This window comes from Streptomyces sp. NRRL F-525 (genome assembly GCF_000716605.1).
Classification (GTDB): domain Bacteria; phylum Actinomycetota; class Actinomycetes; order Streptomycetales; family Streptomycetaceae; genus Streptomyces.
Genome location: NZ_JNXE01000022.1, coordinates 55,515 through 156,168, shown reverse-complemented (window position 1 = coordinate 156,168; position 100,654 = coordinate 55,515). Strand labels below are relative to the sequence as shown.

At 70.0% G+C, this 100,654-nt stretch carries 85 protein-coding genes and 1 pseudogene; 37 read left to right on the top strand and 49 right to left on the bottom strand.

The window, feature by feature from the left end:
- Window positions 1–341 (top strand): annotated as a pseudogene (locus OO69_RS53125) (hypothetical protein); the annotation flags it as partial.
- Between the two features lie 2,609 nt (window positions 342–2,950).
- Window positions 2,951–4,153 (top strand): amino acid deaminase/aldolase, encoded by a 1,203-nt coding sequence (locus tag OO69_RS28975; protein WP_033283767.1) that lies wholly within the window; start codon window positions 2,951–2,953, stop codon window positions 4,151–4,153.
- 77 nt (window positions 4,154–4,230) lie between these two features.
- Here OO69_RS28975 and OO69_RS28970 read toward each other — a convergent pair whose 3' ends face one another.
- The 3 genes from OO69_RS28970 to OO69_RS28960 are packed head-to-tail and all read right to left on the bottom strand — an operon-like array spanning window position 4,231 to window position 7,798.
- On the bottom strand, window positions 4,231–5,013 hold the full coding sequence (locus OO69_RS28970; protein WP_033283766.1) for a 3-oxoacyl-ACP reductase: 783 nt from the start codon (window positions 5,011–5,013) through the stop codon (window positions 4,231–4,233).
- Window positions 5,010–6,419, bottom strand: coding sequence for an aldehyde dehydrogenase family protein (locus tag OO69_RS28965; protein ID WP_033283765.1), 1,410 nt, complete (start codon window positions 6,417–6,419; stop codon window positions 5,010–5,012). The genes OO69_RS28970 and OO69_RS28965 overlap by 4 nt, the downstream gene beginning before the upstream one ends.
- A gap of 8 nt (window positions 6,420–6,427) precedes the next feature.
- Window positions 6,428–7,798, bottom strand: coding sequence for a glutamine synthetase family protein (locus OO69_RS28960; RefSeq protein ID WP_033283764.1), 1,371 nt, complete (start codon window positions 7,796–7,798; stop codon window positions 6,428–6,430).
- An 85-nt stretch (window positions 7,799–7,883) separates the two neighbouring features.
- Between OO69_RS28960 and OO69_RS28955 the strand changes: the two genes are divergently transcribed.
- Together OO69_RS28955 and OO69_RS28950 are read left to right on the top strand one after the other, a co-directional pair.
- Window positions 7,884–8,618, top strand: a complete 735-nt coding sequence (locus OO69_RS28955) for a FadR/GntR family transcriptional regulator (RefSeq protein WP_033283763.1) — start codon at window positions 7,884–7,886, stop codon at window positions 8,616–8,618.
- 71 nt (window positions 8,619–8,689) lie between these two features.
- On the top strand, window positions 8,690–9,382 hold the full coding sequence (locus tag OO69_RS28950; RefSeq protein ID WP_033283762.1) for a gamma-glutamyl-gamma-aminobutyrate hydrolase family protein: 693 nt from the start codon (window positions 8,690–8,692) through the stop codon (window positions 9,380–9,382).
- Here the strand turns inward: OO69_RS28950 and OO69_RS28945 are convergent.
- Window positions 9,379–10,302: a LysR family transcriptional regulator gene (locus OO69_RS28945; RefSeq protein WP_033283761.1), complete on the bottom strand. Its 924-nt coding sequence runs from the start codon at window positions 10,300–10,302 to the stop codon at window positions 9,379–9,381. The two genes, OO69_RS28950 and OO69_RS28945, sit on opposite strands and share 4 nt — an antisense overlap.
- 70 nt (window positions 10,303–10,372) lie before the next feature.
- On the opposite strand from OO69_RS28945, the gene OO69_RS28940 reads away from it, so the two are divergent.
- A complete protein-coding gene (locus OO69_RS28940; RefSeq protein WP_033283760.1) occupies window positions 10,373–11,482 on the top strand; it encodes a TDT family transporter in 1,110 nt (369 codons plus the stop codon).
- On the opposite strand, the gene OO69_RS28935 is transcribed toward OO69_RS28940, so the two are convergent.
- The 4 genes from OO69_RS28935 to OO69_RS28920 all read right to left on the bottom strand — a co-directional run bounded on the left by OO69_RS28935 (window position 11,409) and on the right by OO69_RS28920 (window position 15,940).
- Window positions 11,409–12,128, bottom strand: coding sequence for a helical backbone metal receptor (locus OO69_RS28935; RefSeq protein ID WP_033283759.1), 720 nt, complete (start codon window positions 12,126–12,128; stop codon window positions 11,409–11,411). The two genes, OO69_RS28940 and OO69_RS28935, sit on opposite strands and share 74 nt — an antisense overlap.
- Complete coding sequence (locus tag OO69_RS28930) at window positions 12,128–12,691, bottom strand: helix-turn-helix domain-containing protein (protein WP_033283758.1); 564 nt, start codon at window positions 12,689–12,691, stop codon at window positions 12,128–12,130. The genes OO69_RS28935 and OO69_RS28930 overlap by 1 nt, the downstream gene beginning before the upstream one ends.
- Window positions 12,692–13,074: 383 nt before the next feature.
- Window positions 13,075–14,898, bottom strand: coding sequence for an ABC transporter permease/substrate binding protein (locus OO69_RS28925; protein ID WP_033283757.1), 1,824 nt, complete (start codon window positions 14,896–14,898; stop codon window positions 13,075–13,077).
- The gene (locus tag OO69_RS28920) at window positions 14,891–15,940 is read right to left on the bottom strand and encodes a quaternary amine ABC transporter ATP-binding protein (protein ID WP_033283756.1); all 1,050 of its coding nucleotides are present in this window, start codon (window positions 15,938–15,940) and stop codon (window positions 14,891–14,893) included. Before OO69_RS28920 ends, OO69_RS28925 begins: the two co-directional genes overlap by 8 nt.
- A 209-nt stretch (window positions 15,941–16,149) precedes the next feature.
- Between OO69_RS28920 and OO69_RS28915 the strand changes: the two genes are divergently transcribed.
- The 5 genes from OO69_RS28915 (at window position 16,150) to OO69_RS28895 (ending at window position 22,530) form a co-directional block, all read left to right on the top strand.
- Entirely contained in the window at window positions 16,150–17,079 is a 930-nt protein-coding gene (locus OO69_RS28915; protein ID WP_234444555.1) for a 5'-3' exonuclease, read from the top strand.
- 89 nt (window positions 17,080–17,168) lie between these two features.
- A complete protein-coding gene (locus OO69_RS28910; RefSeq protein ID WP_033283774.1) occupies window positions 17,169–18,014 on the top strand; it encodes a siderophore-interacting protein in 846 nt (281 codons plus the stop codon).
- A 243-nt stretch (window positions 18,015–18,257) separates the two neighbouring features.
- A complete protein-coding gene (locus OO69_RS28905) occupies window positions 18,258–19,835 on the top strand; it encodes an amino acid permease (protein WP_033283754.1) in 1,578 nt (525 codons plus the stop codon).
- Between the two features lie 717 nt (window positions 19,836–20,552).
- Window positions 20,553–21,557 (top strand): terpene synthase family protein, encoded by a 1,005-nt coding sequence (locus OO69_RS28900; protein WP_033283753.1) that lies wholly within the window; start codon window positions 20,553–20,555, stop codon window positions 21,555–21,557.
- A 31-nt stretch (window positions 21,558–21,588) separates the two neighbouring features.
- Complete coding sequence (locus tag OO69_RS28895; RefSeq protein ID WP_078652601.1) at window positions 21,589–22,530, top strand: RluA family pseudouridine synthase; 942 nt, start codon at window positions 21,589–21,591, stop codon at window positions 22,528–22,530.
- Between the two features lie 18 nt (window positions 22,531–22,548).
- Here the strand turns inward: OO69_RS28895 and OO69_RS28890 are convergent, their stop codons facing one another.
- The 6 genes from OO69_RS28890 to OO69_RS28865 all read right to left on the bottom strand — a co-directional run bounded on the left by OO69_RS28890 (window position 22,549) and on the right by OO69_RS28865 (window position 28,041).
- Complete coding sequence (locus OO69_RS28890) at window positions 22,549–24,039, bottom strand: cytochrome P450 (RefSeq protein WP_033283751.1); 1,491 nt, start codon at window positions 24,037–24,039, stop codon at window positions 22,549–22,551.
- Between the two features lie 52 nt (window positions 24,040–24,091).
- Complete coding sequence (locus OO69_RS28885; protein WP_019064914.1) at window positions 24,092–24,712, bottom strand: GTP-binding protein; 621 nt, start codon at window positions 24,710–24,712, stop codon at window positions 24,092–24,094.
- Window positions 24,693–25,097 carry a DUF742 domain-containing protein gene (locus OO69_RS28880; protein WP_033283750.1) on the bottom strand — a complete coding sequence of 135 codons (405 nt, stop codon included), beginning with the start codon at window positions 25,095–25,097 and terminating at the stop codon, window positions 24,693–24,695. Before OO69_RS28880 ends, OO69_RS28885 begins: the two co-directional genes overlap by 20 nt.
- A complete protein-coding gene (locus OO69_RS28875; RefSeq protein ID WP_019066134.1) occupies window positions 25,094–25,501 on the bottom strand; it encodes a roadblock/LC7 domain-containing protein in 408 nt (135 codons plus the stop codon). Before OO69_RS28875 ends, OO69_RS28880 begins: the two co-directional genes overlap by 4 nt.
- A complete protein-coding gene (locus OO69_RS28870) occupies window positions 25,498–27,084 on the bottom strand; it encodes a sensor histidine kinase (RefSeq protein WP_078652600.1) in 1,587 nt (528 codons plus the stop codon). The genes OO69_RS28875 and OO69_RS28870 overlap by 4 nt, the downstream gene beginning before the upstream one ends.
- A 321-nt stretch (window positions 27,085–27,405) precedes the next feature.
- Window positions 27,406–28,041 carry a TetR/AcrR family transcriptional regulator gene (locus tag OO69_RS28865; RefSeq protein ID WP_033283748.1) on the bottom strand — a complete coding sequence of 212 codons (636 nt, stop codon included), beginning with the start codon at window positions 28,039–28,041 and terminating at the stop codon, window positions 27,406–27,408.
- 175 nt (window positions 28,042–28,216) lie between these two features.
- Between OO69_RS28865 and OO69_RS28860 the strand changes: the two genes are divergently transcribed.
- From OO69_RS28860 to atzF, 4 genes are all read left to right on the top strand, one after another.
- Window positions 28,217–29,041, top strand: coding sequence for an urea amidolyase associated protein UAAP1 (locus OO69_RS28860; protein WP_033283747.1), 825 nt, complete (start codon window positions 28,217–28,219; stop codon window positions 29,039–29,041).
- Window positions 29,038–29,661 carry an urea amidolyase associated protein UAAP2 gene (locus OO69_RS28855; RefSeq protein WP_051801260.1) on the top strand — a complete coding sequence of 208 codons (624 nt, stop codon included), beginning with the start codon at window positions 29,038–29,040 and terminating at the stop codon, window positions 29,659–29,661. The genes OO69_RS28860 and OO69_RS28855 overlap by 4 nt, the downstream gene beginning before the upstream one ends.
- Complete coding sequence (locus OO69_RS28850) at window positions 29,658–33,167, top strand: 5-oxoprolinase/urea amidolyase family protein (protein ID WP_033283746.1); 3,510 nt, start codon at window positions 29,658–29,660, stop codon at window positions 33,165–33,167. The genes OO69_RS28855 and OO69_RS28850 overlap by 4 nt, the downstream gene beginning before the upstream one ends.
- Before the next feature lie 114 nt (window positions 33,168–33,281).
- Entirely contained in the window at window positions 33,282–34,934 is a 1,653-nt protein-coding gene (atzF, locus tag OO69_RS28845; RefSeq protein WP_033283745.1) for an allophanate hydrolase, read from the top strand.
- Between the two features lie 80 nt (window positions 34,935–35,014).
- Here atzF and OO69_RS28840 read toward each other — a convergent pair whose 3' ends face one another.
- The 11 genes from OO69_RS28840 to OO69_RS28790 all read right to left on the bottom strand — a co-directional run bounded on the left by OO69_RS28840 (window position 35,015) and on the right by OO69_RS28790 (window position 46,559).
- Window positions 35,015–37,879: a DEAD/DEAH box helicase gene (locus OO69_RS28840; RefSeq protein ID WP_033283744.1), complete on the bottom strand. Its 2,865-nt coding sequence runs from the start codon at window positions 37,877–37,879 to the stop codon at window positions 35,015–35,017.
- An 86-nt stretch (window positions 37,880–37,965) separates the two neighbouring features.
- On the bottom strand, window positions 37,966–38,928 hold the full coding sequence (gene tatC, locus OO69_RS28835) for a twin-arginine translocase subunit TatC (protein WP_199811049.1): 963 nt from the start codon (window positions 38,926–38,928) through the stop codon (window positions 37,966–37,968).
- A gap of 48 nt (window positions 38,929–38,976) precedes the next feature.
- Complete coding sequence (gene tatA / locus OO69_RS28830; RefSeq protein ID WP_033283742.1) at window positions 38,977–39,258, bottom strand: Sec-independent protein translocase subunit TatA; 282 nt, start codon at window positions 39,256–39,258, stop codon at window positions 38,977–38,979.
- Window positions 39,259–39,517: 259 nt separating this feature from the next.
- Window positions 39,518–39,712 carry a hypothetical protein gene (locus OO69_RS28825; RefSeq protein WP_033283741.1) on the bottom strand — a complete coding sequence of 65 codons (195 nt, stop codon included), beginning with the start codon at window positions 39,710–39,712 and terminating at the stop codon, window positions 39,518–39,520.
- Window positions 39,713–39,731: 19 nt separating this feature from the next.
- The gene (locus OO69_RS28820) at window positions 39,732–40,046 is read right to left on the bottom strand and encodes a hypothetical protein (RefSeq protein ID WP_033283772.1); all 315 of its coding nucleotides are present in this window, start codon (window positions 40,044–40,046) and stop codon (window positions 39,732–39,734) included.
- A gap of 144 nt (window positions 40,047–40,190) precedes the next feature.
- A complete protein-coding gene (locus OO69_RS28815) occupies window positions 40,191–41,207 on the bottom strand; it encodes a helix-turn-helix transcriptional regulator (protein WP_033283740.1) in 1,017 nt (338 codons plus the stop codon).
- A 19-nt stretch (window positions 41,208–41,226) separates the two neighbouring features.
- Window positions 41,227–42,180, bottom strand: coding sequence for a helix-turn-helix transcriptional regulator (locus OO69_RS28810; protein ID WP_033283739.1), 954 nt, complete (start codon window positions 42,178–42,180; stop codon window positions 41,227–41,229).
- Window positions 42,181–42,312: 132 nt separating this feature from the next.
- Window positions 42,313–42,684, bottom strand: coding sequence for an FKBP-type peptidyl-prolyl cis-trans isomerase (locus OO69_RS28805; RefSeq protein WP_033283738.1), 372 nt, complete (start codon window positions 42,682–42,684; stop codon window positions 42,313–42,315).
- 94 nt (window positions 42,685–42,778) lie between these two features.
- Complete coding sequence (locus tag OO69_RS28800) at window positions 42,779–43,792, bottom strand: FKBP-type peptidyl-prolyl cis-trans isomerase (protein WP_033283737.1); 1,014 nt, start codon at window positions 43,790–43,792, stop codon at window positions 42,779–42,781.
- A gap of 142 nt (window positions 43,793–43,934) precedes the next feature.
- Window positions 43,935–45,296, bottom strand: a complete 1,362-nt coding sequence (gene pafA / locus OO69_RS28795; RefSeq protein WP_033283736.1) for a Pup--protein ligase — start codon at window positions 45,294–45,296, stop codon at window positions 43,935–43,937.
- Window positions 45,297–45,305: 9 nt separating this feature from the next.
- Complete coding sequence (locus OO69_RS28790; protein WP_033283735.1) at window positions 45,306–46,559, bottom strand: MFS transporter; 1,254 nt, start codon at window positions 46,557–46,559, stop codon at window positions 45,306–45,308.
- A gap of 134 nt (window positions 46,560–46,693) precedes the next feature.
- Between OO69_RS28790 and OO69_RS28785 the strand changes: the two genes are divergently transcribed.
- Window positions 46,694–47,710 carry a LacI family DNA-binding transcriptional regulator gene (locus tag OO69_RS28785; RefSeq protein ID WP_033283734.1) on the top strand — a complete coding sequence of 339 codons (1,017 nt, stop codon included), beginning with the start codon at window positions 46,694–46,696 and terminating at the stop codon, window positions 47,708–47,710.
- An 80-nt stretch (window positions 47,711–47,790) separates the two neighbouring features.
- On the opposite strand, the gene prcA is transcribed toward OO69_RS28785, so the two are convergent.
- The 6 genes from prcA to arc form a co-directional block, all read right to left on the bottom strand.
- On the bottom strand, window positions 47,791–48,537 hold the full coding sequence (prcA, locus tag OO69_RS28780) for a proteasome subunit alpha (protein ID WP_033283733.1): 747 nt from the start codon (window positions 48,535–48,537) through the stop codon (window positions 47,791–47,793).
- A 69-nt stretch (window positions 48,538–48,606) separates the two neighbouring features.
- The gene (prcB, locus tag OO69_RS28775; protein WP_033283732.1) at window positions 48,607–49,452 is read right to left on the bottom strand and encodes a proteasome subunit beta; all 846 of its coding nucleotides are present in this window, start codon (window positions 49,450–49,452) and stop codon (window positions 48,607–48,609) included.
- Window positions 49,404–49,517 (bottom strand): hypothetical protein, encoded by a 114-nt coding sequence (locus OO69_RS53930; protein ID WP_390165491.1) that lies wholly within the window; start codon window positions 49,515–49,517, stop codon window positions 49,404–49,406. Before OO69_RS53930 ends, prcB begins: the two co-directional genes overlap by 49 nt.
- Window positions 49,518–49,768: 251 nt before the next feature.
- On the bottom strand, window positions 49,769–49,987 hold the full coding sequence (locus OO69_RS28765) for a ubiquitin-like protein Pup (RefSeq protein WP_033283731.1): 219 nt from the start codon (window positions 49,985–49,987) through the stop codon (window positions 49,769–49,771).
- Between the two features lie 155 nt (window positions 49,988–50,142).
- On the bottom strand, window positions 50,143–51,654 hold the full coding sequence (gene dop, locus OO69_RS28760; protein WP_199811048.1) for a depupylase/deamidase Dop: 1,512 nt from the start codon (window positions 51,652–51,654) through the stop codon (window positions 50,143–50,145).
- Window positions 51,655–51,898: 244 nt separating this feature from the next.
- Window positions 51,899–53,665: a proteasome ATPase gene (arc, locus tag OO69_RS28755; protein ID WP_033283729.1), complete on the bottom strand. Its 1,767-nt coding sequence runs from the start codon at window positions 53,663–53,665 to the stop codon at window positions 51,899–51,901.
- Window positions 53,666–54,051: 386 nt separating this feature from the next.
- On the opposite strand from arc, the gene OO69_RS28750 reads away from it, so the two are divergent.
- Window positions 54,052–54,357, top strand: coding sequence for a ferredoxin (locus tag OO69_RS28750; protein WP_033283728.1), 306 nt, complete (start codon window positions 54,052–54,054; stop codon window positions 54,355–54,357).
- 14 nt (window positions 54,358–54,371) lie between these two features.
- Here the strand turns inward: OO69_RS28750 and OO69_RS28745 are convergent, their stop codons facing one another.
- The 3 genes from OO69_RS28745 to OO69_RS28735 all read right to left on the bottom strand — a co-directional run bounded on the left by OO69_RS28745 (window position 54,372) and on the right by OO69_RS28735 (window position 57,911).
- A complete protein-coding gene (locus OO69_RS28745; RefSeq protein WP_033283727.1) occupies window positions 54,372–54,953 on the bottom strand; it encodes a hypothetical protein in 582 nt (193 codons plus the stop codon).
- Between the two features lie 247 nt (window positions 54,954–55,200).
- A complete protein-coding gene (locus tag OO69_RS28740; protein ID WP_033283726.1) occupies window positions 55,201–56,106 on the bottom strand; it encodes a tRNA (adenine-N1)-methyltransferase in 906 nt (301 codons plus the stop codon).
- A gap of 50 nt (window positions 56,107–56,156) precedes the next feature.
- A complete protein-coding gene (locus OO69_RS28735) occupies window positions 56,157–57,911 on the bottom strand; it encodes a site-2 protease family protein (protein WP_033283725.1) in 1,755 nt (584 codons plus the stop codon).
- Window positions 57,912–58,087: 176 nt separating this feature from the next.
- On the opposite strand from OO69_RS28735, the gene OO69_RS28730 reads away from it, so the two are divergent.
- A complete protein-coding gene (locus OO69_RS28730; protein WP_078652599.1) occupies window positions 58,088–59,128 on the top strand; it encodes a RecB family exonuclease in 1,041 nt (346 codons plus the stop codon).
- Window positions 59,129–59,305: 177 nt separating this feature from the next.
- Entirely contained in the window at window positions 59,306–59,977 is a 672-nt protein-coding gene (locus OO69_RS28725; protein ID WP_019066105.1) for a response regulator, read from the top strand.
- A gap of 148 nt (window positions 59,978–60,125) precedes the next feature.
- Here the strand turns inward: OO69_RS28725 and OO69_RS28720 are convergent, their stop codons facing one another.
- From OO69_RS28720 to metH, 3 genes are all read right to left on the bottom strand, one after another.
- Window positions 60,126–61,730, bottom strand: coding sequence for an ABC transporter substrate-binding protein (locus OO69_RS28720; protein WP_033283724.1), 1,605 nt, complete (start codon window positions 61,728–61,730; stop codon window positions 60,126–60,128).
- Between the two features lie 418 nt (window positions 61,731–62,148).
- Entirely contained in the window at window positions 62,149–62,844 is a 696-nt protein-coding gene (locus OO69_RS28715) for an HAD family hydrolase (RefSeq protein WP_033283723.1), read from the bottom strand.
- A gap of 132 nt (window positions 62,845–62,976) precedes the next feature.
- Window positions 62,977–66,492 (bottom strand): methionine synthase, encoded by a 3,516-nt coding sequence (gene metH, locus OO69_RS28710; RefSeq protein WP_033283722.1) that lies wholly within the window; start codon window positions 66,490–66,492, stop codon window positions 62,977–62,979.
- Between the two features lie 382 nt (window positions 66,493–66,874).
- Here metH and OO69_RS28705 point away from each other — a divergent pair, with 382 nt between their 5' ends.
- The 4 genes from OO69_RS28705 (at window position 66,875) to OO69_RS28690 (ending at window position 72,054) form a co-directional block, all read left to right on the top strand.
- On the top strand, window positions 66,875–67,648 hold the full coding sequence (locus OO69_RS28705; protein WP_033283721.1) for an IclR family transcriptional regulator: 774 nt from the start codon (window positions 66,875–66,877) through the stop codon (window positions 67,646–67,648).
- A 379-nt stretch (window positions 67,649–68,027) separates the two neighbouring features.
- A complete protein-coding gene (locus OO69_RS28700) occupies window positions 68,028–68,807 on the top strand; it encodes an MIP/aquaporin family protein (RefSeq protein WP_033283720.1) in 780 nt (259 codons plus the stop codon).
- 82 nt (window positions 68,808–68,889) lie between these two features.
- Window positions 68,890–70,428 carry a glycerol kinase GlpK gene (glpK, locus tag OO69_RS28695; protein ID WP_033283719.1) on the top strand — a complete coding sequence of 513 codons (1,539 nt, stop codon included), beginning with the start codon at window positions 68,890–68,892 and terminating at the stop codon, window positions 70,426–70,428.
- A gap of 9 nt (window positions 70,429–70,437) precedes the next feature.
- Window positions 70,438–72,054, top strand: coding sequence for a glycerol-3-phosphate dehydrogenase/oxidase (locus OO69_RS28690; RefSeq protein ID WP_033283718.1), 1,617 nt, complete (start codon window positions 70,438–70,440; stop codon window positions 72,052–72,054).
- A gap of 117 nt (window positions 72,055–72,171) precedes the next feature.
- Here OO69_RS28690 and mtnK read toward each other — a convergent pair whose 3' ends face one another.
- Genes mtnK through OO69_RS28670 form a run of 4 tightly spaced genes read right to left on the bottom strand, consistent with a single transcriptional unit; the run spans window position 72,172 to window position 77,088 of the window.
- On the bottom strand, window positions 72,172–73,341 hold the full coding sequence (gene mtnK, locus OO69_RS28685; RefSeq protein WP_033283717.1) for an S-methyl-5-thioribose kinase: 1,170 nt from the start codon (window positions 73,339–73,341) through the stop codon (window positions 72,172–72,174).
- Between the two features lie 22 nt (window positions 73,342–73,363).
- Window positions 73,364–74,410: an ABC transporter permease gene (locus OO69_RS28680; protein ID WP_033283716.1), complete on the bottom strand. Its 1,047-nt coding sequence runs from the start codon at window positions 74,408–74,410 to the stop codon at window positions 73,364–73,366.
- Between the two features lie 49 nt (window positions 74,411–74,459).
- Window positions 74,460–76,004: a sugar ABC transporter ATP-binding protein gene (locus OO69_RS28675; RefSeq protein WP_033283715.1), complete on the bottom strand. Its 1,545-nt coding sequence runs from the start codon at window positions 76,002–76,004 to the stop codon at window positions 74,460–74,462.
- Entirely contained in the window at window positions 75,991–77,088 is a 1,098-nt protein-coding gene (locus tag OO69_RS28670) for a substrate-binding domain-containing protein (protein WP_033283714.1), read from the bottom strand. Before OO69_RS28670 ends, OO69_RS28675 begins: the two co-directional genes overlap by 14 nt.
- 475 nt (window positions 77,089–77,563) lie before the next feature.
- On the opposite strand from OO69_RS28670, the gene OO69_RS28665 reads away from it, so the two are divergent.
- The 3 genes from OO69_RS28665 to mtnB are packed head-to-tail and all read left to right on the top strand — an operon-like array spanning window position 77,564 to window position 79,499.
- Window positions 77,564–78,163, top strand: coding sequence for a 1,2-dihydroxy-3-keto-5-methylthiopentene dioxygenase (locus OO69_RS28665; RefSeq protein ID WP_033283713.1), 600 nt, complete (start codon window positions 77,564–77,566; stop codon window positions 78,161–78,163).
- Window positions 78,160–78,885, top strand: coding sequence for an acireductone synthase (gene mtnC / locus OO69_RS28660; RefSeq protein ID WP_033283712.1), 726 nt, complete (start codon window positions 78,160–78,162; stop codon window positions 78,883–78,885). The genes OO69_RS28665 and mtnC overlap by 4 nt, the downstream gene beginning before the upstream one ends.
- The gene (gene mtnB, locus OO69_RS28655; RefSeq protein WP_033283711.1) at window positions 78,882–79,499 is read left to right on the top strand and encodes a methylthioribulose 1-phosphate dehydratase; all 618 of its coding nucleotides are present in this window, start codon (window positions 78,882–78,884) and stop codon (window positions 79,497–79,499) included. The genes mtnC and mtnB overlap by 4 nt, the downstream gene beginning before the upstream one ends.
- 87 nt (window positions 79,500–79,586) lie before the next feature.
- Here mtnB and mtnA read toward each other — a convergent pair whose 3' ends face one another.
- Window positions 79,587–80,618, bottom strand: a complete 1,032-nt coding sequence (gene mtnA, locus OO69_RS28650) for an S-methyl-5-thioribose-1-phosphate isomerase (protein ID WP_033283710.1) — start codon at window positions 80,616–80,618, stop codon at window positions 79,587–79,589.
- Between the two features lie 308 nt (window positions 80,619–80,926).
- Here mtnA and OO69_RS28645 point away from each other — a divergent pair, with 308 nt between their 5' ends.
- From OO69_RS28645 to OO69_RS28610, 8 genes are all read left to right on the top strand, one after another.
- The gene (locus OO69_RS28645; RefSeq protein WP_033283709.1) at window positions 80,927–81,979 is read left to right on the top strand and encodes a BMP family ABC transporter substrate-binding protein; all 1,053 of its coding nucleotides are present in this window, start codon (window positions 80,927–80,929) and stop codon (window positions 81,977–81,979) included.
- Window positions 81,960–83,483 carry an ABC transporter ATP-binding protein gene (locus OO69_RS28640; RefSeq protein ID WP_033283708.1) on the top strand — a complete coding sequence of 508 codons (1,524 nt, stop codon included), beginning with the start codon at window positions 81,960–81,962 and terminating at the stop codon, window positions 83,481–83,483. Before OO69_RS28645 ends, OO69_RS28640 begins: the two co-directional genes overlap by 20 nt.
- A 1-nt stretch (window position 83,484) precedes the next feature.
- Window positions 83,485–84,561, top strand: coding sequence for an ABC transporter permease (locus tag OO69_RS28635; RefSeq protein WP_033283707.1), 1,077 nt, complete (start codon window positions 83,485–83,487; stop codon window positions 84,559–84,561).
- Window positions 84,561–85,433: an ABC transporter permease gene (locus tag OO69_RS28630; protein ID WP_019059137.1), complete on the top strand. Its 873-nt coding sequence runs from the start codon at window positions 84,561–84,563 to the stop codon at window positions 85,431–85,433. The genes OO69_RS28635 and OO69_RS28630 overlap by 1 nt, the downstream gene beginning before the upstream one ends.
- Window positions 85,430–86,188, top strand: a complete 759-nt coding sequence (locus tag OO69_RS28625) for a nucleoside phosphorylase (RefSeq protein WP_033283706.1) — start codon at window positions 85,430–85,432, stop codon at window positions 86,186–86,188. Before OO69_RS28630 ends, OO69_RS28625 begins: the two co-directional genes overlap by 4 nt.
- Window positions 86,185–87,489: an amidohydrolase gene (locus tag OO69_RS28620; protein WP_033283705.1), complete on the top strand. Its 1,305-nt coding sequence runs from the start codon at window positions 86,185–86,187 to the stop codon at window positions 87,487–87,489. Before OO69_RS28625 ends, OO69_RS28620 begins: the two co-directional genes overlap by 4 nt.
- Window positions 87,490–87,574: 85 nt before the next feature.
- Window positions 87,575–88,246 (top strand): FadR/GntR family transcriptional regulator, encoded by a 672-nt coding sequence (locus OO69_RS28615; protein ID WP_033283704.1) that lies wholly within the window; start codon window positions 87,575–87,577, stop codon window positions 88,244–88,246.
- A gap of 198 nt (window positions 88,247–88,444) precedes the next feature.
- Entirely contained in the window at window positions 88,445–89,443 is a 999-nt protein-coding gene (locus tag OO69_RS28610; RefSeq protein WP_033283703.1) for a PAC2 family protein, read from the top strand.
- Between the two features lie 78 nt (window positions 89,444–89,521).
- Here OO69_RS28610 and mshC read toward each other — a convergent pair whose 3' ends face one another.
- From mshC to OO69_RS28590, 4 genes are all read right to left on the bottom strand, one after another.
- Complete coding sequence (gene mshC / locus OO69_RS28605) at window positions 89,522–90,751, bottom strand: cysteine--1-D-myo-inosityl 2-amino-2-deoxy-alpha-D-glucopyranoside ligase (RefSeq protein ID WP_033283702.1); 1,230 nt, start codon at window positions 90,749–90,751, stop codon at window positions 89,522–89,524.
- Between the two features lie 94 nt (window positions 90,752–90,845).
- Complete coding sequence (locus OO69_RS28600) at window positions 90,846–91,664, bottom strand: SCO1664 family protein (RefSeq protein WP_199811047.1); 819 nt, start codon at window positions 91,662–91,664, stop codon at window positions 90,846–90,848.
- Window positions 91,628–92,218 (bottom strand): DUF3090 domain-containing protein, encoded by a 591-nt coding sequence (locus OO69_RS28595; protein ID WP_033283700.1) that lies wholly within the window; start codon window positions 92,216–92,218, stop codon window positions 91,628–91,630. Before OO69_RS28595 ends, OO69_RS28600 begins: the two co-directional genes overlap by 37 nt.
- A gap of 75 nt (window positions 92,219–92,293) precedes the next feature.
- Window positions 92,294–92,980 carry a histidine phosphatase family protein gene (locus OO69_RS28590; protein WP_033283699.1) on the bottom strand — a complete coding sequence of 229 codons (687 nt, stop codon included), beginning with the start codon at window positions 92,978–92,980 and terminating at the stop codon, window positions 92,294–92,296.
- A gap of 62 nt (window positions 92,981–93,042) precedes the next feature.
- Here OO69_RS28590 and corA point away from each other — a divergent pair, with 62 nt between their 5' ends.
- Window positions 93,043–94,041, top strand: a complete 999-nt coding sequence (gene corA, locus OO69_RS28585) for a magnesium/cobalt transporter CorA (RefSeq protein WP_033283698.1) — start codon at window positions 93,043–93,045, stop codon at window positions 94,039–94,041.
- 14 nt (window positions 94,042–94,055) lie between these two features.
- On the opposite strand, the gene OO69_RS28580 is transcribed toward corA, so the two are convergent.
- Together OO69_RS28580 and OO69_RS28575 are read right to left on the bottom strand one after the other, a co-directional pair.
- Window positions 94,056–94,844, bottom strand: a complete 789-nt coding sequence (locus OO69_RS28580) for a hypothetical protein (RefSeq protein WP_033283697.1) — start codon at window positions 94,842–94,844, stop codon at window positions 94,056–94,058.
- A 236-nt stretch (window positions 94,845–95,080) separates the two neighbouring features.
- Window positions 95,081–96,136, bottom strand: a complete 1,056-nt coding sequence (locus tag OO69_RS28575) for an LLM class F420-dependent oxidoreductase (protein WP_033283696.1) — start codon at window positions 96,134–96,136, stop codon at window positions 95,081–95,083.
- A 186-nt stretch (window positions 96,137–96,322) separates the two neighbouring features.
- Here OO69_RS28575 and OO69_RS28570 point away from each other — a divergent pair, with 186 nt between their 5' ends.
- Both OO69_RS28570 and OO69_RS28565 read left to right on the top strand, forming a co-directional pair.
- Window positions 96,323–97,306, top strand: coding sequence for an aldo/keto reductase (locus OO69_RS28570; RefSeq protein ID WP_033283695.1), 984 nt, complete (start codon window positions 96,323–96,325; stop codon window positions 97,304–97,306).
- Complete coding sequence (locus tag OO69_RS28565; RefSeq protein WP_033283694.1) at window positions 97,303–99,576, top strand: ATP-dependent DNA helicase; 2,274 nt, start codon at window positions 97,303–97,305, stop codon at window positions 99,574–99,576. Before OO69_RS28570 ends, OO69_RS28565 begins: the two co-directional genes overlap by 4 nt.
- A gap of 94 nt (window positions 99,577–99,670) precedes the next feature.
- Here OO69_RS28565 and OO69_RS28560 read toward each other — a convergent pair whose 3' ends face one another.
- Window positions 99,671–100,396 (bottom strand): hypothetical protein, encoded by a 726-nt coding sequence (locus tag OO69_RS28560; protein WP_033283693.1) that lies wholly within the window; start codon window positions 100,394–100,396, stop codon window positions 99,671–99,673.
- 47 nt (window positions 100,397–100,443) lie between these two features.
- On the opposite strand from OO69_RS28560, the gene OO69_RS28555 reads away from it, so the two are divergent.
- Window positions 100,444–100,632 (top strand): DUF5703 family protein, encoded by a 189-nt coding sequence (locus OO69_RS28555; protein WP_005485166.1) that lies wholly within the window; start codon window positions 100,444–100,446, stop codon window positions 100,630–100,632.
- Window positions 100,633–100,654: the final 22 nt, after the last annotated feature.

The window sequence follows — 100,654 nt, the reverse complement described above, 5'->3', positions numbered from 1 at the left end:
GGGTGGGGGTGCCGGGGGGTGAGGGGGTCCAGGCGGGCATGGGCTCGACTGGGGTGCTGGGGGCGGTAGTTGACCAGGCTCGGGTGTCGGCGTTGTCGGGGGTGGGCCCAACTGGCTTGCTGGGGGTGTCCGTTGACCAGGAGGTGGCGTCCTCGACGGTGGGTCCGACCGGCGCGCTGGGAGCGGTTGCCGACCAGGCACGGGTGTCGGTGTCGTCTGCGGCGGGCCCAACTGGGTTACGGGGGGCGGGCGGTGACCAAGTGGCGGTGTCGTCGACGGTGGAGCTCTGGGCGCCGGGCGTGGAGGAGCCGGGTGCGGTGGGGTGGGTGTCGGAGGGGTAGGGCGCGTTGCCACCGGAGGGTGACCACGCACCACGGCTGGGAGCGCCGCCGGTGGGATCCGTGAACGACTCGCCCCGCCAAGGGGTTTCCGGCCGGAGCCGATCGGTGGTCTCCGAGGAGGGCTCGGGGGCGGGGCTGGAGGGCGGAGCCGACGGGCGGGTGGGGGTGGGGTTCTGCCGGTCGGGTGCCGGGGATGAGGGCTCGGTTGTCGGGCGGGGCGGGGTGGTGGACCCGGCGGATGTTCCCGGACGCGTAGGGACGTAGCGCTGCCGGTCGGACGACTGACGTGACGGCTCGGCCTCGGGGCGCGGCGGAGTCGCCGGGGCGGGGGGCGTCACCGGGCGGTTCGAGTCCTGGCCCAGTTGATCGGACGACCGACGCGAGGCCCCGCCCTCGGGAGGCGTCGCCGAGCGGGCCGAATCCTCACGAGGCCGGTCGGACGGCTGGGGCGGAACCTCGGCCGCCGAACCGGACGAGGTGGCAGGGCCGGCTGATGTCCCCGGACGCGTGGGGACGTAGCGCTGCCGGTCGGACGACCGACGGGAGGCCCCACCCTCAGGGCGCGGCGGCGTGGCCGGGGCAGGAGGCGTAGACGAGCGGGCCGAATCCTTACGAGGCCGGTCGGACGACGGATGGGGGGCCTCGCTCGCAGGGCGCGGCGGGGTGCCCGCGTCGGCGGTTGTCCCCGGACGGGTCGGGATGTACCGCTGCGAGTCGGACGACTCACGCGGAGCGTCGGCCGCCGAACCGGACGAGGTGGCGGGGCCGGCCGATGTCCCCGGACGCGTGGGGACATAGCCCTGCGGGTCCGACGACCGACGCGGCGCCTCGTCCTCGGGGCGCGGCGGAGTCGCCGGACCGGAAGAGGCTGCCTGGCGAGCAGAGTCCTGGCCGAGCCGATCGGACGCTTGAGGCGGAGCCTCGCCAAACGGACCGGGTGGAATGGCGGAGCCGGGAGGCGTTCCCGGGCGCCCGGGGGCATGGCGAAGCCGGTCGGGCGACTGACCAGGGCCCTCACTCGCAGCGCGCGGCGGGACACCTGGGACAGGAGGCATCCCCGAACCAGCCGAATCCTGGCGCGACCAGTCGAACGCCTCCCCCGGAGCCTGACCCGCAGGACGCGACGGAGCAGCAGAACCGGGAGGCGCTACCGGACGGCCCGGGACATGGCCGAGCGGATCTGGCGCCCCACCGGAAGCCTCACCTGCGGCACGCAACGGGACACCCGGAGCGGAAGACGTCGCCGAACGCACCGAATTCTCGTGCAACCAGTCGAACGCCTCACCCGGAGGCGAAGGCACCCCCGAACCAGCCGACTCCGAACTGGGTTCCCACAGCGCCTCGTTACCACCTGCCGACGTCGTAGGACGGTGAGGCGGCCGGGGTGGAACAGTTCCCCGCGCGGCTCCATCGGCGTTCGCGCGGAGCGCCTCGCCGCCGGGCGCGGGCGGGGTGTCCGGGAACCGTGCCGAAGCCGGCGGAGGAGGTGGGCTCACGGAGTCCATGGCAGGGGGTGAGAAAGGCCGAAGGCCGGGAAAACGCGGCCGCCCGTCAGAGGACCCGCCACGGCCTTCGAAGCCGTTGCTCGAAGACCCAGCACTCGAAGACACCGCGCCGGGATCGGACCCACCGTTCTGCGGTGCCGTACGCCTCCCGTCACCGCGGTCCCACCACCCCGTACTGGAACCCGCACCGGAACCAGCCGCGAACGGCTCTCGCCCAGTCCGCGAAGCTCCAGCAGCCGCCGAGTCACCCGACCCCGCTACACCCGCACCCGCACCGTCACCCGACCGCGGCGCATCCCCCGCCGCCCGTCGCCCGCGCGCGTGAGCGCCCGAGGCAGGCCGCCGCTCCGACGCCCCGCCGTTCGTGGACGCACCCGGCATCCCCGGCGCACTCCACGCGTCCCACGCACTCGAAGTACTCGACGCACCAGGCCTGTTCGACGCACTCGGCGTCCTCTGGCCACCCCTCGAAGCGGAACCCGGAGCCGGACCGGAAGCCGAGGCAGCACCCGAAGTGCCCCCTGCCGCAGCCGCCCCCGAAGCCCCCCTCGTCCCCGAATCCCCCACAGAACCAGAATGCGGTCGGTCCAAGTCCTCGCCCGTTGCCTCGTCGGCCGTCGGCCGCCCCGCCGAGTCCGTCACGTTCCCCGAATTCGTCCCGTTCGTGCCGTTCGTTCCGTTCACCGGATTCACGGGATTCACCGACCCCGGCGGCCGGTGCGGCGGCGTCGAACCCGCCGGTCCGGGGGCGCGTCGCGCTTCCGTGCTCATGCACCCCCCGTTTCCTCGTACCCGGGCCACCGTTCGTCCGTACGCGGGCCGGTGTACTCCTGCCCGTGCTCGTATACGGACCGGCGTCCACCCCGCTCTCACCCGGCACGACACAAAAAACAAAGACACGAGAACAAAGTCGTCCCGGGCACGCATACCCGCGGCGGCGGACCGCCATCCCGGGCGCGGTCGAACGACCGGCGGCGTTTCCTCCGTGCGTGCGCGTCACTCTACGGGTTGACCCCGCTCGAACGGGAACCAGTCCACACCCCCGGGGCATCTGCCCGGAACGTCCCCCTACCCTGCGGTAATCCTGTCTGGCAGGCTGCGTTCATGACTGCGCGCGCCGCCGACCGGGCCCGTTACGACCGGGCCACCGCCCACCTCGACGCCCCTCTCGCGATCGTCGACCTGGACGCCTTCGATGCCAACGCGGACGACCTCGTCCGCCGGGCCGGCGGCAAGCCGGTCCGCGTCGCCAGCAAGTCCGTCCGCTGTCGAGCGCTCCTCGAACGCGTCCTGGCCAGGGACGGCTTCGCGGGCCTGATGTCCTTCACCCTGGCCGAGTCGCTGTGGCTCGCCCGCTCCGGGTTCGAGGACGTCCTCCTCGCCTATCCCTCCGCCGACCACGCCGCCTTCGGCGAACTCGCCAACGACCCCAAGCTCGCCGCCGCCGTCACCGTGATGATCGACGACCCGGCCCAGCTCAAACTCATCGACGACTCACGCGACGGCGGCACCGAAGTCATCCGCGTCTGCCTGGAGTTGGACACCTCACTGCGGATGCTCGGCGGCCGCGTCCGCATCGGCGCGCTCCGCTCCCCCCTCCGCTCCCCCGCCCAACTCGCCGACATGGCCCGGACGGTGTCCCGCCGCCCCGGCTTCAAGGTCGTCGGGATCATGGCCTACGAAGGCCACATCGCCGGTGTCGGTGACTCCGTCGCCGGGCGGCCGTTCCGGTCCCGCGCCATCCGGCTGATGCAGGCCACCGCCAAGCGCGAACTCGCCGAGCGGCGCGCGCAAGTGGTGCGCGCGGTCAGGGCGGTCGTGCCCGACCTGGAGTTCGTCAACGGCGGCGGCACCGGCAGTGTGCAGCACACCGCCGCCGAGGACGCCGTGACCGAGATCGCGGCCGGTTCCGGGCTGTACGTGCCGCGCCTCTTCGACAACTACACGTCGTTCCACGGCCGTCCGTCCGCGCTCTTCGCCATGCCCGTCGTACGGCGCCCGGGCGTCGGCGTCGTCACCGTCCTCGGCGGCGGCTACCCCGCCTCCGGCGCCGCCGGCCCCGACCGGCTCCCGGTTCCGTACCTCCCGGAGGGCCTGCGCTACGACCCCCAGGAAGGACCCGGCGAGGTACAGACGCCGCTGCTGGGCTCCCCCGCCGACGACCTCCTCATCGGCGACAAGGTGTGGTTCCGCCACGCCAAGGCCGGTGAACTCTGCGAGCGCTTCGACGCGTTGCACCTGATCGAGGGCGACGCGGTGACCACGACCGTGCCGACGTACCGCGGCGAGGGCATGACGTTCCTGTGACGGATTGACGGACCGACAGAAACGCGCGACGGCCCGGAAGTTCATCCGGGCCGTCGCTGTGTGCTGACCTACCAACCTCACATCGGCGTGACGTACGCCCCCGAAATCCCGCCGTCCACAAGGAAGTCGGCGGCGTTGACGAACGACGAGTCGTCACTCGCCAGGAACGCCACGGCGGCGGCGATCTCGGTCGCCTCCGCGAAACGGCCGACCGGGATGTGCACCAGGCGGCGCGCGGCCCGCTCGGGGTCCTTCGCGAACAGCTCTTGCAGGAGCGGGGTGTTGACCGGTCCCGGGCACAGCGCGTTGACGCGGATGCCCTCGCGGGCGAACTGCACGCCCAGTTCACGGGACATGGCCAGCACACCGCCCTTGGACGCCGTGTACGAGATCTGCGACGTCGCCGCGCCCATCCTCGCCACGAACGACGCCGTGTTGATGATGGAGCCCTTGCCCTGGCGCCGCATGTACGGGATCGCGGCCTTGCAACACAGGTACACCGACGTGAGGTTGACGTCCTGGACGCGCTTCCACGCCTCAAGTCCCGTGTCCAGGATCGAGTCGTCGTCCGGCGGCGAGATGCCCGCGTTGTTGAAGGCGATGTCGACGCTGCCGTAGGTGTCGAAGGCCGTCTTGAAGAGCGCCTCGACCTGTTCGGGGTCGGTGACGTCGACCTTCACGAACAGCCCGCCGACCTCGTCGGCCGCCGCCTTGCCGTGCGTTTCGTCGATGTCGCCGCAGACGACGTTCGCGCCCTCGGAGGCGAACCGGCGCGCGGTGGCGAGGCCGATGCCGCTGCCGGCTCCGGTGATGACGGCGGTACGGCCGACGAGACGCCGGCAAACAATCTCTGAGGTCACTGTGCGGAGCCCTCCGTGCTGGTCGAGACATTGCTGGTGGAGACGTCGCTGATGAAGACGTTCTTGGTTTCGGTGAAGGCGGTGAGCGCGTCCGGGCCGAGTTCGCGGCCGATACCCGACTGCTTGAAGCCGCCGAAGGGGGTCCAATAGCGGACGCTGGAATGGGAGTTGACGGACAGGTTGCCCGCCCGGACGGCCTGCGAGACACGCAGGGCGCGGCCCACGTCCCGGGTCCAGATGGAACCGGAGAGGCCGTAGTCGGTGGCGTTGGCCAGGCCGATCGCCTCCGCCTCGTCCTCGAAGGGGAGGACCACGGCGACCGGGCCGAAGACCTCCTCGACGGCAACGCGCGCGTGCGGGTCGACTCCGGTCACCACCGTCGGCGGGAACCAGAAGCCGGGCCCCTCGGGCGCCTTGCCGCGAATACCGCCGAGGTCGTCCGTGACGTACGAACGGACCCTCTCCAGCTGCACCTTGGAGATCAGCGGACCCATGTCCGTCTTCTCGTCGGCCGGGTCGCCGACCGTCACCCCCTCGATCGCGGGGGCCAGCAGCTCCAAGAAGCGGTCGTAGACGGACCGTTGGACCAGGATGCGGGTGCGGGCGCAGCAGTCCTGGCCGGAGTTGTCGAGGAAGGACATGGGGGCTGCGGCGGCCGCGGCCTCGATGTCCGCGTCGGCGAAGATGATGTTGGGGCTCTTGCCGCCGAGTTCGAGGGTGACGCGCTTGAGGAGCGCCGAGCCCTTCGCCAACACCTGTTTGCCCACGGCGGTTGACCCGGTGAACACGATCTTCGCGACGCCCGGGTGCTCGACGAGGGCGGTGCCCGCGACCGGGCCGTGGCCGGGCAGCACCTGGAAGAGGCCCTCGGGAAGGCCTGCCTCCAGGGCGAGTTCGGCCAGCCGGAGCGCGGTCAGCGGGGTCGTCTCGGCCGGCTTGAGGATGACCGCGTTGCCGGCCGCGAGCGCCGGGGCGGTGCCCCACGCGGCGATCGGCATCGGGAAGTTCCAGGGGGCGATCACGCCCACCACGCCCAGCGGTTCGAGGATCGTGATGTCGAGGCCGCCCGCGACCGGGATCTGACGACCCGTCAGCCGCTCCACTCCCCCGGCCGCGTAGTCGAGGAGATCGCGGACGTTGCCGGCCTCCCAGCGGGCGTTGCCGACGGTGTGCCCGGACTCGCGCACCTCCAACTGGGCCAGTTCTTCGAGGTGTTCGTCGACGGCGGCCGCGAAACGGCGCAGCAGCCGGGCCCGGTCGGCGGGCGGCAGGGCCGCCCACTTCGCCTGGGCCCGGGCGGCGCGTACGACGGCGGCGTCCACGTCGGCCGCGGTGGCGGCGGGGACGGTGGCGACGACCTCCTCGGTGGCGGGGTTCAGTACTTCCAGCGGGTGCTCGGCAGGCAAAACGGTCCTCACAGACGTTCGAAGGAGCGACGCAGCTCCCAGTCGGTGACGGCGGCGTCGAAGGCGTCCAGTTCGACGCGTGCCATGTTGCGGTAGTGCGCGACGACCTCGTCGCCGAAGGCGGCCTTGGCGATCGGGCTGTTCTCCCACAGCTCGGCGGCCTCGCGGAGATTGGTGGGGACGTGCGCGTAGTCGCCGCTGTAGGCGTTGCCCGCGCAGGCCTCCGGCAGCTCCAGCTTGTGCTCGATGCCGTAGAGCCCGGCGGCGACCAGGCCCGCCACCGCCAGGTGGGGATTCACGTCCCCGCCCGGCAGCCGGTTCTCGAAGCGCATCGAGCGGCCGTGGCCGACGACCCGGAGGGCGCAGGTGCGGTTGTCGTAGCCCCAGGCGACGGCGGTCGGCGCGAAGGAACCCGGCTGGAACCGCTTGTACGAGTTGATGTTCGGGGCGTAGAGCAGCGAGAAGTCGCGGAGCGCCGCGAGCTGTCCGGCGAGGAAGTACCGCATGACCTCCGACATGCCGCCGGGGTCGTCCGAGGACCCCGCCATGGCGTTGCCGCCGTCGGCGTCGGCGAGCGAGAGGTGGATGTGGCAGGAGTTGCCCTCGCGCTCGTTGTACTTCGCCATGAAGGTCAGCGAGACGCCCTCCTGGGAGGCGATCTCCTTGGCGCCGGTCTTGTAGATCGCGTGCTGGTCGCAGGTGACGAGGGCGTCGTCGTAGCGGAAGACGATCTCGTGCTGCCCGGGATTGCACTCGCCCTTGGCGGACTCGACGGTCAGTCCGGCGACGGTCATGTCGTTGCGGATCCGGCGCAGCAGCGGCTCGATGCGGCCGGTGCCCATCACCGAATAGTCGATGTTGTACTGGTTGGCCGGGGTGAGCCCTCGGTAGTTGGCGTCCCAGGCCTGTTCGTACGTGTCCTTGAACACGATGAACTCCAGCTCCGTACCGACCTGCGCGGTGAAACCGTGCTCGGCGAGGCGCTCCAGCTGGCGGCGCAGGATCTGGCGGGGTGCGGCGACCACCGGCGATCCGTCGTTCCAGGCGAGGTCGGCGATGAGCAGGGCGGTGCCGGCGTTCCAGGGCACACGGCGGAGGGTGGTCAGGTCCGGGTGCATGGCGAAGTCGCCGTAACCGCGCTCCCAGGAGGACATGGCGTAGCCGTCGACCGTGTTCATCTCGGTGTCGACGGCGAGGAGGTAGTTGCAGCCCTCGGTGCCGTGCCGGAGCACGTCGTCCAGGAAGAACTGGGCGGCGAACCGCTTGCCCTGCAGCCGCCCTTGCATATCGGGGAAAGCCAGGACGACAGTGTCGATCTCACCACTGGCGACGAGGCGTTGAAGTGCCTCGACGCCCAGTGGGGGTGTGCGGTCTGCCACGGGAAAGCCTCCTTCGGCTTCTACGGTCAGCCGGAAGCCATAAGGTATTGCGGAGAACCATTGCTTGGGAAGGGGGTGCCGCCATATGTCGCTGGAAGCGGAGAACGGGCTTGAGGACCGGTTGACCCCGGTACTGCGGCCGGTGCGGGCGGGCAACGGATTCGAAGAGGCGCTGGAACAGATACTGCAGGTCGTACGGCTGGGCCTGGTGCCGGGGGGCGAACGGTTGCCGGCCGAGCGGGAGCTGGCCGAGCGGCTCGGGATCAGCCGGGTGACGCTGCGCGAGGTTCTGAAGGTACTGCAGGACCAGGGTCTCGTGGAGTCGCGGCGCGGACGCTACGGCGGGACGTTCGTCCTGCCGAAGTCGGACGCGGGCGGCGAGGACGAACTGCGGCGGCGGATCAGCGCGGTCGACATCGAGGACGTGCTGCGCTTCCGCGAGGTGCTGGAGGTCGGCGCGACGGGCCTGTGCGCGACCCACGGCCTGAGCACCGATCAGGCGGACCGCCTCCGGGACGCCCTGGCCCGCACGCACGACGCCCCGCTCGCCGACTACCGCCGCCTGGACACCCTGCTCCACCTGACCCTGGCCGAGTTGTGCGGTTCACCGACCCTGACCGCGCAGTACGCGGCGGTACGGGCCACGGTGAACGACCTCCTCGACTGCATCCCCCTCCTGGTCCGCAACCTGGAGCACTCGCAGCGCCAGCACATCGCGCTGGTCGAGGCGGTCCTCGACGGGGACGCGGACGGGGCGCGGGAGATGATGCGGGAGCACTGCGCGGGGACGGCGGCGCTGCTGCGCGGGTTCCTCGCATGACCGCCTGACCAGCGGGGTAGTTCAATGGTTCGCACGGAGTCCATTCAATTCGCTTCACGTCGGAGGGGTGCATGGCGGGCAGACCGCTGATCGGTATCAGTACGTATCTGGAGGCCGGAGCACGCTGGGGCACCTGGGAGTTGGAGGCGGCCCTGCTGCCCGCCGGCTACCCACGGCTCGTCCAGCACGCGGGCGGCCTCGCCGCGATGCTGCCGCCGGACTCCCCCGAGCACGCCACGGCGACCGTGGCCCGCCTCGACGGCCTGGTGATCGCCGGCGGCCCGGACGTGGAACCGATCCGCTACGGCGCCGACCGCGACCCCCGCTCCGGCCCGCCCGCCCCCGCCAGGGACGCCTGGGAACTCGCCCTGATAGAGGCCGCGTTGACAGCGGGCATCCCCCTCCTGGGCATCTGCCGGGGCATGCAGCTGCTGAACGTCGCTGTGGGCGGCACCCTCGTCCAGCACATCGACGGCCACGCGGAAACCCCGGGCGTCTTCGGCAGCCACCCGGTCAAGCCGGTACCGGGCACCCTGTACGCGTCGGCGGTACCGGAGGAGACCTCGGTCCCCACGTTCCACCACCAGTGCGTGGACCGCCTGGGCGCGGGCCTGACGGTGTCGGCCTGGGCCGAGGACGGCACCCCGGAGGCCGTCGAACTCCCGTCCGCCGACTGGGTGTTGGGGGTGCAGTGGCATCCCGAGATGGGTGAGGACCTGCGGGTGATGCGGGCGTTGGTGGAAGCGGCCGCGAAGGCTCGCTAGCCCTGCGTCAGCGAGAGTAGCTCCCGCGCGGGTCCCGTCGGCCGGTGCCCCGTGGGCCACACCGCTCTCAAGTCCCGGGCGAGAGTGACCCCTTCGACCGGGATACGCACCAGCCTCCGCATCGACAGCTCCTCCCCCACGGCGAGTTCGCTCAACACCGCGGGCCCCGCTCCGCTCACCGCCGACGCCTTGACCGCCGTAGTGGACGACAACTCGATGAGGGGGCGGGCCAGTCCGCCGAGCGCCGCGTCCAGTACCTGCCTTGTCCCCGAACCCTTCTCCCGCAGAATCAGGGGTGTGGACGCCAACTCCTCGGCCGGTACCGGGCGTTGACGACGCGCCCACGGATGGGTTGGGGCGGTCACGACGATCAAATGGTCATGGGCGATCACCGTGGAATCCAGTCCCGCGGGCACGGACAGACCCTCCACAAAACCCAGGTCGGCCTCGTCGGCGAGGAGCCGTTCCGCGACCGTGGTCGAGTTGCCGGCCAGCAACGAGACCGCTGTGTCCGGGCGTTGGGAGCGCAGGGCGAGGAGCCAGCCGGGGAGGAGGTACTCGGCGATGGTCATGCTGGCGGCGACCCGGAGCCGGGAGTCACGGCGGTGCCGTAGGGCCTGGGCGCCCGCGTCGAAGGCGGCCGCCGCCTCGACGACCCGGCGGGCCCAGTCCGTGACCAGGGCACCGGCGTCGGTCAGGGTCGAGCCGCGCGGTGAGCGGTCGACCAGGGCGACGCCGAGCTGCCGTTCCATGGAGCGGATGCGGCTGCTGGCCGCGGGCTGCGTGATGCCCAGCTCGCGGGCCGCCGCGCCGAGACTGCCGAGCCGGGCCACCGCCAGCAGCAGCTCCAGCGCGCCGAGGTCCGGCACCCGGTGCGCTATCGACCCCTCCCGCCGCTCACCCATCTCACCGTTGCTCATAAATCCAGTTTATGTCCCCATAGACACATACTCCCTGGTCGCGTGTCTCAGTCGGCGAGACGGTGGAGGCATGGTCACCGCCGTACGTCATCTCGGACCCAACTGGTACGCCTCCGTCATGGGCACCGCCATCGTCGCCACGGCCGGTGCCGGGCTCCCGCTCCACCTCCCGGGACTGCGCACGGCCTGCACCGCCGTCTGGGCCCTCTCCCTCGCGATGCTGCTGACCCTGCTCGCCGCCCGCGCCCTGCACTGGACCCACCACCGCGACCAGGCCCGCGCCCATCTCCTCGACCCCGCGATGGCCCCCTTCTACGGCTGCCTCGCGATGGCCCTGCTGGCGGTGGGCGGCGGCACCCTGGTCGTCGGACGGGACTGGATCGGCGTCCGGGCGGCGGTCGCCCTCGACACCGTGCTGTTCGGCGCCGGAACGCTCATCGGGCTCGCGGCGGCCGTCGCCGTCCCGTACCTGATGGCCGTACGGCACCACGTACACCCCGCGCAGGCGACCCCGGTGTGGCTGCTGCCCGTGGTCGCGCCCATGGTGTCCGCGGCCCTCGGCCCGCTCCTGGTGCCCCACCTGCCGCCCGGACAGCCCCGGGAGACGCTGCTCCTCGCGTGCTTCGCGATGTTCGGACTGAGCCTGCTGGCAACGCTGTTGATGCTCCCGCTGGTCTTCGCCCGGCTCATCACCGGCGGCCCGCTGCCCCTCGCGCTCACCCCGACGCTGTTCCTGGTCCTGGGCCCGCTGGGCCAATCCACCACCGCCGTGGGCAAGTTCGCGGACTTCGCTCCCGGTGTCGTACCACCCGCGGACGCCCAGGCCTTCAGCCTCCTCGCCGTCCTCTACGGCGTCCCCGTCATGGGCTTCGCCCTGCTCTGGCTCGGCCTCGCCACCGCGCACGTCGTCCGCGCCCGCCGCCACGGCATGCGCTTCACGATGACCTGGTGGGCGTTCACCTTCCCGGTCGGCACCTGCGTCACCGGCGCCGAGTCCCTGTCCCACCACACCGGCCTCGCCGTCTACGACGGCCTCGCGATCGTCCTCTACGGCGTCCTGGTCGCCGCCTGGGCCACCGCCGCCGTGCACACGGCCCGCGGCCTGCTCAGCGGCGCGCTGCTCGCAGGGCCGCGCCCAGCACCCGTGGCGCTTCACCCAGTGACGGCCCGTACCACGTGAGATGCCTGCCGCTGACGAGCGCGCAGGGCAGGCCGGTGAATGCCTCGGGTCCGTCGTCGGCCGTGAAGCGGTAGGGCTCGTCCGGGAGGACCACCAAGTCCGGTTCCGCCGCGCGTAGTTCGTCGATCGTGGCGCGGGGGTAACGGTCGGCGTGCGTCGCGTACGCGTTGTCCACGCCCAGCCGGGACAGCACATCGCCCGCGAAGGTGTCCCGGCCAAGGACCATCCAGGGACGGCGCCAGATGGGGACGACGGCGGTGACACGGCGTTCCGGTTCCGGCAGTTGAGCCCACGCCTCCTCCGCCTCGTCCAGCCAGCGCGGCCGTAGCGGAGCACCACATGCGTCCAGGACCCGGGCCAGTTCACGGAAGGCCTGCGGGACGTCACGCACCTCGGTGACCAGGACCTCAACTCCCGCCTCGCGCAAGGCCGTCAGGTCCGGTGCACGGTTCTCCTCCTCGTTGGCGATCACCAAGTCGGGGGCGAGGGTGATGATTTGGTCGAGCTTCGGGTTCTTGGTGCCGCCGACGCGCATCACGTCCAGGTCCGGCGGGTGGCTGCACCAGTCCGTCGCGCCGACCACAACTCCCGGCAGGGTCACCGCGATTGCCTCGGTGAGCGACGGTACGAGGGAGACGACGCGCATCAGCGCTGGCGGTCCTGGACCGCCTCGATGTGCTCGGCCACCGCGACCACGACCACCCGGGTGTCCGGCACGGTCGCGCGCCAGCGGTGACGGACGCCGCCGGTGAGGTACATCGTGTCGCCGCGCACCAGGCGGTACGCGCGCCCCTCCGCCTCGATCTCGACGGCGCCGTCGGCGACGTACATCAACTCGTCGTTGCGGTGCTGGAATTCGCGCCCGGCGTCATGGTCGCCGGTGAACTCCGAGGCGTGCAGCTGGTGATGGCCCCGCACCAGGGAACGCATCCGGGGTTCGGCCGACTCGGGCTCCTCCGCGCGGACGACGTCGACGCTGCACGCGGGGTCGGCGGCGGCGAGGAGTTCGACGGCCGTGGTGCGCAGGGCGTCGGCCACCTTCTCCAGGGAGCTGCGGCTGGGGCGGGCCCTGTCGTTCTCGACCTGGCTCAGGAAAGGCACCGAGAGGCCGCTGCGCTCGGCCACGACGGCGAGGGTCAGCGACAGCGCGCGGCGGCGCCGCCGTACGGCCGCACCCACCCGAAGGGGCTGTTCTTTGTGGTCGCCCATCGCTCCGGCTCCCTCCTTCGCTCGTCGGTCTTCAGTTGCCTCTGATGAGTTCTCTGCACCCTACGCATGTTCGTCAAACCGTTTCATGCGCCTGTCACATCCACGTCACACAGCGTGCGATCGGACGTCATGGTTCTGGCCAGTCCGCGACGGTCCGCCGACCCTCGATCAGCGCGAGACTTCGTCTCTACTCTTCAATGCGTACGCGGTCGCCGGTGTTCCCGCTCATCCCTCGGGCCTGATTGCGGGGTTTCGTAGCGCTATGTGGTTGGCCGGATCCTTTTCGTACCGGATCGGGGCACAAAAGAGGTGGGCCCCGCCGCACGAAGGGGGGAACGTGCGGCGGAGCCCACCTCTGGGGCGGCGGCTGCGGGACTGTCAGGTCACCCGGCCGCCTGGCTCTTCTGGTTCTTCGCGACCGGGGCCAACTGGTCGACAAGGCCCGGGTGTTGCTTCAGCCAGGTGCGGACGGCGTCCTGCTCCCCGCCCTTGCCGGACTTCTGGATCTGCGCCTCAAGGCCGGTGAGCTGGGACTCGGTCATCTTGAAGTCCTTCAGCCACTTCCCCACGTCGGGGTTGTCGCCGGCGAAGCCCTTGCGCGCGACGGTGTGCACGCCGTCGCCCTTGCCCCAGGCGTTCTTCGGGTCCTTGAGCTTCTTCAGCTTGTAGTCGCTGTACGCCCAGTGCGGCGACCAGAGCGTGACGACGATCGGCTGCTTCTTGGCGTACGCCCGCTTCAGCTCGGCCAGCATCGCGGGGGTGGAGCCATCGACGACGTCGTAGGAGCCCTGGAGGCCGTACTCCTTGAGGACCTTGGTCTTCAGGAGGCCCATCATTCCGGCGCTCGGTTCGATGCCGGTGATCTTGCCGCCGAACTCGGAGGCGTGGGTCTTGAGGTCCGCGAGGGTGTTGACGTCCTTCACGTACGACGGGACGGTCAGCTCCAAGGACGTGGAGCCGTACCAGCTGCCGAGGTCGTCGAGCTGCTTGCCGTACTTCTTCCAGTACTCGGCGTGCGTGGTGGGCAGCCAGGAGTCGGTCTGGAAGTCGACCTGGCCGGTGGCGAGGCCAGTGTAGAGCGGGCCCGCCGCGTACTGGGTGGTGGTCACCTTGTAGCCGCGCTCCTCCAGGATCTCCTTCCAGAGGAAGGTGGAGGCGATGCCCTCGTCCCAGGGGATGTAGCCGATGGTGATGTTCTTGCCCTTGCCGACGTCATCGGCGGCGGTCGCCTTCGAGCCGGAGGAGGAGCCGAAGACGCCGATGCCGCTCGCCACGAGGGCGAGGACGACCACGCCGATCACCGCGAACGCGGGGCGCGGGCGGTAGTTCCAGAGCTTGGCGCCGTCGGACGCGCGGGCCTTGGCGGCGGCCCTGCGGCCGAGCGGGGAGATCTGGGTGCCGAGCGCGCTGGTCATGCGGTCGAGGTAGATGGCGAGGACGACGATGCCGACGCCCGCCTCGAAGCCGAAGCCGATGTCGAGCTGGCCGATCGCCTCGTTCACGGCGCCGCCGAGGCCGCCGGTGCCGACCATGCCGGCGATGACGACCATCGACAGGCCCAGCATGATCACCTGGTTGATGCCCGCCATGATCGTCGGGAGCGCCAGCGGCAGTTGGACGCGCAACAGGGTGTCGCGCGGTGAGGTGCCGAACGCCTCGGCCGCTTCGACGAGTTCGGCGTCGACCTGGCGGATGCCCAGCTCGGTCATGCGGACGCCGGGGGCGAGCGCGAAGATCAGGGTGGCGATCACGCCGGCGGAGGTGCCGAGGCCGAAGAAGAGGATCGCCGGGATCAGCAGCACCATCGACGGCATGGTCTGGAGCAGGTCGAGGGCGGGTCGTACGACCGCGCTGACCGTCTTGGAGCGGGCCGCCCAGATGCCCAGCGGGATCGAGATCACCAGGGCGATGACGGTCGCGACGAGGACGAGGGCGAGTGTCGACATCGCCCGGTCCCAGAGATCCAGCGAGTCGATGAGCAGGAACCCGGCGAAGGCCAGGACACCCGCGACCAAGCCGCGCAGCCACCAGGCGATCACGGCGAAGATGCCCGCGAGGAGCAGGGGTTCGGGGGCGGTGAGGACCGCGTTGATGCCGTCGTACATGCCCTCGACGACCGTCTTGATCGCGTCGAAGAGCCAGGACATGTGGGCGAGGAGCCAGTCGACACCGGAGTCGACCCAGTCGCCGAGCGGGAGCCTAGGCATGGGCGGTCACCTCCTCCACGGAGTCCCCGCCGAGGAACGCGACAAGGCGTTCCTGCGGTACGACTCCTACGACCTCGTCGGCCTCGTCGACCACCGCGACCGGGTGGGTGAGGCGGGCGCTGATCGCGCACAGGTCGGTGAAGGGGGTGTCCGGGGTGGCGGTCGCGCAGTCGCAGTCGGCCTCGTGGCCGTCGACACCGGTGTCCATGACGGAGCTCGCGGTCAGCACACGTGAGCGGTCGACGTCCTGGATGAAGGAGGCGACGTAGTCGTTGGCGGGGCGCAGCAGGATGTCCTCGGCCGTGCCGGTCTGGACGATACGGCCGTCGCGCATGACGGCGATGCGGTCGCCCAGGCGCATGGCCTCGTTGAGGTCGTGGGTGATGAAGACGATCGTCTTCTTCAACGACTGCTGCAGTTCCAGGAGTTGGTCCTGCATGTCCCGGCGGATCAGCGGGTCGAGGGCGCTGAACGACTCGTCCATGAGGAGCAGGTCGGCGTCGGTGGCGAGCGCGCGGGCCAGGCCGACGCGCTGCTGCATACCGCCGGACAGCTCGTCGGGCCAGGAGTCCTCCCAGCCGGCCAGGCCGCACAGGGCGAGCGCCTCGCCGGCGCGCTTGAGGCGCTCGGCGCGGGGCACGCCCTGCACTTCAAGACCGTAGGCGGCGTTCTCGCGGACGCTGCGGTGCGGGAAGAGCGCGAAGTGCTGGAAGACCATGCTGATCTTGCGGGCGCGGACCTCGCGGAGTTCGCGGTCGCCGAGCGCGGTCAGGTCCTGGCCGTCGAAGAGGACGCGGCCCGCGGTGGGCTCCAGGAGTCCGTTGAGCATCCGCAGGAGGGTCGACTTGCCGGAGCCGGACAGGCCCATGACGACGAAGATCTGGCCCGGTGCGACGGAGAAGGAGGCGTCGATCACGGCGGCGGTGGTGCCGTCGGCGCGCAGTTCCTCCCGGTCGGCTCCTTCGCGGAGCCGTTCGACTGCCTGGTCGGGTCGTCTGCCGAACACCTTGTACAGATGCTCGGCTTCTAGCCTGGCTGACACGCGTACCTCTCGGTCGGGGACAGGACGGGAGGCGACGGCGACGGACCCGAGGGCCCCTCGACGGTTGAATGTGCAACCGGCATCGCTCCGAGGCCGCGCCTTCCCAGGCTTCCCGGGCGCAAACACAGGAGTGGCCCAGCTCACCACCAGGCGGTGTTGGTCCCTCCGGGTGACATCGAGGGGTGGTCGTCGCGCCGTCGTGCGGCATGATGCGAGGCGTGACCGGACGACTGATGCTCCTCGACACCGCCTCGCTCTACTTCCGCGCCTACTTCGGCGTCCCGGAGTCCGTGAAGGCACCGGACGGCACGCCGGTGAACGCCGTACGCGGACTGCTCGAATTCATCGACCGCCTGGTCAAGGACCACCGCCCCGACCAGCTGGTCGCCTGTATGGACGCGGACTGGCGGCCCCAGTGGCGCGTCGACCTCATCCCGACCTACAAGGCGCACCGCGTCGCCGAGGTCCGCGAGAGCGGCCCGGACGCGGAGGAGGTGCCGGACACGCTCTCCCCGCAGGTGCCGATCATCGGGGCCGTCCTCGACGCGGTCGGCATCGCGCGCGTCGGCGTCGAGCCGTACGAGGCCGACGACGTGATCGGCACGTTCACGGCGCACGCGAAGGGCCCGGTCGACATCGTCACCGGCGACCGCGACCTGTACCAGCTCGTCGACGACGCCCGCGGGATCCGCGTCCTGTATCCGATCAAGGGCGTCGGCACGCTCCAAGTCACGGACGAAGCGTTCCTGCGCGAGAAGTACGGCGTCGACGGGCGCGGCTACGTGGATCTGGCGCTGCTGCGCGGCGACCCGAGCGACGGTCTGCCGGGCGTCCCCGGGATCGGCGAGAAGACGGCGGCGAAGCTGCTCGCCGAGTTCGGGGACGTGGCCGGCATCATGGCCGCGATCGACGACCCCAAGTCCAAGCTGACCCCCTCGCAGCGCAAGCGGCTCGACGAATCACGGCCGTACGTCGCGGTCGCGCCCAAGGTCGTGCGGGTCGCCGACGACGTACCCCTGCCGGATGTCGATACGACGCTCCCGCACGCCCCGCGCGACCCTGAGCTGGTGAGCGCGCTGGCGGACCGCTGGGGGCTGGGCGGATCATTGCAGCGGCTGCTCACCACGCTGAGCGCATAAGCATTGTTCTTGCCCTCGCTTTCTTGCTTTTACCAAAGAATCTAGTGCTAACTTAGGTAAGCCTAAGCATGGGAACCTGGGAGGCCGTCATGGCAGAACGTCCGGCACGGAAGCCGCGTAAGCCCCACTCCGCGCAGGTCGTCCGCACCGAGCGCCTGACTCCCCATATGCAGCGTGTGGTGCTCGGCGGCGCGGGTCTGGCCGAGTTCTCGGCGGACACCTGCACCGACCATTACGTGAAACTGCTGTTCCCGGCCGGGGGCGCGGTCTACCCCGAGCCCTTCGACGTGGAGCGCATCCGCGCCGAGTTCCCGCGCGAGCAGTGGCCGGTGACCCGCACCTACACCGTGCGCGCCTGGGACCCCGAGCACCTCGAGATGACCCTGGACTTCGTGATCCACGGCGACGAGGGCCTCGCCGGGCCGTGGGCGACCCGGGTCCAGCCGGGCGAGACCGTCCACTTCATGGGCCCCGGCGGCGCCTACGCCCCCGACGCGGGCGCCGACTGGCATCTGCTCGCCGGTGACGAGAGCGCGCTGCCCGCGATCGCCCGCGCGCTGGAGTCGCTGCCCGAGGGGGCGACGGCCCACGCCTTCGTGGAGATCTCCGGCCCGGAGGAGGAGCAGAAGATCGACTCCGACATCGAGGTCGTCTGGCTGCACCGTGGCGACCGTCCCGTCGGCGAGACACTCGCCGAGGCCGTACGGGCGCTGGAGTTCCCCGAGGGCCGGATGCACGCCTTCGTGCACGGCGAGGCGGCCTTCGTGAAAGACCTCCGCGCCCTGCTGCGCGTCGAGTTGGCGATCCCGCGCGAGGATCTGTCGATCTCCGGCTACTGGCGCCTGGGCCACAACGAGGACGGCTGGCAGGCGTCGAAGCGGGAGTGGAACGCGAAGATCGAGGCGGAGCAGGAGGGGGCTTCGGCGGCCGCGTAGCGCCGGGGAGAGAACCGGGGAACGGGGCGGCGCCTTCGGGCACCGCCCCTTCGTCATGCCCGAGCCGGTCGCGCCGATGGCCGCTATGACCGGAACGAGTCCATCGGCGTGAGGACTTAGGCCCGTCACAGACACGGCGGCGTGACGCGGCGGAAACAGCGGCTCCCTAATTTCTGTCACCCGACAGGAATTCCGCTGTCGCCGTCAGGATTCCGCTCTCCTGCGCCGAAGGCAGGTGCCGCCGTGACCACAACAGCCCCCTCCGACCTACGCCCCGATCCGCCCAACTCCCCCTCCCCCGAGGACGGCTCCCTCGCGGAGTTCGGCTACCGCCAGGAGCTGCACCGCAGCCTGGGCCGGTACGCGTCGTTCGCGGCCGGGTTCTCCTTCATCTCCGTACTGACGACCGTCTTCCAGTTCTTCGCCTTCGGGTACGCGTTCGGCGGCCCGGTCTTCTTCTGGGCCTGGCCGATCGTGCTGGCCGGCCAGCTCCTGGTGGCCGCCTGCTTCGCTGAACTGGCCGCGCGCTACCCGATCTCGGGCGCGATCTACCAGTGGTCGTCCCGCCTCTCCAACGCGACCTTCGGCTGGTTCGCGGGCTGGATCATGGTGATAGGCCAGATCGTGGTGGTCGCGGCAGCCGCGCTGGCCCTCCAGATGGTGCTGCCGGCGATCTGGTCGGGCTTCCAGCTGGTGGGCGGCGACCCGGCCCCCACCTCACCGGACGGCGCGGCCAACGCGGCGGTCCTGGGCGTGATCCTGCTGGTCCTGACGACGCTGGTGAACATCCTCGACAACCGCGTGATGTCGGTGATCAACCGGGTCGGCGTGACGGCGGAGATCATCGGCGCGATCCTGATCGTCGTCCTCCTCCTGACCCACTCGAAGCGCACCCCGAGCATCACCTTCCACACGACCGGCAGCCTGGAGGGCGGACTGCTCGGCGCCCTGCTGGTGGGGTCGTTCACGGCGGCGTACGTGATGATCGGCTTCGACAGCGCGGGCGAGATGAGCGAGGAGACCCACAACCCCCGCCGCACCGCGCCCCGCACGATCCTCACCGCGCTCAGCGCGGCGGGCCTGCTCGGCGGCCTGATCATCCTCGGCGGCCTCCTCGCCGCCCCCAGCCTGACCGACGGCCATCTGGGCGTCGACGGCCTGAGCTACGTCCTCACGAGCAGCCTCGGCGACGGCGTCGGCAAGGCCCTGCTGGCGGACGTGGTGGTGGCGATCGCCGTAGCGACGCTGGCCATCCAGACGGCGGCCTGCCGCATGCTCTTCTCGATGGCCCGGGACGGCCAACTCCCCTTCTCCGCCCGCCTGTCCAAGGTCAACCCCCGCACGGGCATGCCCAGCGCCCCGGCCATCGTCGTAGGCATCCTGTCGGCCGCCCTGCTCCTTCTCAACTTCGCCTCCCCGGACGCGTTCCTCGCCATCGGCACGACCTGCATCGTGATGCTGTACCTGGCGTACGCGATGGTGACGGGCCCGCTGCTGTTCCGGCGCGTGCGGGGCGAGTTCGAGGTGGAGGGCGCGGACGAGACGGGCGCGCGCCTGTTCTCCCTGGGCCGGTGGGGGGTGCCGGTCAACGCGCTGGCGCTTCTCTACGGCCTGGTCATGACCGTCAACCTGGCGTGGCCGCGGGCCGCTGTGTACGACCCGGCGGGTGGGCACTGGTACTTCCAGTGGTTCACGGTGTTGTTCTTGGTGGTGACGGTTGTGTTCGGAGCCTTGTACCGGCTCATGCGCGCGCGGCGCGTGCGCTCCGCGACCGAACCTGCTCGATCCCTTGCGGATTCTACTCAACTGCCGCCTGAATAAGCCTTGTTGTGGTCGGTTGGCGGCGCATGGACGGCGCACTGGACGGAGCGTGAAGCCGCGCATCCGGCAAGCGGAGAACCGCTCCATGCGCCGGGGTAGCACCATGCGCCGGGGCAGCACGCCCTTTTGGGGAGACGTGGGCCGTCGCATGGTCCGAAGCAAGGGCCTTTCAGGGCGAATTGACGACATGACGCGATGTCGCACCCGGGCCCGTCGGAGGTGATGCCCGGATGTCCGCGACGGCCGGCGGCCCAACACCTCGCGACAGCGCCTTGCTTGAGTTCCGACCGGCCTCGAACAGTTGACTGGACCCGCAGGCACATCGGAAGGTGGAGACGCCCCGCGACCGCACCGTCCGGCGGTCGCCGCCATGGCCTCGGCCATGGCTGACGTCATCACCCGGCGCGCGGTCGACGATGCCCGCTCGACCGGTTCAGCCCGCAGGTCTTGTCCGTGTACTAATCAGCCACGGCGCCGTCACGGCGCAGGGAGTACAGCGCGCAGTTCGTGGACTTGGTCGACTCCGTCACCCGGAGGGCACCGTCAAGGGCTCCGCCCCCACCCAGCCGCCAAGGGGGCCGTAGCCCTGGCCGTCGGCTGCGTGCGGCGGCCCGAGGTCACCCTCCGCGAGTCTCCGATTCCGTGCTCCGCCCAAGCCGAAAGGCCTGACAACCACTGCTGATGCCAGGTCTTGCGTCCCGACAGGAGATCAGCACGATGAGCACATCCGCGCTCCGAGCGCATTACACATGGCAGGGGAACCCGAACGTCGACCTGCTCAATCGCAGCGGCGACGACTGGACGTACGACATGGGGCTCCTGCCCGTCGCCGCCGACCCCGAGGAGTGGGCGGCCATCGGACTCGCCGACTGCACCGCGTGGTGTTACCCCGGCGCGGACAAGGACGAGCTGTTCCTGGCGTACCACCTCTACGCGTGGATGTTCGCCCTCGACCTGCTGTTCCCGCGGACGTTCAAACCCGAGCGCGACCTCCAGGGAGCGCGGGCCCTGGTGGACCGGCTGTCGCTGTTCATGCCGTTGCACGGCATCTCCCACGCGATGCCGAAGCACCCCATAGAGAGGTCCCTTGCCGATTTATGGACACGGATGACTCCGACCAGGTCGACGGAGTGGAAACGTAACATGCGGAATGCCGTACTGGAATATGCCGACGGCCAGTGCTGGGAGTTGGAGTGCATGCGCTCCGGGCGTATCCCTGATCCGGCCGAGTACCTTGTCCGCCGCCGCGGCTCGTTCGGCGGCCAGGTCGGGATCTGCCTCGCCGAGCACGTGGCCGCCGCGGAAGTGCCGGCCCGGGTGCGCCGCTCCCGTCCCTTCCGTGCGCTGACGGACGCCTGGATAGACCTTCAGACGCTCTACAACGACGTCCGCTCCTACCGTCGAGAGGTCGAGAAGGAGGACGAGATATGCAACTTCGTCCTCGTGTTCGCGAGGTTCCTGGACATCTCCATCGACGAGGCCGCGACCGTCATCACCCGGCTGCGCACGGCCAGGCAGTCGGAGTACGAACACCTTGAGAAGACTCAACTCCCGGACATCTGCGAACAGTTGCGACTGAACGGCAACGACCGTGAGCAGTTGTCGGCCGTCGTCGAAGTGATGGGTTACCACCTCGCCGCCGTCGACGCCTGGACGACCACCGCCCCGCGGTATCAGGCGCCCGCCCCGGGAGACGTGCCCGCCACCGTTCTCGGATCCTGAGGACCCGAACCGCCGCGTACGCTTGATCGTGATGAGACGCCGTACCCCGCCCCCGCCCTCTCCGCTGCCCCAGCGCGACGGAGTGGACCCGGTGCGGGTGCGGCTGCCGGCCGGGAACGCGTGGGCGACCGTGCGGGATCATCTCGTGGCGCGGCTCGCGGCCGGGGCCGAGGTGATCGACACCATGCTCGCCGAGGGACGGATCGTGGACGTCACCGGACGCCCGGTGTCGCGGGACACGGCGTACGCGCCCGGGACGTTCGTGTGGTTCCACCGGGAGCTGCCGGACGAGGAGCGCGTGCCGTTCCCGATCGACGTCGTGTACCGGGACGAGCACGTGGTGGTGGCCGACAAGCCGCACTTCCTGGCCACCACCCCGCGCGGCAGCCACGTCGCCGAGACGGCCCTGGCGCGGCTGCGGCGGCAGCTGGGAATCCCGGCACTGGGCGCGGCCCACCGCCTCGACCGGCTGACGGCCGGGCTGGTGCTGTTCATCGTGCGACCGGAGGAGCGCGGCGCGTACCAGTCGCTCTTCCGCGACCGGCGGGTGGCGAAGGAGTACGAGGCGGTGGCCCCGTACGACCCGACGCTGACCCTGCCGCGCACCCTGCGCAGCCGGATCGTCAAGGAGCGCGGGATCCTGGCGGCCCAGGAGGTCGAGGGCGAGCCCAACGCCATCAGCCGGGTCGAGCTGCTGGAGCACCGGCACGGGCGGGCCCGGTACCGGCTCACTCCGCGTACCGGGCAGACGCACCAACTGCGGGTGCACATGAGCGCGTTGGGCGTGCCCATCCTCGGCGATCCGCTCTATCCGGTGGTGACCGACCCCGTGCCGGCCGGTGATTTCCGCCGTCCGCTCCAACTGCTGGCGCGGGTCCTGGAGTTCACCGATCCGGTCACGGGGTGCGAGCACCGGTTCGTCAGCCCGCGGGTGCTGCGGGCCTGGTCGTCGTACGAGGAGTGGGCGGGGTGACCCCGGTGGCCGGTCGTCTCATTCGCCGTGCCACCAGCGCAGGAAACGGCGCAACAGGCCCGGTCGGTGGGCCGGTTCGGGCACCGGCGCCGCGGCGGGCACGGCGGTGGGCTCGTCGACCGGGGCGGCGGGCGCCGGAACCGTGGGCGGGGTCGGCACGAAGCTGACCTGCCAGTCGTTCGGGCGCTGCCGCAGCGACGGGTTGACGGCGGGCTGCTCGGCGACGTCCTGCTGGGCCTTCGGCGTGAACCTCACCGGCAGCTCCACCAGGTGCCGGTTCCCGATGGACGACCGCCAGCGCAGTTCGTCCTCCTCGCAGTCGAGCTGGATGTCCGGAACCCGGGTCAGCAGCGCGTCGACGCCCACGTCGGCGATGGCACGGCCGATGTCCTGGCCCGGGCACTCGTGAGTGCCGCCGCCGAAAGCGAGGTGCGAGCGGTTGCCCATCATGTTGGCCTTGAGGTCGGGCCGCACCCGGGGGTCCACGTTGCCCGGCGCGGGCGCGAACAGCAGTCCGTCGCCCTTGCGGATGCGCTGGCCGCCCAGCTCCGTCTCCTGCTTGGCGAAGTAGGCGAAGACGGTACTGAACGGCGGCTCGTCCCACAGTGACTGCTCGACCGCCTCGGGCACGGTCATCTGGCCGCCGTTCAGCTGGGCCCGGAAGCCCGGTTCGGTGAGCACCATGCGCAGCACGTTGGCGAGGAGGTTCGCCGTGGTCTCGTAGGAGGCGAGGAGCACCACGCGCAGGTGTTCCCTGACCTCGTCGTCGGTGAGCCCCGCCGGGTGGGTGACGAGATGGCTGGTGAAGTCCTCCTGCGGCTGGACCCGGCGCCGTACGGCGAGCCGACTGAGGACCTCCATGAGGTAGGCGTGGCTGGCGAGCGCGGTCTCCGTGCCCTTGAGACAGTCGCGGGCGGCCTGTACCAGCCGGTCGCCGTACTCCTCGGGCATGCCGAGGATCTCGCACATGACCGCCATCGGCAGATGCTCGGCGAACTCCGCGACCAGGTCGGCGTTGCCGTCCTCGCAGAACTGGTTGACGAGGTGTTGGGTGGCCCGGTTGATGTGGCGGCGGATGCCCCGGTGGTCGATGGTCGACATGGCTCCGGTGACCGCGCCGCGCAGCCGCCGGTGCTCGTCGCCCTCGGCGTGCGCGCAGATGGGCTGCCAGGCGAAGTGCGGCATCAGCGGGTGGTCGGGCTTGACCGTGCCGTCCAGCATGGCGGTCCACAACCGGCTGTCCTTGCAGAACTGCGAGGGGCTGCTCACCATGTGCAGGTTCTCGCCGTGACCGAGCACCACCCAGATCGGCACGTCCTGGTGCAGCAGCGCGGGGGCCACCGCACCGTGTTCGGCGCGGAGTTTCTCGTACACGGCTCCCAGGTCCTCGGCCTCGGGACCGTACAGTCGGCGCAGCCCGCCGGGGCCCGTGCCGTGCGCGGGGCAGCCGGGCGGCGGACCGAGCCTGGTGTCGTCCGTGCCGGTCGGGGAGTGAGGTTCAGGCGTCACAGTGATCGCTCCGGGAACTGAAGTGGATCCGGTGTCGGGGGAGTTGGGCGGGTCAGGTGAGTGAGCCCGTCATCGCCAGGGAGTGCAGGAAGCGCATCAGCGTCATCAGGACGTCCCGGCTGGAGGCGCGGCGGCGCGCGTCGCACTCGATGATGGGGACGTCCGGGGACAGGTCGAGCGCCGTGCGCAGGTCCTCGACGGGGTAATGCGGGCCGTCCGGGAAGGAGTTGACGGCGATCACGAACGGCACCCCGCGCTCCTCCAGCCGCCCTATGACGTCGAAGCTGACTTCGAGGCGCCGCGTGTCGATCAGCACCACCGCGCCGAGCGCGCCCTCGAACAGCCCGTTCCACAGGAACCAGAAGCGTTCCTGGCCGGGGGTGCCGAAGAGGTACAGCACCAGCTGGTCGGTGATGCTGATGCGGCCGAAGTCCATCGCGACGGTGGTGGCCGTCTTGGTGTCCGAGCCGTAGTTGTCGTCGACGCCGACGCCGGCCTGCGTCATGGTCTCCTCGGTGGTCAGCGGCCTGATCTCGCTGACCGAACCGACCATGGTCGTCTTGCCGACCCCGAAGCCGCCGACGATCACGATCTTCACCGCGGCCTGGGCCGTGTGCGGGAGATGGTCCTCGGTCCGAGGGCCCGTGATGGTGTCAGAGCTTTTGAAGTCCATGCATCACCGCTTCGAGGAGGGAACGGTCGGGGAGCGCCTGGCGGACGATCGGGGCGCGCGCCTGCACCAGTTCGGCCGTCAGCAGCTCGGTGAGCAGGACGGTCACCACGCTGTACGGCAGGTTCAGGTAGGCCGACAGCTCGGCCACGGAAAGGGGGGCGATACAGAGCCCGAGCAGGGCCGCCTGCTCGGGAGTGGCCGACTGCGGCGCGTCGGAACGCGCCACGATCAGCGTGACCAGGTCGAGTTCGGCCCGGTCGCCGTCCTCGGCCGCGCCGGTGAGCACGTACAGCCGCTCCGGGATCTTTCCTTCGCCCTGCTTCTTGGCGGGCTCGGGCGGCGGCCCATCCTTCGGATGTCGCCGCTGGCGTTGCGGAGGAGTCATACGGTCTGCCCGTTGCGCCTCGGCGGGCTGGTGAGGTGGGCGCCGATTCTGACGACGAGGTCACGCATGCGGTTGCTCATCAGGCCGGGCTCGGCGACCACGTCGGACAGGACGGCCAGGTAGGCGTTGGCGCCGGCGGCCATCAGATAGAAGTAGCCGCCGTTGATCTCGATGATGACCATCTTCATCCGGCCGTCGCTGCCCGGGATCTCGGAGGCGACGGCGCCCGCCAGGCTCTGCAGTCCGGCACAGGCCGCGGCGACGCGGTCGGCCGCGTCCGGGTCGCCGCCGTAGCGGGCGATGCGCAGCCCGTCGGCGGACAGGACCACGATCTGCTGGATGCCGGGCACGCCGTCGGCGAGATCCTTGAGCATCCAGTCGAAGTTGGCTCGCTGCTGGATCACTTGAGGTCCCCCTCGTCGTCGGCCTCGACTCGGGCCGGCTCGGTCTTCTGGGTGAAAGCGGTCGGGTCCGGGTCACCCTTGAGGCCTTCCATGAACGCCTCGACCCACAGGCCCGGTTCGGGTTCGTCCTTCTTCTCCGGCTCGGGCTCGGGCGCGCCCCAGGCGGAGCGGGCCTCCCTGGCGGCGGCCTCGGCGCGCTCGGCGGCGGCCTGTTCGGCGTACCGCTGCGCGAGCGGGACCTTGACCCGGCTGCGGCGCTGCGGCAGGCCGCCCGCCGTCCACTCGGTGACCTCGGGAACCTCGTCCTCCATGCTCACCGAGGCCGGGATGCGCGGGCTGGTGGGACGGCGCCGCTTGATCGTGCGCTTGGGGCCGTCGACCGCGCCGAGTTCGGCCTTGGGCATGGCGGTGGCGCCGATGCCGTGGGCGAGTCCGGGTGCGGTGCCGGGCGTGAGCATCTCGCTGGGCACGATGAGGACGGCGCGGACGCCGCCGTAGGCCGAGGCGCGCAGCGAGATCTGCATGTTGTACGTCGCGCAGAGCCGGCCGACGACCTGGAGGCCCAGGCGCGGGCTCTCGCCCAGGTCCTGGAGGTCGGTACCGGCCTTGGCACGCTCCAGCATGCCCTCGGCCCGCGCCCGCGACTCCTCGCTGAGGCTGACGCCGCCGTCCTCGATCTCGATGGCGACACCGGTCTGCACCTCTACGGCGGTGACGTGCACCTTGGTCTGCGGGGGCGAGTAACGCGTGGCGTTGTCGAGGAGTTCGGCCGCCGCGTGGATGACCGGCTCGACGGAGATGCCGCGGATGTTGACCTTGGCGATGGAGTGCAGCTCGATGCGGCGGTACTCCAGGATGCGGGACATGGCGCCGCGCAACACGCTGTACAGCGGCACCGGTTCGGGCCACTGGCGGCCCGGGCGGCCACCGCCGAGCACCGAGATGGAGTCGGCGAGACGGCCGATCAGCGCGGTGCCGTGGTCGATGCGCAGGAGGTCGTCGAAGACCTCGGGGTTACGGCCGTGGTCCTCCTCCATCTCCCGGAGTTCCTTGGCCTGTTGGTGGACGATGGCCTGCACACGGCGGGCGATGCTGACGAAGGAACGCTGCGCGGAGTCACGCATGTTCTCCTCGCGCTCCACGATCCTGAGCACGGTCCGCAGCAAGTCGCGCTGCGGATCGGGAAGTTGCCGCCACTCCGGATCGGCGTCGACGACTTGGCGAATCACCTCTCCGGGGGATTCTCCAGTGCTGAGCCGGTGCAGCGTGGCGGGCAGGATCTCCTGACCGAGGCGGACCATCTCTTGGTTCTGGTCGGCGAGCCGCCGTTCCAGATACGCGGTGTGACGGTCGTGCGCGGCGCGCAGGTCCCGCAGGTTGCGTCCGCGACGTACCGCTTCGGCCGCCGTCATGATCACCAGCAGGGTGGCGACGGCTCCGCACCAGCCGACGGCGATCCGGGCAGGCCCCGCCACCAGGGCGACGGCGGCCCCGGTCGCCGTGGCCATCACTATGGCAGGCGGCAACAGCACGCGCGCGTAGGGAAGTTCACGGCCACCGGGGGGCGATTGAACACTCACCATGTATGCCCTCTAAAGACAGGTCGACTGGGGGGATTGGGGGGAAATCCGGGGGGAGCTTCTGTATCTTTTGCATGTTTGGGAACAAGCGCACGAATACAGCCCAACTCGGTGCGCTGCGGGCGAGCTTAGTCCGACCGGATCACCGCTGTGTCATATTCAGCAAGCCCCTGAAAAGGGACACGGAAGGGGAGTACCCTCAGCCCATTTACACGCTGCGGCTTCAATCGCACACAGCGCGTTACGGTGAACGGGCATACGAAAATCACTCACCGTAACGAGTGAAGCCCCGGTTCCGGCTCGGGTTCAGGCCCGAATTCCGGCTCAGATTCCCGCGATGCGCAACGCCGCGTCGGCCGTCGCCTCCGCGAAGGCGGACACCGGCCGCTCGGGATCGGAACGGTGCACGAGGATGACGCCCTCGATCAGCCCGAACACCAGATCCGTCCGCAGCTCCAACTCACTCTTGGCGAGCGCGCCACCGGCCGCGGTCGCGGCGAGCAACTGCCGGTAGGCGTCCTTGAGTTCAGCGCGTACGGCATGGAAACCGGCGAACCGCTCGGCGCGCACTTCGGGCAGCAGATACAGCCCGCCGAGGTTGTGCGAACCGCCGCACAACAGCTCGACGTCCGTACGGCACAGCTCCCACAGCCGCCCCTCGGCCGGGGTCGCGTCGTCCGTGAGGAGTTCCCGGGCGTACGTCAGCGAGGGCGTGACCGTGGACTCCAGGAGGTCCGCGAGCAGCTCCTCCTTGCCGGAGACGTAGTGGTACATCGACGCCTGCCGCATGCCCGCGCGCTCGGCGACGGCCCGCGTGGTGGTGGCCGCGTAGCCCCGGGTGGTGAACAACTCGGCGGCGGCGGAGAGGAGTTCGGCGCGCGGGGTCAGTCCGCTGTCCGGCCGCTGATCGGCCCGCGGCCTGCCGACCCGGCGGCCCCCCTGTGCACCTGGTGTCCCCATGCGTTCGATCCTCGCACACGGCCCCGCACGGCGACGGCCCGGCGATCTTGGTGAGGGCTCGGTAACCGAGCGGCAACACCCGGGCAACCCCGGTGACCCGCCCGCCTCCTAATTTCTGTCGAGCGACAGAAATGCCGCGCGACCACCACGTCCCCGCAGCCGGAGGTCCCCCGCGATGGCGACAGCGACCACTTACGGAGCCCGCGACCACGCCCGTGCCCAGGAAGGCAAGCGGGCCGAGGCGATGCCCGTCGTCCCGGCCGGCGACTGGCCGGCCCCGCCCTGCGAGGCGGGCCACCTGGTGTGGGCCGAGACGGTGGCGGGTGGCAACTACACCCACCGCGTCCTGGCCCGCGGCACCGAACTCCGCCTGACCGACCTCCGCGGCGACGCCTGCGCCCACCTCCTCCTCTACGCGGCCGACCGTCCCTGGGAGCGCCTGAACGTCGCCGACACGGTCAAGGTCCAGTGGAACGCCTACCTCGGCGAGGGCCAGCTCCTCCTCTCCGACCAGGGCCGCGTCCTCGCCTCCCTCGTCGCCGACACCTCCGGCCGGCACGACGCGCTGTGCGGCACCTCCACCCTGGTCCGCAACACCGAGCGCTACGGCGACGGCACCCCGCAGTCCGACTCCCCCGCCGGACGGGAGCTGTTCAAGCTCGCGGCTGCCAAGAACGGCCTGGAACCACGGGACTTGCCGCCCTCGCTCTCCTTCTTCCAGGGCGTCGAGATCCGCGACGACGGCTCCCTCGACTTCACCGGCTCGACGGGCCCCGGCGGCAGCGTGACCCTGCGCGCCGAACAGGACGTGACCGTACTGATCGCGAACGTCCCGCATCCGGCCGACCCGCGCGACGACTACGTCAACTCCCCGCTGGAGGTGCTCGCTTGGCGCGCCGAGGCCACCAAGCCGGGCGACCCGCTGTGGGAGGCCACGCCCGAAGGCCGCCGCGCCTTCCTCAACACCACCGAATTCCTTGCCGCGAGGGGGCTCATATGAAGACCGAGGACGCACCGGCCGTGCAGACGGTGGAAGTACCGGCCCGCGCCGCCTGGTCCGCCGTCATCCGCACCGGCGAGACCCTCACCATCACCGACCTGCACGGCAACCAGGCCGTCGACTTCCTCGTCTACGACGCCCACGACACGTCGGTCCGCTACAGCGCCCCCGACACCATCCAGGCCCAGGGCAACCTGTTCCTGACCACCGGCAGCGTGCTGATGTCCAACGAGCACACCCCGCTGATGACCGTCACGGACGACGAGGTCGGCCGGCACGACACGGTCGGCGGCGCCTGCTCCAAGGAGTCCAACACCCTGCGCTACGGCCATCACACCTGGTCGCAGCACGCGTGCGTGGACAACTTCCTCGCGGAGGGCGCCCGTTACGGCCTCGGCAAGCGCGACCTGGTCTCCAACATCAACTGGTACATGAACGTGCCGGTCGAGAAGGACGGCACCCTCGGCATCGTCGACGGCCTCTCCGCCCCGGGCCTCAAACTCACCCTGCGCGCCGAACGCGACGTCCTCGTCCTGGTCTCCAACTGCCCCCAGATCAACAACCCTTGCAACGGCTTCGACCCGACAGCGGTGGAGATGACGATCGGGGTCTCCGGATGACCTTCGACACGCTGCTGATCGCCAACCGGGGCGAGATAGCCGTCCGCATCATCCGCACGGCCCGCGAACTCGGCCTGCGCACGGTCGCCGTGTACTCCGACGCCGACCGCGCGGCACCCCACGTACGCCTCGCCGACGAGGCGGTACGACTCGGCCCGGCACCCGCCAAAGAGTCATACCTGGACGCCGACTTGGTACTCAAGGCGGCCAAGGACACGGGCGCGGGCGCGATCCACCCCGGCTACGGCTTCCTCTCCGAGGACGCGGCCTTCGCCCGCCGCTGCGAGGACGCCGGAATCGTGTTCGTCGGCCCAACTCCCGCACAGTTGGAGCTGTTCGGCGCGAAGCACACAGCACGAGCGGCAGCCGAGACGGCCGGAGTCCAACTAGCCCCAGGCACAGACCTGTTGGCGAACCTGGACGAGGCGCTCGCCCAATCGCAGCTGATCGGCTACCCCGTCATGCTCAAGGCGACCGGCGGAGGCGGCGGCATCGGCATGTCGGCCTGCCACTCCCCCGCCGAACTCACCGAGTCCTGGGAACGGGTCCAGCGCGTGGCCGCCGCCTCCTTCTCCTCGGCCGGAGTCTTCCTGGAACGCCTCGTCGAACACGCCCGCCACGTCGAGGTCCAGGTCTTCGGCGACGGCAAGGGCAAGGTCGTCACCTTCGGCGACCGCGACTGCTCCCTCCAGCGCCGCAACCAGAAGGTGGTGGAGGAGGCCCCCGCCCCGGGCCTCCCCGACCACATCCGCGCCCAACTGGCCTCCTCAGCCCGCGACTTGTGCGCCTCGGTCGGCTACCGCTCCGCAGGCACCGTCGAGTTCGTCTACGACGCGACCCGCGAGGAGGCCTACTTCCTGGAGGTCAACACCCGTCTCCAGGTGGAACATCCGGTCACCGAGGAGGTCTACGGCGTCGACCTGGTCGCCTGGATGCTACGGCTGGCCCAGGGCGAGCCCGACGTCGTCCGCGACCCGGGCTCCCCACGCGGCCACGCCTTCGAGGCCCGCGTCTACGCCGAGGACCCGTCCCGCGAACACCGGCCCAGCGCGGGCCTGTTGACCCGGGTCGAGTTCCCGGACGGCGTACGCGTCGACGGCTGGGTGGAGACCGGCACCGAGGTGACGACGTCGTACGACCCGATGCTCGCGAAGGTCATCGCCTACGGCCTCGACCGCGCCCACGCGCTCAGGCGCCTCGACGAGGCACTGGCCCGCACCCGAGTGGACGGCATCGAGACGAACCTCGGCCTGGTCCGGGCGGCCCTGGCGGAGCCGGACTTCAGCGCGGCCACCCACTCCACGGCAACCCTCACCACCGTCACGGACCCCACCCCCCGCATCGAGATCGTCTCCGGCGGCACCCTCACCACGGTCCAGGACTGGCCCGGCCGCACCGGCTACTGGCAGGTCGGCGTCCCCCCGTGCGGCCCGATGGACGACCTCTCCTTCCGCCTCGGCAACCGCGCGCTCGGCAACGAGGAGGGCACCCCCGGCCTCGAATGCACCCTCCAGGGACCGACGTTGAGGTTCACCCACGCCACCACGGTGTGCGTGACGGGCGCCCCGGCACCGGTGACGATCGACAACACCCCGGTCCCGCAGTGGGAACCGGTGACGGTACCGGCGGGCGCGACCCTGGAGATCGGCACCCCGGCCGAACACGGCCTGCGTACCTACGTGTTGGTCGCAGGCGGCCTGGACGTCCCCGCCTTCCTCGGCAGCGCGAGCACCTTCACCCTGGGCCGCTTCGGCGGCCACGGCGGCCGAGCCCTGCGCACCGGTGACGTCCTGCACGGCGGCACGGTCGCCGAGGGCACACCCGTACCCACCGCCGACCGCCCGGCTTTCGCCGCCGTATGGGACGTGGCAGCGGTCGAAGGCCCGCACGCGGCACCGGAGTTCTTCACCGAGGACGACATCCGCGACTTCTACGCGGCCGACTGGAAGGTCCACTTCAACTCGGCCCGCACGGGCGTCCGCCTGGTCGGCCCGAAACCCCGCTGGGCCCGCACCGACGGCGGCGAGGCGGGCCTGCACCCGTCCAACATCCACGACACCCCGTACTCGGTGGGCGCCGTCGACTACACAGGCGACATGCCGGTCCTGCTCGGCCCCGACGGCCCGTCCCTCGGCGGCTTCGTCTGCCCGGCGACGGTCATCAGCCAAGAGCGCTGGAAACTGGGCCAGTTCAGGCCCGGCGACACGGTCCGCTTCGCCCCGGTGAACGTCGACGGCTCACCCCGCCCCGCCATAGTGGACGGCGGAATCCTGGCCAGGGACGGAGACGTCACCTTCCGCCGCAGCGGCGACGACAACCTCCTCGTCGAATTCGGCCCCATGCAGCTGGACTTGGCGCAGCGCATGCGGGTCCACGCCCTGATGGAGGCGATAGCGGAGGCCGACTTCGAGGGCGTCACGGACCTCACCCCGGGCATCCGCTCGCTCCAGATCCAGACGGACCCGACCCGCCTCGCCCAATCCCAACTCCTCACCTCCGTAAGGGAGATAGCGGCAGCACTCCCACCCACGGACCAACTGATCGTCCCCTCCCGCACGGTCCACCTCCCCCTCTCCTGGGACGACCCGGCGACCCGCGAGGCCATCGCCCGCTACATGGCCGGCGTCCGCGACGACGCGCCCTGGTGCCCCTGGAACATCGAGTTCATCCGCCGCGTCAACGGCCTGGACTCGGTCGAGGACGTCTACGGCACGGTCTTCGACGCGGAATACCTCGTACTGGGCCTGGGAGACGTCTACTTGGGCGCGCCCGTGGCCACCCCGTTGGACCCCCGCCATCGCCTGGTGACGACGAAATACAACCCGGCCCGCACCTGGACCGCCGAGAACTCGGTCGGTATCGGCGGGGCATACCTCTGCATCTACGGCATGGAGGGCCCCGGCGGCTACCAGTTCGTGGGCAGGACGACCCAGGTCTGGTCGGGGTGGCAGCAACGCGGCGCGTTCGAGCAAGGCTCCCCCTGGCTCCTCCGCTTCTTCGACCGCATCAAGTGGTACCCGGTGGAACCGGACGAACTCCTCGAACTCCGGGCCGACATCACCTCCGGCCGCTTCGTCCCGCGCATCGAGGAGGGCACGTTCTCCCTCGCCGAGTACGAGGCGTTCCTCGCCGAACACGCCGAGTCCATCGCGGAGTTCAGGTCCCGCCAGCAAACCGCGTTCGGCGCGGAACGCGATGCCTGGGAAGCGGCAGGCGAGTTCACCCGGGCGGAGGCGGCTGCCGCCCCGGCCCCACCGCAGGCCGAGGTGACGGTCCCGGCGGGCGGGCGCCTGGTGGAGGCCGAATTCGCCGCGTCCGTCTGGCAGTTGAACGTGGAGCCGGGCGACGAGGTGACGGCAGGCCAACCCCTGCTGGCCCTGGAGGCGATGAAGATGGAGTCCAGGGTGCACGCGCCCATGGCCGGCATAGTCACGGAAATCCTGGCCAGGCCCGGCGACCAGGTGGAAGCGGGCACGGCGCTGCTGGTCCTGGCCCCAGCGAGCTGAGCCAGAACACCGAACCCAGCAAGCCGCACGTCACGGCGCCCATCCGCCCTCGCCCCCGCGCACCAAGCCCGGACCCCGCCCCCGTCGCAAGCCGAACCGCAAGGAGCACCAGAGATGTCGACCACCGTGTCCCGAGTCCGAGCCGCCTACGCCCGCATAGAGGCGGTGAACCGCCCGGAGATCTGGATCGACCTGCGCCCGCAGCCGGACGTGGAGTCCGAGGCACGGGCCATCGACGAGCGAGTGACGGCGGGCGAGCAACTCCCCCTCGCGGGGCGCCTGTTCGCGGCCAAGGGCAACATAGACGTCCACGGCCTCCCGACCACGGCGGGCTGCCCGTCGTACGCCTACGCCCCGGAGGCCGACGCCCCGGTGGTGGCCCGTCTCCGCGCGGCAGGCGCGATCGTGCTCGGCACCACGAACCTCGACCAGTTCGCCACAGGCCTGGTCGGCACCCGCTCCCCGTACGGCGCGGTCCGCAACGCCCACGATCCCGAGCGGATCAGCGGCGGCTCCAGCGCGGGTTCGGCCGTAGCCGTGGCCCTCGGCATCGTCGACTTCGCCCTCGGCACCGACACGGCGGGCTCGGGCCGGGTCCCCGCCGCCTTCAACGGCATCGTCGGCCTGAAGCCCACCCGGGGCCTGGTCCCCACGGCGGGCGTGGTCCCGGCCTGCGCGTCGATCGACTGCGTGACGGTCTTCGCCCGCACCCTCCCCGAGGCCGAACAGCCCCTGTCCTTCATGACCTCCCCACCGACCCGCGCCCTCCCGCCCCTCCCCCAGCGCACCCCGGGCCCCTGGCGCATAGCGGTCCCCCCACGGGACCAGCTGGGCGAACTGGACGAGGGCTGGTCGGAGGCCTACGAGGAGGCAGTGACCCGCCTGTCCGACGCGGGTGCCGAGATCCGCACCCTGGACCTCACCCCGTTCACGGAAGCGGCGGCGATGCTCTACGAGGGCGCGTTCGTGGCGGAGCGCTACACAGCGGTAGGGGCATTTGTCGACAAGGCGATCGCATCCGGCACCGAGGGCCTGGACCCCACAGTCGCCGGCATCATCACCCGAGCCCGAGACATCCCGGCCCACCAGCTGTACGCGGACGAGGAACGCCTGGCCGCCCTCCGCACCCGAGCCCTCTCCGAACTGGCAGACGCGGACGCCCTGTTGCTCCCGACAACTCCGGGCCACCCCACCCTGTCCGAGGTAGCGGCCAACCCCCTGGGCGCCAACGCCCGCCTGGGCCGCTTCACCAACTCCACGAACCTCTTCGACCTGGCGGCGGTGGCAGTCCCGTCCGGCAAGGTGAACGGCCTGCCCTTCGGCGTGATGCTGATCGGGCCGGCCTTCACGGACGACCGCTTGGCGCGCATAGCACGCGAGTTGGCCCCGGAGACCCACATAGCCGTAGTCGGCGCCCACCTGACGGGCCAGCCCCTGAACCCCCAACTACTCTCCCTGGGCGCCCGCTTGGACCGCACCACCACAACGGCCCCGGTCTACCGCCTACACGCCCTCACAACAACTCCCCCCAAGCCGGGCTTGGTTCACGTGGGCGAAGGCGGAGCGGCGATAGAGGCAGAGATCTGGCGCCTACCGGCAGAGGGCCTGGGCTACTTGCTGGCGAGCCTGCCCCGCCCAATGACGCTCGGAAGCGTCGAACTGGCAGACGGCACAAGCGCCCCGGGCTTCCTCTGCGAGCCAGCGGCGCTGGCAGACGCAGAGGACATAACAACCCACGGCGGCTGGCGAACCTACCTGAGCTCTTAAGGGCCTCAGGGCTCACCCCCTCAGGGGCGCGGGGAACTGCGCGACCAGCCACAACGCACCCGCACCCGCCAACGACCCCGTCACCCCACAGACGAGTAGGCCACAACCCCCCGCAACAACAACTCAACAGCCTTCCGCGCATTCTTAGCCACGGTAGAAGCCGCCTCGCCCTCAGTAACCGGCGCCGCAGCAGAAATCTGCCCCAACACATCGATCACCTGCTTACACCACCGAACAAAGTCCCCCGCAGGCATCTCAACCTCCCGAAGCACCTCATCCAGCCCCTTCCCGCTGGCCCACATATACGCGGCCCAGGCAAACCCAAGATCAGGCTCCCGCTGCCCGACCCCCTCGGTCTGAGTGATCCGGAAATCCTCCTCAAGGGCATCAAGCCGCCCCCAGATCCGCACCATCTCCCCCAGCGCGGCCTTGGCCGCACCCGACGGCACCTTGGGCACAGTCGCATCGTCACTGACCCGCGCCTCGAACACCAACGCCGAGACACACGCGGCGAGTTCGGCAGGAGAAAGCCCCTCCCAAACCCCCTCCCGCAGACACTCACTGGCCAGCAGATCAAGCTCGCCGTACAGCCGGGCCAACCGCTTCCCGTGCTCGGTGACCTCGTTGCCCCGCAGATAGTCCAGGTCGGTCAAGAGCGCGACGATCCGATCGAAGGTCCGGGCGATCGTGTTCGTCCGCCCCTCGATCCGCCGCTCCAACTGCGTCGTGTCCCGCTGCAGCCGGTGATACCGCTCGGCCCAACGCGCGTGATCCTCACGGTCGTTGCACCCATGACACGGATGCGCCCGGATCGCCGTACGCAACTGCGCGATCTCCCGGTCGTCCGCGGCCTGCGAGCGCTGCTTGCGGGCCCGCTCCGGCGGAATGTGCCCGGCCTTGGTGCGCAGCGCGGACGCCAGGTCCCGACGGGACTGCGGGGAACGGGCGTTGAAGGACTTGGGGATCCGCATCCGGTCCAACGCCTCGACGGGGACGGGGAAGTCCATCGACGCGAGCCGCTTGACCTGCCGCTCCACCGTCAGGACCAGCGGACGCGGCCCGTCGTGCTGCTCGAATCCGCGATGGCCGTTGGACCGCCCCGCGGGCAGTCCCGGGTCCAACACCAGTGCCAGACCCGCGTACTTGCCGGTCGGGACATGGATGACGTCGCCCGGCTTGAGCTTCTCCAGCGCGACGGCCGCCTCGGCGCGCCGTAGCGCCACGCCCTGCCGGGCCAGCTCGGTCTCGCGGTCCTTGAGCTCGCGGCGCAGCCGCATGTAGTCGTCGAAGTCGCCCAGGTGGCAGGTCATGGAGTCCTTGTAGCCCTCCAGACCTTCCTCGTTGCGCTGCACCTGCCGCGAGATCCCGACGACCGACCGGTCCGCCTGGAACTGCGCGAAGGACGTCTCCAGCAGCTCCCGCGACCGGTGCCGCCCGAACTGCTCGACGAGGTTGACCGCCATGTTGTACGACGGCTTGAAGCTGGAGCGCAGCGGGTACGTGCGCGTGCCGGCCAGTCCCGCGAGGTGCTCGGGGCTGATCCCGCGCTGCCACAGCACGACGGCGTGGCCCTCGACGTCGATGCCGCGACGGCCGGCCCGGCCGGTCAGCTGGGTGTACTCGCCGGGGGTGATGTCGGCGTGCTGCTCGCCGTTCCACTTGACGAGCTTCTCCAACACCACCGAGCGCGCGGGCATGTTGATGCCGAGCGCCAGGGTCTCCGTCGCGAACACGGCCTTCACGAGCCCGCGCAGGAACAACTCCTCCACGACCTCCTTGAACGTCGGCAGCATGCCCGCGTGGTGGGCCGCGATGCCGCGCTCCAGGCCTTCCAGCCACTCGTAGTACCCGAGGACATGCAGGTCCTCGTCGGGAATGGACGCCGTGCGCTCCTCGACGAGCGCCCGCACCTTCTCCCGCGCCTCGTCGTCGTTGAGCCGCAGCCCGGCATACAGACACTGCTGTACGGCGGCCTCGCAGGCGGCGCGGCTGAAGATGAACGTGATGGCGGGCAGCAGGTCCTCGTTGTCCAGCCGCTCGATGACCTCGGGGCGGCCCGGTGTCCACACCCGCGAACGCGATCTGCGCTCCCGCTCCCGGTCGGCCTCGCGCATGGCACGGCCGCGCTTGCGGTCCTGGTACGAGGGGCGCTGGGCCTCCATGCGGGCCAGGCGGGTGAGGTCGGGGTTGACGGCCTTCTTGCTGCCCTCGCCCTCCTCGAAGAGGTCGTACATCCGCCGTCCGGCGAGCACGTGCTGGAACAGCGGCACGGGCCGGTGCTCGGAGACGATCACCTCGGTGTCGCCGCGGACGGTGTCGAGCCAGTCGCCGAACTCCTCGGCGTTCGACACGGTCGCCGACAGGGAGACCAGGGTCACCGATTCAGGGAGGTGGATGATCACCTCTTCCCATACGGCGCCGCGGAAGCGGTCGGAGAGGTAGTGCACCTCGTCCATGACCACGTAGCCGAGGCCGAGGAGGGTCTGCGAACCGGCGTACAGCATGTTGCGCAGCACCTCGGTGGTCATGACGACCACCGGGGCTTCGGAGTTGACGCTGTTGTCGCCGGTGAGCAGGCCGACCTTGTCCGCGCCGTAACGGCGGCACAGGTCGGCGTACTTCTGGTTCGACAGCGCCTTGATCGGGGTCGTGTAGAAGCACTTCTTGCCCTGCTGGAGGGCGAGGTGGACGGCGAACTCGCCGACGATCGTCTTGCCGGAGCCGGTGGGCGCCGCTACCAGCACGCCCTTCCCCGCTTCGAGCGCCTGGCAGGCCTCGATCTGGAAGGGGTCGAGACCGAAGTCGTACATCTCGCGGAAGTCCGCGAGCGCGGTGGCCTGCTCGGCTGCCCGCAGGCGGGCTGCCGCGTACCGCTCGGCCGGGGAGAGGTCCTCTGTCATCGTGCTTTCGAGCGTACCGGGCGCCACTGACAACAGGACGATCATTATCCGTTCCCATGGATCCTCCACACACGGAGACCGGCCGCCCGCAGTGCGGGAACGGCCGGTCTCGGCGGAGTTCGGGAAGGTGCTCAGGTCACGTCGTCGTATCCGTTGACCCGGTCGGAACCCGTGCCGCTCGCCTGCTCGGGCAGGGCTGCCCGGCCGGCCGAGACGGTTTCGATCTCGCCGATGTCCTCGGGGGTGAGGTCCAGGTCCGAGGCCTCGTCGTCGTCCGGGCCCTCCGCGTCGCGACGGCGCTTGCGCCGGTCGTTGAGCAGGGAGAAGACGACGGCGCCGAAGTACAGCACCCAGATCGGCCCGGCCAGCGCCAGCATGGTCAGCGGGTCGGTGCTGGGGGTGGCGACGGCCGCGAAGACCGTGATGCCGAGGATCATCGCGCGCCACCAGCCGAGCATCCGCTTGCCGGTCAGCGCGCCCGTGAGGTTGAGCATGATCAGCAGCAGCGGCAGCTCGAAGGAGAGGCCGAAGACCAGCACCATGCGCGTGACCAGGTCGAGCAGGTCGTCCAGCGGCAGCAGGTTGCTGACGTCCTTCGGCGTGAATCCGAGCAGGACCTTCGCGGTGGTGGGCAGCACCCGGTAGGCGAAGTAGGCGCCGGCGAGGAACAGCGGAACGCCGGTACCGACGAAGCCGAGCGCGTACTTCTTCTCGTTCTTGTGCAGGCCCGGAGCGACGAAGCCCCAGAGCTGGTACAGCCAGACCGGGGACGCCAGGACGACACCGGCCATCAGGGACACCTTCAACGCCAGCGTGAACGGCGTCAGCAGACCGTTGATGGTGATCTGCGCGCACTGGTGCGTCTTGTCACCGGCCTTGCGCAGTTCCTCGAAGGTCGAGGCGCAACCGACCGAGTCCAGCACCGGCTTGGTGATGATGTTGACGATGTCGTTGTAGAAGAAGGCGGCCACGCAGGTCACCACGATGATGGCGAGCATCGCCTTCGCGAGCCGGTTGCGCAGCTCGCGCAGATGGTCCGCGAGGGGCATCCGCCCCTCGGGGTCCTTCTCCTTCTTGCGGGCAGACTTAGGCAACCCACGTCCTCATCTCGTGCGGCAGGCCGAGGGGGTCCCGGCCCTGCGTCAGCGCTTGGTCGTGTCCGACGGCTCGGTGACGGGACGCGCACTGGTCACGTCGCCGGGGGCCGCCTGGATGGTGCGCTGCACGGACTCGTCGGTGTTCGGCGGGCCGGCGGGGGTGGGCGTGGTGTTGCCCTCTTCCTTCATCGCCTTGGCTTCGCTCTTGAGGATGCGGGCGGACTTGCCGAGCGAGCGGGCCATGTCCGGAAGCTTCTTCGCGCCGAACAGGAGCACGATGACGACGAGGATGAGAATGATCTCGGGTGCTCCGAGCCTTCCGAACATAAGTCTTTACCTTCTCACCGAGGCGGCTGGGGTGGGGTGCTGTCCGATCGATCGGACATCTGTCCGACCTTCGTGCTGCCAGCGATCGTAACGCTCAGGGGTAAACGTGAGGCAATCCCCGTGCGTACTCCCGGTCCGCGCTCCGGGCCTCGTTATCCGGACCGCGATCAGCAGCGTACCCGCCTCCACCGACAACGTGACAGGGCAAAGTGACGCGAAGCGCATGAGGCGCGCAACTCACACCCCGCCCATATGTGACTCACAGTGCGTCCACGGAACGCGCGGTGGACACCGCCGCTCGCTCCAGGTCCTCGGCCGCCCGGTTGATGCGGTGCGCGGCGTCCGCGACCTGGAGCCCGAGCCGCCGCGCCTCCAGGAAGACCCGGACGGCGAGCACGCCGAGCACGGCGAGACCCAGGAAACCCACAGCTACCGCGACCATCGCCCAGAACATGGGGCGAGCCTAGACCCTGCTACCCGACGGAGGTCAGCCGCAGGGTCCTGACCCCGCCGCCGGTGAGCAGCTCGACGATCCGCTCGCCCGCGGGCTTGCGTACGGCCGCGCCGCAGTCGGGGCAGGTGAAGGAGTAGAAGGTGGTGCGGCTGGTGGCGCCGATGGCGAGACGCAGAGCGCCGGCCGCCAGTTCGAAGTTGCTCCGGCAGTCCGGGCAGCCCGCTCTGAACATCACGGGCACCACGCTCTTCATCCCGGCGAACGCGGCGGCCACCGTCATCTCCGGACCACCGGAGACGCCCTGGTCACCGGAGACACCTGGGACACCAGTCATCGTCGACTCGCTCACAGCCCCTGCTCCTCTTTCCTTTGGTCGTTCGCCTCCGGGGCGCCTTCAGCCGTTACCGAGAGGGCGACCGTGCTCACCCCTTCGGGCCTCCGCGCGCTCGCCCTCTCGGTAACGGCGCGCCCCTACGGCTCACTCCGGCCTCTCGTCAACACCCTGCACCGCGTCAACAACACCCTGCGGACCGTCGTACGCCGCCAGCGCCTCGCGGGCGGCCCGGCGGGCGCTGTCGGCGAGGTCGCTCGGGGAGACGATCCGGCCGTCGCGCCCGAGCCGTAGGGCCAGGCGTCTCAGGGACGTGGGGTCGGGGGTGCGCAAGGTAATACGCAGCCCGCCGTCGGGAAGCTCATCGGCACTGTCGTGCGGGTAGTACTCGGCGACCCAGCGTCCGCCCGGGCCGACCTCCACGACGACCTCGGGGTCCTCGGCGGCGGGCTGCACCAACGCCTCGGACAGGTCCCGCAGTTCGATCTCGGGCGGTGCGGACGGCTCGTCGAGGATCTTGATCTCGGCGACCCGGTCGAGGCGGAAGGTGCGGCGTGCCTCGGAGCGGCGGCACCAGGCCTCCACGTACGTGTGCCCGACGCTGACCAGACGGATGGGGTCGATCTCGCGCTCGCTCAACTCGTCGCGTGCCGGCGAGTAGTAGCGGATCCACAGGCGGCGGCGCTCCGAGATCGCGCGGTCGACGTCGGCGAAGACCCCGCCCTCGGACTCGAAGGTCACCGAAAGGCGCGCGCTGGCCCCGGCCGCCTCACCGGCCGCCGCCTCCACCTTGGCGTTGGCCCGCAGCAGCGCCTGCCGGTCGCTCTCGCGCAGGCCCGGGAGGGTCGACACTGCGCGGGCGGCCACCAGGAGAGCGGTCGCCTCGTCCGCGGCGAGCCGGAGCGGTTCGGCGACGTCGTCCGGGTTGTGCCACCAGATGCGGTCGCCGTCGGTGTCGATGTCGAGCAGGTCGCCGCCCCGGAAACTGGTCCCGCACATGGGCAGCACGTCGAGGTCGGAGACCAGCTCGTCCTCGGTGATCCCGAAGGCACGGGCGACGTCCTCGATGCGCGCTCCGGGGCGCTCCTTGAGATAGGTCACCAGGGAGAGCATCCGCCGGGTCTGGTCGATGGCGTTGACGGGCCTGACCGGTTTGCCTGCCACAGTTCTCTTCCGCTCCCCCTCAGCCCTTGGCCACGGCGCGCAGCCGGTCCACCACGTCGGCCCGCAGCTCGGCCGGCTCCAGGACGACCACATCAGGGCCGAACTCCACCAGCCAGGCATCCAGCCCATGGCCGTACGGAATCTCCAACTCGTCCCAGCCGTCCCCGAGTTCCCGAACCGACACGGCTTTCGCCCGCAAGGGGTAACCGGAGCCCGTGCGCAGCCGGATCAGCGCGGAGCGGTCGGCGGTCTCCCCCGCCCAGCTCGCGACGGTCTCGCGCACGGTGACGACGTCGGGGATGTCCGCGGTGAACCGCCCGTTGCGGGACCGCACTTTGCCGGTGATCCGGGAGAGACGGAAGACCCGCTCGGCACCCCGGTCCCGGTCCCAGCCGGCGAGGTACCAGTGGCCGCGCCAGCACTCCAGCGCCCACGGCTCGACATTGCGGGGTTCGGGGCGGGCGGCGGTGGCCTTGCGGTAGTCGAAGACGACGGGACGGCGGTCGCGACAGGCCAGCATCAGCGGCTCGAACGACGCCTCGTGCACCGGGATGCGCGGCTCCAGGGCGCCGTGCGGCTCGTACGGGTCGAGGTCCTCGGGCATCCCGGCCGCGCGCAGCTTCTGCAGCGCGCCGCTCGCGGCGCCGGCGAGCCGGGCCTGCTGCCACACCTTGGCGGCGAGACCGAGCGCGGCGGCCTCCTCGGCGTCGAGGGTGATGGGCGGGAGGCGGTTGCTGTCGCGGCGGGCGAGATAGCCGACCTCGCCGTCCAGGTTCTCCACCGTCTCGATGACCAGCCCGAGTTCGCGCAGATCGTCCTTGTCGCGCTCGAACATCCGGTTGAAGGAGTCGTCGCTGCCCGCTTCGAGATACGCCTCGATGGACTCGCGCAGCTCACGCTTGCTGAGCGGCCGCCGCGTCCCGAGCAGACACAGCGCGAGGTTCATCAGCCGCTCGGCCTTGGCAATGGCCATCGACGCCCTTCGCCTCCCTGTATGTGCTTACGAACGATGACCGTACCGCCCCGCGCAGGCCTGGCAAAAGCCGAGGGCCCATGCCCTCACAGGCATGGGCCCCAGGTGATCGGGTCCGGTCGGAACCGGTGATCAGACGGCGATGAGGTCGACCACGAAGATCAGGGTCTCGCCCGGCTTGATCGCCGGGGTCGGGCTCTGGTTGCCGTAGGCGAGGTGCGCCGGGATGGTCAGCTGGCGGCGGCCGCCGACCTTCATGCCCTGCACGCCCTTGTCCCAGCCCTTGATGACACGGCCGCCACCGAGCGGGAACTTGAACGGGGTACCGCGGTTCCAGCTGGCGTCGAACTCCTCGCCGGTGCTGAAGGCAACGCCCACGTAGTGGACGGTGACGTTCTGGCCCGCCACCGCGATCTCGCCGTCACCCTCCCAGAGATCCTTGATCTCCAGGTCGGCCGGGGCTTCGCCCTCCGGGAAGTCGATCTCGGGCTTCTCGATGCTCACGTCTCTGGCTCCTGCTATGTGTACGACAAGACAACTCGGACAGTCTCGCATCCCGGCCGGTGTCGCGCTCCGGCCAGGCCGATCCCCGCAGGGATCACATGGCCGCCAGGATGTCCACGGAGAACACGAGGGTGTCGCCCTTCTTGATGGCGCCCCCGCTCGGCGGGGTGTTCCCGTAGGCCAGGTCCGCGGGCGCGACGATCATGATGCGGCTGCCGACCTTCTTGCCGGTGATGCCCTGGGCCAGGCCCTTGACGACCGACTCCATGTCCTTGATCGAGAACTGGCTCAACCGGCCCTGCGAGTACGTCGATTCGAACTCCTTGCCGGTGCTCCAGACCACGCCCTTGAACTGGCAGAGGATCGACTGGGCCTCCTTGACGACGGCTCCGTCGCTCTCCAGGACGTAGTTCGACACCAGCTTCTTGGGCGGGTCCGCCTTCGGGATGGTGACCGAGGGGGCCTTGCCGTCGGTGTTCGTGCCCACCTTGGGCAGATCGGCGTCGGACTGCGCGACGGTCGTGCCCTTGGCGGAGCTCTTGGCGTTCAAGGCGTCCTGGATGTCGATCACGAAGACCAGCGTGTCGGTGCCCTTGATGCCCGCCTGGGGGCTGCCCGCCGTGCCGTATCCCCAGGTCGGCGGGATCGCCATCTCGACGCGGCTGCCGACCTTCCTGCCCGCGAGGCCGTAGCGCCAGCCGTCGATGATGCCGCCCTGGGCGAGCTGGATGACCAACGAGGTCTTGCGGTCGTAGGAGTTGTCGAAGACCTTCGCCGTCGACCAGATCTGGCCCAGGTAGTTGACCTTGACGAAGTCGCCTTCCGCCACTGCCTTGCCGCCGCCCGCGATCACCGTCTTCACCGCGAGGTTCTTCGACGGATCGCCGGTGCCCTTGGCGACGGTCGGCTTCTCGTCGAACTTCGTGCCCGCCGTGATCGCCGGCAGCGGACCGTCCACCAGCTTCGGCGGCGGCACCGCCGAGGCCGAGGAGGACGGCGAGGGCGACGGCGACGCGCTGGCCTTGCTGGAGGAGGAATCGCTGTCACCGCACCCCGCGATCGTCACAAGTCCTGCGGGAACAGCGATAAGAACGGAGCGTCGGCGCACGGTGAAGGCCTCGTAATCGGTTGATCTTGTTGATGGCGTGCGCGCAACTCTACGGCGTGGCACGGGCCCCGTACGTGAAACGTACGGGGCCCGTGTGGCGTACCGAATATGTATCCGGACGTCGGTATCCGGATGTTTTTGCCTACATTCCGGCGATCAGTTTCTCCACCCGGTCGTCCACCGAACGGAACGGGTCCTTGCACAACACGGTGCGCTGGGCCTGGTCGTTGAGCTTGAGATGGACCCAGTCGACGGTGAAGTCCCGCCGCTGTTCCTGAGCCCTGCGGATGAAGTCGCCGCGGAGCCTGGCCCGAGTGGTCTGCGGCGGAACGGACTTGCCCTCGAAGATCTTCAAGTCGTTGCAGATCCGGGCGGCTTGGCCCTTCCTCTCGAGGAGGTAGTAGAGCCCTCGGCGACGGTGGATGTCGTGGTAGGCGAGGTCGATCTGCGCCACCCGCGGGTGGGACATGGTCATGTTGTGCTTCGCCCGGTACCGCTCGATGAGCTGGTACTTCATGACCCAGTCGATCTCGGTGCCGATCCGGTCGAGGTCCTCGGCCTCGATCGCGTCGAGCGTACGGCCCCACAGCTCCAGGACCTGCTCGACGGTGCCCGTACGGATGCCGCGGCGCTCGACGAAGTCCACGGCCTTCTCGTAGTACTCGCGCTGCACCTCGATCGCGGAGGCCTCGCGTCCGCTGGCCAGACGCACCTTGCGCCGGCCCGTGATGTCGTGGCTGACCTCGCGGATCGCCCGGATCGGGTTCTCCAGGGTCAGGTCGCGCATCACCGTGCCCGCCTCGATCATGCGCAGCACGAGGTCGGTGGCGCCGACCTTGAGCAGCATGGTCGTCTCGGACATGTTCGAGTCGCCCACGATGACGTGGAGACGGCGGTAGCGCTCGGCGTCCGCGTGCGGTTCGTCCCGCGTGTTGATGATGGGCCGGGAACGCGTCGTCGCCGAGGAGACGCCCTCCCAGATGTGTTCGGCGCGCTGGCTGACGCAGTACACGGCGCCGCGCGGAGTCTGCAGCACCTTGCCCGCGCCGCACAGAAGCTGACGCGTGACCAGGAACGGGATGAGGATGTCCGCGAGCCGGGAGAACTCGCCGTGCCGTGCCACCAGGTAGTTCTCGTGGCAGCCGTACGAGTTGCCCGCCGAGTCGGTGTTGTTCTTGAAGAGGTAGACGTCGCCCGCGATTCCCTCCTCGTGCAGGCGTCGTTCGGCGTCCACCAGGAGTCCTTCGAGAATGCGCTCGCCGGCTTTGTCGTGGGTGACCAGTTCGGTCACGTTGTCACATTCGGGGGTCGCGTATTCCGGATGTGAGCCCACGTCGAGATAGAGCCGGGCGCCGTTTCGCAGAAAGACATTGCTGCTGCGGCCCCATGACACGACACGGCGGAAGAGGTACCGAGCCACTTCGTCGGGAGACAGACGCCGCTGTCCCCTGAACGTACACGTGACGCCGTACTCGTTCTCCAGCCCGAAAATGCGGCGGTCCATGACTGAACATTACGCCCGATCCCCTGTGCTGAAACGGGGTTCGACCGCTCGGTTTGGATCATTTTCCGATGAAGCCGCAATCACCGCACCCCCGCCGGGAGCTGCGAGGACCCGTCCGGTGGCCAGCAGGACCAGCAACGACACCGCCCCCGCGACCCCCGGCACGGCGAACCCCCACAGCGCCCCACCGGCCTGTACGACCGGCCCCGCGACGCCCGTTCCGACCGACGCCCCCACGGTGAACGTCGTCACAAGCCACGAGAAAGCCTCGGTGACCGTGCCCTTGGGCGCGTGCCGGTCGACGATGATGAAGGCGCAGGCGAGGGCGGGCGCGAGGAACATCCCGGCGAGCACGGTGAGCAGCACCATGGCGACCGCGCCCGGCATGAGCATCAACGGCAGGTAACACACCGCCAGCAGCCCCACCAGGACCCGCAGTCGGCGCTCGGGGACCCCGGTCCACTGCCGGGCCCCGTAGACCGTGCCGCCCAGCAGCGCGCCCAGCCCGATCGCCGCCATCAGCCAGCCGTACACGACGTCACCGCCGTGCCCGTCGGCGTACGAAACCGACGCGACCGTGATCGAGCCGAGCGCCATCCCGACGAACAGGAAGGCGCCGAGCAGCGCCAGGAGTCCCGGTGAGCGCAGGGCGCCCAGCCAGTGCGCCTCGCGCGGGGCCGAGCGCCACGCGCGCGAGGGGGGCGACACGACTACGGAGAGGGCGCCCAGCACCCCGATGACGTTCAGCACGAGCAGCGCCACAGGGGCGGACCACAGCGACACGAACACCGTCACGAGCAAGGGCCCCACGGTGAACATGACTTCCTGGGCGACGGCGTCCATGGCGTACGCCGTGTGCACCTGCTCCTCGCGCCGCAGCACGGCCGGCCACAGCGCCCGCAGACCGCCCTCCAGGGGCGGCGCGAAGAGCCCGGCGGCGGCTATGGCGACGTAGGCGAGGGGCAGCGGATCGGTGCCCCCGAAGGCGAAGACGGTCATCGCGAGCGCCGACAGGACCGCGGCGGGCAGCTGCACGCGCGGCTGTCCGTGGACGTCCACCAGTCGCCCCAGGAGGGGCTGTCCGACCGCGTTGGCGATGCCGTAGACGGCCGCCAGAGCGCCCGCGAGGCTGTAGGTGCCGCCCTCCGCGCGGATGAACAGCACGATCGCGATCGCGGCGGTGGCGTTCGGCAACCGGCCCACCAGCGTGCCCACGAGCAGGCGGGTGGCGTGCCTCGCCCTGAGGATCTCCAGATATCCCACGGCCTCGAACCGTCCTCCCCCTCACCGTCACGCATGAGGTTTTACGTATAACGTCTTCTGTCATACGTACCATGTGCGCTGTTCACGCGTCCATACGGAGTCCCTACGGATCCTCACCAAGGAGCAGGCCGACCGTGGCACCAGCCAGCACCCGCCCCACGAGCCGCGACGTCGCGCAGGCCGCCGGCGTCTCCCAGGCCGCGGTCTCCCTGGTGCTCGGCGACAAGTGGCGCGGCCGGGTCTCGGCCACGACCGCCGAACGTGTCCGCGAGGCCGCCCGCGACCTGGGCTACCGCCCCAACCTCGCCGCCCGCAACCTCCGCCTGGGCCGCACCCGCACGGTCCTCCTCGTGGTCCCAGTGCTGACGACCGAGTTCTTCGCCGGCGTCTACACGGGCGCCGCCCGCGTCGCCGCCGAACACGGCTTCGGCGTCGTGCTCTACCCCTCCCCCGAAGGCATCGGCCCCGCCCGCGACCCCTTCGCCTCCGCCCAGGCCGCCCTGGACGGCGTGATCGCCTCCTCCATGGCCGCCGACGCCCTCACCGCGATCCGCGGCGACCAGTTGCCCCTGGTGATGCTCGACAGCGACCCCGAGGGCAGCCTCGGCGCCGCCACCGTCAACCTGGACATCGCCGACGGCATCCGCCAGGTCGCCGACCACCTGCTGACCCTGGGCCACCGCCACTTCCTGCACCTCGCCGCCGACGTACCGTCCTGGACCTTCGAGGTACGCGCGCGTGAACTGGCCGCACGCGTGGGCTCGGTGGCAGGCACTTCGGTACGGACGACCCGCGCCCCCATCTCCATCGAGGGCGCCCTGGCCGCAGCCGAGGCAGCACTCGCGGCCCCGGGGTCGCGGGTGACCGCCCTGGTCTGCGACGACGACAAACTCGCCGCCGGCGCTTACAAGGCCGCCCGCCGCCTGGGCCTGCGCATCCCCGACGACCTCTCGATCACCGGCCTGGACGATCTAGCCCTGGCCACGGCCATCGACCCGGAACTGACCACGGTCCGCCTCGACGCCGAACTCTTCGGCGAACACGGCATGCGCGCCCTCCTGGCCGTCCTGGACGGCCGCGTACCGGAGGAGGGGGACATCCCGGTGGAACTGGTGGTCCGAGGCTCCACGGCGCCACCAGGCGCCCCCTGACGCCCTTGCGGCCCCCGCAACGCCGCGCGCCCCGGCCGATGTACCGGCCGGGGCGCGCGAAAGGCTGAACGAAGGTCGACTCACTCCTCGTCGTCGCCGTCGGACTCCTCCGACGACGTGTCCGCGTTCTCGCCCTCCAGCAGGCGGGACAGCTGACGGCCGACGATGCGCTTGAACTTGCGGGCCTGCGGACGCGTACGGTCCAGGACCGCGACCTCCAGGCGCTCGGCGGGGATCTCCCGCTCACTGCCGTTCGTGTCACGCGACAGGGACTGCACGGCCAGCTTGAGCGCCTCCGCGAGCGTCATGCCGTCACGGTGGCGCTGGTCCAGATAGCTGCTGATCGTCTCGGCGTTGCCACCGACCGCGACTGAGCCGTGCTCGTCCACGATCGAACCGTCGTGCGGCAGCCGGTAGATCTGATCGCCGTCCGGAGTGTCCCCGACCTCCGCGACGACCAGCTCCACCTCGTACGGCTTCTCGGCCGCACTGGAGAAGATCGTGCCGAGCGTCTGGGCGTAGACGTTGGCGAGACCGCGGGCGGTCACATCCGCACGGTCGTAGGTGTAACCGCGCATGTCGGCGTACCTGACGCCGCCGATCCGCAGGTTCTCGTACTCGTTGTATTTTCCGGCGGCCGCGAACCCGATCCGGTCGTAGATCTCGCTGAACTTGTGCAGCGCACGGGACGGGTTCTCGCCGACGAAGACAATGCCGTCGGCGAACTGCAGCACGACCAGGCTGCGGCCACGGGCGATGCCCTTGCGGGCGTACTCCGCCCGGTCGGCCATGGCCTGCTGAGGTGAGACATAGAACGGCGTCGACACCGGTATCCGCCCCTCTCTTTAAAGTTCCGTCGATGTCAGTGGATCACCTTGATAAGAACGTGCCCTCGGTCAGAGCAGCGCGGCACGCGGGCCGTCGGGCTGCTGCAGTCGCCGCTCCAGGATCGAGCGGGCGATCTCGGAGGACTCGTCGTCGGTGAGCCGACGGAAGCCGTCCTCGGTGATCACGGTGACGATCGGGTAGATCCGGCGGGCGACATCGGGACCACCGGTCGCCGAGTCGTCGTCGGCCGCGTCGTAGAGCGCCTGGATCACCAGGGTCGTGGCCTCGGCCTCGGTCAGACCGTCGTGGAACAGCTTCTTCATGGCACCGCGCGCGAAGACCGAGCCGGAGCCGGTGGCCGCGTAGCCGTGCTCCTGGGAGCGGCCGCCCGTCACGTCGTAGGAGAAGATGCGGCCGACGCCGCGGTCCACGTCGAAGCCGGCGAAGAGCGGGACCACGGCGAGGCCCTGCATGGCCATGCCGAGGTTGGAACGGATCATGGTGGACAGTCGGTTCGCCTTGCCCTCCAGGGAGAGTTGGGCGCCTTCGACCTTCTCGAAGTGCTCCAGCTCCAGTTGGAAGAGCTTGACCATCTCGACGGCGAGTCCGGCGGTGCCGGCGATGCCGACGGCCGAGTACTCGTCCGCGGGGAACACCTTCTCGATGTCCCGCTGCGCGATGACATTGCCCATGGTGGCCCGCCGGTCACCGGCGAGCACCACGCCACCGGGGAACGTCACGGCGACGATCGTCGTGCCGTGCGGAGCCTCGATGACGCCCTGCATGGGCGGCAGTTGCCGGTTGCCCGGGAGCATCTCCGGCTGATGGTCGGAGAGGAAGTCCATGAAGGACGACGACCCAGGCGTCAGGAAGGCAGCCGGTAGACGCCCGGGGCTACGAGTGTTGGCTTCCACGAGGATCCTTCCAAGTAGGCGGCAGCCCGACGAACAGCGTCGGGATCAACTCCCAACTTGCCGATGGCCGAATTGCAGTTGAAGCACAGTACGCCACGGACCCTACCCGTCTACTGGCAGTGATCCACATGAACGGAGGAGGCATTCCCGAGCCGCTTTGAACGCGGCCGGCACGCCCTGAATCGCACGTGATGTGTGCGCCCGGATGCGAAGACTGCGTGCGGCTTGGCCTCGCCGCACCGCACGCAGCACTTCATCTTCGACTCGCCTGCCACCACGCCACCCCGTTCACCCTCGAATCGAAGGGTAGAGCGACCTACTGGCCGCCCTTCTGAACGAAGGAGCGCACGAAGTCCTCGGCGTTCTCCTCGAGGACGTCGTCGATCTCGTCCAGAACCGAGTCGACATCGTCGCTCAGCTTCTCGTGGCGCTCCTTGAGGTCGTCGGTCGCCTGTGCTTCCTCGACCTGCTCTTCGACCTCCTCCGTGGAGCGCGTCGCCTTCTGCTGTCCGCCGCCGGTGTCCTTGGTCGCCATAACCCTCACCCCGCTCGGTTCGACGTTCTTGATCAGACCCTACTTGCAGGGACTGACATCGGCCCCGCAGTTCCTACAACGTACGGCGGCCACCTCGATGATTCCCGGCCACCGGACATTCCACCCTGTCCGGCACCGGGGATCCGTGGGTCCGCTCAGCCGCCCGACAGGACCCTGACCAGGTCTTCCGCCGTACGACAGCGGTCAAGGAGCTCCTTGACGTGATTACGCGTTCCGCGAAGCGGTTCGAGGGTTGGGACGCGCTGGAGCGAGTCCCGGCCCGGGAGGTCGAAGATCACGGAGTCCCAGGAGGCCGCCGCGACGTCGTCGGCGTACTGCTCCAGGCAGCGTCCGCGGAAGTACGCGCGCGTGTCCTCCGGAGGCGTCGTACGCGCCCGCTCGACCGTGTCCTCGTCCAGCAGGCGCTTGATGCGGCCGCGGGCCACCAGGCGGTTGTAGAGGCCCTTCTCGGCCCGTACGTCCGCGTACTGGAGGTCGACCAGCTGGAGGCGGGCCGCGTCCCAGTCGAGGCTGTCGCGGCGCCGGTAGCCCTCCATGAGCTCCCGCTTGGCGACCCAGTCCAGTTCGCCGGCCAGGCTCATCGGGTCGTTCTCCAGGCGGTTGAGCGTGTCCTCCCAGCGGGCCAGGACGTCCTTGGTCTGGTCGTCCGCGTCGGAGCCGTAGCGCTCCTCGACGTATTTGCGGGAGAGCTCGAAGTACTCCATCTGGAGCTGGACCGCGGTGAGGGTCCGGCCGCTGCGGAGGGTGACCAGGCGCTTGAGGGTCGGGTCGTGGGAGACCTGGTGGAGAGTGCGGACGGGCTGGTCCACGGCCAGGTCGACGGCGATGAAACCGTCCTCGATCATGGAGAGGACGAGTGCCGTCGTACCCAGCTTGAGGTAGGTCGAGATCTCGGAGAGGTTCGCGTCGCCGATGATCACGTGCAGGCGGCGGTACTTCTCGGCGTCCGCGTGCGGTTCGTCGCGGGTGTTGATGATCGGGCGCTTGAGGGTGGTCTCCAGACCGACCTCGACCTCGAAGTAGTCGGCGCGCTGGCTGAGCTGGAAGCCGTGTTCGTGCCCGTCCTGGCCGATGCCGACGCGGCCCGCTCCGGTGACGACCTGCCGCGAGACGAAGAAGGGTGTCAGGTGGCGCACGATGTCCGAGAAGGGGGTCTCCCGCTTCATCAGGTAGTTCTCGTGCGTGCCGTACGAGGCGCCCTTGTTGTCGGTGTTGTTCTTGTAGAGGTGGATCGGCTGGGCGCCCGGGAGTTGGGCGGCTCGCTCCGCCGCTTCCGCCATGATGCGCTCGCCGGCCTTGTCCCACAGGACGGCGTCCATGGGGTTGGTGACTTCCGGGGAGCTGTACTCCGGGTGTGCGTGGTCGACGTAGAGCCGTGCGCCGTTGGTGAGGATGACATTGGCGAGGCCGATGTCCTCGTCGGTGAGCTGGCTGGAGTCGGCGGCCTCCCGGGCGAGGTCGAAGCCTCGCGCGTCCCGCAGCGGATTCTCCTCCTCGAAGTCCCAGCGGGCCCGCCGGGCCCGGTGCATCGCCGCCGCGTAGGCGTTGACGATCTGGGACGAGGTGAGCATGGCATTGGCGTTGGGGTGGCCGGGGACGGAGATCCCGTACTCCGTCTCGATGCCCATTACTCGCCGTACGGTCATGCGGCCCTCCTTGCCCGGCGGCGCCCTCGGTCGGGGACGCTGCTCAAGTACCGCTGGCGCTCCGGTGCGTGTGCGGTGCCCGTCCCCGCACTGCGCGACTCGGCGGTACCGAAGAGCCTAGAACGGCTTTGCGCTGGTGGGGAGATCATTTGCGTCATTGCCTCGCGCGCCCCTTGTTCGGTCATGGCCTGAAAAACAGTCGGCTGCGGGTACCCGCTTAGGGCACCCGCAGCCACCCTGCTTTCTACAGGTACTGACCGGTGTTCGCCACCGTGTCGATGGAGCGTCCGGTGTCGGCGCCCTGCTTGCCGGTGATGAGCGTACGGATGTACACGATCCGCTCGCCCTTCTTTCCGGAGATCCGGGCCCAGTCGTCCGGGTTGGTGGTGTTGGGCAGGTCCTCGTTCTCCTTGAACTCGTCCACGCACGCCTGGAGGAGGTGCGAGACGCGGATGCCCTTCTGCTTGTGGTCGAGGAAGTCCTTGATGGCCATCTTCTTGGCCCGGCCCACGATGTTCTCGATCATGGCGCCGGAGTTGAAGTCCTTGAAGTAGAGGACTTCCTTGTCACCGTTGGCGTAGGTGACCTCCAGGAAGCGGTTCTCCTCGGATTCCGTGTACATGTGCTCCACGGCCGTCTGGATCATGCTCTGGACGGTGGTGGTCTTGTCGCCGCTGTGCTCGCCGACGTCGTCGGGGTGGAGCGGGAGGCGCTCGGTGAGGTACTTGGCGAAGATGTCCTTGGCGGCCTCAGCGTCGGGACGCTCGATCTTGATCTTCACGTCCAGGCGGCCGGGGCGCAGGATGGCGGGGTCGATCATGTCCTCGCGGTTCGAGGCGCCGATGACGACCACGTTCTGCAGGCCTTCCACGCCGTCGATCTCGGCGAGCAGCTGGGGGACGATGGTGTTCTCCACGTCCGAGCTGACACCGGAACCACGGGTGCGGAAGAGGGACTCCATCTCGTCGAAGAAGACGATGACGGGGGTGCCCTCGCTGGCCTTCTCACGAGCGCGCTGGAAGACCAGGCGGATCTGCCGCTCGGTCTCACCGACGTACTTGTTGAGGAGCTCGGGGCCCTTGATGTTGAGGAAGAAGCTCTTGCCGGTGGCCTGGCCGGTGACCTCGGCGACCTTTTTGGCCAGCGAGTTGGCGACGGCCTTGGCGATGAGCGTCTTACCGCATCCGGGGGGCCCGTACAGCAGGACGCCCTTGGGCGGCCGCAGTTCGTGCTCCTTGAAGAGGTCGGGGTAGAGGTACGGCAGTTCGACCGCGTCGCGGATCATCTCGATCTGGCCGCCCAGACCGCCGATCTGCTCGTAGCCGATGTCGGGGACCTCTTCGAGGACGAGTTCCTCGACCTCGCTCTTCGGGACGATCTCGTAGACGTAGCCGGAACGGGGTTCGAGCAGCAGGGCGTCGCCGGGGCGGATGGTGATGTCCAGCAGCGGCTCGGCGAGCCGCACCACCCGTTCCTCGTCAGTGTGCCCCACCACGAGGGCGCGTTCGCCGTCCTCGAGGATCTCCTTGAGGGTGACGATGTCGCCGACGCGCTCGTACTCCATGGCCTCGACCACGTTGAGCGCTTCGTTGAGCATTACTTCCTGGCCGCGGCGGAGCTCTTCGAGTTCCACGCTTGGGCTGACGTTCACCCGCAGTTTGCGGCCGCCGGTGAAGATGTCCGCTGTGCCGTCCTCGTTGGCCACGAGGAAGACACCGAAGCCGGCCGGCGGCTGTGCGAGCCGGTCGACTTCTTCCTTGAGGGCCACGATCTGGTCGCGGGCCTCACGGAGCGTGTTGGCGAGTCGCTCGTTCTGGGCGGACACCCCGGCCAGATTGGTCTGCAGCTCGACGATCCGCTCTTCGAGAATCCTCGTGTGTCGCGGAGAGTCGGCGAGCTTACGTCGCAGGACGGCGATCTCCTGCTCAAGGTAGGCAATCTGCCCGGACGGGTCGTCGGACCCTCGTCCCGGGCGGATGCCGCGGTTCATGTCGTCGTCGTGGGCTGCCACGGTCCTCACCTCCTCCAAGGGGAGCTGGACGCTTCCAGACCCTACCTGGGTGGGTGTCGATTGAAACCCCTAGATCACAAAGACTGTCAAGGTGTGTCGTCGGTCACCCTGCGCTCTCCCTCACGCCGAGTGGATACCCACTCAACGTGATTCAGAAGCGGACTGTTCCAAGGCCGGGTTGGTCAAAACCCTTCACGGTGGACGTGAGTTGCCGTGCGGGCGGGTTATTCGCCCGACGGAAACCGGCCAGGGCGCCCCTGACTGAGAGTGTCCATGCGGACAGTGTCCGTCATGCGGGGGCGTAAAACCTGAGATCGCGGAGAAAGGTCGTTCGGGCGGGCGGAGGTAGGGTCGACGATGTCCAACACCCGGCGGAAACAGGAGACATCACCGTGCAGGACGAGGCCGCGGCCGACGGCGAGGCGCTGGAGGTCTGGATCGACCAGGACCTCTGTACCGGCGACGGGATCTGCGTCCAGTACGCCCCCGAGGTCTTCGAGCTGGACATCGACGGCCTGGCCTATGTGAAGAGCCCGGACGACGAGCTGCTGCAGGACAAGGGCGCCACCACGCGCGTACCGCTGCCGCTGTTGGTCGATGTCGTGGACTCCGCCAAGGAGTGCCCGGGTGACTGCATCCATGTGCGCCGGGTCGCGGACCGGGTCGAGGTGTACGGGCCCGACGCGGCCTGAGATTCAGCCCGCGGTCAGACGTTCTGGGCGTTGCCGGGGGTGGAGCGGACGAACGAGCCGTTCTGCCACTGCCACTTGGCGGTCTCCTTGACGTCGGGGCAGCAACTGGGCACGTCCGCCGTCGAGTAGCCGAGCAGGGTCGCGAGCACCGCGCCGTCGCGTACGGAGAAGTCGGTGACGGTCTCTCGGGCCTTCGGGGCGACCAGGGTGGCGACGACGCGCGGCTTGGCGGCGCCCGCTCCCTGGGTGAGGACGTAGACGCCGTCGGGCGGGGTGCCCATGCCCGCGTCGCAGTGGACCACGGCGACCGTCTCCGGCCGGCCGTCGCCGTCGAGGTCTCCGGATGCCTTCTTCTGTACGACGGCCTTCACGGGGCCGCAGTCGAGGGGGAAGGCGACTCCTGTGGTCGCGGGGGCCGAGGCGGCGGGCGCGGACTTGGTCTGCGGGCCGGCGGCCTGGGCGGCGTGCGCGGAGTCGGGCTGCAGGCCCGAGGAGAGAGCCACGACACCGGCGAGAGCCGTGGCGGTGGCGACCCAGTGGATGGGGCGGGTGTTCGTGTGTGCCAGTTCCAGTTCCGGGACGGCGGAGTGCTGCACTAGGAGTGTCTCCTGTGAGGGCTGTGCCGGTGGGGGTGGCCTGCATGTTGCCACACGGCACGGTGCGGGGGAACGGCGGGGTCGACAGTTCGTTCGCCCGGTCGCACGGGAGGGTTCGGCGGTATCGGTTCTTCAGGAGTCGGTGCGTCAGAAGAAAGACGCCGTGGCCGAGTTCCGGAGGATTTCCGGGAACTCGGCCACGGCGTTCGTGCGTTGAGTGCGGCACAGGGCCGCCCTTGCGTGCGGCTCAGCGGCCGGCGGCGCCACCGGCGGCGTTGGGGCCGTCGTAGTCGTCGCCGTAGGCGCCCTTGGCGGGGCGGCGGCGGCGCATGGGGGGCTCGACGCCGTCCGCGAGGCGGCGGGCGGTGAGGAGGAAGCCGGTGTGGCCGATCATCCGGTGGTCGGGGCGGACGGCGAGGCCCTCGACGTGCCAGTTGCGGAGCATCGTCTCCCAGGCGGTCGGCTCGTTGAAGGAGCCGATCTCGCGGATGGACTCGACGGTCCGCGCGAGCTGGGTGGTGGTCGCGACGTAGCAGCAGAGGATGCCGCCGGGCACGAGCGCCTTGGAGACGGCCTCCAGGCACTCCCAGGGGGCGAGCATGTCGAGGATGACGCGGTCGACGTCCAGGTCGGACAGGTTGTCCTGGAGGTCGCCGACGGTGAGCTGCCAGGCGGGGTGCGGGCCGCCGAAGTAGCGCTCCACGTTCTGCTGGGCGATCTCGGCGAAGTCCTCGCGGCGCTCGTAGGAGTGCAGCATGCCCTGGTCGCCGATGGCGCGCAGCAGGAAGCTGCTGAGCGAGCCGGAGCCCACGCCCGCTTCCACGACGCGGGCGCCGGGGAAGATGTCGGCGAAGGCCAGGATCTGCCCCGCGTCCTTGGGGTAGACCACGGCGGCACCGCGGGGCATGGACAGGACGTAGTCGGGGAGCAGGGGGCGCAGCGCGAGGTAGGCGACGTTGCCGGTGGTGCGGACAACGCTGCCCTCGGGAGCACCGATCAGTTCGTCGTGCGGGAAGGAACCCTTGTGGGTGTGAAAATTCTTCCCGGCTTCGAGCGTGAACGTGTAGTGGCGGCCCTTGGGGTCGGTCAGCTGAACCTGGTCCCCGACCTTGAAGGGCCCGCGCCTGCGGGCGGCACCGGTCGGTTCGGACATGTGACCAGCCTACCGGCGTTTGCGGGGGCCGCCGACCACGCGTGCGTGCGTCAGTTGGGGCGGGCCATGGCCTTCACGAAGGCGCGCTCGACGTCGGCGGCGGACAGGACGCCGTAGATCTCGCCGGTCTCCTCGACCACGAGGTACTCGGTGGCGGGGGTGGCGCGCAGGGCGTCCAGGAGGTCCTCTCCGGCGAGTTCCACGGAGACGCGCATGCCGTCGGTGAGGTCCTGGGCGAGGCCGCTGACGGTGACCCAGGGGCGGCGGTGTTCGGGGACGCCGACGATGGCGGCCTCGCGGACGAGGGAGAGGGGCTGGCCGTCTGCGTCGACGACGACCAGCGCGCGGGCGCCGGCGGCGTTGGCGCGGCGCAGGGCCTCGGAGAGCGGGGTGGTGGTCTCGACGGGAACCGCGCGGCGGGTGAGGTTGCGGGCGCGGAGCTCCGGGAGGTGTTCGCGGAGGCGGGCCATACGGAGGCTGTTGCCGGCGCCGGTCCAGATGATCGCGGCGAGGATCGCGGCGAGCAGGGCGTCCGTGACGGTGTCCATACCGCTGATGTCCTCGGTGTTGGTACCGAGGGCGCCGGTCTGGGTGAGCAGCGGGAGGCCGATCAGGACGGAGACGGCGAGGGCGCGGCCGACCCAGGCGGCGGCGATCGTGCCGCTCATGGGTCTGCCGGTGATCTTCCAGACGACGGCACGGAGCATGCGGCCGCCGTCCAGGGGCAGGCCGGGCAGCAGGTTGAAGGCGGCCACGATGAGGTTGGAGACCATCAGGCCGGCCAGCAGGACGCCGGGGACGGTGCCGGGTTCGGTGGGCAGCATGGCCAGGTAGAAGATGCCCGAGAGGATCAGCGAGAGCAGCGGGCCGACGAAGGCCAGCACGAACTCCCTGCCGGGGGTCTCGGCCTCCTTCTCGATCTCGGAGACTCCCCCGAAGAACTGCAACTGGATGCGGCGGACCGGGAGTTTGAAGCGGAGCGCGGCGACGGTGTGGGCGAGTTCGTGCACCAGGACCGAGCCGTAGAAGGCGACGGCGAAGAAGAGGGCCACGAGGTAGCGGGCGGCGCCGAGTTCGGGCAGCACGCGGTCGAGCTGCCCGCCGAACACCCAGGTGATGAGCGCGGCGACGAGGAACCAGCTGGGCGCGACGTACACGGGCACACCAAAGGGCCGCCCCATCAGCAGCCCGCCACCGGGCTCCTTGGGGCGCTGTGGGGGGCGTCCCTTGGCGATACGGGGGTCTGCGTGGGGCTGGGCGTTGGGGTCGGTGTGGGCGTAGGGGAGATTCGGGTGGCTGGGGGTGCCGTCGTGGTCGCTGCCCGTGGGGGTGCCATCGCGCTTCGGCTCACCGTTCAGGTGGGCGGGAGCCGGGGCGGGCGACGTGCCGGTCGCCTCGGGCGTCGTGCGGTGGTGTGTGGCGGGGGCGGGGGAACCTGCGGGCGTCTCCGTCTCCGGGGTGCCGTTCGCGGCGGAGCCGGACGGTGAACCCTGCTCCGTACGATCCTCCGCGGCGGGCCCGGACGAGGTGCCCGGCTCCAAGTCGCCGTCGGGCGTGGTGTGTTCGAGCGACGCGGCCGTCTCCTCGCGGTCCCCGGACGACGTACCCGTGTCCCCGTGCTCCGCGGACGGCGCACTGGCCTCCCCGCGCGCCTGCGTGGAGGTCTCGGGCTTCTGGTCGGTGAAGTCGTCGGGTTTCGGTTCGGGGGTGCCGGGGGCGGTGGCCGGGGTCGTGGCACCCGGGGCGTGTCCGGTCGGCTCGTTGGTGCCGGACCGCGGCTGCCCGCTCCCGCCGCTCTCGTCCACGGTGTCCCCTCGTTCGAAGCATCCTCCGCGCCAGCCGGGGCGGAGGGGTCTCGGGTCGATGGTATGCGGCGGTCGTGACACGTTCCGCCCCGGCACCCCCCGCGTTTCCCCGGCCGTCGCGGGCGCGTCGGCCGGGATCGGGTCACTGTCAGTGGCGGGCCGTAAGGTCTGTGGGCATGGAGACCAGTGCGGAGGGCGTCGCGGGGACAGCCGGCGACGAGGGCGCGGCGGCGGAGCCGACCGCGGCGGTGACGGTGGAGGCGGGGATGGTGGAGACGGGGACCGCGGGCGTGGTCGAGCGCGTCGCCATAGCGCCTGCCTCGTTGTCACCCTCGCGTGCCAGTGACTTCATGCAGTGCCCGTTGCTGTACCGGTTCCGGGTGATCGACCGGCTCCCGCAGAAGCCCAGCGAGGCGGCGACCAGAGGGACCCTGGTGCACTCGGTGCTGGAGCGGCTCTTCGACGCGCCGGCGGCCGAGCGTACGGCGCCGCGGGCCAAGTCGCTGATCCCCGGGCAGTGGGACCGGCTGCGGGAGTCCCGGCCGGAGGTCGTGGAGCTGTTCGCCGACGATCCGGAGGGCGAGCGGCTGGCGCGCTGGCTCGGGGAGGCGGAGCGGCTGGTCGAGCGGTGGTTCTCCCTCGAGGATCCGACGCGGCTGGAGCCCGCCGAGCGCGAGATGTTCGTCGAGGCCGAGCTTGATTCGGGGCTGAAGCTGCGCGGGATCATCGACCGGGTCGACGTGGCGCCGACGGGCGATGTGCGGATCGTCGACTACAAGACGGGCAAGGCGCCCCGGCCCGAGTATGCCGAGGGTGCGCTGTTCCAGATGAAGTTCTACGCCCTGGTGGTCTGGCGGCTGAAGCAGGTCGTCCCGCGCCGCCTTCAGCTGGTGTATCTGGGCAGCGGAGACGTGGTGACGTACGACCCCGTCGTCGCCGACCTGGAGCGGGTGGAGCGGAAGTTGCTGTCCCTGTGGGAGGCGATCCGGCTGGCCACGGAGACGGGCGACTGGCGCCCGCGCCCGACCAAGCTGTGCGGCTGGTGCGACCACCAGGAGGTGTGCCCGGAGTTCGGCGGCACTCCCCCGCCGTATCCGTTGCCGGTACGGAGGGCCGACGGTGGTTCCGACGGGGGTGTCGAGGCGGTGGGCGGTGTCTCCGTTGAAGGTGCCTCAGGTCCGGAAGCCGCGGACGGTCTCTCCGCCGAGGGGTCATAGGCGACGGATCCGCCCTCCGCCGATGGTCCCGTGCGACGCCCTCGCCACAAGCCCGGACACAGCGAACCGCGTTCCAACACCCCCTTCCGCCAAGACCCGACAGCCGCCCCCAAGGCCGGTCGAGTCCTCCGGCGTCGCGCAGGGCAGAATGGGCCCGGGCTAGCGAAGGAGATTCACGTGGCCATCCGCGTCCTACTGGTTGATGACCAGCCGCTGCTGCGAACCGGGTTCCGGATGATTCTGGAGGCGGAGCAGGATCTCGCGGTCGTCGGCGAGGCCGGTGACGGTCTGCAGGCACTCGACCAGGTGCGGGCTCTGCAGCCCGATGTGGTGCTGATGGACATCCGTATGCCGCGGATGGACGGAGTCGAGGCGACCCGGCAGATCACCGGTCCCGGTCGGGACGGTCCGGCGAAGGTACTGGTGCTGACCACCTTCGATCTCGACGAGTACGTCGTGGAGGCGTTGCGGGCCGGAGCCAGCGGCTTCCTGCTCAAGGACGCGCCGGCGAACGAACTGGTGCAGGCGATCCGCGTGGTGGCCGCCGGTGAGGCCATGCTCGCGCCCAGCATCACCCGGCGGCTGCTCGACAAGTACGCCGGGCATCTGCCGTCCGGTGACGAGCCCGTCCCCGACGCCCTGCACACGTTGACCGAGCGCGAGGTCGAGGTGCTGAAGCTGGTGGCGCGCGGGCTGTCGAACGCGGAGATCGCCGCCGACCTGTTCGTCAGCGAGACCACCGTCAAGACGCATGTGGGGCACGTCCTCACCAAGTTGGGCCTGCGAGACCGGGTCCAGGCGGCGGTGTACGCGTACGAGAGCGGGCTGGTGCGCCCCGGCGCGCAGTAGGCACCGGGTACGTACGAAAGAGGGCGCCCCTTCCTGACAGGGGCGCCCTCTTCGTGTCTGCGGGCCAACAGGCCAGTGGCCGGTCCCGCCGCGTTCGGCGGGACCGGCCACTAGGTGATGAGCTTGTTCACCGTGCGCGAGTGCGCGGTCAGTTGCCCACGCCTCGGCCCAGCTCCCAGAGCTGGAGGGTCGAGGAGGAGTTGAGCGCGTACGCGGTGCCCGTGACGTCGTCGCGGGCGGCGACGTACTGCTTGCCCTGCCACAACGGGATCAGCGGGACGTCGGTGGCGACGATGTCCTGGATGGCCGTGAGGCTCTTGGAGGCGGCGAGCCGGTCGGCCTCGCGGCGGGACTCCGGGATCAGGGTGCTACGGATCTTGGTGCTGACGTACGGCGAGCCGAGGGTGTTGTCCTTGTCGAGGAAGGGCGCGAGGTAGTTGTCGGCGTCGGGGAAGTCGGGGAACCAGCCCATCCCGTAGACGTCGTACTTGCCCTTCTGCTCGGCCGGGCGGAACGTCGCCCACGGGGTGCCCTTGATGCTGACGTCGAACAGGCCGCTGGCGTTGAGCTGCTTCTGGAGCTGCTCGAACTCTTCCTTGGTGGCCGAACCGTAGTGGTCGGTCGTGTAGTTCAGGGTCAGCTTCACCGGAGTGGTGATGTTGGCCTGCTCCATCATCGTCTTGGCCTTGGAGACGCTCGGGTCGCCGTACTTGTTGAAGAACGAGTTCGAGTGGCCCGTGATGGTCGCCGGGACCATGGAGTAGAGCGGCTCGGCCTCGGTGCCGTAGACCTTGGAGACGAGTTCGCCGCGGTCGATGATCTGGGCCATCGCCTCGCGTACGGCCTTCGTCTTCACGGTCGGGGCGTTGGTGTTGAAGCCCAGGTAGCGGATCTCGAGGCCGGGCATCTCGACGAGGTCGATGTCGCCGTCCGTGTCGTCGCTGAGCTTCTGGATCTGCTCCGGCGACATGGTGCGCGTCATGACGTCGATGTCACCCTTGTTGAGCGCGGCGCCCATGGCGTCGGCGTCCGCGAAGGAACGCATCTCGACCTTGCTGTTGTTCACCTTCAAGGCACCCTTGTAATTGGGGTTCTTGGTGAACGTGGCCGTGGTGATCGCGTCGTCCTTCTTGGACACCGACAGGGTGTACGGGCCGGAGCCGTCGATGTCGAAGCCGTCGCGCAGCTTGTCCTTCTGGTAGTCGTCCGGATTCACGATGCCGGCGACGGGAGTGGACAGCTTGTACGGGAACGTGGCGTCGGCCGTCTTCAGATGGAAGATGACCTCGCGGTCGCCCTGGGTCTCGATGGTGTCGACGGTCGACAGCAGGGCGAACACGCCGCTGTCGGCCTTGATGCGCATCGCGCGGTCGATGGAGTACTTCACATCTTCCGCGGTGATCTTGTCGCCGTTGGCGAACTTCAGACCATCGCGCAGGGTGCAGGCGTAGCGCTCGTTGCCGGTGTCGGTGAAGCCGCACTTCTCGGCGGCCTCGGGGACCGGGTCGCCCTCGCCCTTGGGCTGGATCATCAGGGTCTGCACGGTCTGGCGCAGGATGTTCCAGGTGCCGACGTCGTAGGCGTAGGCGGGGTCGAGCGGCGCCGGAGCGTCCTTCGTCGCCTCGAACCGGTCCGTGGTGCCGACGACTATCGCATCGTCGCTGGAACTCCCGCTGCCGGAGCCGCCACACGCGGCGAGCACCGGCGCGAGCAGGCCGACGACGGCCGGCAGCACCAAAGTCTTGCGGTTCATGCTCGAGTTTCTCCAGAGCTGTTCGAGTCCGTGTACCCGGCATGCATGGGGTGGTGATGCCGATCACGGGGATAAGGGCGATGTTCTCGCGTTGAGATTAGTCCGGACCCGCACGGGGGTTCACGGCCACCGTAGTTGAGTTCCCATCACGCAGCGGAACCGGCTGTGGACAGACCGAAAACCCGCCGAGGGAAGGATTAGTGCAGGCTTTCACCAATCGGGACACAAGGGTGCGTGATCGGCCTCAGAAATGGGGTGAACAGCACAGGGCGACGGCGATGTCGACCCTCCGGCACGTGGGGAACCTCACATGCCTCAACTCGGTTGGAGTGCAACGGAATTCGACCGGCCGATCAAGCTCGAATTCCATTCCCATTGGACTTTGCACTCTCGGTGAACGGCTGGCGCATTTCCGTCATCAGCCGGCCATCAGTCCGCGCAGAAATGCCAGGTCGACGACTTCCAGGGAGGTCACGACGGTGCGCCGGTCGGCCGGCGCGATGGGCGCCACGGACGGCACGGCCACCACCAGGCAGCCCGCCGCCTCCGCCGCCGCCACACCCGTCGCGGTGTCTTCTACGACGGCGCAGCGGGCCGGGTCGACGCCGAGTCCGGCGGCGGCCAGCAGATACGGGTCCGGGTACGGCTTGGTGCGGGTGACCTCGTCGCCGGCGACCGTCAGCGCGAAGTGCTGGGGGCCGAGCGCGGTCAGGACGCGGTCGATGATGCGCCGGTGCGAGGCGGAGACCAGGGCCGTCGGGATCTCGTACTCCGCCAGCTCGGCCAGGAGTCTGGCGGCGCCCGGCATCAGCGGCAGGCTGCGCCCGATGCGGTCCTCGAAGCCCGCGTTGAGCAGGACGGACAGCTCGGCGAGGGTGATGTCGGCGCCGGTGGCCTCGATCAGGAAGCCGGCGCTGCGGGTCATGGGGCCGCCGACCACGACATGGCGCCAGGAGTCGTCGAGGGTGTGTCCGAGGGCGGCGAAGACCTCGACCTCGACCTCCCACCAGAAGCCCTCGGTGTCCACCAGGGTTCCGTCCATGTCGAGGAGTACGGCCTGGAGTGCTGAGCCTTCGGCCGTACGGGTTCCGAGCGCGGGGACCGTGCTGGTCATCCTGGCGCACCTCCTTGAGGGACGATCAGGCCGGCCACCCTTGATACCAACAAGGGCGACCGGCCTGCGGTGGACCGACCAGTGTACGACTTATCCGATCAGTGCGCTTGTCCGTTCCGTGCGCCTGTGGATTCAGCGCGCGTTGAAGTACTTCGCCTCCGGGTGGTGGATCACGATCGCGTCCGTGGACTGCTCCGGGTGCAGCTGGAACTCCTCCGAGAGGTGGACGCCGATGCGCTCCGGCTCCAGCAGGGCGGCGATCTTCGCACGGTCCTCCAGGTCGGGGCAGGCGCCGTAGCCGAGAGAGAAGCGGGCGCCGCGGTACTTGAGGGCGAACATGTCCTCGACGTCGGTGGGGTCCTCGCCGGCGAAGCCGAGTTCGGAGCGCACGCGCGCGTGCCAGTACTCGGCGAGCGCCTCGGCCAACTGGACGGACAGGCCGTGCAGTTCGAGGTAGTCGCGGTAGGAGTTCGACTCGAAGAGCTTGGCGGTCTCCTCGCCGATGCGATTGCCCATGGTGACGATCTGGAAGCCGACGACGTCGGTCTCGCCGGACTCCTCCGGGCGGAAGAAGTCGGCCAGGCAGAGCCGGCGGCCGCGGCGCTGGCGCGGGAACGTGAACCGAGTGCGCTCGTTGCCCTCGTCGTCCAGGACGATCAGGTCGTCGTCCTTGGAGACGCAGGGGAAGTAGCCGTAGACGACGGCGGCTTCGAGGAGGTTGTCGGTCTGGAGCTTGTCCAGGAGGCCGCGCAGGCGGGGGCGGCCTTCGGTCTCGACCAATTCCTCGTACGTCGGTCCGTCGCCCGTGCGGGCCTGCTTGAGGCCCCACTGGCCCTTGAAGAGGGCGCCCTCGTCGAGCCAGGACGCGTACTCCTTGAGCTGGATGCCCTTGATGACCCGGGTGCCGCGGAACGGCGCCTCGGGGATCGGGTTGTCGATGGACACGTCGGAGCGGACGTGGCCCTCCTCGGGGCGCTCCTCGACCTCCACGGCCGCGCTCGCCCGCACCCGGCGCTGCTTGAGCTCGGGCAGCTTCGCGCCGGGCACGCCGCGCTTGACGCCGATGAGGGCGTCCATCAGGCGCAGGCCCTCGAACGCGTCGCGGGCGTAACGGACTTCGCCTTCGTAGATCTCGTGCAGGTCCTGCTCGACGTACGCCCTCGTGAGCGCGGCGCCGCCCAGGATGACCGGGTAGTCGGCGGCCATCTTGCGCTGGTTGAGCTCCTGGAGGTTCTCCTTCATGATCACCGTGGACTTGACCAGGAGGCCCGACATGCCGATGACGTCGGCGCGGTGCTCCTCGGCCGCTTCCAGGATCGCGGAGACCGGCTGCTTGATGCCGAGGTTGACGACGTTGTAGCCGTTGTTGGACAGGATGATGTCGACGAGGTTCTTGCCGATGTCGTGGACGTCTCCGCGCACCGTGGCGAGCACGATGGTGCCCTTGCCCTCGGCGTCCGACTTCTCCATGTGCGGCTCCAGATAGGCGACCGCGGTCTTCATGACCTCGGCGGACTGGAGCACGAACGGCAGCTGCATCTGGCCGGAGCCGAACAGCTCGCCGACGACCTTCATGCCGTCCAGGAGTGTCGCGTTGACGATGTCCAGGGCGGGACGGGTCTGCAACGCCTCGGCGAGGTCGGCCTCCAGGCCGTTCTTCTCGCCGTCGATGATGCGGCGCTTGAGGCGCTCGTCCAGCGGGAGGGCGGCCAGCTCCTCGGCGCGGCCCGCCGTCCGGGACTTCGTCGTGGCGCCCTCGAACAGGGCCATCAGCTTCTGCAGCGGGTCGTAGCCCTCGCGGCGGCGGTCGTAGACCAGGTCGAGGGCCGTCTGCACCTCTTCCTCGGTGAAGCGGGCGATCGGGAGGATCTTCGAGGCGTGCACGATCGCCGAGTCGAGGCCCGCCTTGACGCACTCGTCGAGGAAGACGGAGTTGAGCAGGACGCGGGCGGCCGGGTTGAGGCCGAAGGAGATGTTGGACAGGCCCAAAGTGGTCTGGACGTCGGGGTGGCGGGTCTTGAGGCGGCGGATGGCCTCGATGGTGGCGATGCCGTCGCCGCGGGACTCCTCCTGGCCGGTGCAGATGGTGAAGGTCAGGGTGTCGATGAGGATGTCCGACTCGTGGATGCCCCAGTTCACCGTCAGGTCCTCGATGAGGCGCTCGGCGATCGCGACCTTGTGCTCGGGGGTGCGGGCCTGGCCCTCCTCGTCGATGGTCAGCGCGATGAGGGCGGCGCCGTGCTCCTGCGCCAGCCTGGTGACCTTCGCGAAGCGGGACTCGGGGCCGTCGCCGTCCTCGTAGTTGACGGAGTTGATGACCGCGCGGCCGCCGAGCTTCTCCAACCCGGCCCGGATGACCGGGACTTCGGTGGAGTCCAGGACGATCGGCAGGGTGGAGGCGGTGGCGAAGCGGCCGGCCAGCTCCTCCATGTCGGCGACGCCGTCGCGGCCGACGTAGTCCACGCAGAGGTCCAGCATGTGGGCGCCCTCGCGGATCTGGTCGCGGGCCATCTCCACACAGTCGTCCCAGCGGCCGTCCAGCATGGCCTCGCGGAACTTCTTCGAGCCGTTGGCGTTGGTGCGCTCGCCGATCGCCATGTAGGCGGTGTCCTGGCGGAACGGAACCGTCTGGTAGAGCGAGGCGGCACCCGGCTCGGGCTGCGGGTCGCGCTCGGTGGGCGTGGCCTCGCGGACCCGCTCGACGAGCTGGCGCAGGTGCTCGGGGGTCGTGCCGCAGCAGCCGCCGACCAGGTTCAGGCCGTAGTCGCGGACGAAGTGCTCCTGCGCCTCGGCCAGGCCCTCGGGGTCGAGCGGGAAGTGGGCGCCGTCCTTGGTCAGGATGGGCAGGCCCGCGTTCGGCATGCAGAGCAGCGGGGTGCGGGAGTGGCGGGCCAGATAGCGCAGGTGCTCGCTCATCTCGGCCGGGCCCGTCGAGCAGTTCAGGCCGATCATGTCGATGCCGAGGGGTTCGAGCGCGGTGAGCGCGGCGCCGATCTCGGAGCCCAGGAGCATGGTGCCGGTGGTCTCGAAGGCCATCGAGACCAGCAGGGGTACGTCGACGCCGGTCGCCTCCATGGCGCGGCGGGCGCCCAGGATCGACGACTTGGTCTGCAGGAGGTCCTGGGTGGTCTCCACGATCAGCGCGTCGGCGCCCCCGGCCAGGAGGCCCTCGGCGTTGGCCTGGAAGCCGTCGCGGAGCGTGCCGTAGGCGATGTGCCCGAGGGTGGGCAGCTTGGTGCCGGGGCCGATCGAGCCGAGGACCCAGCGCTGGCGGCCGTCGCGGGCGGTGAAGTCGTCGGCGGTCTCGCGGGCGATGCGGGCGCCGGCCTCGGAGAGTTCGTGGACGCGCTCGGGGATGTCGTACTCGGCCATCGCGGAGTGGTTCGCGCCGAAGGTGTTCGTCTCGACGCAGTCCACCCCGACGCCGAAGTACTCCTCGTGGACCGAGCGGACGATGTCCGGGCGGGTGATGTTCAGGATCTCGTTGCAGCCCTCGAGGTTCTCGAAGTCCTCGAGTGTGGGGTCCTGTGCCTGGAGCATGGTGCCCATGGCTCCGTCGGCGACCACCACGCGGGTGGCGAGTGCCTCTCGGAGCGCGGACACACGGGTCCGGCTGTCGGCAGAAGGGGTCAGTGGCGACGAGGCCATGAAGGGGCTCCCTGGAGTGCGACGGCTGTCGGCTTTGCGGCTTCCCAGGGAACCTCTCACGGAACTCCCCGGGGAGCGTGCACGTCGCCAGGGTAACGGGGTCGGGCCGAGGGATGCTCGAAGCGTCCATGGGGCGGACCGGGGCGGCGGGGACGCGGACCGGCGTGGCAGGAGGCCGACGGGGGTGACGGGGGCGGCCGATGGAGGTGACGGGCGGGTCAACGCCGTCTAGGTTCTCGCGACAAGTGACGCAACAGGAGACGTGACCGGAATCGGCCGACCATTAGCGGGAGGTCGGCATGGACCGGTAGTGTTCGACATTGCCGAACGGCGGCAGCGACGTCGCGCGTCGACGGTCGAACGGGACGGAGGCAGTACGGCGATGGCACGGAACATCCAGTCGCTCGAACGGGCGGCCGCGATGCTGCGCCTGCTCGCGGGCGGCGAGCGACGGCTCGGCCTCTCGGACATCGCCTCGTCGCTCGGTCTCGCCAAGGGCACCGCCCACGGCATCCTGCGCACCCTCCAGCAGGAGGGCTTCGTCGAGCAGGACGACGTCTCCGGGCGCTATCAGCTCGGCGCCGAACTGCTGCGCCTGGGCACCACCTACCTCGACGTCCACGAACTGCGGGCACGCGCCCTGGTCTGGACGGACGACCTGGCCCGCTCCAGCGGCGAAAGCGTGCACCTAGGAGTGCTGCATCAGCACGGCGTCCTGATCGTGCACCACGTCTTCCGCCCCGACGACAGCCGGCAGGTCCTGGAGATCGGGGCCATGCAGCCGCTGCACTCGACAGCCCTGGGCAAGGTCCTGTCGGCCTACGACCCGGTCGCGCACAGCGAGGCCCTGGAGGCCGACCGCAAGCCCTTCACCGACCGCACGGTGTCCGAGCTGGCCGACTTCGAGCACATCCTCGACGTCACACGCGCGCGTGGGTACGCGGCCGACGTCGAGGAGACCTGGGAGGGCGTCGCGTCCATCGCCGCCCCCATCCACGACCGGCGGCGCATGCCGGTCGGCGCGGTCGGCATCACCGGCGCGGTGGAGCGGCTGTGCCGGCCCGACGAGGACGGGGCGCTGCGCCCCGAGCTGATCGCCGCCGTACGGGACTGCGCCCGCGCGGTGTCGCGGGATCTCGGCGCCGGGCGGTTCTGAGCTCAGCGGATTCACAGCGGGAACTCACCGGAACGTCATGCCGACGTTCCGGTATCAGTCGTACTGTTGGTGACAAAGTCGGCCAAAACGCCAAATCACCACACACGGTGTCCATCCGATAGCCGTCCGCATCGACCGCGAGATCGATAGCCCACAGCAATCAATAACGATCGTGTTTTCGATAACAGCACTCTTGACGCGCCTGTAACCCCGGAGCAAGACTCCCGTCCATCGGTCGGCATTGTCGAACACCTACCGGCAATACGCGCTAGAGTGTGGCAACGCCAAAGGCCGGCATCGCTCTCACCCCCGAGGGCGCACGAACCCCCGGCGGGACCCGGGGTTCGGCTTCCCTGGACGAAGGACAAAGGAGTCGCGGGTGTCCAGCTCCGACATCTTCATCGGCGAGACCATAGGTACCGCCGTGCTCATCCTGCTGGGCGGTGGCGTCTGCGCCGCCGTCACGCTGAAGGCCTCCAAGGCCCGTAACGCCGGCTGGCTCGCCATCGCCTTCGGGTGGGGTTTCGCCGTCATGACGGCCGTGTACATCTCGGCACCGCTCTCCGGTGCCCACCTCAACCCGGCCGTGACGCTCGCCCTCGCGATCAAGGACGGTGGCTGGGACAACGTCCCGATCTACTGGGCCGGGCAGCTGCTCGGCGCCATGATCGGCGCGACCCTGGTCTGGGTGGCCTACTACGGCCAGTTCCAGGCCCACCTCACGGACAAGGAGATCGTCGGCGAGCCGACGGCCAAGGCCGTGGAAGCCGAGGAGAAGGGCGCCGGACCTGTCCTGGGCATCTTCTCCACCGGCCCTGAGGTCCGCAACGTGGTGCAGAACCTCGCCACGGAGATCATCGGCACCGTCGTCCTGATCCTCGCCATCCTGACGCAGGGTCTGAACGACAAGGGCAATGGTCTCGGCACCCTGGGCGCCCTGATCACCGCGTTCGTGGTCGTCTCCATCGGTCTGTCGCTCGGCGGCCCGACCGGTTACGCCATCAACCCGGCCCGTGACCTGGGCCCGCGCATCGTGCACGCGCTCCTGCCGCTGCCCAACAAGGGCGGCTCCGACTGGAGCTACGCCTGGATCCCGGTCGTCGGACCGCTGATCGGCGGCGCGATCGCTGCGGGTATCTACAACCTCGCTTTTGCTTAGAAGCAGAATTCCCAGCACTTCCAAGCACTGAAGCAGCAGTAGAACCAGTCCTCATGACCACGGAACCCCTCAGGAGCACACAGTGACCGACGCTCACACCGCCGGACCGTTCATCGCGGCCATCGACCAGGGCACGACCTCCAGCCGTTGCATCGTCTTCGACCGGGACGGCCGTATCGTCTCCGTCGACCAGAAGGAGCACGAGCAGATCTTCCCGAAGCCGGGCTGGGTCGAGCACAACGCCACCGAGATCTGGACCAACGTCCAGGAGGTCGTCGCCTCCGCCATCGAGAAGGCCGGCATCACCCGCGACGACATCAAGGCCATCGGTATCACCAACCAGCGCGAGACGACTCTCCTCTGGGACAAGAACACCGGTGAGCCCGTCCACAACGCCATCGTCTGGCAGGACACCCGCACCGACGCGCTCTGCAAGGAGCTGGGGCGCAACGTCGGCCAGGACCGCTTCCGCCGCGAGACGGGCCTCCCCCTCGCCTCGTACTTCGCAGGACCCAAGGCCCGCTGGCTGCTCGACAACGTCGAGGGTCTGCGCGAGCGCGCCGAGGCGGGCGACATCCTCTTCGGCACCATGGACAGCTGGGTCATCTGGAACCTGACGGGCGGTGTGAACGGCGGCAAGCACTACACCGACGTCACCAACGCCTCCCGCACCATGCTGATGAACCTGCACACCCTGGAGTGGGACGAGAAGATCGCCGAGTCCATCGGGGTCCCGATGAACATGCTCCCGGAGATCCGCTCCTCCGCCGAGGTCTACGGCGAGGTCACCGGCGGCCGGCTCGGCGAGCTGCTCGGCGGCATCCCGGTCGCCTCCGCGCTCGGCGACCAGCAGGCGGCCCTGTTCGGCCAGACCTGTTTCGCCGAGGGCGAGGCCAAGTCCACGTACGGCACCGGCACGTTCATGCTGATGAACACCGGCGAGAAGATCATCAACTCCTACTCGGGCCTGCTGACCACGGTCGGCTACCGGATCGGCGACGAAGCGCCGGTCTACGCCCTGGAGGGCTCGATCGCCGTCACCGGTTCGCTGGTGCAGTGGATGCGCGACCAGATGGGCCTCATCTCCACCGCCGCCGAGATCGAGACGCTCGCGCTCTCGGTCGAGGACAACGGCGGCGCCTACTTCGTGCCGGCCTTCTCCGGTCTGTTCGCCCCGTACTGGCGCTCCGACGCCCGCGGTGTGATCGCCGGTCTCACCCGGTACGTCACCAAGGCGCACCTCGCGCGTGCCGTCCTGGAGGCCACCGCCTGGCAGACCCGTGAGATCACGGACGCCATGACGAAGGACTCCGGCGTCGAGCTGACCGCGCTCAAGGTCGACGGCGGCATGACCTCCAACAACCTGCTGATGCAGACGCTCTCGGACTTCGTCGACGCCCCCGTGGTGCGCCCGATGGTCGCCGAGACCACCTGCCTCGGTGCCGCCTACGCCGCCGGCCTGGCCGTCGGCTTCTGGACCAGCACCGACGACCTGCGTGCCAACTGGCGCCGGGCCGCCGAGTGGACCCCCAACATGGCCGCGGAGAAGCGCGACCGTGAGTACAAGAGCTGGCTCAAGGCCGTCGAGCGGACCATGGGCTGGCTCGAGGACGAGGAGTAAGAACCCCACATGACCAGTCAGTCCACCCTGCAGTCCGTGCCTGCCCTCGGTACGCACCCGGCCTCCGGCTCGAACCCGAGCCGGGCCGAGACCCGGGAGCAGCTCTCCAAGGCGACGTACGACCTCCTCGTCATCGGCGGCGGCATCCTGGGCATCTCCACCGCCTGGCACGCCGCGCAGTCCGGGCTGCGGGTGGCCCTGGTCGACGCCGGCGACTTCGCCGGTGCCACCTCTTCCGCCTCCTCCAAGCTCCTCCACGGCGGTCTGCGCTACCTGCAGACCGGCGCGGTGAAGCTGGTGGCGGAGAACCACTTCGAACGCCGTGCGGTGTCCCGCCAGGTGGCTCCCCACCTGGCGAACCCGCTCACGTTCTACCTCCCCGTGTACAAGGGCGGTCCGCACGGTGCGGCGAAGCTCGGGGCGGGCGTCTTCGCCTACTCCGCGCTCTCCGCGTTCGGCGACGGCGTCGGCCACCTCCTGTCCCCCGCCAAGGCGGCGCAGGACGTGCCCGAGCTGCGCACCCAGAACCTCAAGGCCGTTGCCGTGTACGGCGACGACCAGATGAACGACGCGCGCATGGCGCTGATGACGGTCCGCGCGGCCGTCGAGGCGGGCGCGGTCGTCCTCAACCACGCCGAGGTCACCGGCCTGCGCTTCACCCAGGGCCGGGTGACCGGCGCGGAGCTGCGCGACACCACCTCCGGCGACGAGTTCGGCGTGAGCGCCCGCCTGGTTCTCAACGCGACCGGCCCGTGGGTCGACCACCTGCGCAAGATGGAGGACCCGAACGCGGCTCCGTCCATCCGCCTGTCCAAGGGCGCGCACCTGGTCCTGAAGCGCACGTCCCCCTGGAAGGCCGCTCTGGCGACCCCCATCGACAAGTACCGCATCACCTTCGCCCTCCCCTGGGAGGACATGCTCCTGCTCGGCACGACCGACGAGGAGTACGAGGGCGACCCGGCGGACGTCTCGGTCACCGAGAAGGACATATCCCAGATCCTGGACGAGGCCGCGTTCTCGGTCCGCGACCAGCAGCTCTCCCGTGACCTGATCACGTACTCCTTCGCGGGCCTCCGCGTGCTGCCGGGCGGCCCCGGAAGCACGGCCAAGGCCAAGCGCGAGACGGTGGTGACCGAGGGCAAGGGCGGCATGCTGTCCGTCGCGGGCGGCAAGTGGACGACGTTCCGGCACATCGGCCGTACGGTCATGCAGAAGCTGGAGGCCCTCCCCGGCCGCCCGCTCGGCGAGGACTTCGAGCCGATCTCCTCCCTCCCGAAGAAGCTCCCGCTGCCGGGTGTCGCCAACCCGCGCGCGGTCGCCCACCGCCTCCTGGTCGACAACCCGGCCCCGGGCCCGCGCATGGCGGCCGACACGGCGAAGCACCTTGCCACGCACTACGGCTCCCTGGCCTTCGACATCGCCCGACTCGCCAACGAGAACCCGGAGTTGGGCCGGCGCGTCCACCCCGACGCCCCCGAGATCTGGGCCCAGGTCGTCTACGCCCGCGACCACGAGTGGGCGGAGACCCAGGACGACGTCCTCCGCCGCCGTACGACCCTGACGATCCGGGGCCTGGCCACGGACGAGGTGCGGGCGAAGGTGCAGGACCTGCTCGACAAGAAGTAGTCGCTACGACGTGAAAGGGGCGGCTCCCTGCCTAGGGAGCCGCCCCTTTCACGTGCCGTGCCAGGTTGTGTGTCGTGTGCGGGTGAGTGGGGGCTTGTCGCGCCGTTCCCCGCGCCCCTAGGTGGGCGACCCCAAGGCCCTTACATCGTTCAGGTTGCTCAACTCGGCGCGGCGGACGATGAGTTCACGGCCCAGCAGCAGTGCCCTGCGCGACGCGGGCACCGGATCCGGCAACGTCGTCAGGTCGGTCAGGTGGGCGAAGCCGATGATGCGGCGGACGATCTCCGTGCCGGCGTAGCCGACCGAGTCGGTCCAGACGCGGGAGAGGAAGCGGTCCAGGTACGCGTCGTCGAAGAAGGTGTCGACGCGGGTCGGCCAGAGGCGGCGGAACTCCGTTTCGAACGCCTGCCAGGAGAGGGCGAGTTGGTCGGCGTGGTCGGACAACCTGCCCAGTTCGCGGGCCCGTTGCTCCGACACGAGGACGTTGGCCCAGTACAGGCCGAGGTCGTAGCCGATCGGGCCGACGAAGGAGAACTCGGGGTCGAAGACCCGTACCACCGGGGCGCCTTCGCGCTCGCCGACCATGACGCTGCCGGTGTGCAGGTCGCCGTGGAGCAGGGCCTGCGCGCTGGTCATGAAGGTGTAGCGGAGGTCGGCGACCTCCGTGTGGAGGCGGGCATCGGTGCGGAAGGCGGCGGCCAGGTCCGTCAACTCCGGGAGCCAGTGGTTGTGTTCGTGCTCGAGGTAGGGCTCGGAGAGCACCACGTCCTCGGTGATCTTGCACAGCTCGGGGCTCACCGAGGTGGCGATCAGCGCCTTGCGGTCGGCGGAGGCCATGCCGAAGTCACTGGTCGCGAAAGCGAGTTGGGCGACGAACTCGCCGATCCGGGCCGAGGTGTCCGGACCGTAGGACGCGCCCTCGTTGAGGACCGTGCGCAGGACCTCCAGGTCGGACATGTCCTCCATGACGAGGGCGTAGTTGTCGGCGTCGTAGCCGTGGATCGCCGGGATCTTGTCGGGGGCGACCCGCGCGACCTGCTCGTACGCCCGGGCCTCGGCGTCGGCTCGCTCGGGGCTCATAGGCCAGGAGGGGCCGGCGACCCGCACCCAGGGCAGTGCCTGCTTGACGGCGAGGCTGTGGCTGCCGTCGGCGTTCGACGCGAGGAACACCCGGTTCATGTTGCCGTCCGACACCTCGCGGACGTGGATGTCGGTCACGTCCGCCCAGTGGCCCCGCTCGTGCAGGTAGCCGGGGATGTCGTCGGTCTCCAGGATGCGGTAGCCCATCGTACGAACTCCTCGAACTTCCTTATGCGGTGCGGCGCTTGGACAGGGTGAAGCTGAAGACCAGGGCGAGGATGAGGACCGCGCCCTCGACGACGTCCTGGGTGTAGTACGGCAGGCCCTTGATGGTCAGGCCGGTGGTGATGATGCCGATCAGCACCGCGCCGAGGGCCGTGCCCCAGACGTTCGGGCGGCCCCGGCCGAGGACCGAGGTGCCGACCAGTGCGACGGCGACCGCCTCCAGCAGCTGGGAAGTTCCCGCGCTCACGTCTCCCTGGCCGATCCGGGACGCCAGGATCAGGCCGCCGATCGAGGCGAGGACGCCGGAGAGGACGTAGGCGAGGGCCCGGTACGCGCCGACGCGGATGCCCGCGAGGCGGGAGGCCTCGGGGTTGGCGCCGATGGCGTACAGGACGCGGCCCCAGCGGGTGCGGGCCAGGAAGACCCAGGCGATGACCGTCAGCGCGCCGAAGATCAGGACGGAGATGGGGATGCCGAGGAGCGTGCCCCGGTCGATGCGCAGGAAGCCGTCGGTGAACTTGCCGGGGGCCGTGGAGCCGTCGGACTCGGTCATGCCGGCGGAGATGGACTGGCCGTCGACCAGGATGAGTTTGGTGCCCTGGATGACAAACATGGTGCCGAGGGTGGCCAGCATGTCCGGGATCTTCATGACCACGATCAGCAGGGCGTTCAGCAGTCCCGCCAGCGCGCCCGCCGCGATCACGGCGAGGATCGCGACCGTGCCGACCTGGTTGTACGTCACCATCGTCTTCGCGGCGACGGTGACCCCGAGCCCGGCGACCGCGCCGACGGACATGTCCATCCCGCCGACGGCCATGGTGAGGGTGACGCCGAGCCCGAGGATCGCGGCGACGGAGACGTACCGGAGGGTGTCGAGCATCGTCGCCGACTCGCGGAAGGAGCCCTCGCTCAGCGCGAAGTACAGGAAGAGCGCGACCGTGACGAAGATGAAGCCGTACTTGATGACGGCGTTCTGGACGCGCGGGCCGAGGGAGTCCCCGGGCCCGGTCACCGGCTTCGTGGGGACCTCGGTGCTCTGGGTGGTGGTCATGGCGTACTTCCTGCCGTGGCTTCGTGTGCGACTTCGTGCGGGGAGGGCATCACACGGACGCCGAGATGGTCTGGATCACGCGGTCGCGTTCCGCGTCTTCGCCGTACGCGTCGAGGTGGACCTCGCCCGCCGCCAGCACGACGACCCGGTCGGCGATCTCCAGCACCTCGTCCACATCCGCGGAGAGGACGAGCACAGCCGCACCCTCCGCGGCCAGCGCACGCGCCCGGCGCCCGATGTCACGCCGTGCGCCGATGTCCACGCCTCGGAACGGCTCGTCCAGGATGAGGACGCGCGGTGTCTCGGCGAGCCAGCGGCCGACGACGACCTTCTGCTGGTTGCCGCCGGAGAGTTCCTCCACGGTGCTGTGCTCGTCGCGGGCTACGACCCCGAGCGCGTCGATGGTCTCGCGGCCGAGGGCGTCCTCCCGCCCGGTGTTCACGAGCCCGCCCCGGGACAGGGACTTGAGGAACGGCAGCGAGATGTTCTGGGCCACCGACCAGCCGGGGACGAGCGCGTCGGCGTGCCGGTCCTCGGGGACGAGGTGGACGCCGGCGCGGATGGCGTCGGACGGGCGGCGGGGGGCGTAGCGCTTGCCGTCGAGTTCGACCTTGCCGGTGGGGAAGGGCTCGGCGCCGAAGAGGCCGCGGGCGAGTTCCGTCTTGCCGGCGCCCAACAGGCCTACGACGCCGGTGACTTCACCGGCGCGGAGGTCGAGGTCGAGGGGTGCGCGGCCTTCGAAGAGGTGGACGCTGTGCAGGGCGAGGACGACGTCGCCGTGCTCGCCGCTGCGCTGCGGGCGGGCGCTCGTCGCCTCGTGGGCCTGGGCGAGCATCGCGCGCAGGGCGCTGTCCCAGTCGAACGGCTTGACCTGGTCGTCGGTGAGACCGCCGTCCCGCAGAACGACCAGTCGATCGGCGAGCGCGTCGATCTCGCCGAGGCGGTGGGAGACGTAGAGGACCGCGATGCCGTCGTCGCGCATCTTCTCGACGAGGGCGAAGAGCCGCTCCGCCTCGGCGGCGGAGAGCGCGGAGGTCGGTTCGTCGAGGATGAGCAGCCGGGGGCGGGTGGCGAGGGCGCGGGCCAGGATGAGCAACTGGCGGTCGGAGATGCCCAGTTCGGTGACATCGCGGCGCAACACCGCGTCGCTCCAGCCGAGTTCGAGCGCGGCCTGGATCTCCCGGGCGCGGGCCAGCATGCGGCGGCCGTTCAGGAACGGGTTGCCGCGCTTCTGCGCCAGCTCCTCGAAGACCAGGTTCTCGGCGACCGTGAGGCCGGGCACGATGCCCTCGCCGATCCGCTGGTGGACCGTCTGGATGCCCAACTGCCGGGCGGCCGACGGCGATTGGAGAGCTGCGGGTTCCCCGGCGACCCGCACCTCCCCGCCGTGGTCCGTGTGCACGCCCGACAGGATCTTGATCAGCGTGGACTTGCCCGCGCCGTTGGCACCGAGCAGCGCGACCACGCTGCCCGGTGCGATGTCGAGGGAGACGGAGGCCAGTACCGTCTTGCCGCCGAAGGCCATGCTGACGTCACGGAGCGAGACGGCGGCGTCACCGGCCGCCGCCTCAACTCCCGTATCAGTGGGCGACATTGGGGATCCAGTCCGCGGTGCTCACCTTGGAGAGGTTCAGGGCGGGCAGGGCCGCGCGCAGCTGGTCCATGTTCGCGATCTTGTTCTTGCGCAGGAAGTCCTGGGTGATGGCGACGGCCGGGAAGTCGACCGAGGTCTTGTTCAGCTGGCCCGCCAGCTCGAGGGCCGCCGTACGGACGACGGCCGCGCCGACCGCCGACGGGTCGGTGCCCGCCGTGGCGACCCACGGGCTGTTCGCGGCGGTCATGTTCTGGATGTCGGCGTTGGAGACGTCCGCGCCGAACACCTTCACCTTGCTCTGCAGCTTCTTGTTCTGCACGGCGAGGACGGTGCCCTTGGCCAGCTCGTCGTAGGGGGCGAACACGCCCGCCACGTCGGAGTGTTGGGTCAGCGCGGCGGAGACCAGGGGAACGTTGTCCGTGGCCGTGGAGTCGGTGACCTTGCCGACCTTGAACTGCTGCTTCCAGCCGTTGGCGTCGACCGCGGTCTTCCAGACGGAGTTGCGCTTGTCGAGGGCCGCGTAGCCGGCGACGTTGACGTAGCCGACCTTGGCGTTCTTGCCGACCGTCTTGGCCATCACGTCGAGGACGGCCTTCGCCATGCTCGCGTCGTCCTGCTCGGTGCTGATCACGGACTTGTTGGTCTGGTCGACGTCGTAGACGACGACCTTGATGCCCTTCTTCACGGCCTGGTCGATCTCGGGCTGGATCGTCGAGGGGAAGCCGTGGTCGACGATGATCGCCTGCGCGCCGGAGTTGATCGCCGAGGACAGGTCGGTGGCCTGCTTGGCGTTGTCGGCCTGCGCGTCGTACACGGTCAGGTCGATGCCGAGCGCCTTGGCCTGTGCCTTCGCGCCGTTGCCCCACTGCTCGAAGTAGTCGCCGGCGCCGCTCTGCCGCACCAGCGCCACCTTGACGGTGCCCTTGCTGAAGGGGGCCGGCTTCGTGCCCGTGGCCGCCGAGGCCGAGGCCGCGGTGTCGTCGCCGCTCTTCGAGGCGTCCGTGGACTGCGAGCAGCCCGCCAGCAGCAGGGCGGAGACGGAGGCCAGCGAGAGCGCGGCGAGGGGGACGCGGGTACGGGACATGAGGGGCTCCTGGTGCGGGGTACTGCCGAGATGAGAGCGGGAGGGGAAAGGACGGAGTGCTCACCCGGAGCCGGGGGCGAAAACGCGCCATCGCACAAGGGGTGCGCCACCGCACGAACGGCGGGACAGGCGGCGGACGGTTTGTGATGCGGGGCGCGCCGATGGCTCCGGGTGTGGTCAGCGACAGCTGGCTGTGGTCGACCGGAGCAAGTCCACGTACAGCCGCCGCACGAGCAGCAGCGTCTTCATAGGGAGATCATGAGAACGTTTCCGGCCATTGGTCAAAGGAATGGAAGCGGTTTCTCACCACGTGAGACAACGACTACGTCACATCCGGCCCGTTCACCGACGGCGGTTACCATCGCATAACCGGCCCGACCCGGTACGACGGGTCCCGCTGTGCCCCTTCGCCTCCCCCACCGGTCCGGGCGCTCGTCCCAGCATCCGGACATCCCGCCCACTTTTCGGAGTTCCCATGACGCTGCTCACCACCTGGTCCGAGTCCGGCCCCGAGACCCTCGTGCGCCGTACCGCCGATCCCGTCGAGATCGCCGCCGCGCTCGCCCCGATCGGCGTCCGCTACGAGCAGTGGCCGATCCGTGAGGACGTCCCCGCCGACGCCGACAGCGACACCGTGTTCGCCGCCTACGGCCCGGAGATCGACAAGCTCAACGCCGAAGAAGGCTTCACCACCGTCGACGTGCTCGGCCTGCACCCCAGCGACGACCCGGAGTACCCGGCGAAGGCGGCCGGCGCCCGCGCGAAGTTCCTCCAGGAGCACACGCACGACGACGATGACGAGGTCCGCTTCTTCGTCTCCGGCTCGGGCATCTTCTACCTGCACGTCAACGGCGAAGTGCACGCCGTCTACTGCGAGAAGGGCGACCTGCTGGGCGTGCCGCGCGGCACCACCCACTGGTTCGACATGGGCACCAAGCCCGCCTTCACCGCGATCCGCTTCTTCCACGAGGAGGACGGCTGGGTCGGCAACTTCACCGGCTCGACCATCGCCTCGCGCTTCCCCGACTACGACACGATCGACGCGGGCTACCAGCGGGACAAGGCCGCCGCGTGACCTTGCAGTTCACCGTGGACGCCGTGGTGCTCGACATCGAGGGCACCACGAGCGCCACGGGATTCGTCGTCGACGTCCTGTACCCGTACTCGCGCTCGCGCTTCGCCGACCTGCTCACCGAGCGGGCCGACGATCCCGCCGTGGCCCGGGCGATCGCGCAGGTCCGCGAGCTGACGGACTCCCCGGACGCCGACGCCGTACAGATCGAGAAGACCCTCAACACCTGGCTCGACGAGGACCGCAAGGCCACACCCCTCAAGACCCTCCAGGGCATCATCTGGTCCGAGGGCTTCGCCCGCGGCGACCTCGTCTCGCATTTCTACGACGACGTCGTACCGGCCCTGCGCGCCTGGCACTCGGCGGGCCTGCGGCTGTACGTCTACTCGTCCGGCTCGGTGGCCGCGCAGCGCGCGTGGTTCACGTCCAGCCCGGAGGGCGACCTCCTGCCGCTGGTCTCCGGTCTCTACGACACGGAGAACGCCGGTCCCAAGCAGGAGCCGGAGTCGTATCGCCGAATCGCGGAGGCGACCGGCGTCGCCCCGTCCCGGCTGCTCTTCCTCTCCGACCGGCCCGGCGAGCTGGACGCGGCCGTGGCCGCGGGGTGGCACGCGGTGGGTGTACGGAGGCCCGGGGAACCGTATTTCGAGCAAGGCGTCGGCGACCACGCGGAGGCGGGGGCGTTCGACGAGATCGGCATCACCAGTTCAAGGAGCACCACGTGAGCAGCGAGATCAGTGACCTCGACCTGAAGGAGGCGGGGGCTCAACTCGCCGCCGAGTCCGCACGGTTCGCCTCGTTCGGCTGGATGAGGGGGACCTCCGGGAACCTGTCCGTCGTGGTGGGCCGGGATCCCCTGCTGCTGGCGGTGACCGCTAGTGGGCACGACAAGGGTGAACTGACCGCCGACGATGTGGTGTTGGTGGATGCCGAGGGTGCGGCCGTGCGGGGTGGGAAGCCGTCTGCCGAGGCTGAACTGCATGCGCGTGTCGCTGCGTTGACCGGGGCGGGGGCCGTTGTTCATGTGCACACCGTGGCGTCTGTTGCCATGGGGCGGCGGGCGCCGGGCGGGATCGTGTTCAAGGATGTCGAGATGCTCAAGGGTGTTGGGCAGCCTGCGCATGATGTCGAGGTGACGTTGCCTGTTATCGCCAACAGCCAGGATATGAAGGTGCTTGGGGATCGGCTGGAGGCGGCTCGGGAGCCTCGGATGCCGGCGGTGGTTGTGGCCGGGCACGGGTTGTATGTGTGGGGGGCGGATCCTCGTCAAGCCCGGCATCACACCGAAGTTGTTGAGTGGTTGCTGGAGTTGGAGCTCAGCTCTCCGCGGGAAGCGTAGTAGTCAAAGCGCGCGCCGGTGGGGGCCGGTCGCGCAGTTCCCCGCGCCCCTAGGGCGCGGGGGCTTGGCGGTGCTTCAAAGTTGCCGTTACTTCAGGCGGTCTCCCGGGAGTTCGCCTGCCGCGACCTCCAACACGCCCCGTTCCGTGACCAGTCCGGTCACCAAGCGGCCCGGGGTTACGTCGAAAGCCGGGTTGTGGCCCCGCGACTCGGCGGGAGCCGTGCGTACTCCCGACCACTCCAACACCTCGGCCTCGCCGCGGAGTTCGATGTGGATGTCGTCGCCGGTCTCCGTCGAGAGGTCGACCGTGGTCGTCGGGGCCGCCACCAGGAACGGGATACCGGCGTCGGCGCAGGCCAGCGCGACGCCCACTGTGCCTACCTTGTTCGCGGTGTCGCCGTTGGCCGCGATACGGTCGGCGCCGACGATGGCCGCGTCGACCTCGCCGCGCAGGATGGTGCCGGCGGCGGCGCCGTCGGCCTGGACGTAGTGCGGGATGCCTTCCTGGACCAACTCCCAGGCGGTGAGGCGTGATCCCTGGAGCAGGGGGCGCGTTTCGTCGGCGTAGACGACCTCCACCAGGCCGCGCGCGTGCAGTTCGCGGATGACGCCCAGTGCGGTGCCCCAGCCGGCGGTCGCCAGCGCGCCCGTGTTGCAGTGTGTCAGGAGCCTCAACGGGCGGTCCACGCCCACCTTTTGGACCAGCCAGTCCGCGCCGAACGCGCCCATCGCACGGTTCGCCGCGACGTCCTCGCGCTGGACTGCGGCGGCTTCCTCCAGCACCGCGTCCAGGCCCTCGTCGAAGCGGATCATGACCCGGTCCACGCACACCATGAGGTTGACCGCGGTGGGTCGGGCCTCGCGGACACGGGCTACGGCGGCGCGCGTCTCCGCCTCGGTCCAGCCCTTCCGCTCGCCCTCAATGAGCGCGATCGCGACGCCGTACGCGCCCGCCGCTCCGATCGCGGGGGCGCCGCGCACCACGAGGCGCTGGATCGCGTCGACCAGGGTGTCCACATCGTGGACAGCGACCGTCTCGTTGCGATGCGGGAGCAGGGTCTGGTCGATGAGTGCGAGACCGGTTCCGGTCCAGTCGACCGCGCGCAATTCCTGGGACATAACGGGACACTCCTGCTGTTCCGATGGTGTCGGTCACCGTACATGACCTGGAAGAACCACAGTTCGAGACAGTCGAGCGGGTGTCTCAAAACGAATGTTAAAGTCCAGCACCCGCAGCCCGAAGGCCGAGACGAAGGAGGACGTGTGCTGCTCACCATGCGCCGTTTCCTCGATCACGGCCGCTGCGCGAGTGACTGCTGTCGACGCTGACCTGTCCCTCTCGCGTCCACTCCCCGCTCCCCTCGTCTCACCATCTGGTCGCACGCGCTCCCGCCGGAGCGCGCCTTGCCGTACCCCGGAAGGTCCCCATGCTCCGCAGATCACGTCGCACCCTGCAGCTCGTCGCCGCCACCACGCTCATGGTCACCGCCGCCACCGCCTGCAACGCCGCCGCGAAGACCGACGCCTCGGACAGCGCGAGCGGCGGCAGCGGGAAGTCGTTCACGCTGGTCACGCCGGACGCGGTCGGGCAGAACGAGTTCCTGAAGCTCGCCGTCACCGGTGTGAAGGCCGCGGCCAAGACGCACGACGGGACCGAGAAGGTCTACGAGTCGACGGACACCGCGTCCCAGCAGCAGAACGTGCAGGCCGCCGTGGACGCGGGCCCGAGCGTGATCGTGCTGGTCGGCTTCGAGTTCGCGGACCTCGTGGCGCAGCAGGCGAAGGCGCACCCGAAGCAGCAGTTCCTGATGATCGACGCGTGCACGACGAAGACGTTCAAGAACGTCACGTGCGCGGTGTTCCGTGAGCACGAAGGTGTCTATCTCGCGGGCGCCGAGGCCGGGTTGCTCAGCAAGAGCGGCAAGGTCGGCGCGGTGGACGTGCTCGACACGCCCCAATTCCGGCGCTACAGCGACCCGTTCGCGGCCGGCGCCAAGAAGGTCGCCGCGAAGACGTCCGCGTCGACGCGCTTCGTCGGCGGCCAGTCCCCGTTCGACGACTCGGCGCGCGCCAAGGAGCAGGCCAACTCCCTTCTCTCCAAGGGCACCGACCAGATCATGGCGGCGGCCGCGGCCGGCAACTACGGCGTCTTCGAGGCCGCGAAGGCCAAGGGCGCGTTCGCGTACGGCGTCGACGTCAACCAGTGCGTCTCCTCGCCCGGCACGGTCGTCGACAACGTGATCAAGAAGACGGACGTCGCCGTGGAGAAGGGCGTCGAGCAGGTCCTCGCGGGCAAGACCGGCACCTCGGTGTCGTACGGCCTGAAGGAGGGCGGCATCAGCCTCACCGGTCTCGAGGCGGGCGTCGACTCGTCGAAGTGCGTGATCGCCCAGCACAAGGACGTCCTCGCCAAGGTGAAGGCGCTGCGCGACCAGATCGTCTCCGGAAAGCTCAAGGTCGATGACCCCGCCGCCAGTTGAGCCGGCGGTCGAGCTCCGGGGAATCACCAAGCGGTTCCCCGGCACGCTCGCCAACGATGCCGTCGACCTGACCGTCCAGCGCGGCGAGATCCACGCCCTCATGGGCGAGAACGGCGCCGGCAAGTCCACCCTCATGTCGGTCCTCTACGGCATGGAGCGCGCCGACGCCGGGTCCATCCGGATCGACGGGCGCGAGGTGACGTTCGGCGACCCGAGCGCCGCGATGGCCGCCGGGCTCGGCATGGTCCACCAGAGCTTCAAGCTGTTCGACTCGCTGACGGTCGCCGAGAACGTCGTCTACGCCGCCGAGCCGCGCCGCTTCGGCCTGGTGGACCGGGCCGCGGCCCGCCGCCGGGTGCGGGAGCTGGCGGCGGAGCACGGGCTCGCCGTCGATCCGGACGCCCGGGTGGGCGAACTGCCGGTCGGCCTGCGCCAGCGCGTGGAGATCCTGAAGCTGCTGCACCGGGGTGCTCGCACGCTGATCCTCGACGAGCCGACCGCCGTGCTCACCCCGGCCGAGGCGGACGCCCTGTTCGCGGTCCTCAAGTCGCTGGCCGCGCAGGGCCGTACGGTGATCCTTGTCACCCACAAGCTGCGCGAGGTCCTCGAAGGCAGCGACAACGTGACCGTGCTGCGGGACGGCCGGGTGGTCGCCCGCCTGGTCACCGCGGACACCTCCGCCGACGAGATCGCGGCCGCGATGACCGGCCGCGCGGTCGACCTGGACCGCGTTCACGCGCCCGGGACCCCCGGTGACGTGGTCCTGGACGTGAGAGACCTCACCACGGACGCCGTCCACGATGTGGGACTCACCGTCCACGCCGGGGAGATCGTCGGCATCGCGGGCGTCGCGGGCAACGGCCAGAGCGAGCTGATCGAGGCCCTGGCGGGGCTACGGCCGGTCGCCTCCGGCCGGGTCACGCTCAAGGGCCGGGACATCACCCACGTCTCCGCCACCGAGCGCCGTGCGCAAGGCCTCGCCTACGTCCCCGAGGACCGGCACGCGGTCGGTACGGCACCGGCGGCCTCCGTCGCGGACAACCTCGCCATGGGCCACCACCGAACCTCCTTGTCCAGCAAGGGACTTCTGCCGCCCGCGGCCGTACGTGCCCACGCCGGGCGGCTGATCGAGCGCTTCGGCATCAAGGCGGCCGCCCCCGAGGTACCGGCCTCCGCGCTGTCCGGCGGCAATCTGCAGAAGCTGCTGATCGGCCGCGAACTCGCCCATGACGCACCGTTGTTGCTCGTCGAGCAGCCCACGCGCGGGGTCGACATCGGCGCCATCCAGAACATCCACGACCAGATCGTCGCCTACCGCGACGCCGGTCACGCCGTCCTCCTCGTCTCCGCCGAACTGAGCGAGATCCGGGGCCTCGCGGACCGCGTTCTCGTGATGTACGAGGGCCGGGTCACGGCGACGTACACGAAGGACGAGGCGGACGAACGGGCGCTGGGACTCGCCATGGCGGGCGGGGCCGTAGCGCCGACGGAGGCCGTCGACTGACATGCAACTCACCCGAATATCCGCAGCCCTGCGCTCCCCCGTCACCTTCTCCGTGCTCGCGGGCCTGGTCATCGGCGCCCTGTTCCTCGTCGGCACCGGCGCGGACCCGTTCACCGCCTACAGCGCCGTCCTCACCGGCTCGCTCGGCGCGGACGGCATCGGTTCCACGCTGAGCACCGGCACCAGCGTGCTCGGCATGGCGCTCGCGCTGGCGATCCCGCTGCGCGCCGGGCTGATCAACCTCGGCGGCGACGGCCAGATGGTCCTCGGCGGCATCACGGCGGCCGTGACCGGCCTCTACTCCCCGCTGCCGGCACCCCTGACCGTCGTACTGGCGCTGCTCGCGGGCATGGCGGCGGGCGCCGCATACGCCGCCCTGGCCGCCCTGTGCGAGAACCGCCTGGGCGTCCCGCTCCTGGTCAGCAGCCTGCTGCTGAGCTACCCGGCGGTCTCCCTCGCCTCCTACCTGGCGCGCTACCCGCTGAAGGAACCCGGCTCCAGCCTCCCCCAGACCCGGGCGATGCCGGACGGCGTGGCGCTGCCCGCGTTCGGCGCCTCGACGGTCACCATCGGGCTCATCCTGGTGGTCCTCGCGGCAGCCGCCTACTGGTTCACCGACAAGCGCACGGCGTTCGGCTACGAGATCCGCATGACGGGCCTCAACTCCCGCTTCGCCGCCTACGCCGGTGTCGAACGCCAGGGCCTCACCCTCAAGTTGATGTCCGTCTCCGGCGCACTGGCCGGACTCGTGGGCGCCATAGGGGTGTTGAGCTTCCCGTACCGCTTCGTCGACGGCTCGCTCACCGCACCGGGCTACACCTGGACGGGACTTACGGCCGCCCTGCTCGCCGCGGCAGCGCCACTCGGCACGGTCATCGCCTCCTTCTTCTTCGCCGTCCTCGCGGTCGGAGGCCTGGCGATGGAGCGGACGACCGAGGTGCCGCGCGAGCTGACGCAGGTGCTCCAGGCCATCGTGATCGTGTTCCTCGCTGCCCGACTGCGCTTCCCCGGCGGGTGGTTCAGGAGACGTGCCCAGGAAAGCTCCCAAGAAAGCCCTCAGAAGATCGGGGCCGCGTGATGTTCTTCGACTCCGATCTGCTGATGTCGGCGCTGCGCGCGCTGACCCCGATCCTGCTGGCCGCACTCGGCGGTGCCCTGTGCGAACGTGCGGGCGTCTTCAACATCGGCCTCGAAGGCATGATGCTGATGGGCTGCTTCACGTCGGTGGCCACGAGTTGGTTCACCGGCAGCGCCTGGCTCGGCGTGCTCGCCGCCGCCCTCGCGGCAGCCGCGTATTCGCTGATCCTCGCCGTCGGCGCGGTAACTCTGCGCGGGGACGCGGTCGTTCTCGGAATCGCCATGAATCTCCTGGCAGTTGGCCTGACCAGCTTCCTGCTGCGTACGGTCTTCGGTGTGCAGGGCACTTTCGACGATCCGTCACTTGCCGGGCTGCCGTTGGTCGGTGGCTTCACCCCGCTCGCGTATCTGGCGTTCGTCGCGGTCGCGGTGGCCGCGCTGATGCTGTCCCGGCATGTGTGGGGGCTGCGGCTGCGCGGGGTCGGCGAGGCGCCGGACGCGGCGGCCACGCTCGGGGTGAGCCCGGCGAAGTACAAGTACGCGGCGGTGCTGATCTCGGGTGTCCTGTGCGGGCTCGCGGGGGCCCAACTCGCTCTCGGCAACGTCACGTTGTTCTCCGAGAACATGACGGCGGGCCGGGGCTGGATCGCGGTCGTCGCGGTCATGCTCGGCCGCGCGGCACCCGTCGGCGTACTGCTCGCCGCGCTGCTCTTCGGTCTCGCCGAGGCCGCCGGTTTCCGCCTCCAGGGCGTCGGCCTGCCCCAACAGGCCACGGATGCCGCGCCGTACGTCGTGACGCTCGTCGCCCTCTTCCTCTCGACGGCCCGCCGCCGTCGCCGTACCGCCAACTCCCCTTCCGGAGCCACCACATGACGCAGGACCTGCTGCCCATCACCCGCATACCGCGCACCGGACTTCCCACGCACGCGGTCGTCGTCGGCGACCCGGCGCGTGCCGCCGCCGTGGCCGCGCTGCTGGACGGTGCCGAGGAGGTGTCTTACCACCGCGAATACCGTGTCTTCAGCGGGAGTTGGAAGGGCCTGCCGGTCACCGTCGCCTCGCACGGGGTGGGCGGACCGGGCGCGATCCTGCTGTTCCAGGAGCTGGCGGACGCGGGGGTCCGCACCTTCCTGCGCTTCGGCACGGCGGGCGCGATGAAGCCCGGCATCGGCGACGGCGACCTCGTCATCGCGGAGGCGGCCGTACGCGACGACGGCGTCACCCAGCAACTCCTCCCCCCGGAGTACCCGGCGGTTTCCTCCCCCGAGGCCGTCCTCGCCCTCCAGCGCGCGGCCCGCGAGGCCGACGCCCCGCACCACCGCGGCATCGTCTGGACCCGCGCCGCCTTCCAGCCCGGCCTCCTCCCCCTCTTCTCCTACGACGGCGCCGGGCTCGCGGCGATCGAGATGGAGCTGTCGGCGCTGCTGGTGACGGCCTCGCTGCGGGGACTTGTCGCGGGCGGGGTGCTGGTCATCGACGGCGCCAACGCCGATGAACTCGTCGACGCGGAGACCACCGGCGGGTACGACCCGCACCGTGACGTCGTCGCGGCCGGTGTCGAGCGCGGGGCGATCGTCTCCCTGGAGGCGCTCCGACTGCTCGCGGAGGCCGAGGAGTTGACGGCGTGAGCACCTCCCCCATCGACCTGTTGGTGCACGGCGGTGACGTCCTCACCGTCGACGAGGCCGGAACTGTCGTACGGGACGGGGCAGTTGCCGTCCACGAGGGCGAGATCGTCGCCGTAGGACCGGCTGCGGAGCTGACAACCCGGTTCACAGCGGCGGAGTCCGTTGACGCGTCGGGCTGTCTCGTCCTGCCCGGACTCATCAACACGCACACCCACCTCGCGATGACGCTGCTGCGCGGCCGGGCCGACGACGTGACTCTCCAGGGCTTCCTGGAACGGGTGTTGAAGTGGGAGGCCGAGCTGCTGACGCCGAAGAACGTGGCGGCGGCGGTGCGGCTCGCGGTGGCCGAGAGCGTACGGGCCGGGGTGACCTCGGCGCTCGACATGTACTGGTTCCACGAGGCGGCCGAGCAGGCGGCGCGTGAGGCGGGCTGGCGACTGCACACCGGGCCCACCTTCATGGACGTACCGGAACCTCCGGACCGTCTCGCCTACGAGGACCGACTCGACTGGGCGCGACGGGACTTGGTGGCGCGGGGCACTGCCCGCCCCGGCCTGCGCCCTGTCCTCTTCGCGCACTCGACCTACACCCTCGCCCCCGATCAGCTGGTCGAAATCGCCGCCCTGGCAAGGGAGTTCGGGGCGCTGCTGCACATCCACGCGGCGGAGAACCCGACCGAGGTCGCGACCGTCGAGGTCAAGTACGGCAAGCGGCCTGTGGAGTTGCTCGACTCGCTCGGGCTGCTCGGTCCCGATCTGCTGCTCGCGCACGCCGTGGATCTGACCGGCCCGGAGATCGCGGCACTGGCCCGCACGGGTACGTCGGTCGCCCACTGTCCCGTCTCCAACCTGAAGTTGGGCTGCGGAATCGCGCCTGTGCCACGGCTGTTGAGCGCGGGCGTCACCGTCGGGCTGGGCACGGACGGTGCCGTCAGCTCGAACACGCTGGACGTGCTGGGCGCCGTACGGCAGGCGGCTCTCGTGCACAAGGCGGGCGGCGACCCCACGGCGGTCGGTGCCGAGCAGGCCGTACGGATGGCGACGATCGAGGGCGCGCGGGCGCTGGGCCTGGGGGATCACCTGGGTTCGCTGGAGGCAGGGAAGCGGGCCGATCTCGTCGTGCTCGACCTGGACGCGCCGCATCTGCGGCCGCTGCACGACCCGTGGTCGACGCTCGCGTACGCGGCGCACTCGGCGGACGTACGGGACACGGTGGTGGACGGCCGGGTGCTGATGCGGAACCGGACACTGGCCACGCTGGACGAGGAAGCGGTGCTCGCGGAGCTCGAAGCACTTGCCTGAGCTGTGGATTTCCCTCCCGTTCAGCCTGCTGAACCCGCATAATGCACCTGATACATCGGACGTCTGAGCAAGAGAGAGGCCGGCCATGGCAGTCACCGATGAGGCGATCGAGAAAATCAAGGGAATGATCGTCTCCGGCGCGCTGCGTCCCGGGGACCGGCTGCCCAAGGAGAGCGAACTCGCCGCCGAACTGGGCCTGTCCCGCAACTCCCTGCGGGAGGCCGTGCGCGCCCTGTCGCTGATCCGCATCCTGGACGTGCGGCAGGGCGACGGCACGTACGTCACGAGCCTCGATCCCCAACTCCTGCTGGAGGCACTGAGTTTCGTCGTCGACTTCCACCGCGACGACACGGTCCTCGAATTCCTGGCCGTACGGCGGATCCTGGAGCCGGCGGCCACGGGGATGGCGGCGCTGCGGATCAGCGAGCAGCAACTGGACGCGCTCTCCGCCCAGTTGGACGCGCTGGGCGGTGCCCCTTCGGTGGAGGAACTGGTCGCGTGCGACCTGGAGTTCCACCGGGGCATCGTGCAGAGTTCCGGCAACTCGGTGCTCTGCTCGCTTCTCGACGGTCTGTCCGGGCCGACCACGCGGGCCCGGATCTGGCGCGGTCTGACGCAGGAGGACGCGGTCAGCCGGACCCTGCACGAGCACCGGGCAATCCTGGGCGCGCTGCGCGACCGGGACGCGGAGGCGGCGCGGTCGTGGGCGACGGTGCACATCGCGAGCGTGGAGCAGTGGCTGCGTTCGACCCTGTGATCGAGTGACGCGCCCAGCTGATCCATCGGAGGAGTGACCGGCCGGGACGGGTCCGCACAGGATGGCGATCTTGTGTGTTCGACCGTCCCGGACGGGGCAGGCATGGGTTCACTCCCCCGTGCAAGGGGGCTGCGGGCGCCCCCGCCGGACGCCGTAAGGTTGGGGCGTACGCGAGGGCAGATCGGAAGGAGGCGCTGGGTGATCGAGCTGGAGGGGGTTCCCGAGCTGATCGACCCAGTGATGGTGGCCGCGTTCGAGGGCTGGAACGACGCCGGCGACGCCGCCTCCACCGCGGTCGCGCACCTGGACAGGGAGTGGAAGGGCGAGGTGTTCGCGGCGCTGGACGCCGAGGACTACTACGACTTCCAGGTCAACCGGCCCACGGTGTGGATGGACGCCGGCGTGCGAAAGATCACATGGCCGACAACGCGCCTCTCGGTGGTCCGGGTCGGCGGCGAGAAGCCGCGCGACCTCGTACTCGTCCGAGGTATCGAACCGTCGATGCGCTGGCGCTCGTTCTGCAACGAACTGCTGGGCTTCGCCCACGAGTTGGGCGTGGAGCTGGTGGTGATCCTGGGCGCGCTGCTCGGTGACACCCCGCACACGCGTCCGGTGCCGATCAGCGGGACCACGTCGGACGCGGACCTGGCGCAGCGGATGGACCTGGAGGAGACCAAGTACGAGGGTCCCACCGGGATCGTCGGCATCCTCCAGGAGGCGTGCACGCACGCGGGTGTACCGGCCGTGTCGCTGTGGGCCGCGGTGCCGCACTACGTGTCGCAGCCGCCCAACCCGAAGGCCACCCTGGCGCTGCTGAACCGCCTGGAGGACCTGATCGACGTGCGCATCCCGCTGGGCGAGCTGCCCGAGGACGCGCGCGCCTGGCAGGTCGGCGTGGACCAGCTGGCCGCCGAGGACAGCGAGGTCGCCGAGTACGTCCAGACGCTGGAGGAGGCCCGGGACACCGCGGAGCTGCCGGAGGCGTCGGGCGAGGCGATCGCGCGTGAGTTCGAGCGCTATCTGCGGCGGCGTGACGGCGGCGGCAACCCGGCGCCCGGTGGTCACGCCACGGCGGACGGCAGCGACAGCGCGTCGTATCTGCGGGACAACCCCGGCCGTGCGAAGCCGACGAGACCCGCGAAGCCGGACACGGAGCCGGAGGCCGACGCGGACGACGAGGACTCCTCCGAGGAGTGAGTCCGCCGGTCAACAGGATGTGAAAGAGGGGCGGTTCCTCCCGGGTGGGAGGAACCGCCCCTGTTCTGTGGGCTGTTGCTAGAGGGCCACGCCCAACAGGGCGTCCACGGCACGCGAGACGACGCCGGGGGCGCCCTCGTCGCTGCCGCCCCGGTCCCGCTGGAGAGCGGCCCAGCGGTCGACCGCGGCGAGCGCGGCCGGGGCGTCCAGGTCGTTCGCGAGGGCCTCGCGCATCTCCTCGACGACCGTGACGGCGGAGGGGCCGTCGGGCCGGGAGACGGCGGCGCGCCAGCGCCCGAGCCGGGCGACCGCGTCCGCGAGCACCCCGTCGGTCCACTCCCAGTCGGAGCGGTAGTGGTGGGCAAGCAGGGCGAGCCGGATGGCGGCCGGGTCGACGCCCTCGCGGCGCAGCGCGGAGACGAAGACGAGGTTGCCCCGGGACTTCGACATCTTCTCGCCGTGGAGACCGACCATGCCGGCGTGGACGTACGCCTTGGCCATCGGGAACTCGCCGGTCAGCACCTGGGCGTGCGAGGCGCCCATCTCGTGGTGCGGGAAGGCGAGGTCGGAGCCGCCGCCCTGCACGTCGAAGCCCATGCCGAGGTGGTCCAGGGCGATGGCCACGCACTCGATGTGCCAGCCGGGGCGTCCGCGGCCCAACGAGCCGCCGTCCCAGCTCGGTTCGCCCTCGCGGGCGGCCATCCAGAGCATCGGGTCGAGCGGGTTCTTCTTGCCCGGGCGGTCCGGGTCACCACCGCGCTCGGCGGACAGCAGGCGCATGGCCGCCGCGTCGAGGTTCGAGACCTTGCCGAAGTTCGGGTCGGACCCTACGGAGAAGTAGGTGTCGCCCTCGAGTTCGTAGGCGGCACCGGCGTCCCTGAGACGCTCGACGAGCGGCACGATGCCGGGTATCGCCTCGACCGCGCCGATGTACTGCTTCGGGGGCAGCATCCGCAGGGCGGTCATGTCCTCGCGGAAGAGCGCGGTCTCCTTCTCGGCGAGGGCCACCCAGTCGACGCCGTCGCGCTCGGCGCGCTCCAGGAGCGGGTCGTCGACGTCGGTCACGTTCTGGACGTAGTGAACCTGCCGCTTGGTGTCGAGCCACACGCGCTGCACGAGGTCGAACGCGTTGTAGGTCGCCGCGTGTCCCATGTGGGTAGCGTCGTACGGCGTGATGCCACAGACGTAGATACGGGCGACGGGACCGGTGTCAGGGGTGACCAGACCGCCGGTCGCGGTGTCGTGGATCCGGAGGTCGCGGCCCTTGCCGGGCAGGGCGGGGACCTCAGAAGCGGGCCAGGCATACATGTCATGAGCGTAACCGGACGGATAATCCGTTTACGAACCGGACCAGGCCGTATGGCCGGTAAGGCGGTCTTGCGGGGTCACCGCTCGTATGCAGTCACACCGGCGGCCAGGGAATGGCCGGCCATTCCCCGCTCGGCTCGGGATGCTTCCCGTCCGCCAGCATCGCGTCGACCCGCGCGCGCGTGGCGTCGAGTTCTACGTCGGTGATCAGCTCGGCGAGCTTCGTAGCGAGCCCGCCGCCGTCCCTCAGCGCCTCCCTGAGCGCCTGGAGGACGTCGACCGCCTCCGGAGTGAGCGGCTCGCCCGCCCAGCCCCACAGGAGGGTGCGCAGCTTGTTCTCGGCGTTGAAGGTGACACCGTGGTCGATGCCGTAGAGGCGCCCCTCGTCGGCGGGCAGCAGATGGCCGCCCTTGCGGTCGGCGTTGTTGATGACCGCGTCCAGGACGGCAAGCCTGCGCAGCCGCTCGTCGTCGGCGTGCACCAGGAGGGCCGTTTTGCCCTCGCCGACCTCGGCGAACCCGATGGCCTTCCAGCCCGGCTCGGGCTCCTCGCCGTCGACCAGGGCGAGCAGTTCGGACTCGGCCGCGGTCTCGATCCACAGCTGGCACATGCCCTCGCCGTACGGCCCGTCGCGCAGCACGGTGGTCGGCACGAGGTTCCAGCCGGTCGCCTCGGAGACCTCGTAGGCGGCGACCTCGCGCCGGGCGAGATTGCCGTCGGGGAAATCCCAAAGGGGCCGCTCCCCGGCGACGGGTTTGTACACGCAGGACGCCTCGCGGCCCTCGTACGCCACGGAGCAGAACAGCACCGCGTTCGAGGCTTCGCGGATCTGCCCGCGCACTGTCAGCTCACCCTTGGCGAGCAGCTCGGCCGTGGTCACGCTCCGCGGCGGTATCCGTTCTGGCGCGGACATACGTGTCCTTCCGGGTCGAGCGGGAGGCTGCACAGCGGGCAGGGCGGACGGCCGGCGTTGACGACGTCCAGGGCCCGCTTGGCGAAGGCGCGGGCCTGGGCTCCGGTGAGGCGGACCCGCAGCATCGGGGGGCCGTTCTCCTCGTCCTGGAGGAGGCGCTCCTCGGCCTCGGCGAGGTCCTCGTCGGTGTCGGCGTCGAGTTCGACGAGGGCCTGCGCCTCGACGATCATGCGCTGCTCCTCACCGTCCCAGGCGAGCGCCATGGTGCCGACGCGGAACTCCTCCTCGACGGGGGTCTCCAGCGGACGGGTGTCGGAGATCTCGGTGGGGGTGACGGCCGGGACGGCCGCGCTGCCGCCACTGCGCCGTACGACCTCGTCCAGAAGCTCGTCCATGCGCTCGGCGAGCGCGGCGACCTGCGTCTTCTCCAGGGCCACGCTGGTCACCCGAGGACCGGAGGCGGCCTGGAGGAAGAACGTACGGCGCCCGGGCAGTCCGACCGTACCGGCTACGAAGCGGTCCGGCGGGTCGTAGAGGAACACCTGACGGGACACGTCCTGTCTCCATTGGAATCGACTGCTGACAAGTGCGGCGCTACTGCGACCGCTTCACCCTACTGCGGCCGACGATCACGGTGCGCCCGCGCCGCCCCCGACCGTGGCGTGGTCGCCCGGAGGCTCCTCGCGCGGCGCCAGGGAGGCGAGATCGCCGGTGTCCCCGAGCCGTACGAGAAAAGGCCTGAGACGGGTGTAACGGATCGCGGTGATGGAACACGGTTCTACAGAGATCCGCTGGAAGAGGTCGAGATGAAGTCCGAGTGCGTCCGCGACAAGGGACTTGATGATGTCGCCGTGCGAGCACATGAGGTAGACGGCGTCGGCGCCGTGATCGCGCTCCACGCGCGCGTTCCACTCGCGTACGGCCTCGGCCGCGCGGGTCTGCATCGCGCGCATCGACTCGCCGCCGGGGAACGCGGCCGACGAGGGGTGCGACTGGACGACCTCCATCAGGGGCTCGTCCATCAGCTCGGCGAGCTTGCGGCCCGACCAGTCCCCGTAGTGGCACTCCCCGATCCGCTCCTCCGTGTGCAGCCGCAGCTCGGGGCGGGCGTCGAGGAGGGGCTGGAGGGTCTCCTGGCAGCGCTGCAGCGGGCTGGCGACGACCTCGGCGATCGGCAGCGCGGCGAGCCGTCCGGGGAGCGCGGCGGCCTGGGCGTTGCCGCGCTCGTCGAGGGCGACACCGGGCGTCCAGCCGGCGAGCACTCCCCCGGTGTTGGCGGTCGAACGTCCGTGCCGGACAAGGATCAACGTGGGCATGGGGCCAAGGGTAGGCGCACGTGCGGGTGCGTCTTCGGCCGGACGGCGGGAGAATACGCACCGTGATCGTCGACTACGCCATCTACCGTGACGGACGCCGGACGGAGGGGCCCGGCGACTTCTCCGACGGCCTGGACCACTGTCGTCGAGTGGGCGGCGCCTTCGTCTGGATCGGCCTCTACGAGCCCACGGAGAAGGAGTTCGACAAGGTCACCGAGGAGTTCGGGCTGCACCCCCTGGCCGTCGAGGACGCCCTCACCGCGCATCAACGCCCCAAGCTGGAGGTCTACGACGACTCGCTCTTCGTGGTCCTCAAGCCGGTGGGCTACGAGGCCGACGACGACGTCGTCACCTCCGGCGAGGTCATGGTCTTCGTGGGCGACTCCTTCGTAGTGACCGTCCGGCACGGCATGGAGGCTCCCCTGGCGGCCGTACGGCACCGTCTTGAGGAGGAGCCGGAGATGCTGCGGCACGGGCCGACGGCGGTGCTGTACTCGATCGCGGACGCCGTGGTCGACCACTACGTGGACGTGGCGGGCGAGTTGCAGACCGACCTGGAGGAGCTGGAGGCGGCGGTGTTCTCGCCGACCGGCGGCGGCTCACGGACCACGGCCTCGCGGATCTACACCTTCAAGCGGCAGATCCTGGAGTTCCGCCGGGCCACCGGGCCGCTGGCGATGCCACTGGCCCGGCTCGCGGGCGTCGGTCTCGCCGGTGACCGGGTGCCGTTCGTGAACGACAAGTCGCGGCCGTTCTTCCGTGACGTGAACGACCACCTGATGAAGGTCAACGAGTCCGTGGAGGGCCTGGACCGGCTGGTCTCGGACGTCCTGTCGGCGCATCTCGCGCAGACCAGCGTCCGGCAGAACGACGACATGCGGAAGATCTCCGGCTGGGCCGCCATGGCCGCCGTCCCCACGATGATCGCCGGGATCTACGGCATGAACTTCGACCACATGCCGGAGCTGCACTGGCTGTGGGGGTACCCGGCGGTGATCCTGCTGATGGCCGCCCTGGAGGTGCTGCTGTACCGGACGTTCAAGCGGCGCGGCTGGCTGTAGAGCGCTTCTTGGGCCTACGCGAACTCGGGGGCGGCGCTGGCCGGTCCGCCGAGGGCGTCACGTCGCTCCGGCATCCTCAGGGACACCATCCGCCGCCAGCCGCCGAGCCGTTCGTAGGCGTACACGGCGTGGATGCCCGCGGCGAGCGCGGCCGACTTGGCGCGCGGCCAGCCGAGGACGCGTCCCATGTGGGCCATCACCGCGAGGCTGACGTCCCGGTAGATGCGGATCTCGGCCAACGCGCACTCCCGGAGCGTGCGTTGGATGGCACGGCCGTGTCCGGCGGCCGCGAAGCGCAGCAACTCCTCGTGGCAGTAGGCGAGGTGGTTGTCCTCGTCGTTCGAGATCATCCGTACCGCGCGGCCGAGGTCGGGGTGGTCGGCGAAGTGCCTTCGCAGCAGGTCCATCTGCTCGGAGGCGCGCTGTTCGGTGACCCGGCTGTGCGCGAGGTACGTGACGACGTCCTGGACGGTCAGGGCCACCTCGCCCTTGAGCTTCTCGTGCGCGAGGCCGATGCCGTGCCGCTCCAGGAGCATCGTGTAGTCGGTGTCGGCGGGCACCTGGACAGGCTGGAGGGCGCGCTTCTTAAGAAGAGCGTTGAAAATGCGCCCGTGCTTGTCCTCGTCGGCGCCGTGCCGGCTGATCTTGGGGGCGAGGTCGCGTTCGGTCGGCGGGACGAGGACGGCAATGCGCCCGTTCTCCCAGCCGCCCTGGGACTCGCCGCTGGCCGCGATGGAGCAGAACAGCCGGAACGACTCGTCGTTGTCGAGGATCTCCTGGAACAGACTCTTGGCCGACAGCATCTGAACGCACCTCCATGCAGGATTCCGCCGCATTCCGCAAAGAACGAGTCAAATGCGACGTCAGAGGTGCCGCAACAGCACTGTCGGACAACTCCGCCAAAAGGAGGACTACGGATGTCCTGTCGGGGGCGTAACCGCACGGCCCGCCGCGCGTTGTTCCCCGTGACGGCCGTGGCGGGGAAGACCCCCCGAGCCCCCACCACGGCCGTAGAAAACTTCCGTACGGCAGAGCCGGGTTACGCGAGACCCGCGCGCTCCAGTGCTTCCGTTCCGGCGCGGAGGGCGGCGATCCGCTCCTCCAGGGTCCAGCCGGCGGGGGCGAGCGTCAGGGTGGTGACACCGGCCGCCGCGTACTCCTTCATCCGGTCCGCGATGCGGTCGACGGAACCCAGCAGTGTCGTCTTGTCGATGAGGTCGTGCGGGATGGCGGCAGCGGCGCCGTCCTTGTCGCCGGCCAGGTACTTGTCCTGGATCTCGGCGGCGGCCGCCTCGAAGCCCATGCGCTGGGCCAGCTTGTTGTAGAAGTTCTGCTGTCGGCTGCCCATGCCTCCGACGTACAGCGCGGTGTACGGGCGGAAGGTGTCGGCGAGCTTCTCGACGTCCTTGTCCTCGCCGAAGGCGAGCGGGACCGTCGGGACGATGTCGAAGCCCTCCAGGGTCTTGCCCGCCTTCTCGCGCCCGGCCCGCAGGTGCTTGATGGCGGTGTCCTCCAGGTGCTCGGCCGACGGGAAGATGAGCAGCGCGCCGTCGGCGATCTCGCCGGTCTGCTCCAGGTTCTTCGGGCCGATCGCCGCGATGTAGAGCGGGATGTGCTCGCGCTCCGGGTGCACGGTCAGCTTGAGGGGCTTGCCCGGGCCGCCGGGCAGCGGCAGCGTCCAGTGCTCACCGTCGTAGGACAGGCGCTCGCGGGTCATCGCCTTGCGGACGATCTCGACGTACTCACGCGTGCGTGCCAGCGGCTTGTCGAACTTGACGCCGTACCAGCCCTCGGAGACCTGGGGGCCCGAGACGCCGAGGCCGAGGCGGAAGCGGCCGCCGGAGAGCGAGTCGAGGGTCGCGGCGGTCATCGCGGTCATCGCGGGCTGGCGGGCCGGGATCTGGAAGATGGCCGAGCCGACGTCGATGCGCTCGGTCTGCGCGGCGACCCAGGTGAGCACCGTGGCCGCGTCGGAGCCGTAGGCCTCGGCGGCCCAGCACACCGAGTAGCCGAGGCGGTCGGCCTCCTGCGCCACGGCGAGATTGTCGCCGTCCATTCCGGCACCCCAGTAGCCGAGGTTGATCCCGAGCTGCATGGCAGACCCCTTACCGATCAGTAACGTCGCTGTTGTGCCGACCCTAGCGCGCGGTGGCCGGAGCGGACAGGACGGGTACCGGTGAGTGATCACGGAGCGTGCCGCGGGAGGGACTGTGGATCATCGTGGAAATCGGTTATCCACAGGCCACCACACCGCAGGTTCAGGCCAGTAATCTCGGCGTTCATGGAGCAGAGGCATCTCGGCCGTACCGGCCTTCGTGTGTCCCGGATCGGACTCGGCACCCTCACGTGGGGGCGCGACACCGACGAGCATGACGCCGCGGACCTCTTGAAGGCGTTCTGGGAGGCCGGCGGCACCCTCGTCGACACGGCGGACGTGTACGGCGACGGGGAGGCCGAGTACCTGCTCGGACAGCTCATAGAAGGGCTCGTGCCGCGCCGGGACCTGGTCATCTCGACGAAGGCGGGGAGCGTACCCGACCCCGACCGCCGCTTCGACGGCTCGCGCGGCCATCTGCTCGCCGCGCTGGACGCCTCCCTGGCCCGCCTCGGCACGGACTACGTCGACGTCTGGCACATCCACGGCTTCGACCCGTTCACGCCGCTGGAGGAGACCCTCCAGGCCCTCGACCTGGCGGTCAGCAGCGGGCGGGCGCGCTACGCGGGCGTCTCGAACTACTGCGGCTGGCAATTGGCCAAGGCGGCGACCTGGCAGCTGGCGGCGCCGGGCACGCGGACGCGGCTGGCGAGCACGCAGCTGGAGTACTCGCTGCTGCAGCGGGGCGTGGAGCGCGAGGTGCTGCCGGCCGCGCTCGACCTGGGCATCGGGCTGCTGCCCTCCTCGCCGCTCGGGCGCGGGGTCCTGACCGGCAAGTACCGGCAGGCGACGCCGGTCGACTCTCGCGGCGCCTCGGAGCACATGGCGCCCTTCGTCGCGCCGTACCTCGACGACACGGCGGCCCGCATCGTGGACGCGGTGACCATCGCCGCGGACGGGCTCGCCGTGACACCCCTCCAGGTCGCCCTCGCCTGGGTCCGCGACCGGCCCGGGGTGGCCGCCCCGATCGTCGGCGCGCGCAACGCGCAGCAGCTCACGGCCGCATTGTCAGTGGAGGCCCTTAGTCTTCCTGACGAGATCTGCCGAGCGCTCGACGATGTGTCGGCGCCTCTGCACCGCTATCCCGATCACGACTGGAGCACGCTGTGAGCACGGACCCGGAGACCACGGAGACCTCGCCGTCCGAGGACACGGGCACGGACACCGGGGAGGGTGCCGAGGGCGCGGGGGCGGACGTAGCCTCGGGCGCCGAGAGCACCGGTGAGGAACCGGCCGCAGAAGGCACCGAGAGCAGCGGTGAGGCCAAGGCCGAGGCCGCTCCCGAACTGTCCGAGGCCGCCGCCGAGTTGCTGGCGCAGCAGGTGGAGCGGGAGCGCATCGAGCGGCGCAAGGCGGAGAAGGCCGGGCCCATCGCGGCCGGGGCCAAGCTCACCGGCACGGCCGCCGATCTGCTCGCGGCGGTACGGGCCGTGGAGAGCGGCGACAAGCCTGTGACCACCCCCTTCGCCAAGCCGGAACCCGCCGCCCCGCGCCGATCGGCCGCCCCCGAAGCGGTACGACAGCCACAGCCCGTCCCGACCGAGCCCGGCGCCCCCGCGACCGAGACCGTCGAGTCCGTACGGCGTGTGCTGGCCGAGGGCGGTGCGCCCGAGACGCTCGCGGCCCAGGTCGCGGCGGCGCTCGGCGAGAGCGGGGACGACCAACTCCGCGAGGATCCCTGGCAGTTGCTGCGCGTCCCGGGGGTACGGCCCGAGCAGGCCGACGGGTTCGCGCGGGCGCTGCTCGGCGACGAGTGCGCGCCGGACGACGAGCGGCGGGGCCGCGCGGTCATCGGCTGGCTGCTGGAACAGGCGGCGCTGGCCGGGCATACGGCCCTGGAGGCCTCGGCGTTGACGGCAGCACTGGCCAAGCAGGGCGTGCCCGACCCGGACGCGGCGACGCAGAGCGCCATCGCCGAGGGTGAAGTGCTGGTCTTCCAGGACGCGTTGGACGAGCCCGCGGTCCCGGTGCAGCGCGACGACGACACGTCCGACGAGGACACGGAGGCCGAGGAGCGTCCGGTCCGCGTGCTGATCGGCCTGGAGCGGTACGCGCTCGCCGAGGAGAGCCTCGCCGACGGACTCGCCAAGCTGATCAACTCGGTCCCGAAGGAGGACGGTTCGGCGGCGGACTGGGAACAGGCCGGTGCCGCCAAGGGCTCCACAGGCGAGCTGATCCGCGCGGTCGCGGGCCACGGCCTGGTGCTCCACACCGGCGGGGAGGCTGCCCTGGAGGAACCGGCGGCGCTGCTCCGCGCGGCGGCGGGTTTCGGGTTGCGTGTCTGGGCCGCCGCCCACAGTCCGGTGGGGCGGGACCGGTTCGCGGCGTTGCTGACCCGGAAGGCGGAGTCGGGAAGCTCGTCGTCCACCGAGCCGGAGGGAGCCGCGTCCGCCGAGTCGGACAGCCCCGCCCCGGATGACGGCCCCCGCGCCGCCACCGTCGCCGGACTCCTGTCCGGTGCCGAAGGGCCCGGGCGGGACGCGGACGGCGCCCTCGACCTGGATCTCCTCGTCGTGCTGGACGCGCCTCAACTGGACGTAGAGACGGCGGCGTTGCTCAGTGAGTCGTTGCCGGACGGGGCCCGGCTGGTGCTGGCCGGGGATCCGGCCGTGTTGTGGTCGGCGGGTGCCGGGCGGGTCTTCGCGGATCTGCTCGCGTCGAAGGCCTGCCCCCAGGTCGTCTCGCGGCGCCCGGATCTCGGTCCCGTGGGCGAGCTGGTCTCGGGCATCGGCATCGGTGAGCTGAACCAGGTGGAGGCCCCGGGCAAGGAGGTCGTGATCGTGCCGGTGCGCGACGCCGGTGAGGCCGTGCACCGGACCGTGCAGCTCGTCGCCGACTCGGTGCCGCGCGTGATCGGCGTCCCGGCCGAGCAGACCGTGGTGATCACCCCGGGCCACGGCGGCGCGGCCGGCACCCGCGCCCTGAACGTGGCGCTGAAGGAGCGGCTCAACCCCGGCCCCGGCCGCTTCGGCGGCTTCGACCCCGGCGACCGGATCGCGTACTCCCCCACCCCGGGCCGTACGGTTCCCGGCCGGGTGGTGAACGCCGACGCCGAGGGGCTGCACCTCGCGTGCGCCGGCGGGCCCGTCGTCGTACCGAAGGAGCGGGTCGAGCAGTCCGTGCGGCACGGGTGGGCGCTGACCGCGCACCAGGCCGTGGGGGCGCGGTGGCCCGCGGTGGTCGTGGTGCTGCCCGGGGACGCGGCGCAGGCGCTCAGCCGGCCCTGGGTGTACACGGCGTTCAGCCGGGCGGACCGGCATCTGTCCGTCGTCCACGGTGTGGACCAGGCGCTGCCCCGGGCCGTCGCCGAGGTCCCGGCCAAGCCGCGGACGACCCGGCTGCCGGTGCTGCTGCGACCGCAGGTCCCGGCGCAGGTCTGAGCCCGGACGGCACGGACGACAGACGGCGGCGGTCACCGAGGGACTCCCTTGGTGACCGCCGCCGTCGTCGTCTCAACAGCTGGGCCCGGCGCGGTCAGCGATCCGCTTCCAGCGCCTCCAGGTCCTCGTCCTCGTCCAGATCCGCGTCCAGGTCGGGATCGAGTTCGTCCTCGATCTCGTCCTCCACCTCGTCGATGTCGTCGATCTCGTCGTTGATCTCGTCGTCGAAGACCGCGCTGACGTCGAAGCGGCAGACCACACGCTGCGGATCGACGCCCTCGAAGGGGGCCTCCAGCCAGGCGCCGGGGTCGGCCGTCTCGTCGGCAGCGGTCACCCAGAGCGTGGAGTCGCCTTCTTCGAGGCCGAACTCCTTGGGCCGGGAGGCGATCTCGTCCGCCTCGAACTCGTCGAAGAGGATGCCGAGCGCGCCGTGGATCGTGCCGGAGGCCTCCGTGCCCGTGCCGTCGCCGACCGCCGCCTCGACCCGCTGCGCCTGGGCCAGCAGCCGCTGCGGCTCCGCCACGGCGTAGTCACGGCGGATCAGCACGCTCACCGCGTTCGGCTCCTCCGGGCCGGTGTACGGCGGCAGGGAGTCTTCCGTACCGGGGATCTCGAAAGGCGTGACCTCGTCATAACGGTCGTAGAGCAGCTCGTCGTAGACCTCGGCGGCCGCGGCGAGCTGGTTGAACGCCTCGTAGACGGCCGGGTCGTCCTCCCCCGACCGGCCTTCGACCGCGGCCAGGTGGCGGTCGAGCGCGGTCTTGACCGCCTCGGCGGCGGCGCGTACCTCGGCAGCGGTTGGCTGCGCAGCATCAGACATAGTGCAGACGCTATCCGTACCGGGGCTCTGCCCGCACAATAGATGCGATGCCGGAATACGAATTTGTCGACGTGTACGTACCGCGCGGGGTCTCCCGCAAGGACGCCACACGTCTGCTGACGGACCATGCCGAGTACGGACACTGGGAATTGGACCGACTGAGCCTGCTGCGCGACGGGAGTCGCAGGGTGCGGCTGCGCCGGCGGATCATCCGCCAGGTGCGCGCCACGTGGTGAGCTGAGCCGGGCGAAACGGAGC

Coding starts and splice junctions, on each gene's coding strand:
- OO69_RS28975 (WP_033283767.1), top strand. CDS start 2,951: ATGACTGCGCGCGCCGCCGACCGGGCCCGTTACGACCGGGCCACCGCC.
- OO69_RS28955 (WP_033283763.1), top strand. CDS start 7,884: ATGTCGCTGGAAGCGGAGAACGGGCTTGAGGACCGGTTGACCCCGGTA.
- OO69_RS28950 (WP_033283762.1), top strand. CDS start 8,690: ATGGCGGGCAGACCGCTGATCGGTATCAGTACGTATCTGGAGGCCGGA.
- OO69_RS28945 (WP_033283761.1), bottom strand. CDS start 10,302: ATGAGCAACGGTGAGATGGGTGAGCGGCGGGAGGGGTCGATAGCGCAC.
- OO69_RS28940 (WP_033283760.1), top strand. CDS start 10,373: ATGGTCACCGCCGTACGTCATCTCGGACCCAACTGGTACGCCTCCGTC.
- OO69_RS28935 (WP_033283759.1), bottom strand. CDS start 12,128: ATGCGCGTCGTCTCCCTCGTACCGTCGCTCACCGAGGCAATCGCGGTG.
- OO69_RS28930 (WP_033283758.1), bottom strand. CDS start 12,691: ATGGGCGACCACAAAGAACAGCCCCTTCGGGTGGGTGCGGCCGTACGG.
- OO69_RS28925 (WP_033283757.1), bottom strand. CDS start 14,898: ATGCCTAGGCTCCCGCTCGGCGACTGGGTCGACTCCGGTGTCGACTGG.
- OO69_RS28915 (WP_234444555.1), top strand. CDS start 16,150: ATGCGAGGCGTGACCGGACGACTGATGCTCCTCGACACCGCCTCGCTC.
- OO69_RS28910 (WP_033283774.1), top strand. CDS start 17,169: ATGGCAGAACGTCCGGCACGGAAGCCGCGTAAGCCCCACTCCGCGCAG.
- OO69_RS28900 (WP_033283753.1), top strand. CDS start 20,553: ATGAGCACATCCGCGCTCCGAGCGCATTACACATGGCAGGGGAACCCG.
- OO69_RS28895 (WP_078652601.1), top strand. CDS start 21,589: ATGAGACGCCGTACCCCGCCCCCGCCCTCTCCGCTGCCCCAGCGCGAC.
- OO69_RS28885 (WP_019064914.1), bottom strand. CDS start 24,712: ATGGACTTCAAAAGCTCTGACACCATCACGGGCCCTCGGACCGAGGAC.
- OO69_RS28880 (WP_033283750.1), bottom strand. CDS start 25,097: ATGACTCCTCCGCAACGCCAGCGGCGACATCCGAAGGATGGGCCGCCG.
- OO69_RS28870 (WP_078652600.1), bottom strand. CDS start 27,084: ATGGTGAGTGTTCAATCGCCCCCCGGTGGCCGTGAACTTCCCTACGCG.
- OO69_RS28865 (WP_033283748.1), bottom strand. CDS start 28,041: ATGGGGACACCAGGTGCACAGGGGGGCCGCCGGGTCGGCAGGCCGCGG.
- OO69_RS28860 (WP_033283747.1), top strand. CDS start 28,217: ATGGCGACAGCGACCACTTACGGAGCCCGCGACCACGCCCGTGCCCAG.
- OO69_RS28855 (WP_051801260.1), top strand. CDS start 29,038: ATGAAGACCGAGGACGCACCGGCCGTGCAGACGGTGGAAGTACCGGCC.
- OO69_RS28850 (WP_033283746.1), top strand. CDS start 29,658: ATGACCTTCGACACGCTGCTGATCGCCAACCGGGGCGAGATAGCCGTC.
- atzF (WP_033283745.1), top strand. CDS start 33,282: ATGTCGACCACCGTGTCCCGAGTCCGAGCCGCCTACGCCCGCATAGAG.
- OO69_RS28840 (WP_033283744.1), bottom strand. CDS start 37,879: ATGATCGTCCTGTTGTCAGTGGCGCCCGGTACGCTCGAAAGCACGATG.
- tatA (WP_033283742.1), bottom strand. CDS start 39,258: ATGTTCGGAAGGCTCGGAGCACCCGAGATCATTCTCATCCTCGTCGTC.
- OO69_RS28825 (WP_033283741.1), bottom strand. CDS start 39,712: ATGTTCTGGGCGATGGTCGCGGTAGCTGTGGGTTTCCTGGGTCTCGCC.
- OO69_RS28820 (WP_033283772.1), bottom strand. CDS start 40,046: ATGACTGGTGTCCCAGGTGTCTCCGGTGACCAGGGCGTCTCCGGTGGT.
- OO69_RS28810 (WP_033283739.1), bottom strand. CDS start 42,180: ATGGCCATTGCCAAGGCCGAGCGGCTGATGAACCTCGCGCTGTGTCTG.
- pafA (WP_033283736.1), bottom strand. CDS start 45,296: ATGGACCGCCGCATTTTCGGGCTGGAGAACGAGTACGGCGTCACGTGT.
- OO69_RS28765 (WP_033283731.1), bottom strand. CDS start 49,987: ATGGCGACCAAGGACACCGGCGGCGGACAGCAGAAGGCGACGCGCTCC.
- dop (WP_199811048.1), bottom strand. CDS start 51,654: ATGACCGTACGGCGAGTAATGGGCATCGAGACGGAGTACGGGATCTCC.
- OO69_RS28740 (WP_033283726.1), bottom strand. CDS start 56,106: ATGTCCGAACCGACCGGTGCCGCCCGCAGGCGCGGGCCCTTCAAGGTC.
- OO69_RS28730 (WP_078652599.1), top strand. CDS start 58,088: ATGGAGACCAGTGCGGAGGGCGTCGCGGGGACAGCCGGCGACGAGGGC.
- OO69_RS28720 (WP_033283724.1), bottom strand. CDS start 61,730: ATGAACCGCAAGACTTTGGTGCTGCCGGCCGTCGTCGGCCTGCTCGCG.
- OO69_RS28715 (WP_033283723.1), bottom strand. CDS start 62,844: ATGACCAGCACGGTCCCCGCGCTCGGAACCCGTACGGCCGAAGGCTCA.
- metH (WP_033283722.1), bottom strand. CDS start 66,492: ATGGCCTCGTCGCCACTGACCCCTTCTGCCGACAGCCGGACCCGTGTG.
- OO69_RS28705 (WP_033283721.1), top strand. CDS start 66,875: ATGGCACGGAACATCCAGTCGCTCGAACGGGCGGCCGCGATGCTGCGC.
- OO69_RS28690 (WP_033283718.1), top strand. CDS start 70,438: ATGACCAGTCAGTCCACCCTGCAGTCCGTGCCTGCCCTCGGTACGCAC.
- mtnK (WP_033283717.1), bottom strand. CDS start 73,341: ATGGGCTACCGCATCCTGGAGACCGACGACATCCCCGGCTACCTGCAC.
- OO69_RS28680 (WP_033283716.1), bottom strand. CDS start 74,410: ATGACCACCACCCAGAGCACCGAGGTCCCCACGAAGCCGGTGACCGGG.
- OO69_RS28675 (WP_033283715.1), bottom strand. CDS start 76,004: ATGTCGCCCACTGATACGGGAGTTGAGGCGGCGGCCGGTGACGCCGCC.
- OO69_RS28670 (WP_033283714.1), bottom strand. CDS start 77,088: ATGTCCCGTACCCGCGTCCCCCTCGCCGCGCTCTCGCTGGCCTCCGTC.
- OO69_RS28665 (WP_033283713.1), top strand. CDS start 77,564: ATGACGCTGCTCACCACCTGGTCCGAGTCCGGCCCCGAGACCCTCGTG.
- mtnA (WP_033283710.1), bottom strand. CDS start 80,618: ATGTCCCAGGAATTGCGCGCGGTCGACTGGACCGGAACCGGTCTCGCA.
- OO69_RS28645 (WP_033283709.1), top strand. CDS start 80,927: ATGCTCCGCAGATCACGTCGCACCCTGCAGCTCGTCGCCGCCACCACG.
- OO69_RS28640 (WP_033283708.1), top strand. CDS start 81,960: ATGACCCCGCCGCCAGTTGAGCCGGCGGTCGAGCTCCGGGGAATCACC.
- OO69_RS28635 (WP_033283707.1), top strand. CDS start 83,485: ATGCAACTCACCCGAATATCCGCAGCCCTGCGCTCCCCCGTCACCTTC.
- OO69_RS28630 (WP_019059137.1), top strand. CDS start 84,561: ATGTTCTTCGACTCCGATCTGCTGATGTCGGCGCTGCGCGCGCTGACC.
- OO69_RS28625 (WP_033283706.1), top strand. CDS start 85,430: ATGACGCAGGACCTGCTGCCCATCACCCGCATACCGCGCACCGGACTT.
- OO69_RS28615 (WP_033283704.1), top strand. CDS start 87,575: ATGGCAGTCACCGATGAGGCGATCGAGAAAATCAAGGGAATGATCGTC.
- mshC (WP_033283702.1), bottom strand. CDS start 90,751: ATGTATGCCTGGCCCGCTTCTGAGGTCCCCGCCCTGCCCGGCAAGGGC.
- OO69_RS28600 (WP_199811047.1), bottom strand. CDS start 91,664: ATGTCCGCGCCAGAACGGATACCGCCGCGGAGCGTGACCACGGCCGAG.
- OO69_RS28590 (WP_033283699.1), bottom strand. CDS start 92,980: ATGCCCACGTTGATCCTTGTCCGGCACGGACGTTCGACCGCCAACACC.
- OO69_RS28580 (WP_033283697.1), bottom strand. CDS start 94,844: ATGCTGTCGGCCAAGAGTCTGTTCCAGGAGATCCTCGACAACGACGAG.
- OO69_RS28575 (WP_033283696.1), bottom strand. CDS start 96,136: ATGCAGCTCGGGATCAACCTCGGCTACTGGGGTGCCGGAATGGACGGC.
- OO69_RS28570 (WP_033283695.1), top strand. CDS start 96,323: ATGGAGCAGAGGCATCTCGGCCGTACCGGCCTTCGTGTGTCCCGGATC.
- OO69_RS28560 (WP_033283693.1), bottom strand. CDS start 100,396: ATGTCTGATGCTGCGCAGCCAACCGCTGCCGAGGTACGCGCCGCCGCC.
- OO69_RS28555 (WP_005485166.1), top strand. CDS start 100,444: ATGCCGGAATACGAATTTGTCGACGTGTACGTACCGCGCGGGGTCTCC.